Source organism: Bartonella sp. HY038 (assembly GCF_014117425.1).
Taxonomy (GTDB): Bacteria; Pseudomonadota; Alphaproteobacteria; order Rhizobiales; family Rhizobiaceae; genus HY038.
In genome coordinates, this window is the sequence record NZ_CP059725.1 from 115,343 (window position 1) to 230,685 (window position 115,343).

Annotated in this window: 77 protein-coding genes, 1 tRNA gene and 3 pseudogenes (2 of these 81 running past the window's edge); 30 read left to right on the forward strand and 51 right to left on the reverse strand. The window is 41.6% G+C overall.

Annotation, left to right across the window (positions count from 1 at the left end; all coding sequences use genetic code 11):
- The 3 genes from H3299_RS00475 to H3299_RS00485 form a co-directional block, all read right to left on the reverse strand.
- Window positions 1-2: a 2-nt sliver of a MacB family efflux pump subunit gene (locus H3299_RS00475; protein WP_182418402.1), read on the reverse strand. The gene continues 1,990 nt to the left of window position 1, outside the view; a 2-nt sliver of its 1,992-nt coding sequence is all that appears in the window; its start codon straddles the left edge of the window (only 2 of its three bases are visible, at window positions 1-2); its stop codon lies off the left edge, out of view.
- Window positions 3-7: 5 nt separating this feature from the next.
- On the reverse strand, window positions 8-1,216 hold the full coding sequence (locus tag H3299_RS00480) for an efflux RND transporter periplasmic adaptor subunit (RefSeq protein WP_182418403.1): 1,209 nt from the start codon (window positions 1,214-1,216) through the stop codon (window positions 8-10).
- Between the two features lie 66 nt (window positions 1,217-1,282).
- The gene (locus tag H3299_RS00485; RefSeq protein ID WP_182418404.1) at window positions 1,283-2,785 is read right to left on the reverse strand and encodes an efflux transporter outer membrane subunit; all 1,503 of its coding nucleotides are present in this window, start codon (window positions 2,783-2,785) and stop codon (window positions 1,283-1,285) included.
- Between the two features lie 655 nt (window positions 2,786-3,440).
- On the opposite strand from H3299_RS00485, the gene H3299_RS00490 reads away from it, so the two are divergent.
- From H3299_RS00490 to acs, 4 genes are all read left to right on the forward strand, one after another.
- A complete protein-coding gene (locus H3299_RS00490; protein WP_182418405.1) occupies window positions 3,441-4,199 on the forward strand; it encodes a lysophospholipid acyltransferase family protein in 759 nt (252 codons plus the stop codon).
- A gap of 1 nt (window position 4,200) precedes the next feature.
- A complete protein-coding gene (locus H3299_RS00495) occupies window positions 4,201-5,529 on the forward strand; it encodes a 3-deoxy-D-manno-octulosonic acid transferase (protein WP_182418406.1) in 1,329 nt (442 codons plus the stop codon).
- A 4-nt stretch (window positions 5,530-5,533) separates the two neighbouring features.
- Window positions 5,534-6,538, forward strand: a complete 1,005-nt coding sequence (gene lpxK / locus H3299_RS00500) for a tetraacyldisaccharide 4'-kinase (RefSeq protein ID WP_182418407.1) — start codon at window positions 5,534-5,536, stop codon at window positions 6,536-6,538.
- Between the two features lie 412 nt (window positions 6,539-6,950).
- Complete coding sequence (gene acs, locus H3299_RS00505) at window positions 6,951-8,900, forward strand: acetate--CoA ligase (RefSeq protein WP_182418408.1); 1,950 nt, start codon at window positions 6,951-6,953, stop codon at window positions 8,898-8,900.
- A 419-nt stretch (window positions 8,901-9,319) separates the two neighbouring features.
- On the opposite strand, the gene queE is transcribed toward acs, so the two are convergent.
- The 3 genes from queE to H3299_RS00520 form a co-directional block, all read right to left on the reverse strand.
- A complete protein-coding gene (gene queE / locus H3299_RS00510) occupies window positions 9,320-10,042 on the reverse strand; it encodes a 7-carboxy-7-deazaguanine synthase QueE (protein WP_182418409.1) in 723 nt (240 codons plus the stop codon).
- Window positions 10,043-10,054: 12 nt separating this feature from the next.
- Window positions 10,055-10,423 carry a 6-carboxytetrahydropterin synthase QueD gene (gene queD / locus H3299_RS00515; RefSeq protein ID WP_182418410.1) on the reverse strand — a complete coding sequence of 123 codons (369 nt, stop codon included), beginning with the start codon at window positions 10,421-10,423 and terminating at the stop codon, window positions 10,055-10,057.
- Window positions 10,424-10,594: 171 nt separating this feature from the next.
- On the reverse strand, window positions 10,595-12,115 hold the full coding sequence (locus tag H3299_RS00520; protein ID WP_182418411.1) for a metallophosphoesterase: 1,521 nt from the start codon (window positions 12,113-12,115) through the stop codon (window positions 10,595-10,597).
- 221 nt (window positions 12,116-12,336) lie between these two features.
- Between H3299_RS00520 and H3299_RS00525 the strand changes: the two genes are divergently transcribed.
- From H3299_RS00525 to H3299_RS00580, 12 genes and pseudogenes are all read left to right on the forward strand, one after another.
- Window positions 12,337-13,536: an AAA family ATPase gene (locus H3299_RS00525; protein WP_182418412.1), complete on the forward strand. Its 1,200-nt coding sequence runs from the start codon at window positions 12,337-12,339 to the stop codon at window positions 13,534-13,536.
- A 48-nt stretch (window positions 13,537-13,584) separates the two neighbouring features.
- On the forward strand, window positions 13,585-14,439 hold the full coding sequence (locus H3299_RS00530; RefSeq protein ID WP_182418413.1) for an ATP-binding protein: 855 nt from the start codon (window positions 13,585-13,587) through the stop codon (window positions 14,437-14,439).
- Between the two features lie 255 nt (window positions 14,440-14,694).
- Window positions 14,695-15,285: an ankyrin repeat domain-containing protein gene (locus H3299_RS00535; RefSeq protein WP_246708241.1), complete on the forward strand. Its 591-nt coding sequence runs from the start codon at window positions 14,695-14,697 to the stop codon at window positions 15,283-15,285.
- A 524-nt stretch (window positions 15,286-15,809) separates the two neighbouring features.
- A complete protein-coding gene (locus H3299_RS00540) occupies window positions 15,810-16,124 on the forward strand; it encodes a hypothetical protein (RefSeq protein WP_182418414.1) in 315 nt (104 codons plus the stop codon).
- Between the two features lie 324 nt (window positions 16,125-16,448).
- Window positions 16,449-16,763: a hypothetical protein gene (locus tag H3299_RS00545; protein WP_182418415.1), complete on the forward strand. Its 315-nt coding sequence runs from the start codon at window positions 16,449-16,451 to the stop codon at window positions 16,761-16,763.
- A 290-nt stretch (window positions 16,764-17,053) separates the two neighbouring features.
- Window positions 17,054-18,490, forward strand: a complete 1,437-nt coding sequence (locus H3299_RS00550; protein WP_182418416.1) for an FAD-binding oxidoreductase — start codon at window positions 17,054-17,056, stop codon at window positions 18,488-18,490.
- A gap of 78 nt (window positions 18,491-18,568) precedes the next feature.
- Window positions 18,569-19,645: an ABC transporter substrate-binding protein gene (locus tag H3299_RS00555; protein ID WP_182418417.1), complete on the forward strand. Its 1,077-nt coding sequence runs from the start codon at window positions 18,569-18,571 to the stop codon at window positions 19,643-19,645.
- Between the two features lie 237 nt (window positions 19,646-19,882).
- Window positions 19,883-20,983, forward strand: coding sequence for an ABC transporter ATP-binding protein (locus H3299_RS00560; protein ID WP_182418418.1), 1,101 nt, complete (start codon window positions 19,883-19,885; stop codon window positions 20,981-20,983).
- Complete coding sequence (locus tag H3299_RS00565; RefSeq protein ID WP_182418419.1) at window positions 20,980-22,740, forward strand: ABC transporter permease subunit; 1,761 nt, start codon at window positions 20,980-20,982, stop codon at window positions 22,738-22,740. The genes H3299_RS00560 and H3299_RS00565 overlap by 4 nt, the downstream gene beginning before the upstream one ends.
- Window positions 22,741-22,805: 65 nt before the next feature.
- Window positions 22,806-23,705, forward strand: a complete 900-nt coding sequence (gene dapA / locus H3299_RS00570; protein ID WP_182418420.1) for a 4-hydroxy-tetrahydrodipicolinate synthase — start codon at window positions 22,806-22,808, stop codon at window positions 23,703-23,705.
- A gap of 209 nt (window positions 23,706-23,914) precedes the next feature.
- Window positions 23,915-24,725: pseudogene (locus tag H3299_RS00575) on the forward strand (IclR family transcriptional regulator).
- A gap of 39 nt (window positions 24,726-24,764) precedes the next feature.
- Window positions 24,765-25,910: an alpha-hydroxy acid oxidase gene (locus H3299_RS00580; RefSeq protein ID WP_182418421.1), complete on the forward strand. Its 1,146-nt coding sequence runs from the start codon at window positions 24,765-24,767 to the stop codon at window positions 25,908-25,910.
- Window positions 25,911-26,066: 156 nt separating this feature from the next.
- On the opposite strand, the gene H3299_RS00585 is transcribed toward H3299_RS00580, so the two are convergent.
- Window positions 26,067-27,041 carry an NAD-dependent epimerase/dehydratase family protein gene (locus tag H3299_RS00585; protein WP_182418422.1) on the reverse strand — a complete coding sequence of 325 codons (975 nt, stop codon included), beginning with the start codon at window positions 27,039-27,041 and terminating at the stop codon, window positions 26,067-26,069.
- A gap of 297 nt (window positions 27,042-27,338) precedes the next feature.
- A complete protein-coding gene (locus H3299_RS00590; RefSeq protein ID WP_182418423.1) occupies window positions 27,339-27,812 on the reverse strand; it encodes an SUKH-3 domain-containing protein in 474 nt (157 codons plus the stop codon).
- 221 nt (window positions 27,813-28,033) lie between these two features.
- Between H3299_RS00590 and H3299_RS15590 the strand changes: the two are divergent.
- Window positions 28,034-28,256, forward strand: a pseudogene (locus H3299_RS15590) (IS6 family transposase); the annotation flags it as partial.
- Window positions 28,257-28,498: 242 nt separating this feature from the next.
- Complete coding sequence (gene pncB / locus H3299_RS00600) at window positions 28,499-29,803, forward strand: nicotinate phosphoribosyltransferase (protein WP_182419573.1); 1,305 nt, start codon at window positions 28,499-28,501, stop codon at window positions 29,801-29,803.
- A gap of 113 nt (window positions 29,804-29,916) precedes the next feature.
- On the opposite strand, the gene H3299_RS00605 is transcribed toward pncB, so the two are convergent.
- The 12 genes from H3299_RS00605 to H3299_RS00660 form a co-directional block, all read right to left on the reverse strand.
- Window positions 29,917-30,285 (reverse strand): hypothetical protein, encoded by a 369-nt coding sequence (locus tag H3299_RS00605; RefSeq protein ID WP_182418425.1) that lies wholly within the window; start codon window positions 30,283-30,285, stop codon window positions 29,917-29,919.
- Between the two features lie 92 nt (window positions 30,286-30,377).
- Window positions 30,378-30,722 (reverse strand): hypothetical protein, encoded by a 345-nt coding sequence (locus H3299_RS00610; RefSeq protein ID WP_182418426.1) that lies wholly within the window; start codon window positions 30,720-30,722, stop codon window positions 30,378-30,380.
- A 28-nt stretch (window positions 30,723-30,750) separates the two neighbouring features.
- Window positions 30,751-31,515, reverse strand: coding sequence for a glutamine amidotransferase (locus H3299_RS00615; RefSeq protein ID WP_182418427.1), 765 nt, complete (start codon window positions 31,513-31,515; stop codon window positions 30,751-30,753).
- A 533-nt stretch (window positions 31,516-32,048) separates the two neighbouring features.
- Entirely contained in the window at window positions 32,049-32,498 is a 450-nt protein-coding gene (gene arfB, locus H3299_RS00620) for an alternative ribosome rescue aminoacyl-tRNA hydrolase ArfB (protein WP_182418428.1), read from the reverse strand.
- A gap of 178 nt (window positions 32,499-32,676) precedes the next feature.
- A complete protein-coding gene (locus H3299_RS00625; protein ID WP_182418429.1) occupies window positions 32,677-33,795 on the reverse strand; it encodes a ceramide glucosyltransferase in 1,119 nt (372 codons plus the stop codon).
- A 208-nt stretch (window positions 33,796-34,003) separates the two neighbouring features.
- Window positions 34,004-34,675, reverse strand: a complete 672-nt coding sequence (pdeM, locus tag H3299_RS00630; RefSeq protein WP_182418430.1) for a ligase-associated DNA damage response endonuclease PdeM — start codon at window positions 34,673-34,675, stop codon at window positions 34,004-34,006.
- Between the two features lie 110 nt (window positions 34,676-34,785).
- On the reverse strand, window positions 34,786-35,931 hold the full coding sequence (dnaJ, locus tag H3299_RS00635; RefSeq protein ID WP_182418431.1) for a molecular chaperone DnaJ: 1,146 nt from the start codon (window positions 35,929-35,931) through the stop codon (window positions 34,786-34,788).
- A gap of 211 nt (window positions 35,932-36,142) precedes the next feature.
- A complete protein-coding gene (gene dnaK / locus H3299_RS00640; protein ID WP_182418432.1) occupies window positions 36,143-38,047 on the reverse strand; it encodes a molecular chaperone DnaK in 1,905 nt (634 codons plus the stop codon).
- Between the two features lie 407 nt (window positions 38,048-38,454).
- Window positions 38,455-39,639, reverse strand: coding sequence for a M20 aminoacylase family protein (locus tag H3299_RS00645; protein WP_210276126.1), 1,185 nt, complete (start codon window positions 39,637-39,639; stop codon window positions 38,455-38,457).
- 11 nt (window positions 39,640-39,650) lie between these two features.
- On the reverse strand, window positions 39,651-40,952 hold the full coding sequence (locus H3299_RS00650; RefSeq protein WP_182418433.1) for an MFS transporter: 1,302 nt from the start codon (window positions 40,950-40,952) through the stop codon (window positions 39,651-39,653).
- A gap of 128 nt (window positions 40,953-41,080) precedes the next feature.
- Window positions 41,081-41,566: a hypothetical protein gene (locus H3299_RS00655; RefSeq protein ID WP_182418434.1), complete on the reverse strand. Its 486-nt coding sequence runs from the start codon at window positions 41,564-41,566 to the stop codon at window positions 41,081-41,083.
- A 68-nt stretch (window positions 41,567-41,634) separates the two neighbouring features.
- Window positions 41,635-42,807, reverse strand: a complete 1,173-nt coding sequence (locus H3299_RS00660) for a lytic murein transglycosylase (protein WP_246708242.1) — start codon at window positions 42,805-42,807, stop codon at window positions 41,635-41,637.
- Window positions 42,808-43,433: 626 nt separating this feature from the next.
- On the opposite strand from H3299_RS00660, the gene H3299_RS00665 reads away from it, so the two are divergent.
- The 5 genes from H3299_RS00665 to H3299_RS00685 are packed head-to-tail and all read left to right on the forward strand — an operon-like array spanning window position 43,434 to window position 49,501.
- Complete coding sequence (locus H3299_RS00665) at window positions 43,434-45,686, forward strand: TonB-dependent receptor (protein WP_182418436.1); 2,253 nt, start codon at window positions 43,434-43,436, stop codon at window positions 45,684-45,686.
- 47 nt (window positions 45,687-45,733) lie between these two features.
- Entirely contained in the window at window positions 45,734-46,732 is a 999-nt protein-coding gene (locus tag H3299_RS00670; RefSeq protein WP_182418437.1) for an ABC transporter substrate-binding protein, read from the forward strand.
- The gene (locus tag H3299_RS00675) at window positions 46,729-47,577 is read left to right on the forward strand and encodes an ABC transporter permease (protein WP_182418438.1); all 849 of its coding nucleotides are present in this window, start codon (window positions 46,729-46,731) and stop codon (window positions 47,575-47,577) included. Before H3299_RS00670 ends, H3299_RS00675 begins: the two co-directional genes overlap by 4 nt.
- 4 nt (window positions 47,578-47,581) lie before the next feature.
- Window positions 47,582-48,316 carry an ATP-binding cassette domain-containing protein gene (locus tag H3299_RS00680; RefSeq protein ID WP_182418439.1) on the forward strand — a complete coding sequence of 245 codons (735 nt, stop codon included), beginning with the start codon at window positions 47,582-47,584 and terminating at the stop codon, window positions 48,314-48,316.
- The gene (locus H3299_RS00685) at window positions 48,317-49,501 is read left to right on the forward strand and encodes an NnrS family protein (protein ID WP_182418440.1); all 1,185 of its coding nucleotides are present in this window, start codon (window positions 48,317-48,319) and stop codon (window positions 49,499-49,501) included.
- Between the two features lie 14 nt (window positions 49,502-49,515).
- On the opposite strand, the gene H3299_RS00690 is transcribed toward H3299_RS00685, so the two are convergent.
- Window positions 49,516-50,976 (reverse strand): phospholipase D-like domain-containing protein, encoded by a 1,461-nt coding sequence (locus H3299_RS00690; protein WP_182418441.1) that lies wholly within the window; start codon window positions 50,974-50,976, stop codon window positions 49,516-49,518.
- 647 nt (window positions 50,977-51,623) lie between these two features.
- Here H3299_RS00690 and H3299_RS00695 point away from each other — a divergent pair.
- Window positions 51,624-61,091, forward strand: a complete 9,468-nt coding sequence (locus H3299_RS00695; protein WP_182418442.1) for an Ig-like domain-containing protein — start codon at window positions 51,624-51,626, stop codon at window positions 61,089-61,091.
- Window positions 61,079-68,926 (forward strand): Ig-like domain-containing protein, encoded by a 7,848-nt coding sequence (locus tag H3299_RS00700; protein ID WP_182418443.1) that lies wholly within the window; start codon window positions 61,079-61,081, stop codon window positions 68,924-68,926. The genes H3299_RS00695 and H3299_RS00700 overlap by 13 nt, the downstream gene beginning before the upstream one ends.
- 302 nt (window positions 68,927-69,228) lie before the next feature.
- Here the strand turns inward: H3299_RS00700 and H3299_RS00705 are convergent, their stop codons facing one another.
- The 3 genes from H3299_RS00705 to pdxY form a co-directional block, all read right to left on the reverse strand.
- Window positions 69,229-74,007: an NAD-glutamate dehydrogenase gene (locus tag H3299_RS00705; RefSeq protein WP_182419575.1), complete on the reverse strand. Its 4,779-nt coding sequence runs from the start codon at window positions 74,005-74,007 to the stop codon at window positions 69,229-69,231.
- Window positions 74,008-75,338: 1,331 nt separating this feature from the next.
- The gene (locus H3299_RS00710; protein WP_182418444.1) at window positions 75,339-76,001 is read right to left on the reverse strand and encodes a carbonic anhydrase; all 663 of its coding nucleotides are present in this window, start codon (window positions 75,999-76,001) and stop codon (window positions 75,339-75,341) included.
- A 93-nt stretch (window positions 76,002-76,094) separates the two neighbouring features.
- Window positions 76,095-76,955, reverse strand: coding sequence for a pyridoxal kinase (gene pdxY / locus H3299_RS00715; protein WP_182418445.1), 861 nt, complete (start codon window positions 76,953-76,955; stop codon window positions 76,095-76,097).
- Between the two features lie 396 nt (window positions 76,956-77,351).
- On the opposite strand from pdxY, the gene H3299_RS00720 reads away from it, so the two are divergent.
- Window positions 77,352-78,509 carry a DUF459 domain-containing protein gene (locus tag H3299_RS00720; protein WP_182418446.1) on the forward strand — a complete coding sequence of 386 codons (1,158 nt, stop codon included), beginning with the start codon at window positions 77,352-77,354 and terminating at the stop codon, window positions 78,507-78,509.
- 64 nt (window positions 78,510-78,573) lie between these two features.
- On the opposite strand, the gene H3299_RS00725 is transcribed toward H3299_RS00720, so the two are convergent.
- From H3299_RS00725 to H3299_RS00835, 23 genes and pseudogenes are all read right to left on the reverse strand, one after another.
- Window positions 78,574-78,978: a hypothetical protein gene (locus tag H3299_RS00725; protein WP_182418447.1), complete on the reverse strand. Its 405-nt coding sequence runs from the start codon at window positions 78,976-78,978 to the stop codon at window positions 78,574-78,576.
- 68 nt (window positions 78,979-79,046) lie between these two features.
- Window positions 79,047-79,120 (reverse strand) — tRNA-Gly (locus H3299_RS00730).
- A gap of 127 nt (window positions 79,121-79,247) precedes the next feature.
- Window positions 79,248-80,908 (reverse strand): annotated as a pseudogene (locus tag H3299_RS00735) (4Fe-4S dicluster domain-containing protein).
- 143 nt (window positions 80,909-81,051) lie between these two features.
- Window positions 81,052-82,548, reverse strand: a complete 1,497-nt coding sequence (locus H3299_RS00740) for an aldehyde dehydrogenase (protein ID WP_182418448.1) — start codon at window positions 82,546-82,548, stop codon at window positions 81,052-81,054.
- 34 nt (window positions 82,549-82,582) lie between these two features.
- Complete coding sequence (locus H3299_RS00745; RefSeq protein WP_182418449.1) at window positions 82,583-83,512, reverse strand: electron transfer flavoprotein subunit alpha/FixB family protein; 930 nt, start codon at window positions 83,510-83,512, stop codon at window positions 82,583-82,585.
- A 14-nt stretch (window positions 83,513-83,526) separates the two neighbouring features.
- The gene (locus H3299_RS00750; protein WP_182418450.1) at window positions 83,527-84,276 is read right to left on the reverse strand and encodes an electron transfer flavoprotein subunit beta/FixA family protein; all 750 of its coding nucleotides are present in this window, start codon (window positions 84,274-84,276) and stop codon (window positions 83,527-83,529) included.
- A 178-nt stretch (window positions 84,277-84,454) separates the two neighbouring features.
- Entirely contained in the window at window positions 84,455-86,083 is a 1,629-nt protein-coding gene (locus H3299_RS00755; RefSeq protein ID WP_182418451.1) for an amidohydrolase, read from the reverse strand.
- Window positions 86,084-86,209: 126 nt separating this feature from the next.
- Entirely contained in the window at window positions 86,210-88,276 is a 2,067-nt protein-coding gene (locus tag H3299_RS00760) for an FAD-dependent oxidoreductase (protein WP_182418452.1), read from the reverse strand.
- Window positions 88,277-88,397: 121 nt separating this feature from the next.
- Window positions 88,398-90,026, reverse strand: coding sequence for a GMC family oxidoreductase (locus H3299_RS00765; RefSeq protein WP_182418453.1), 1,629 nt, complete (start codon window positions 90,024-90,026; stop codon window positions 88,398-88,400).
- Between the two features lie 94 nt (window positions 90,027-90,120).
- The gene (locus H3299_RS00770) at window positions 90,121-91,170 is read right to left on the reverse strand and encodes an extracellular solute-binding protein (protein WP_182418454.1); all 1,050 of its coding nucleotides are present in this window, start codon (window positions 91,168-91,170) and stop codon (window positions 90,121-90,123) included.
- 29 nt (window positions 91,171-91,199) lie between these two features.
- Window positions 91,200-91,988, reverse strand: coding sequence for an ABC transporter permease (locus H3299_RS00775; protein ID WP_182418455.1), 789 nt, complete (start codon window positions 91,986-91,988; stop codon window positions 91,200-91,202).
- A complete protein-coding gene (locus H3299_RS00780) occupies window positions 91,985-92,875 on the reverse strand; it encodes an ABC transporter permease (protein ID WP_182418456.1) in 891 nt (296 codons plus the stop codon). Before H3299_RS00780 ends, H3299_RS00775 begins: the two co-directional genes overlap by 4 nt.
- Window positions 92,872-93,945 (reverse strand): ABC transporter ATP-binding protein, encoded by a 1,074-nt coding sequence (locus H3299_RS00785; RefSeq protein ID WP_182418457.1) that lies wholly within the window; start codon window positions 93,943-93,945, stop codon window positions 92,872-92,874. The genes H3299_RS00780 and H3299_RS00785 overlap by 4 nt, the downstream gene beginning before the upstream one ends.
- Before the next feature lie 523 nt (window positions 93,946-94,468).
- Window positions 94,469-97,966: a double-strand break repair helicase AddA gene (gene addA, locus H3299_RS00790; RefSeq protein ID WP_182418458.1), complete on the reverse strand. Its 3,498-nt coding sequence runs from the start codon at window positions 97,964-97,966 to the stop codon at window positions 94,469-94,471.
- Window positions 97,967-97,969: 3 nt separating this feature from the next.
- Entirely contained in the window at window positions 97,970-101,068 is a 3,099-nt protein-coding gene (addB, locus tag H3299_RS00795) for a double-strand break repair protein AddB (protein WP_182418459.1), read from the reverse strand.
- A 95-nt stretch (window positions 101,069-101,163) separates the two neighbouring features.
- Window positions 101,164-101,886 (reverse strand): nucleotidyltransferase family protein, encoded by a 723-nt coding sequence (locus H3299_RS00800; protein ID WP_182418460.1) that lies wholly within the window; start codon window positions 101,884-101,886, stop codon window positions 101,164-101,166.
- An 86-nt stretch (window positions 101,887-101,972) separates the two neighbouring features.
- The gene (locus H3299_RS00805) at window positions 101,973-102,986 is read right to left on the reverse strand and encodes a class I SAM-dependent methyltransferase (RefSeq protein WP_182418461.1); all 1,014 of its coding nucleotides are present in this window, start codon (window positions 102,984-102,986) and stop codon (window positions 101,973-101,975) included.
- Window positions 102,987-103,201: 215 nt separating this feature from the next.
- Entirely contained in the window at window positions 103,202-104,623 is a 1,422-nt protein-coding gene (locus tag H3299_RS00810) for a M20 family metallopeptidase (RefSeq protein ID WP_182418462.1), read from the reverse strand.
- 102 nt (window positions 104,624-104,725) lie between these two features.
- On the reverse strand, window positions 104,726-105,571 hold the full coding sequence (locus tag H3299_RS00815) for a transporter substrate-binding domain-containing protein (protein ID WP_182418463.1): 846 nt from the start codon (window positions 105,569-105,571) through the stop codon (window positions 104,726-104,728).
- Between the two features lie 20 nt (window positions 105,572-105,591).
- Complete coding sequence (locus tag H3299_RS00820; protein ID WP_182418464.1) at window positions 105,592-106,440, reverse strand: transporter substrate-binding domain-containing protein; 849 nt, start codon at window positions 106,438-106,440, stop codon at window positions 105,592-105,594.
- Between the two features lie 111 nt (window positions 106,441-106,551).
- Complete coding sequence (locus H3299_RS00825) at window positions 106,552-107,370, reverse strand: ABC transporter ATP-binding protein (protein ID WP_305852523.1); 819 nt, start codon at window positions 107,368-107,370, stop codon at window positions 106,552-106,554.
- The gene (locus H3299_RS00830) at window positions 107,367-108,083 is read right to left on the reverse strand and encodes an ABC transporter permease (RefSeq protein ID WP_182418465.1); all 717 of its coding nucleotides are present in this window, start codon (window positions 108,081-108,083) and stop codon (window positions 107,367-107,369) included. The genes H3299_RS00825 and H3299_RS00830 overlap by 4 nt, the downstream gene beginning before the upstream one ends.
- Window positions 108,080-108,802: an ABC transporter permease gene (locus tag H3299_RS00835; protein WP_182418466.1), complete on the reverse strand. Its 723-nt coding sequence runs from the start codon at window positions 108,800-108,802 to the stop codon at window positions 108,080-108,082. The genes H3299_RS00830 and H3299_RS00835 overlap by 4 nt, the downstream gene beginning before the upstream one ends.
- Window positions 108,803-109,162: 360 nt before the next feature.
- On the opposite strand from H3299_RS00835, the gene H3299_RS00840 reads away from it, so the two are divergent.
- The 4 genes from H3299_RS00840 to argE all read left to right on the forward strand — a co-directional run bounded on the left by H3299_RS00840 (window position 109,163) and on the right by argE (window position 112,762).
- Window positions 109,163-110,431 carry an NAD(P)/FAD-dependent oxidoreductase gene (locus H3299_RS00840; protein ID WP_182418467.1) on the forward strand — a complete coding sequence of 423 codons (1,269 nt, stop codon included), beginning with the start codon at window positions 109,163-109,165 and terminating at the stop codon, window positions 110,429-110,431.
- Between the two features lie 83 nt (window positions 110,432-110,514).
- Window positions 110,515-110,937: a RidA family protein gene (locus H3299_RS00845; protein ID WP_182418468.1), complete on the forward strand. Its 423-nt coding sequence runs from the start codon at window positions 110,515-110,517 to the stop codon at window positions 110,935-110,937.
- A gap of 9 nt (window positions 110,938-110,946) precedes the next feature.
- Entirely contained in the window at window positions 110,947-111,621 is a 675-nt protein-coding gene (locus H3299_RS00850; protein ID WP_182418469.1) for a DUF1028 domain-containing protein, read from the forward strand.
- Entirely contained in the window at window positions 111,614-112,762 is a 1,149-nt protein-coding gene (gene argE / locus H3299_RS00855; protein WP_182418470.1) for an acetylornithine deacetylase, read from the forward strand. The genes H3299_RS00850 and argE overlap by 8 nt, the downstream gene beginning before the upstream one ends.
- A 156-nt stretch (window positions 112,763-112,918) precedes the next feature.
- On the opposite strand, the gene H3299_RS00860 is transcribed toward argE, so the two are convergent.
- The 4 genes from H3299_RS00860 to hpf form a co-directional block, all read right to left on the reverse strand.
- A complete protein-coding gene (locus H3299_RS00860) occupies window positions 112,919-113,845 on the reverse strand; it encodes a LysR family transcriptional regulator (protein ID WP_182418471.1) in 927 nt (308 codons plus the stop codon).
- Between the two features lie 207 nt (window positions 113,846-114,052).
- The gene (locus H3299_RS00865; protein WP_182418472.1) at window positions 114,053-114,265 is read right to left on the reverse strand and encodes a hypothetical protein; all 213 of its coding nucleotides are present in this window, start codon (window positions 114,263-114,265) and stop codon (window positions 114,053-114,055) included.
- Window positions 114,266-114,458: 193 nt separating this feature from the next.
- Window positions 114,459-114,920 (reverse strand): PTS IIA-like nitrogen regulatory protein PtsN, encoded by a 462-nt coding sequence (gene ptsN, locus H3299_RS00870; RefSeq protein ID WP_182419577.1) that lies wholly within the window; start codon window positions 114,918-114,920, stop codon window positions 114,459-114,461.
- A 68-nt stretch (window positions 114,921-114,988) separates the two neighbouring features.
- Window positions 114,989-115,343, reverse strand: partial view of a ribosome hibernation-promoting factor, HPF/YfiA family gene (gene hpf, locus H3299_RS00875; protein WP_182418473.1) — the 3' portion only. It continues 233 nt past the right edge of the window; only the last 355 of its 588 coding nucleotides appear in the window; its start codon lies off the right edge, out of view; the stop codon is at window positions 114,989-114,991.

Below are 115,343 nucleotides of genomic sequence, written 5' to 3' on the forward strand. Positions count from 1 at the left end.
ATTACACTCACCACGGCCCCATGCCACGACCACGGCCAGATCCTTGTTGGCCACTTGGCATGCCACCGCCCGTAATAACTTTATCCCCTTCATTAAGGCCGGAGAGCACTTCAGCGTTCACCTTATTATTAAGGCCTATTTTGACATCTCGCGTTTCGACTTTGCCATTTTCGGTAAGAACTCGCACATTATAGCTTCCATCACGTTTTTTCGCCCCTAAGCCATCGGTTGAAATTAAAAGTGCATTTTCCGATTTGCCAAGGATAATTTTGACTTCAGCCGTCATATAGGTACGCAACGCACCATCGGCATTATCAATATTGAAAATACCATTATAATAAATAGCTGATGACGAAGATGAACTTGATGTGCTCGCACTTGAGTTAAAACTTATGTCATTGCGAATAGATTCAGGTGCTGGTTCAATCGCTTCCAAAACGCCATCATAGCGCCGTTCTGGATTACCGATCACATTGAAATAAAGCGGTTGGCCAGTTTTTACATTAACAACATCAGCTTCTGAAATTTCAGCACGAATGGTCATTTTGGTAAGATCACCAATAATTGCAATGGTTGGCGCCGATTGAACAGCATTAACGTTTTGGCCTTCTTGAACAACCGTTGCAAGCACCGTTCCATCAAAAGGCGCCGTAACTCGTGTATAGCCAAGATCTACTTTTGCTGTCTCAACATCCACTTGCGATTGGATAATTTGCGCGTTTAATGCGTCAATTTGGGCTTGGCGCACATTTACCTCGGCCTCAGCACTATCAAAATCAGCTTTTGACACTGCATTGCTCGCAATCATATTTTTTTGGCGAGCAAGGTTTTTTTGTGCAAGTACTAGTTGAGCTTGCAGCTCTGCTAGCTTAGCGTGATTGTTGCTCAGCGCAGCTTCTTTGTTTTTCAGATCATTTGCTTGAGTGGTTGAGTCAATTTCGGCTAATAAATCGCCTTCTTTTACTTCACTGCCGGGCTGAACTTTAAGTGAAATAATACGACCCGTTGCGCGCGCGCCTACGGCCACCAAGCGATATGGTTTGACAATACCGGTCGCAAGAGCGGTTACCTCAATATCACCGCGTTTTATCGGGGCAGTCATATAGTTGGGTTCGCTTGTTTGGCTCGAAAATAACATTTGATAAAGAAAATAGACAATAATCAGCGCAATGGCGGCGATGATAACCAGTAATAATTTCTTTTTTGGTTTATACATAAGTCTTTATTCCTATCAAAAAATTTAATTGTATTGGCAAATATATTTGCTTCTTATTGGCATTTGTTATTGATTGGCTCGTGGTTGAATATGAGGCCCAGTATTGCTGTCGGTAACTTCTTTGCGAGTTGTATCTAATGTTCCATTCCAACCGCCACCTAAAGCTTTCATTAGGGCAATATAATCGGTGGTGATGGATGCTTGCGCATCAATATAAGATTGTTGCGCTGAATAATGAGAACGTTCAGCAGTTAAAAGGTCTAAAAAGCTAGTATTACCCGATGTATAAAGATTGCGCGAAAGATCAAGTGCTTGGCGATAAGAACGCTCGGCTTGTCCTAATTTGGCTGCTCTTATTCTATCTTTGGATAGTGCAACAAGGGCGTTTTCAACTTCCTCAAGGGCAGTTAAGATTTTTGCACGATATGCAATAAAATATTGATCGCGCTGAGCTTCGGCCGCCATTACATCGGCAGCGCGTTGTCCACCATTAAAAATTGGCACGCTAAAACTTGGGCCAACCGCCCATGCAATCGATGAATTGCGTCCAAGGTCGCCAATTTGTGAGGCGGATGTTGAAATATTGCCGGTAAGTGAAAGCGATGGATAGCGCGCAGCTTCCTTTTGACCAATGCGTGCTGTTGCTGCGGCATATTGGCGCTCGCTTACTCGCACATCTGGACGGTTTAGCAAAATATCGGCGGGTATTCCACTTGCAATTGGCCATTTGGGGGTTGGAATGGCCTTGCGCTTTGCCATCATTGCATTAAGTGCAGCTGGTTGTTGCCCTGTTAAAACCGCTAAACGGTGGGTGGCGCTTGCTAATTGGCTTTCGAGTTGAGGAATATTTGCTTCAGTACTAGCAGTTTGTCCCTCGGCATTTGATACGTCGAGCTGCGATACGGCACCGGCGGCAAACTTATCGCGGGTAAGCTTTGCCGTGCTTTGCTGCGAAGCGACGCTTTCGCGGGTTAATGCAAGTTTTGCTTGTAGGCTGCGTACCTCAACATAATAGCTTGCAACATCACCAATCATTGTCACCAATGTTGCACGTAAATCTTCGTTAGCGGCATCAAGTCCATAACGTGAGGCCTCAACACCGCGCCGATTAGCACCAAAAAGATCAATTTCCCAACTACTATCGAGGCCACCGCGATAAGCGCCTTGGTCGCTTTGCGTGCCTGTGCGGCTGCGATTATAAGAGCTTGATCCATTAAGACTTGGAAATAATGTGCTATTTGACGAGGCAAGGCTAGCGCGTGCTTCACGAATTTTAGCCTTGGCGGTTGCAACATCATTATTACCGCGAATAGCAACATCAATTAATTGGTCAAGTAAGGGGTCATTTAATTTATACCACCAATTGGCTAATTGCGCTGGTTGCAGCGGCGTTAAATTGTTAGATTTAGACCAGCTCGCTGGCAGTGAAAGATTTGGCTTTTGATAATCTGGACCAACAACACAGCCTGCCAATAAAAAAAGTGATAACACAGCCGACAGGCTTTTAGCCAATGAATAGTTGGATGTTTTATTGGCTAGTCTTTTGGTTATGTGCTTTGTGGCAGACATATTATAAAGGTTTCCTACCTGTTGGCCCTACTGGACTATTTTTCTTGCGCTTTTTGGCGATTACTTTAAATTTTGACTAAAAAATAGCATGTTTGATATGAATGGCGGTTAAACATCATAATTCTTAGCGATGCAATTGTTAGAGCAACAATATTTTTTTAAAAATCTAAATATTTGATTGTTGTTCAATTGTTTTATTATTAAAGCGGTTTTATTTTAAGCTAAGTCAAAGAAGCCCGAGTTTAGCCTAATTGCGTTTAAACATATTTTTTAAAATTTTGCTCGTGAATTATTTGTCATAATTGCAAAATTTTATTCATGCCAATGCTTAGAGCTGAGATAATATGTTTGAGATACTGCAAATAGAGATCTATTGAATTTTAACAATAGGATTGTTAAATTATTTTGTATTGGTAACTGCTGGATGACAATCCATGTTTAATCGCGTAAAGACAAAAGCGTTCTGTTTTATTAAAAACAAATTTTTTACAAAAAATAGATACAAATTTTGCATTTGATGATGCATCACAGTAAAAAAGCATGGCTTTTGCGATTCTCATTTACAAGAATGCGCGCCAAAACATCGAATCGATTGATAGCCTAGTGTGTTGTTGAACTAGGCCATTAACAAATGGAATAAGATTAAGATTGTAATATGGATAATAACCAACCCTCTAAAGATCCCTTTTCAAAACGTTTATGGCGTAAAATTCGGCAACCTTTAAAGGATTCAAAATTTTTTAAATCCCTTCTGGTGCATTTTATGGCAACCTATTTACGGCTGGTTTATTGGACAAATCCATTGTTAAAAGACTCGGATGATCCTAAAGAAGCCCATAAAAAATATAATCCTTTTATTATTACCTTTTGGCATGGTCGCCATATTATGGGGCCATTTTTGCGCCCTAAGGGGGAAACAATCATTGCCATGTTTTCTCGTTCGGCGGATGCGGAACTTAATGCGCGGGTAAGTGAGGTTTTAGGGCTTGAAACTGTGCGTGGTTCGGGTGGACGCGGTGACAAACAAAAGGCAGAGCGCGGCGGTGCGCGTGCGCTCATTACCTTAAATAAGTCCTTGCGTGCTGGTAAAACAACCGCAATGATTGCCGATATTGCCCATGGTACAGCACGAGAAGCTGGCAAAGGTATTATTCTTTTGGCCAAATTATCTGGTCGCCCGATTGTTCCTTATATTTATGCTTTTTCGCGTGAAAAAATACTGGAGAAAACTTGGGATAAAACCGCTATACCATTGCCTTTTGGTCGGTCTATTTTTCTCATGGGGGATGCCGTTTTTGTGCCGGAGGATGCCGATGATGATTTATTGGAAAAAAAACGACAGGAACTTACAGAAATTATGAACCGCTTAACTGTTGAGGCTTATGATAAGCTTCACCACAAAAAGCGGGGCTGATATGCGTAATTTAAGAGCAAGACTGGCATTGTCATTTTATCGGGGGCTTGGCTCAAGCTTTCGCCCTTTTGCGCCTTTTTATCTGTCAATGCGTGCAGCACGTGGCAAAGAAGAATTAAAGCGTAAGCGTGAACGGCTTGGTAAAGCGACAAAACCACGCCCATTGGGGCCATTAATCTGGCTGCATTCGGCAAGTGTTGGCGAAACAATGGCGCTTATTCCAATTGTTGAACGTATATTATTGATGAAAATCAATATATTATTGACAACTGGGACAGTCGCGTCGGCAAGGCTTGCGGATGAGCGTTTTGCTGATAGGGTTATTCATCAATATGCGCCGCTTGACATTGTCTCTTGTACAAGGCGTTTTTTAGACTATTGGAAGCCAGATATTTCTATTGTTTGCGAATCTGAAATTTGGCCAGTACGAATTTTTGAGCTTGCTAACCGAAAAATTCCGCAAATCATGCTTAATGCCCATTTATCTGAGCGTTCTTATAAGTCGTGGAAAAAAAGCTCACGCGTTGCTTATGAAATTTTTTCAAGATTTGATGCGGTGGTTTGCCAAACGGAAGAAGATGCACGATATTTCCGCGACCTTGGTGCAGTGCGTGTATCGGTATCGGGCAATTTGAAGGCTGATGTTATTTTGCCAGGTAAACCGGCCGAGATTAAGCGTTATAAAAAGGCAATTGGTTTGCGCCCAGTCTGGGCGGCTATCTCAACCCATGAGGGAGAGGAAGCAATGGCGGCCGAGGTGCATAAAAAGCTATTGAAAAAACATCCTGGGCTTTTGACAATTATTGTGCCGCGTCATGTAGAAAGAGCGCCTGTAATTGCCCGCCATTTCGATGATATTGGTTTGACCTTTGCCAGTAAAGCCTATGACCAAATGCCAACAAATGAGACTGATATTTTATTAGGTGATACGGTTGGCGATATGGGGCTTTATTTGCGCCTTACTCAAATTGCTTTTGTTGGCAAATCCTTAGCCGGAGAGGGCGGTCATAATCCTATCGAACCTGCTTTGAGCGGTGCAGCTATATTAAGTGGTCCCAATATTCAAAATTTTAAAGAAACCTATCAGGCTTTGATGAAAAATGAAGCGGTGCAATTGGTTGATGATGCAACCATGCTTGCCGGTTATGTTCATCATTTATTGGAACGGCCCGATGTGCGTGAGCGGATGATTGAATCTGGCCGCCAAACCATTACGCAATTAAGTGGGGCAAGAGAGCGTTGTTTTGAAGTATTGGAAAAATTTTTACAACCGCTAACTCTTGCAGCGCAATTAAGTCAAGCTGATAATATGTTGAATAAGCGGGATTAAAAAAGTGCAGGCACCAAAATTCTGGTGGCAGAATAACAGCCTTTCAAGCCTTTTACTAAGCCCCTTTGCTTGGTTCTATGGTTATTTCGCGGCTAGAAAAATGCAAAGTCATTCTGTGCCAAAGGTTGATGTGCCGGTTTTGTGTATTGGCAATTTTACCCTTGGCGGAGCTGGTAAAACACCAGTGGCGATAAGCCTAGCAAAGACGGCGAAAACTATGGGGCTAAAGCCGGGCATTGTAACGCGCGGCCATGGTGGTTCGGTACAAAATGTCCATATTGTTGATATTGATAAAGATCACGCAACAAAGGTCGGCGATGAACCCTTATTATTAGCGCGCCATGCTCTTGTTGCGGTTTGTCAAGATCGCTTTTTGGCGGCAAAAACTTTGATAGAACATGGCTGTGATATCATTTTAATGGATGATGGGTTTCAAAGCCGTAAATTATTGCCTAATTTAAGCCTATTGGTGGTCGATGCATTGCGCGGCATTGGTAATGGAGCTGTTTTTCCCTCTGGCCCGTTACGTGCACCGCTTGCAACGCAATTGGCATTTACCGATAAAATTCTTATTATCGGCAATAGAGCAGCGCAATTTGATAAAACAGTGTTTTTACCAATAGATGGCGGGCAGATAACTAATGCTAAGTTACAACCAACAAGCAGTGTCGATTTAAAGGATAAAAAATTGCTAGCCTTTGCCGGCATTGGCAATCCTGATAAGTTTTTTGAAAGTGTAAGCGAGCTTGGCGGCATTATTGTTGAAAAGCGTGTTTTTGCTGACCATCATTTTTTTACCGCTAGCGAGGTAAAAAATATTGCTGTTGAGGCAAAGACCAAAGATCTTATGCTGGTTACCACCGCCAAAGATTATGTACGTTTGAAAGATCAAGAATTTGCTGCCAGCCTAGAAAAGTTGATCATTATCGATGTCGAAGTGGTTTTTAGCCATGCCGATTATGGCCAAGACCTATTGGCTGAAACAATTAAAAAATTTAAAAGCCGCTAATTTTACAGTGAATAATAGAGTCTGGAATGCGCTAAAATTTGCTACTATTGTTTAAAATCTAATTTTTTTATTAAATTTTTTTTCAAAAAACAGATCGTTTTTATTTAAAAAAATATGAAATTATTAGTCTAATAAATACTTTTTAATTTATAAAAATTGTTTTTTATCAATATATTATTTATATAAATTGATATTTATCATTTATTTGAAATAGGTAAAAATTTTAAAGAAATTGCGAAAAATAAATTAGTTCTTCTTTTTTATAAAAAAAGCGGTTATGGTTTAAAAGAACTCTAATGAAACGGTTTGTAGGAGGACCGGTTAGAGGTTGGGCGTTGGAGGATTGCCATTTGGATGATGCATGAGGATTGCATCATCAACATGTGTGGCAAGCGCATTTTTGGAGGAAAATATGACCAATAAAGTTTATCCCGTGCCATCAAGCATAAAGAAAAATACTTTGCTTGATGCGGATACCTATACCAAATGGTATGATGAGAGTATCAAGGATCCAGATACATTCTGGTCGCGCCATGGCCGCAGGATAGATTGGTATAAGCCATTCACTAAAGTTAAAAATACCAGTTTTAAAGGCCGTGTATCGATTAAATGGTATGAAGATGGTGTTACCAATGTCAGCTATAATTGTATTGATCGTCATTTAAAAAGCCGTGCTGATCAAATTGCAATTATTTGGGAAGGTGACAATCCCTATATCGATAAAAAAATCACCTATCGCGAACTTTATGATAATGTTTGCCGCTTTGCCAATGTGTTGAAAAAACGCGGTGTCAAAAAAGGTGACCGTGTTACCATTTATTTGCCAATGATTCCAGAGCTTGCCTATGCGATGCTTGCTTGCGCCCGTATTGGCGCGATCCACTCGGTTGTATTTGCTGGCTTTTCGCCAGAGGCTTTAGCTGGCCGCTTGGTGGATTGTGAGTCAACCTTTGTGATTACAGCAGATCAGGGTGTACGCGGTGGCAAGCCCATTCATTTGAAAGAAAATGTTGATCTTGCTATTGATATTGCTGCTCGCCAATATACTATTGTCAATCAAGTATTGGTGGTACGCCGAACCGGTGGTAAAATTGGTTGGGCGCCAGGTCGTGATATCTGGTATCATGAAGAAATGGTTGATGTGAAGGGTGATTGTCCACCTGCCAAAATGAAGGCGGAAGATCCATTATTCATTCTTTATACATCTGGCTCAACTGGTAAGCCAAAAGGTGTGTTACATACTACTGGTGGTTATCTTGTTTATGCATCTATGACCCATGAATATGTTTTTGATTATCACCCTAATGAAGTTTACTGGTGTACGGCTGACGCTGGTTGGATTACAGGACATTCTTATCTTGTTTATGGGCCATTATGTAATGGTGCTACAACCTTAATGTTTGAAGGTGTGCCCAATTTCCCGGATAATGCCCGTTTTTGGGAGGTAGTTGATAAGCATAAAGTCAATATTTTTTATACGGCGCCTACGGCAATTCGCTCGTTAATGGGGGCCGGAGATGAGTTTGTCACCCGCTCAAGGCGTACAAGCCTGCGCATTCTTGGCACAGTGGGCGAGCCAATCAATCCTGAAGTTTGGGAATGGTATTATAACGTGGTTGGTGATGGTCGTTGTCCGGTAATTGACACATGGTGGCAGACGGAAACTGGCGGCCACATGATTACGCCATTACCGGGGGCAACCGATCTTAAACCCGGTTCAGCAACTAAGCCGTTTTTTGGGGTGAAGCTTGATATTGTTGATGCAGAAGGCAATGTTCTTGAAGGGGCGGGTGAAGGCAATCTTTGCATTTCCGATTCTTGGCCGGGGCAAATGCGCAGTATCTATAAAGATCATGAGCGTTTTGTTGAAACCTATTTTTCCACCTATAAGGGAAAATATTTTTCTGGTGATGGCTGTCGGCGCGATGAAGATGGCTATTATTGGCTAACTGGTCGTGTGGATGACGTGCTTAATGTGTCTGGTCACCGCCTTGGTACTGCAGAAGTTGAATCCGCACTGGTTTCTGATCACTCGGTGGCAGAGGCTGCAGTTGTTGGCTTCCCCCATGCAATCAAAGGTCAAGGCATTTATTGCTATGTTTCTTTGATGGAAGGCATTGAACCAACCGATGCACTACGCCAAGAGCTTATCCAACATGTGCGCAAAGATATCGGACCAATTGCAACACCTGATAAAATTCAATTTGCACCTGGCTTGCCAAAAACCCGTTCGGGCAAAATTATGCGGCGTATCTTGCGTAAAATTGCTGAAAATGAATTTGAAAGCCTTGGTGATACATCAACCCTTGCCGATCCCGCCGTTGTTGATGATTTGATTGCTGGGCGCAAAGCAATTGGCTAAGAAATCTCATGCAAAACTGTGCAATGGTTTTGCATAGAGTTTTATAAAATAGAATGTCAACTTTGCTAGGGTCAGGACCTATTAATTTAAATGAAATGGCACAATAAACAGCAAAAATTTACAAGGAGGAGAGCGAAAAGTGGGTGGTATACCCATTTGAGCTTTACGACGCAGTAGATTACAGCTGTTTTTGTGTCCTTTCAGGATACAAGTAAATTTTCGCGAAAACTTTGTCAAAGAGCCTCGAAAATATTCATATTTCTCAGCGGATTTTTTTTGTTATCACAAAAATTTTCTCATACCATTTCGTTCAAATTAATAGGTCCTGCCCCTAATGCAGATTGACATTCTATAGCTACAGAATTGTAAATATTATTACACATATTCCGATTGAAAGAATTTTTGTATAGTATTAATCTTTAAACGCCACGTTTATTGCCCCATATCAAAACATGCAGTTGCGGCAAGACATGGGCTTTAAACCAACCATCTAGGCAGACACGGTCAATTAGCCATTCCATGCGATTTAAAATGCCATTCGTATCAATTTCACCATCAAGGTCTTGCGGTTGCGGCGGCGTGTGATTGCCGGGCTGCAAATAAATGTCAATATCGCAAAACTCATCACCAATTGATCGCGCAAATTGGTAATCTACATCATCAAAAACGACAAATTTCAAAACGACTTTGGTATTTTTAGCAGCTTTTATTGCAGATTTTAAAATGGTACGGTCGCATTGCATTTTGCTAGATGGTGGTTTGGGGCTTAAAACCAGCCAATCAAGATCTTTAAACCATGGTTTGACGATAGAGCCTTGGGTTTCCATTGCAAAGGAATGACCGCGTTCTTTGCCAGTATGAATAAGATTATCAAGCGGTTGAATAGCAGGGTTACCACCCGATAAGGACACCATAATAGAGCGACCATTGGATAGTTTTTCAACTTCATTTAATATGCTGCTGCTTGTCATTGGCTGCCATTGCTGACGATAGCTACTCTCAACCGCATAAAGCGTATCACACCAGTCGCAACGATAATCACAGCCACCAGTACGTACAAAAACCGTTGGCATGCCAATAAGTACGCCCTCACCTTGAATGGTAGGGCCAAAAATTTCGCAAATGCGAATTGTATCAGTCATTGATCAATACCATTAATCGTTATGCTTAGGGCAATATTTAGCCCAAGTTTTCGGTGTTTCACTTACTCTAACCGCGGTTATTTGTGGGCATTGCGGTTTGAAACGCTCATAAAAATGACGGGCAAGATTTTCAGCTGTGACAAGATCATGGCCTAAAACATCATTTAAATGTCGATGGTCATATTCATCATCAATGATTTTTTTAGCAAAAGCCAGTTCTCGATAATCAACAACAAAGCCAAATTCATCAAGATTTTCTGCGGCAAGTTCAATGACCACAATATAATTATGGCCATGTAAACGGGCGCATGGGTGACTTTGCGGTAAGGCTGTCAACTGATGCGATGCGGAAAAATGAAATTCTTTGGAAATTATAAACATAGTTCAAACCACCTTATGTCAAAACGTGGTTTAATTGCGGCATTAATAGCAATGCCAGCGGTATGGGGTACCGCATAGTTTACTCTAAGCATAATGTTGTCCTTGTTTTAAACGGGTAGGCTGCGACCGTAAGCTGGCGATTATCATTAGCACAGTAAAAAGTAAAGGCTTTTAAGCGGCAAAAGATTTTGCTTGTTTGCTCATAATCCCTAAGAAATCGATTAGTGAGATAAAAGACTGCTCATTTTTTAGAAATTCTTCTGCGTTAAAGCATACCGGCAGGCTTTGATAAAAATTTATATTTTCCTCATCTATATGGGGCAGCGCGAAATAGGAGCCAAAAAGCAAAAGATAATAATCAATAAGGCATTGGTATATTGTCAATTTTTGCGGTACCGATCGATAAAGCAGTGCGCGGGGTGATATAAATGCGATAAGCAATTGCTCTTTGATGTCTAGAAAATCATGGGGCCAATCGCGTTTTAAATATTTATGGTCAATTAAATGACGGATAGACGATAAAAGGAAGCCTTGGTAATCTCCGATAAAATCGGTATCTTTAAAATGGCTGCTGCGTTCATTTTTATAAAGTGGAAAGGCAATTTCGAAATTTTCAACATTTTCAAGCAAAATGGCATCAATAGTGATGTTGCCATTATCAATTTCAATGATACCATAACCTGCGGGAAAGCTTACAGTTGAAGGCATGGCATAATTATGGAGGTTATTAAATTGCGAATGGCCAAGAGCATGCATATGACCGCTAAAATGATAGCAAAGACCAGTCTTTGCTAATTTTTCACTAAAGGCTAAGGCTGGCATACGTTTTGCCCAGCTTACACCGCCCGCTAGCATATTTGTTTGTTCATGGCGCGGAAAACCAACCATTGGGTAATGGGAAAAAGCCAAAACTGTTTTGCCTTTTTGCTTACCGCGCCTTACAATATCGGCAATCCAACCTTCAATATAGGGGCGATATTCAAGCGTTTTTTGCCAAGCAGCATTAGCATGCAAAATATATTTGCCTGTCCTATCTTGCCGTACAATATTGCCATCCAATAAAATAAGCCAAATATCATCTTCTATTTCAAGTAAATAAGAACTATCACTTGCTAAAAAACTATAATCATCGGTGCTTTTCCCCGATGCTTGCAGCCATTTTTTAGGCGTTTCGTGGTAAATAAAATTTGGGCTTTCGCCCATACCCCAATGCTTTGTGTATTCTAGCGCTTGGGCTTTTGTCGAGCAAACCATGTCGGGGCTATAAAATACATGGCCTTCCGCTTGCTTGTTACCTGTTACATGAATGCCCTGTTGATCGCTGGCTTTCACCAACCATTTTTCAAGTAGCTTTCCTTGATCGCCAAAACAGTCATGATTGCCAAAAAGTGCATAAAATTGCATTTGATAATGCAAGGACATTTTATCGAGAATATTTTTTAATGCTTGATAATTGGGGGCTTGTCCATCATCGGTTAAATCACCAAGTAGCACCACATGTTTAATGCCGCGTTTTTGAATATCATTAAGAGCGTTGTTAAGAGCGGCAATACTTTCATTAAAAACGCGGGTGGAAGCCATACTATCTTTTAAGCTACGCAAACCAAGATCGCCACTGTCTGCTTCAAAAAGACCATAGCCGAAATAAATATCATGCAAATGGATATCGGATAAAATTGCTATTTTTTGCATGAAAATTCCTCTATTTTCACTATAAAATAGTAATATTCTATCTTATAAAGGCGGTAACGCTTGATATTGAAAGCTAACAATGGCCAAGAAACTACGTCTTAGCAAGTAAAAATTGTACAAATTATTTTATTATCTCTCAGTTTTAAAGCGAATTTGTTTCGACCATAACAAATTTTGTCATATTTCTTAGGTAGGACACCCTCATGAAAAAAGAGGATATAATGCAGGATAATATAATTAATAAACAAGAACAGCCTCAAAATACTGCTAATTTATGGGACGATGCTTATGAATACTATATGATTGGCTATTATTTTTTGCGAATTTTGCATGGTACAAAGAAGCGCAATAAATATGTAATTAATCAGGAAATTTTAAATTGGTATGAGGAATATCACCTTATATTGGGTCTCTCGATCCCAGAATTTAATCGCATGGTCAAGCTGGAAGAGGGGAGTTTATCTATTGATGATTTTCGCTTAACATTGACGCCGTCCATTTTTCAACAAAAGCAGCCAGTTCCTAGACTATCAAACTTGCAAAAGCGTCTTGATATTCTCGCCGATATATTAAAATTAGATGGTGATGAAGTTGCTGTTATAAATGCAGTTTATCGCTTTGTTCGGTTTTTGCCACTGATGAAAATGATATCAGCTTTTGATGATAATAGTTGGTTACGCAGTGAACCAGATTTTAAGCACCTTTCTGATGTGCTTGGCAAAAATATCATGCAAATGCGTGAATTATTGCGCGATGATTCAAATCTTATACAAATGGGGCTGATTAAGGATCGTCATGGTGATAGCTGCACCGTATCTGAGCTTTTGATCAAGATCGTTGAAGGTGAAAGCTTTGAGATGGACGAGCTTTGCAACCAATTGGTTGGCTTGCAAACCAAACCAACCTTAAGCCTTAGCGATTATGATTTTTTGGCGCAAGATTGCGATGATGCTATTCGTATATTAAGTGGTAGCCTTGATAAGGGCGCAAAAGGCGTTGGCATATTGCTTTATGGCGCCCCGGGTACCGGTAAAACGGAATTTGCCAAGCTGTTAGCCGAGCATAGTGATGCACGCGCTGCTTTTATTGGTGAAGCAAGCGATGACAATAAAACCGATCCATCGCGTTATGAACGTCTTGTGCATTTATCGCTTTTGTCTGCCCTTGGTAAAAAAGCGGGTAGGGTTGTTGCCATTGTTGATGAGGCCGATGATATTTTTGCCGGCATTGATAATTATGATCCACGTGGTCGCGCTGGCTCCAAAGTCTTTATGAATAGATTGGTTGAAAGCAGCGAAATTCCAGTAGTGTGGATTGTTAATGACTTGGAAAAGCTTGGCGAAACTATTTTGCGCCGTATGCTGCGTATTATTGAATTTCCAAAGCCAGCAAAAGCCATTCGCGAACGGATTATTACTTAAGAAGCTGAGAAAAACGGTGTTCGTCTTGATAGTGAAAGCTTTGAGGTTTTGAGTAAGATACCCGCAGCACCGGCGCTTTTTGCAAGCGGCTTAAGAGCGGCGGCTTTGGGTGGCGGTGATGGGCGGATGGCCGTTTCTGCTGTTCATTCGGTGTTTAAGGCGCTTGGCGGTGAAGTACCTCACGCTTTAGATAAGGATAAAGCACAGGCAAAAAATTTCGAGATTGAGCTTGCCAATTCAAATGCGGATTTAAAGCAATTGGTCGAAAAAATTGTTCATCTCGGGCCAAAGCCATTATCTTTTTTGTTTATGGGAGCATCAGGCACAGGAAAATCACTTTTTGCCCGCCACTTGGCTGATAAGCTTGGCATGAAAGTAGCCCATAAGCGCGCATCAGATATTTTGAGTATGTGGGTTGGTGGTAGTGAAGAAAACATCGCCAACATCTTCAAGCAGGTTGCTGAAAATAATGAATTCTTGATCATTGATGAAGCAGATTCGTTGTTGTTTAAGCGCGAAGGTGCTATTCGCAGTTGGGAAGTTAGTCAGGTTAATGAAATGCTGACTTGGATGGAAAGCCACCCTTTGCCTTTTGCAGTGACAACTAATTTGGTTGAGCGGTTAGACCCTGCGGTCTTTAGGCGGTTTTTGTTTAAAATTGAATTTTTGCCATTAAATTATGACCAAATCCAATTTGCTTTTAAACGCTATTTCAAAAGTGATGCGCCCGATAGTGTATTGGGATTAACACAACTGACCATTGGTGATTTTGCCGTTGTTGCCCGTAAATGCGATATATTGGCGGTTGAAGATATTGAAGCCATTGCGCAAATGCTAAAGACTGAAATTGAAATGAAAAAAGAAGCATCCATTCAATCATTATTATTGATGAATGGTATGTGAGCGTAACTAACCTTTGAAGCGAGCCGCATTTTGTAAAAATAGACTTTGTTAAAATGCGGCTTTGTCATTCATTTGACAAACAAACTGTCTATAATCCTTAGACTATCGGCAATTTACATCCATGCTATATTCTTAAATTTTAATGTTGCGAGGAGAAATTTTAAAATGGTCAAGAATATGTTGAAAGCTTTAGGTCTAGGGCTTGGTATTATGTCAATTGCTTGGGGAGGATCAGCTATGGCAAGAAGTCAAAAAATTAAAGAGCAACAGCTTATTGAAGCTGTCCAAAAAAACGATAAAACCGATGTTGAAGCATTGATAAAATTTGGTGCTTCGATCGAAACACGTGATAGTGATGGCGCAACCCCTTTATTAATTGCCACCCGCAATAATGACATTGACATTGCTCGCCTACTTATTTTGGCAGGCGCGGACGTCAATGCTAAGGATAAAATTCAAGATAGTGCTTATCTTTATGCTGGTGCACGTGGGCATCTAGAAATATTGCGCCTAACCCTTGAGCATGGCGCAGATGTGGAAAGTCTTAATCGCTATGGCGGAACAGCGCTTATTCCTGCCTGTGAACGCGGCCATGTTGAAACGGTAAAAGCTTTGCTGGAAGCAGGCGTTGATGTCAATCACGTCAATAATCTTGGTTGGACGGCATTGCTAGAAACGGTCATTCTTGGCGATGGTAGCAAAAATTATGTCGAAATTACCAAGATTTTATTAGATCATGGCGCAGATGCAAAAATTGCTGATAAAAATGGTGTCACCGCCTTAGATCATGCAAAACAAAAAGGCCAAAAGGACATTGTCGCCATTCTTGAAAAAGTCCAAGGGTAAAGCTTCATCTATTTCACAGCCTTCAAGACATTACGCGACTTGAAGGCGATAAGCCATGGATTAAATGGAAAACTGCTATCCATAGAAGCCACCATAAAATAAAACTGTTATTTGAATTTGATGATCGCCAAAACTAGTCGATTGGCCTGAGTAATTTTGATAAGCGATGGGACAACATGCTTGATGATATATTTCCCGATGCACAAGAAATATAACCCGAATGACTTTCCTTCATAGATATGCGAAGATATGCGACAAAGCCCAAATTATTAGTATGTGGAAAATCGCAATAATATATAAATAGATTATCAAAATCCTAATACCAATCGCAAAACAAGTAAAAACACTTAAGTTTTTTATTAACGAAACCGATTAATATTATAATTGACAAAGTATAGCCACTTTAAAGTGGCATTATATATTTATAAAAAAGCAATACCGAAGTTTAAAAAAACAAGGCGTGATAAACACGATCCAGTTCCATCAATGCTTGGCTTTTATTCAAATCATTTAAAGGAAATATTATGCGTAAAATATTGCACATGCTATTTATTGGAAGTTTATTGATTTGCAGCGCATGTGCATTAGATGTCGATCGCCCCATGAGGGCTATTGGTTTAGCTTCTAAACTTGAGAAGGGGTGTCACCATAGTACTTCATTGTGCAATGAATATCATCAATGTGTTTATAACGGGGTAAAATTGGACCGTTCCATCAAAAAAGACGACATTACTGCTTACAGCATAGAACTGAGTGGCCAATTATCTGAAAAAAGCAAAAATAGTCGTATACAAAAGTGGATTAATTATTGTGCCGCAGAATATAATATAAAACAATAACAAAGATATTTTATGCTCTCATTGGATGTTAACCCAAAGGACTTTCCTTCATAGATATGCGACAAAGCCAAAATTATTAGTATGTGAAAAATTGCAATAATATATAAATAGATTATAAAAATCCTAATTCCAAAAAAAAACAAGTAAAAACACATAAATTTTTTTATTAAAGAACCGATATATATTATAAAAAACAAAGTATATATACTTTAAAATTGCATTATATACTTACGGAAAATACCGAAGTTTAAAAATAATGCGTGATAAGCACGATCTAACTATATCAATGTTTGGATTTTATTTAAATCATTTTAAGGGAATATTATGCGTAAAATATTGCACATCCTATTTATTGGAAGTTTATTGATTTGCAGCGCATGTGCATTAGATGCCGATCGCATCCTAAGGGTTGTTTCTTTAGCTCATCTTCTTGACAAAGGGTGCCAACAGAATACTTCATTGTGCAACAAATATAATCAATGTGTTTATAACGGGGTAAAATTGGACCGTTCCATCAAAAAAGACGACATTACTGCTTACAGCATAGAACTGAGTGGCCAATTATCTGAAAAAAGCAAAAATAGTCGTATACAAAAGTGGATTAATTATTGTGCTGCGAAATATAATATAAAACAATAACAAAGATATTTATGCTCTCATTGGATGTTAACCCGATTGAGCCTCGCTGCAAAAATTATTCTTTAGCTAGATCAACATCAAAGTGTGAGGCTATTGGTTGTTTTAGGCCTACCTATTTTTGACCATTGTGTTTTTAAACATGGTGGATTTTTGCATGGGTAAAACATCAAAAATTTCTCGCGGTGAGATGAAGAAAAATGAAGATAAGCTGTTTATAAAAAAAATAGTATTGTAATTCATTTTCATTGATGTATTCTTATTGCAGTTACATTAATCGCAATGAGATTAAAATGGGAAGAGCATTTATTGATCATGTAACAAAGCTGATTGGCACTCAGGCTGTCGTTACCGATAGGGATGAAATTGCAATAGCTGCGCAGGATTGGCGCGGCAGATATGAGGGGGAGGCCCTTTGCATTTTATATCCCGCTAATACGGATGAGCTAAGCAAGGTTTTAAAACTATGCTATGAGCTGGATATTGCCGTTGTGCCACAAGGTGGCAATACCAGTCTTTGTGGAGGATCAGTTCCCCAAAATGCCGATGATAGTGGCAAACAGGCAGTGATTATCGGCTTAAAGCGGCTCAATCGCATTTTAAATGTAGATGTTATTGGCAATACTATCGAGGTCGAGGCTGGCTGTATTTTAGCAAATATCCATGACGCAGCCAAAGAAGTTGATCGCTATTATCCAGTAAGCCTTGGTGCGGAAGGTTCATGCCAAATAGGTGGCACGATTGCAACCAATGCCGGTGGCACATCGGTTTTGCGTTATGGCAATACCCGTGAAAATGTCTTGGGCTTAGAAGTTGTTCTTGCCGATGGTAGTATCTGGTCGGGGCTTAATGGTTTGCGCAAAAATAATACCGGCTATGATTTAAAACAATTATTTATCGGCGCTGAAGGTACGCTTGGCATAATAACCAAGGCAGTATTAAAATTACACCCTTTGCCGCATAATCATGCGCTTGCATGGCTCGGCTTTTCTTCATTGGATAGTGTTTTAAAATTATTGCCGCTTTTTCAGCAGGCATGTGGGGCAAAACTCTCGGCTTTTGAATTGATGAATGACTTCCAATTAGATTTGGTGGTTGAATTTGTGGCAGACCGCCGCTCTCCGTTGCAAGAACACCATAATTGGCATTTGTTAATCGAATTATCGGACAACACATCCGATGCTGCATTAAATGACCTTTTACAAACTGTTTTAGAGCAAGCCTTTGAAAATGAATTGGTTGATGATGCGATCATTGCTTTAAGCCAAAAACAGTATTTTGATTTATGGGAAATTCGTCATAGCGTTTCGGAGGCAAATAAAAAGGCGGGTATTGGGCTTACAACAGATTGCGCTGTGCCTTTGTCGGCTATCGTTAATTTTATCGAAGATGCCACAACTAATGTTCATGCAATCATAGAAAACCTACCAATTATCATTGTTGCACATCTTGGTGATGGCAATATTCATTTTATTCCATTTTTATCTTTTGATGTTTGGGAAAAATGTGAAAATCGTGACCAATTAGCACAACGCCTTAGGCGTGCGGTTGATGAAGCGGCTTTGTCTTATAAGGGAACATTTAGCGCTGAGCATGGCATAGGGCGCATGCATTTACCTGAAATGGCACATTTTAAATCTGATGTAGAATTAAAAATGATGCGGGCAATTAAATCAGCCTTTGATGCAAAAAATATAATGAATCCCGGTGTATTGCTGCCGGATATGTAATAAATGTCTTTGTAAAAATAAGCTCAAAGCTTTCATGGTTGTGATGAGGGGAGAGCAAAACTAAGTGAGGAGAATGCAATGAAAAATCAAATATCGCGTAGAAATATATTAAAACTTGGTGCTTTTAGCACTGTAGCGCTTGCCGCCCCCGCAGTTTGGAGCCCATCACGAGCACAGGGTAAAAAACGTATTACTGTAAGAGATGATGGTGGCATTTATAATCAGGCTTACACCGAAGTATTCTATCGTCCATTTACCGAAAAAACCGGTATTGAGGTTATTGGTGTACCTGCGAATGCAGAGCCTGCAGCGCAAATCCGTTCTATGGTAGAAACTGGTACATATACTTGGGATATGGCTAAAATTTCTCAGCCAACTATTTTGGTTTTAACCTCTGGTGAGCGCAAATATTTGCAAAAGCATGGCCTTGAAAGTGATCCAGTCATTTCAACAATTCCGCAAAAATATATGAGCGAATGGGGTGTTGGCAATAATATTTATGCGACAATCCTTGCTTATCGCAATGAAGCCTTTGAAAACAAGCAAGCTCCTGCTTCATGGGCTGATTTTTATGATATTGAAAAATTTGAAGGCCGCCGCGCTTTGCGTCGTCATCCCTTTGATACGATTGAAGAAGCGCTTTTTGCCGATGGTGTCGATATTGCTAATATGTATCCTTGCGATACCGAGCGAGCATTTAAAAAGCTTGATCAAATCAAAAATGAAATTGAAGTCTTTTGGACAAGTGGCGCGCAGGTCGAGCAAATGTTGCAATCTGGCGAAGTCGACATGGTGCCTGTTTGGGTTTCACGCGCACATTCGGCCATTGCAGCCGGCAGCGATATTGGTGTTGTTTGGGATCAAAATATTTGGGGCGTGGATAATTGGTCTATTTTGGAAGGTACGCCCAATGCTGATCTTTGCCGTGAATTTATTATTTTTGCGTCCGATGCCAAGCGCAATGCCGAGCTCATGAAATTCTTCCCCGCCGGTGTTGCCCAAGTTGATGCTTTTGAATTTATCGATCCAAATGTTGCAAAAAATTGCCCAAGCTTCCCTGCGAATAGTGAAAAAGGCATTCAGATTGATGCAAAATATTGGCGCGACAATCAAGAAAAGCTCATCACAGATTATAATCAGTGGCTTTTGAGCTAAACCAAAAGCCTGCTTAATCAACAATAGATAAAGCCATTTTAATCACTCAAAAGCCCTTTGGGGCTTTTGAACAGGGTTGCTTTGTTTTTAAGAGGCAAAAAATGGCGATTGATGAATGATTTAAAACACGAGCATTTAAAAAAATTTCAAAAGTCGTTCGATTTGCCCCTAAAACCCATTTTACCCGTAAAACCCAATTAATTCATGAAACAAACAAAAATTTAAGAGGAGAGCGATATGGGATCATCTAGTTTAACCATCAGACAGCTCAAAAAAACATATGGTAATTTTATCGCTTTGGCACCAACTGATCTTGATGTTCCCGAAGGCGAGTTTTTAACCCTTCTTGGTCCTTCTGGGTCTGGTAAAACAACACTTTTAAATTTGATTTCAGGCCTCACCACACCTGATAGCGGTTCAGTTCTAGCCGGTGAGCGCGATATGACCTTTGCGCCGCCCCATGCGCGTGATTTGGGGGTTGTTTTTCAAAATTATGCGCTTTTCCCGCATATGACGATTGTAGAAAATATCGCTTTTCCATTGCAGATGCGAAAAATTCCCAATGATAAAGCAAAGTCCATGGCGTTAGAAGCTTTGGAAATGGTACGCTTGCCGCAAGTTGCGCAGCGTTACCCTAAAGAGCTATCTGGCGGACAACAGCAGCGCATCGCTTTAGCACGCTGCATGGTTTACAAGCCATCTATTATTTTGATGGATGAGCCTTTGGGCGCGCTTGATAAAAATTTGCGCGAACATATGCAAATTGAGATTAAACAACTTCACCGTGAAATGGGTACAACTATTGTCTATGTCACTCATGATCAGGAAGAAGCGATGACCATGTCAGATCGCATTTGTTTGATGAATGCTGGTGCCATTGAGCAATTGGGTACGCCTGCTGATTTATACTTCCGGCCGCAATCCTTGTTTACCGCACAATTTTTGGGTGAATCCAATATATTTAAAGCGCAAATGAAAGGCGATCATGGCGAAGAATGCACTCTGCAATTGGCTGGAACCACGATAAATATGCGTGCCATGCGCAATAATGTAGATTATTCGAATGATAAATCAGTCAATATCATGATCCGCCCACAAAATATGATTATCTCTCATCAGCCGAGTGAAAATAGCATTAAGGCGAGTATTTTTGATGTTATGGTAACCGGCAGTTTGACCAAACTCTATGTTAATACACAGATTGAGGGAGGTAACCAAGTTGTTGCTTCTTTTGTGACCCGCAATCAAAGTGAACAATATAAGCCAAATGATATAATTTATTTAAGTTGGGATGTGAGTGACAGTGTTGTTCTTCCAAATAGTGAGGAACGCAAATGAGCACATCACCAAGTCCTGCCAAAGCACAGAATAAATGGCTAAAGCCGCTTTTAATGGTGGCACCGATTATTATTTTATTGTCGGTCTTTTTGCTTTATCCAGTTTTCCAGCTACTCTTTTTGAGTGTTTGGGGCAAAGATGGCTTTACTCTTGCCCCTTATCAGCAAATTTTTTCATCTTCTTTGTATATGAATGTTATGTGGATCACGCTAAAGATTGCGTTTTTCACCACAGTCATTGCAATTATTTTGGGTTATCCGGTAGCCTATACAATTTCCCGTGCTAAAGAAAAAACCAAAGCGCGTTTGATATTTTGGGTTTTGTTAGCTTTTTGGACAAGTTTTCTTGTGCGTGCCTTTGCTTGGGTGGTTATTTTGGGGCGCAATGGCGTTATCAATAATACATTAATCGGCTTTGGTATTATCGATAAGCCGCTTAACCTACTTTATGGCTTTAATTCAGTTCTTATTGGTATGGTTCATGCCATGATCCCATTGGCGATTATGACTATGCTATCGGTGATGGAAAATATCGACCGTAACTTGCCGCGCGCCGCAGGCACATTGGGGGCAAAGCCTGGAAAATCATTCTGGACAATTTATTTTCCCTTATCCATGCCGGGCGTTGCTGCGGCAAGCATCATGGTTTTTGTCACCGCAATTGGCTTTTTTATCGTACCAGCCTTGCTTGGCGGTAGACGTGATACAATGATTACCCAGCTTATTATCGATCAAGTACAGCAAACATTAAATTGGGAATTAGCAGCAGCAATTTCTGTTTTCCTTCTCCTTGTGGTTGTGGTCATCTTTATGGTTTATGATCGCATTTTTGGTTTTCAAAGCTTAACTGGCGAGAGTGCAACGACAACGCATAAGCGAAACTCGGTTTTTCGCATTTTGGGTAATCGCGTACTTTCCTATATTGGTGATGCAACCGATTTTATCCTAAAAATCTTCCCCAACCGCAAACAGCAGGAAAATGAGCAAGCTTCAGTCGGTATTCGTAGCTTTGTATGGGTATTATTAGTGGTTATCAGTTTGCCAGCCTTTTTGATGATTCCTCTATCATTTAGTACTGCCAATTTGTCATGGCCGCCAACCGGTTTTACTTTAAAATGGTATGAGGCCATTTGGCAGTCACCAATTTGGATGCAAGCTATCTGGCGCTCGATCATCATCGCAACCGGCACAGGTATTTTATCAATGCTTATTGGTGTACCAACTGCGTTTTTAATGGTGCGCCATCAAATGCGCGGTAAAAGCATTATGTTAGCCTTTATCTTGTCGCCAATTATTGTACCGCGCATTATTGTTGCTGTTGGCTTATTTTATGTTTTCGCTCAGCTTGGCATTGTTGGTACTATTCTTGGTCTGGTTATTGGTCATACCGTGGTGGCGGTGCCTTATGTGGTTATGACGATGATGGCAGTGCTGCGCAATTATGATGTCAGATTAGATCTTGCCGCACAAAGTCTTGGCGCGACACCATGGAAGGCATTGAGGAAAGTAACATTTCCAATTTTAGGCGCTGGCATGTTTTCCTCATTCCTGTTTGCTTTTGCAACATCATTTGATGAACTTACCATTGCGCTATTTTCAACTGGCGGCGTTACGACCACCTTGCCTAAGCAATTCTGGGATGAAGTTACCCTATCGGTGTCACCGGTAATCGCAGCCGTATCAAGCGGACTTTTGATTTTCATCGCTATTTTAATTTTCGTTGCCGACAAATTACGCCAACGTAGTCTTAATCGTTAAACTTAATTGCCAAACATTTGTGACATTCTCATCAATGTTTGGCATATCTTCTGGAAAGAATTATTATGTTAACTTCACATGACCTAAAGGGTATTATCCCTGCAATTCCAACACCGCTTAATAGTGATGACACAATTAATATTGATGCATCAAAAGCTTTGTTTTCATGGCTATTACAGCAAGGTATTGATGGCGTTTTACCTATTGGCGGAACGGGTGAATATGGTTCACTGGCGCGTGCTGAGCGGCTAAAATTTGTTGAATCATCAAAAAATGCAGTTGAAGGTAAAAAGCCAGTTATTGCTGGGGTTTTAGATGCTGGCTATTATGATGCGATTGCCGCAGGCAAAGATCTTGCAAGTGCTGGTGCTGACGCACTTTTAGTGGTGACGCCTTATTATACCAATCCAACTCAAACGGGACTTTATGATTATTATTCGCGTTATGCAGATGCTTCCCCTGTGCCTGTTTTAATTTACGAAATTCCTTATCGCACACGTATCGCTATTAATCCGGAAATTATTCATAAATTATCCCATCATCAAAATATTATTGGCATGAAGGCCTGTAATACCGACATGTATCATTTTTTACAGGTTGTCGCCGGGGTTAGTGATAATTTTTCGGTTTTAAGTGGTGAGGATAGTCTTTTCCCATTGCATATGGCAGCAGGTGCAAAAGGTGGTATTGTTGTAACTGCAACCATGCTACCAAAAGCATGGCGGCTTATTTTTGACTTGGTCAATGCTAATCGTCTACAAGAAGCCCTTGAAATTCATCGCGCAATTATTCCTTTGCTCAATTTAACTTTTGCCGAAACAAATCCAGGCCCGATGAAGTCGGTGCTCGATCTTGTTAAAGTTAATGCGCCCCATATGCTTTTGCCATTGGAAAAGCCAAATTTAAACCTATCCAATTCGCTGCGAGAAACCTATGCAGCGTTAATCGAGCGTTTTGAAAAATAGTTTTAGCTATTATAGATCACTCCTTGTAATGATAAGAATTGCAGGGAGTGGTTTTTAATGTATCAACAGTTTAATTTAAAATATGCTGACAATATTGTTGCTGTTTTTTTTGCAAATTAAATATATGGTTTTGAAAAATTATAAACTTCTTTTACAAATATGCATCTAAATCAAAATCACTTAATTTTTAAATAATTGAAAGAATAAATATGCCCAAATTCTTGTCGGGTTCCAAACAAAACGAAATTGAAAATGATCCAAGGGATTCATCTTTATTCATTGGTTCTACCGAAAAGACATTTAGAGTTCTGCATGCTTTTGATGCTCCCCAAAGACAGTTGCCTTTATCTGATATTGCCCGTTTAGCCAATTTGGATCGCAGTGCAACCCAACGTATTGTTTATACTTTAGAAACCTTGGGGTATTTACAGCGTGTGCGCCAAACTAAAAATTATGCGCTAACCTCAAAAATATTACAATTTTCCTATAATTATCTTAAATCGAATGAGTTGATTGACAAGGCCTCGCCCTATCTCTTCGCAATCAGCCGCGATATTGGTGAAACAACCAATTTGCAAGAGCTTGATGGCAATGAAGTTGTTTTTGTTGCGCGCTTTCCAGGCCAGCATCTTGTCAATGTTGATATTACTATTGGTAGTCGTTTACCTGCGGTTTTTACCGCGACAGGAACGGCTATTTTATCGCGCCGTCCTATTGATGAGCTTGATGCAATTTTGCAATCAACCGTGCTTAATCCTCTTACTCCTTACTCATTGACCGATCCGCAAAATTCGTGAGCGTATTTTGGCAACCAAGGAAAAAGGTTACGCGCTGATTAGCAATGAAACAGTTATGGGGGATATTTCGCTTGCTGCTGCCATTACTGATGAACATGGTATTGCAGTTGCCGGCCTTAATATTTCTGTTCCAACCACCCGTTGGACTGTTGAGCAAGTTGAAAAAGAATTGGTTCCCCATGTGCTTGTTGCTGCGACATCCATATCGTTTTCCCAAGTTTAATTCCTATTGATTTTTAATCATATTTTCTTTGAGGCCGAAATGAAAAAATTGTTAAACTTTCACGATTATCGGCAGGCTGCCAAAAGAAAATTACCGCGTTTTTTATTTGAATATATTGATCGTGGCAGTGAAGATGAACATGCAATTTGTAATTTGCATAATAGTTTTTCCAACATACGATTAATCCCAAAAATTTTACAAGGCATTGATAATCCGGATTTATCAACCCAATATTTCAATAAAAATTATAATATTCCGCTGATTATTGCACCTACTGCTTTGGCGGGTATCGTTGCTGTTGATGGTGAGGTAAAATTGGCAAGGAGCGCCGGTAAACTTGGCATTCCTTTTACTGTATCAACCCAATCGGTCACCACGATTGAAGATATTCGACAAAATGCAGCAGAAACTGAATTATGGTTTCAGCTTTATATGTGGCGCAATCGCAAACTCACGCAAACACTTTTAGAAAGAGTTTGGAGCGCGGGTGTAAGCACTTTGATGGTAACTGTTGATACACCAATATCACCAAAGCGCGAATATAATCAAAAAAACGGCTTTTCTATTCCGTTTCGTCCATCTTTGCGCTCCATATTGGATATTTTGGGCGCACCGCATTGGCTATTTTTTGTTCTTTTGCAATTATATAAAAGAAATGGCATGCCAAGCTATGGGCATTATCCAGAAGAATTTCGCCACAATATTATGTCCGTAAGTCAAAATGAAGATTTGCGCATTGAGGATAAACTCAATTGGAGTGATGTTGAAGAATTACGCACTACATGGAAAGGGCAAATTATCCTAAAAGGCATATTATCGCCTGATGATGCGCAAAAAGCATTGGCGCTCGGCATGGATGGTATTGTTGTCTCTGCCCATGGCGGCCGAAATTTTGATAGTGCAGTAACCCCAATCGATGTTCTTGAGCCAATTATTGATAAAATAGGCGAAAAGATAGCCATTTTTGCCGATAGTGGCGTACGCCGTGGCAGTGATATTGCCAAATTATTATCATTTGGCGTAAAGGCAGTTTTATTAGGTCGCGCGCCATTGTGGGGATTGGCGGGCCAAGATGAAAAAGGTAGCATGATAATTCTTCAATTATTAATTGAAGAATTACAGCAAACCATGATTATGCTTGGATGCAAAAATATTGAAGATTTATCAATGTCGCGTCACGTTTAAAAACGATTTTAACAATTCTCTATTTTGATGTTTATATTGCGCAGCTTTGCTGCCAATATTATCATTTATCGATGATAATATCTGTATCAAGCAAAAATGCATTTCTACTATTGTTAGCCAATAAAATGATTATAGAAGCACCGCTAAGATGTGAACTTAGATTTTGTGATAAGCTTTAAACCAAGATATAAATTTCGATAAACCATCATCAAGCGATGTTTGGGGGGCAAAATTCAGATCGCGTTGCGCTAATGTTATATCCGCATAAGTCATAGGCACATCTGCTGCCGGCATTGGCTCATATTGTTTGATTGCTGCTTTATTTGTCCACTTTTCGATAAGGTTTACAAATTCTTCAAGTTTTGACGGCCGGTTATTGCCTAAATTATAAACTGGCTCGATCGTGTTTTCAGTATTCAAAATACGATTTGTTGCACCAATAATACCATCGACAATATCATCAATATATGTGAAGTCGCGCATCATATCGCCATAGTTAAAAAGCTTTATCGGTTTTTGATGCAATATAGCATCGGTAAAAAGCCAAGGTGCCATGTCTGGTCTTCCCCAAGGGCCATAAACTGTAAAAAAGCGTAAACCTATGCTGCGTAAACCGTGAATATGTTGATAGGAATTGGCTAAAAGCTCGCCAGCACGTTTGGTACTTGCATAAACGGAAACAGGTCCATCAACTCTGTCGCTTTCACTAAAAGGTATCTTTTTATTGCTACCATAGACCGATGAGGAACTTGCATAGATAATCGGTACGCTTTTTGGCATTTTAAGGGCTTGTTCAAAAACCGTTACCTGTCCGGTGACATTTGAATGAACATAGCTATAGGGATTTTCTATCGAATAGCGCACCCCAGCCTGTGCTGCTAAATGAATGATGATATCGGCATCCATATCATCAGATATGGCTGATCGTAATTCTTCCGGCAGCGCTATATCGGCTTTAGAAAAACGGAAATTTTTATCATTTTGCAATGATTTTAGCCGATGTTCTTTTAGTGTTGGGTCATAATAAGTGTTGAGATTATCAATGCCAACCACGCTCCAGCCATTTATAAGGAGTTGTTTTGCAACATGAAATCCAATAAATCCTGCCGTTCCAGTTACAATTGCTTTCATATTGATTAAAATCCCATATAAGATATGCCGATTAAAATATTGCAGTTTAGTCAGTCTTTGTTATTTTTGATAAATATTTTTTTATCAAATTCTTAAGCAGCTTGACTAAAGCGACATTATTTTACGTGACTTTTTCAACTGTTTTTGTCTTTGCGTCAAGCTTTGATTTAAACCTATTTTAGTTTGGGGTAATCCAACGTTTTTGATAGTTCCGTACTAAAAAAATCGAAAGCTACACTTTCCAATGAAGTGCTTAATTTACATAAAATATTTTTCAAAAAGGTTATTAAAAAATAATTATTTTATGTTTATTTTAGTAAAATTCAACTGCTTTTTATTACATAATCTTTCTAAAAATTCAGAAAATGAACCAAGTTTTGTAATATTATCCCAATCATCAAAAGAATAAAAATTACCAAATTTATCAGTTAGCAACCCAGAAGTGATCACATATTCGCCCATAGGGGTCATTTCTAATATTCCATTATCTGTAAACCTTTGATAATCTAATTTATCAAATCCAATTGACCCCCCCAAATCAAATTCAACAAATGGCGTTTTCCATTCACCGTAATTTTCTATTTTTGATAATCCATCAAATTGTTTTGCAAAAGACTTTGCAAAATTTGAAACTATACAACCGTCATTAATAAGGTCGTTTAGCTTATTTTCAATATCAACTTCTCTTCCCTGAAACCATCCCATTTCTAGCAATGGTTTCAATTTATCTTCCAATAAATCACATTCAAAACCTTTTATTATTTCCACCATTTATTTTCTCCTATTTTGGTTTTATAGCCGTGGCACCCAAATATTTAAGTGCATCTCTAGGCCTCGTCGCAAATATTACTTGTAATTTATATTAACGTAAAAAATAAGAAAACTTGAGACTATGCCTGCCTATTTTAGGGAGCCTTAAATGCTAACGAGATTAAAGAACAAATTATTTTATAGGGCAAGAAATGATTTTAAAGCCAATTTTAGTAGTTGGGCACCTTGAAGCAATGATCGTTATTCAGGCTATCAATTGGTATATTCGCTATTGTTTAAGCTATAGGGATATTGAAGAGCTGTTATTGGAGCGCGACATCAAGGTTGATCTGGGTTAAATCAACCGTTGGATGCTGAAATATGCGCCAAAACAAGAAAAACGAGTGCGAAATTTCGAGACCAGCCCCATGCGGCTCAGTTTGCATCAATGAGACATATATCAAGTTTTTCTTAACTGTTTATTAAATATTTAAAGAAATTCTCTTGGCAGTTACAGTCATTTTAAACAATGCAATTTTTTTAATAAAAAGCAATAAATTAACTTTTATTGTCGCTAAACTTGCTTTAACACTAGGCAGCTAAAGCATATAAATGGTTCAAAGTGGTTTTGAGCTATGATATGCAAAGATTATCATAGAGCATTGCAGCAATGATGCATCTATTGACGGTTTAAAGGTTCATGAATGATGGCTCGCACCGATATTGCCCGACGTGTTTTTAACCATACATGGAAGCTTGATCCGATTGTTCGATCATTGCTTGATACTGATTTTTACAAATTGCTTATGCTGCAAATGATTTGGGGGCTTTATCGCGATGTTGATGTGACCTTTTCGCTGATCAACCGCACCAAGACTGTGCATTTGGCCGATGAAATTGACGAAGACGAGTTACGTGCCCAACTTGACCATGCACGGCAATTGCGCTTTAGCAAAAAGGAAATGATTTGGCTTGGTGGTAATACATTTTACGGCCGCCGCCATATTTTCCAACCAGAATTTTTAAATTGGCTGCAAGATTTTCAACTGCCCGAATATGAATTGCGCCGTCGTGATGGCCAATATGAGTTGCGCTTTTCAGGCCCTTGGACCCATACAACCATGTGGGAGATTCCCGCTCTTGCAATCATCAATGAATTGCGCTCACGTGCCGCAATGCGCAATCTTGGTCGTTTTGCCTTGGATGTGCTTTATGCGCGCGCCAAAGCAAAAATGTGGGGTAAGGTTGAACGTTTACGCAAATTGCCAGATATTCGCATATCAGATTTTGGCACGCGCCGCCGCCATTCTTTTCTTTGGCAGCGTTGGTGTGTGGAAGCCTTGAAAGAAGGCATTGGCACAGCTTTTACTGGTACTAGCAATGTGTTATTGGCCATGGATACGGATGTCGAGGCTCTTGGCACCAATGCCCATGAATTGCCGATGGTGGTCGCCGCTTTAGCTCAAAATGACGAACAGTTGAGCGCTGCTCCTTATAAGGTTATGCAGGATTGGAACCGCTATTATGGCGGCAATCTGTTAATTATTCTGCCTGATGCTTTTGGCACAGATTCATTCTTGCGCAATGCCCCTGATTGGGTTGCAGATTGGACGGGGTTTCGCCCTGATAGTGCGCCACCAATCGAGGGTGGTGAAAAAATCATTAAGTGGTGGCAAGAGCATGGTAAAGACCCACGCGAAAAATTATTGATTTTTTCTGATGCTTTGGATGTTGATACGATTGAAGAAACCTATCGCCATTTTGATGGGCGGGTAAGAATGAGTTTTGGTTGGGGGACCAACCTAACCAATGATTTTGCTGGCTGCGCACCGGACGCAATTTCGGGCCTTAAAGCGATTTCATTGGTGTGCAAAGTTACCCATGTCAATGGTAGGCCTGCTGTTAAATTGTCAGATAATTTGCAAAAAGCAACTGGCGAACCTGATGAAATTAAGCGCTATATTGATTTTTTTGGCAATAAGGATCGCCTTGACCGCCCAGTAGAAATTTAGCAATTGACTTGCATTAAAATTGCAAAAATAATTTTGGTATGAGCATCTTTGCATGTGACCGTATTTTTAAATAGGTCTAGCTGATTATTTTTTAATGTCAGCAAGGCATTTTGTTATTTGATAAGGTGTCTAAAATCAATTATTTGGGATTTAGCGCCCGCTAAACTCTTATGGTCTTCAGTCAGCATTTTTTTCAGCAAATTTTTTACTTTTAAAAAATCTTGCATTAGGTTTTTATGGAGAATTTCTTCTCCTGAAATTATTGGTAAATCAGTGTAAAGAAGTCTATTTTCTAAAATATCCAAAATGGTTTTATTATCTGTTCGACTTTCAATGAAGGAAATAAATTTAGGCAAAAATATTAAATCTTCAGCGCATTCAGAAGAAATACAATTTTTTATTTGCATATCTATTAGGGTATATAACATACAAGAAATTAGAAAATCGTAAGTAGTTTTTTGGTTTTTAAGGGGATCAATCATTTTATCAACTGTTCTAAGCGGTCTTACTGGAGAATAAAATTAACCGCTTGATAAAATTCTTTAGCGGTGATTAAAAATGTGAGTTAACATTTTTAAACGCGTAAACTATACTTATTGATAAGGTCGATCCGCGGGGTGAATGTAAGAGGGTAAAATGGTCTTATAAACATAAAGAAGATCTTTCGCCATGCAGGCCAATCCGTCCTCATTTTCCATAGTGTCATAAAAATTAAAAAGGTCTTCGGGGTTGTTAACTCCCAATGCTTTTTTTTCCATTCAAGAAAGCAGACCAATAAATTAGCTTCATTATCCTTTGATATACCACTTTCACGTTTTTGCGAAAATACACCAGAATAAAAATGATACATGCCAGAAGCATTGATAACAAACATTCGTGGACGTGTGGTCATCAAAAATAGGGTATGTTCAATGTCCATGCATTTCCTCTTTTAGAAAATTGCAAGCCTATGCTAATTCATTAATATGAAAAATTTTGTTAAGCGCTTGTTTTAACCAAGTTAATAAAGCACAATCATATAAAAATCTGCCATCTAAATGGCATTTGCCATTTTGTGCGCCCATATCATTAAAGCGCTGCGCACCATGCACCACCCAGCGTTGCATCATGACGCGAGTTAGCTCCGCATGGAACTGAACGCCCCAGGCGTTTTCACCATAGCGAAAGGCTTGGGTGGGGTAATTCGCGCCGCTTGCTAATAATTGTGCATCACGAGGGAGATCAAAACAACCTTCAAGATGAAAATGATAAACCATTTTTGGCCAGTTAAATAGGCTTTGGCCAACAGGAGTTGCTTCAATTGGATACCAACCAATTTCTACCAAGCCGTCCTTGTGCGAGCGAATTTGGCCACCAATATGGCGAGTTAACAATTGCGCTCCAAGGCAAATGCCTAAAAACGGTTTATTCTCACGCAACGGCACACTAATCCAATCCGTTTCATAGCGTACATAATCATGGGGATCATTGGCACTCATCGGGCCGCCAAAAATCACAACACCACTATGATGCACAAGGGTTTTGGGTAGTTTCTCACCTAGGGCAGGGCGTCTAATATCAAGGGGAAAACCAGCCTTTTGCAATAATTGTCCCACACGTCCAGCGGTAGAGCTTGCCTGATGCAAAACCACTAAAATAGGAGCTTTTTCCCCACTAGCTAATAAGGGCCGTTCATCATCATAATCCAATTTAAAATTATATGCCAGTGACATGATCTATCGCTCAACACCCATAATTTACAACCAGCCAATTATTTTTGGCAAACCCCTTGAGCGTTTTTCTGGTGGTTCAGAGTGACGCTCTCTTTATTGTTTAAAGCAATATTTACCGCAAATTTTTCTATTTTTGGTAAATATGCTAAGCAGAAACACATCAATTTAACTGTTGTTTGGTGATGTTTTCTAAGTTTTTTATAAAATTGCTGCACAATTTTAAAAATATCTTACGATAATCAACTTTCTATAGGCGCAAAGTCAATTCTCATTTTAGCAACAATCTATCAACACCACGCAAACATTTGCAAACTGCCATTGATCAAACAATAAATATATTAACCATCTTATAAGCTATTTATTACTATAGGAAAAAGATTAAAACGAGTTTAATTTATAAAAATAACGAAAAATTGTTCAAAAATAGGCAAGAAAATAAAATTTTAATCCAATTAATGCCGGTTTTTACACCACTTGAATGGTTGAATTTCTTCGACTTGATAAAAGTCCGTACTTGGCTAAAGGAACATAGATTAATCGTCTTTAACGCGGCCGCGTAATTTTTTAACGCTGCCGCGGCTCGTTTTACTGACTAAGCGGCGCTCCACCGAGGCTTTGGTTGGCCTTGTTTTCTTTCTTGGCGGTGGTGGTGGCGCACTTGCTTTTCGCAGTAAATCAACCAAGCGCTCGCGCGCATCAATTCTGTTGCGCTCTTGTGTGCGAAAGCGATCAGCCTCAAGCAAAATTTGCCCATCCTTGGTGGCGCGTTGTCCGGCAAGTTTAATCAGGCGATCAATTACATCGGTAGAAATATCAGCTAATTGCGGGAAAAAACGCAATTGCACAGCAGTGGCGACCTTGTTGACATTTTGTCCCCCAGGGCCACTTGCGCGAATAAAGCTTTCTTCAAAACTGCTTTTATGAATGGTGATGGTTTCATTTACATAAAGGAAATCGTCACTTAAGTCTATTTTTTGTACCATGACGTAACCATCTTCAACACATGTTTATATTGGCTCAACCCATCGCTAGACTGGAGAAATTGCAGCTTCTTTAGCAGAAAAAGGCATTAAACGCAAATGTACACAATGCGTTACTGAAATTGATCCCAGTGTTTTATAAATTTTCGATTTTAAAATCTATTGGCAATGTAAGAAAATATTATTTTTTACCAATATCAACCTTATGACCCTGCCATTGATAGCCACCTTTGCCAAAGGCTGAAAACCATACTGCTACTAATAAAATATCGCGATAAAAAATAGCAATTGCTTGCCGTATGGACATTGGCCACCCCACATAAGCGGTGGTTATGAATTCTACGCCATACCAAACAAGCATAAACCAAAGAATGGAGGTGAAGGACACCGCCCCCAAACATGCTGCAAGCAATAGGCATAGCAGTGGAAAAACGCTACCTGACAAGATTTCAATGTAAAAGAAAAAGGCAAAGGAGTCACGGCGCAGTTTGGCCCAGCGAACTTGCCTTGACCATACTGGTTGAAATTGCTTTTCGCCAAGCGGTTGGGCAAAAGGCATTGCAGATAGGCGTACTTTTAGTCCTTGTGAGCGCACGACCTTGGTGGCGGCAGCGTCTTCGGCAATTTCACTCGCTAGGGCTTCAATACCACCGGCATTATCTAATACCTCGCGCCGCCAAAATAATGTCTTACCTTGTGCAAAGCCGTTGCCAAGCGTATCGGAACATAATTGCCAGCGTGCTTGATAGCTATTTAAGAAGGCTGCTTCTACATCAGCAGCAAAATTTTCAGGCTCAGTACCAAGCGGCGGCGAAGCGACAAGCCCAGTATCATTTTTAAAACGAGCAAAAAGCTGAGCAATATAATCAGGCGGCATCAATACATTGGAATCGGTCATCACTACCCAATCATATTGAGCGACTTTCCAACCTTTGATTAGGTTGTTTAGTTTAGGATTTGGGCTAATTGGATTATCACCAATTAATAATTGTGATGGCACATCAGGATATTGCGCCATTAGTTTTTCAACCAAGGGGATAACTGGATCATTATCGCGCGAAACACAAAAAATAATTTCTTTTTTAGGGTGGTCTAGCGTAAAGGCGGAAGTAAGGGTACGTTCTAAATTATTTTCAAGACCAGCAACTGGCCGCAAGATAGTTACACCCTCATCATACCAAGTCTCAATTGTGCTAACGGGATGCCATTTTGAGCGAATAGCCACAACAAGCAAAGTTACAATTTGAAGCAATAGACACAAAGCTGCAAGTGTCACTAAAATGGTTCCTATAATCCACACGCTTGCTTTTTCCTCTCAGTTTTCAAAACTGTTATTTATCATAAATCTTATTTAATTCATTTTTGGCAAACTGTGAAGCTGCTTTTAATTAAAAGACATATAATCAAATAATTAGATCTAATGATTACTAGGCTTATAATAAAAATCTACCCTTTGCCAACATATTATTTATCGCTATATTGTTTAGAACAAAAAATTGTCAAAAATATTATTGTGGTTTTATCGGAAATATTTCCCCTTGGTGCAGTAAAAATGCAACCAATTTTTTGACATCAAAAAGACCGTTAAAAGCACGATGCTCAAGATCTAGTCCACCGGCATAAGCTCCCAATGCTGGTAAGATCAAACGCGAAAAATCGGTAGCAAAACAAAAGCCGCGTATAGATGCACCATAGCGTTTAATCCGCTTAGCTGGGTGTAAATGGCCAGAAACTTGGCCCTTTTCACCATTCTTTTGCGGTTCATGACAAAAGGTAAGTGTCTGAATTTTTTTTTTTGTAACAATTTCGCCATTTAAATTATCTGGCAAAAATGGATCATGGTTGCCGCTAATCCAAATCCAATGAAATTGTTGCGATAAGCTTGTCAAATATTGGCGAATGTCCGGTGCGATAAAATTAAATATGCGCGTATCGTGAAAGCTGTCACCAAGGCTTAATATTGCTTCGGGTTGATAATGCGCAAATAGCTTTGTTAATTTTTCAATGGTAATTTTAGTGTCAAGGGGTGGTATAAGGTGACCTTGACGTGCAAAGGCATTGCCTTTTTCAAAATGTAAGTCGGCAATAATTAATAATTTTTCACTTGGCCAATATATAGCACCCGATGCATCAAGTATAAGATCTTGGCCACAAAAGCCTATTTTAAAGGCTGTTCTCAAATAATATTTGCCTCTTAATCAATGAAATCTTGTAGCCATATATTGCTCAATGTTTGAAATGATTCAACACCATAGGCTTTACCCATGGTGTTGAAGGTATTGTATTTCAGTTAGTTTTTTCCCATGTTTTCAAAAAAGTCTTTCATACGTGAGAAAAAGCCGTGCGATTGCGGAGAATTTTCATGATTAGACAATTCATCAAATTCTTGTAGCAATTCACGTTGGCGCTTGGTTAGCTTTTGTGGTGTTTCAATCGTTACTTGAATATAAAGATCGCCTTTTACCTCTTGGCGCAAGACGGGCATGCCTTTGCCGCGTAAGCGGAATTGCTTGCCGTTTTGCGTACCTTCTGGCACTTTGACTAAATTTTGTGCGCCGTCGAGGGTTGATACATCAAACTCGCCACCAAGCGCTGCCTTGGTCATTGAAATGGGCACTGCACAATAAAGATCGGCACCATCACGCTGGAAAAACTCATGGGGTTTTACTGATAGGAAAATATAAAGATCGCCATTTGGTCCACCGCGCGATCCGGCTTCGCCTTCATTCGATAAGCGGATGCGTGTACCATCTTCAATACCGGCTGGAATATTGACTGAAAGCGAGCGCTCTTGCTCAACTTTGCCTTGACCATGGCATTTAGGGCATGGATCCTCAATGACTTCCCCGCGACCATGACAAGTTGGGCAAGCGCGTTCCACCGAGAAAAAGCCTTGAGATGCCCTTACACGCCCTGCACCTTGACAGGTTGGGCATGTTTTTGGTTTGGTGCCTTTTTTAGCACCAGTGCCGGAGCAGTCGTCACAAACAATATGGCTTGGTACACGAATTTGCGCAGTTTTACCGCTATAGGCTTCTTCAAGTGTGACTTCCATATTATAGCTAAGATCGGCGCCACGTTCACGGCCGTCACTACGACGACGGCGGCCGCCGCCCATCATATCGCCGAAAATATCTTCAAATATATCAGCAAAACCACCGCCAAAGCCACCGCCAAAACCTCCGCCGCCGCCACCAAAGCCACGACCACCATTTTCAAAGGCAGCATGGCCATATTGGTCATAAGCGGCGCGTTTTTGTGGGTCTTTTAACACATCATAGGCTTCGCCAAGTTCTTTGAATTTACGTTCAGCTTCTGCGTCACCGGGATTACGATCAGGGTGATATTGCATTGCTAATTTGCGAAAGGCTGCCTTTAGCCCCTTTTCATCGCATCCACGCGCAACGCCCAGCACTTCATAATAATCGACCTTCATATCTTGAATAATCCTGTTCTATTATTCCATTTCCATAGAACACATCTTATGAAAATATTATAGGTAGTGGCTTTAGTGAACCAAAGCCGTAGATTTTAAAGGATAACTATTGCCATTATAAATTCTCAATAGTCTTGAATTTTGAGCTTTAGACAAAAGCCCGACCCGCTTTAAAGTGGGCCGGGCTTTTTATCGTTAAAGCATTTTTACATTACTTTTTCTTATTATCGTCAATTTCTTCAAAATCAGCATCAACAACATCATCCTTGCCGCTTGCAGCTTCTGCCGCAGCCTCAGGATCATCAGCCATATTACTGGCTTCATACATGGCTTGTCCAAGCTTCATGCTTGCTTCTGTAAGCCTATCACTCTTAGCGCGGATGTCGTCAGCATTATCACCTTCCATTGCTGCCTTAAGGTCAACAATAGCGGTTTCAATTGCAGCCTTATCTTCAGCCGAAACCTTATCACCATAATCAGCAACAGATTTTTCTGCAGAATGGATAAGACCTTCAGCCTGGTTTTTAGCTTCAACAATTTCACGACGCTTCTTGTCATCTGCGGCATGTTCTTCAGCTTCACGAACCATCTTTTCGATGTCATCATCGCTAAGACCACCAGATGCCTGAATACGCACTTGCTGTTCTTTACCAGTACCTTTATCTTTTGCAGAAACATTAACGATACCATTAGCATCAATATCAAATGTCACTTCAATTTGCGGAACGCCACGTGGTGCTGGTGGAATACCAACTAGGTTGAATTCGCCAAGCATCTTATTGTCGGCTGCCATTTCGCGCTCACCTTGGAACACGCGAATAGTCACAGCATTCTGGTTGTCTTCAGCAGTCGAGAACACATTAGATTTCTTGGTTGGAATAGTTGTGTTACGGTCGATAAGACGAGTAAACACGCCACCAAGAGTCTCAATACCAAGTGAAAGTGGTGTAACGTCAAGCAATAACACATCGGTTACGTCGCCTTGGATAACGCCAGCTTGAACGGCTGCACCCATTGCCACAACTTCATCAGGGTTAACACCCTTATGAGGATCTTTACCAAAGAAGTTTTTAACAACTTCTTGGATTTTTGGCATACGAGTCATACCACCAACAAGAACCACTTCATCAATATCAGCAGCGGTCAAATCAGCATCTTTTAATGCAGCCTTACAAGGTTCAATGGTGCGCTTGACGAAATCTTCCACCAAGGATTCAAATTTGGCGCGAGTAAGTTTCATGGTCAAGTGCTTTGGACCAGTTTGGTCTGCAGTGATAAATGGCAGATTGATTTCAGTCTGCTGAGCCGATGAAAGCTCGATCTTTGCCTTTTCAGCAGCTTCTTTCAAGCGCTGTAATGCAAGCTTGTCGTTCTTAAGATCGATGCCTTGTTCTTTTTTGAATTCATCAGCAAAGTAAGAAACAAGACGCATGTCAAAGTCTTCACCACCAAGGAATGTGTCACCATTGGTTGATTTTACTTCAAAAACGCCATCGCCAATTTCCAAAATTGAAACGTCGAAGGTACCACCACCAAGATCGTAAACAGCAATGGTCTTACCGTCTTTTTTCTCAAGGCCATAAGCAAGTGCTGCAGCAGTTGGCTCGTTGATAATACGAAGAACTTCAAGACCAGCAATCTTACCAGCATCTTTGGTTGCCTGACGCTGTGCGTCATTAAAGTAAGCAGGAACCGTAATAACGGCTTGTTCTACTTTTTCACCAAGATAGGCTTCAGCTGTTTCTTTCATTTTCTGCAAAATCATTGCAGAAATCTGTGAAGGTGAATAGGTGTTGTCTTTTGCTTCAACAGCAGCATCGCCATTGTCACCGCGTACAATAGCATAAGGAACAAGTGCCTTATCCTTAGCAACGGTTGGATCATCAAAGCGACGACCGATAAGGCGCTTAACCGCAAAAATTGTGCCTTCTGGATTTGTCACGGCCTGACGTTTTGCAGGTTGACCGACAAGGCGCTCACCGCCATCGGTGAAAGCAACGATTGATGGGGTGGTGCGTGCACCTTCCGCATTTTCAATTACTTTTGCTGTTTTGCCGTCCATGACAGCAACGCATGAATTGGTGGTACCAAGGTCAATACCAATAATTTTTGCCATTTTTCTCTCCATTCAGCGAACCACAAGGACCTATAAAAGCGTTCCGTAATGTGGTTCCTAATCGTTAATTTTGTTAGGCTTGAAATAAATTCCAACATAACAAGTTGATGGGTATATAAGGAGCGGTTTTTTTTACTGCAAGAGAGGATTGAGTTGTTTTTGCACTTCTTTATCAAAAAAAATGCTTTTTTTATTATTTTTTGTGTTTTTTTACCAAGCTGTGTCATTTTTGAAGTGGATTGATAGCAAAAACACGTATTTTACTGATTGATATATAGGTGTAGGTTTATAAAAGCCACCGCTATCCTTATATCATCGGCAGCCGTTTTCATAATCCTTGCAAGGGGTGTTGGTTGCAAATAAAACAACCAACACCAAGCAACATTATTTTACAATTTTAAAAAGACCTAACGCAGGTAGCTTTCAACCAACATAGCAAAATAACTGCCACCAAGTGGGATGAGTGCGTCATTAAAGTTATAGTTGGGATTATGCAAAGGCGCACTTTCACCATTGCCAATCATTAAATAGCTGCCTTTACGCTCTTCAAGCATAAAAGCAAAATCTTCACTACCGGAAACTCTTGGCATATCGCGATTGACCATTGTGTCACCAAAGGCATTTTGGGCAACGTCAAGCGCAAATTCGGTTTCTGCCCGATGATTAACAAGCGGAGGGTAGACGCGCTTATAAATAACCTCTGCTGTTGCGCCAAAACTTTCAGCCTGCGTTTTTGCAATTTTTTCGATACGCTCTTGTAGTAAATCACGAGTTTGTGGGGTGAAACAGCGTATTGTTAGCAGCATTTCAGCACTATCAGGAATAACATTGGCGGCAAAACCTGCATGAAAACTACCAATGGTTACCACTGCCGCTTCAGAAGGTGGTACATTGCGTGATACGATTGTTTGTAACGCATTAATGAGCATGCCACCAATGGCAATAGGATCAATGGCTTTTTCAGGCAATGCGCCATGACCGCCTTTGCCGTGTATGATGATTTTAGCCGTATCGCTAGACGGCATGAAAGTACCCACTTTACTGCCCATATAGCCAATTGGCGCATCTGGCCAATTATGCAATGCAAAAATCTTATCACATGGATATTTTTGAAATAACCCATCATCTATCATGGCTTTTGCGCCGGCATAACCTTCTTCTGCGGGCTGAAAAATCAGATTAACTGTGCCATCAAAATTCTTGCTTTCGGCAAAATAACGAGCCGCCGCCAATAACATGGCCGTATGACCATCATGGCCACAAGCATGCATCTTTCCAGCATTTTTACTGGAATAAGAAAGGTTGGTTTGCTCTTCAATCGGTAGAGCGTCAAAATCTGCTCGAAGACCAATCGTTTTGGTGCCATTGCCGCATTTTAGTTGGCCAACAACACCAGTTTTGCCAATTTGCGTTTCAACCTCATAGCCCCAACTTTTCAATAATTTCGATACAATATCCGCGGTTCGATGCTCTTCATAGGCAAGTTCTGGATGGGCGTGTAAATCTTGGCGAATAGCAACCATATCATCATTAAAGCGGATGATATGATCTTGGATGTTTTGAATATTAGGAAAATTTTGCTTTGTACTCATAGTTCAAAACCTTATTGTTTGTGACGTTTTTCATGAAACAGTGAAGCTGCGATAATACCAATAATGAGGGCTGACCCGAGATACCAAAATGGCGCCATGATATTTTTGTCTGATATTTTTAAAAGCCAAGTCACAATGATTTGTGCTGTGCCGCCAAAAATAGTAACACCAAAAGCATAGATCACTCCGGTTGCAGTTGCTCGAATTGACCGCTCAAAAGCTTCCATAATCATTAAAACGCTAAATGTCATAAGAAGGCCAAGGCAACCAATGCCGATGGTATGGAAAATGAAGAATAATGTTGGTGTTGCAACAAAATAAAAATCAAAAAAGCTAGCTATAAGCGCAATGAGCAAAATTATCAGTGCAACTGGCTTACGCCGTTCCAACTTATCGCATAAAAATCCAGAAATAATTGAGAAGATTATCATAACAATACTGGCATAGCTGGTAACCAGAAAAGTCTGCGATTCTCCCATGGTGGTCACTGTTTTAAGATAATTTGGCATGTAGAAAATCAAAATATACATAAGCGCAGTGACAGGTAAAATATAAAGAACGCCAAGGCAAGTTTGTAGCAAATGCTTGTCTAACAAAACTGCGAAAGGATGGCTGCTTTGTTGTGTGTGGCTTTCCGCTTCAAAGGTTTCATTAATATGGGCACGAATATAAAGCCCTACAGGAATAATAAGCAACGAGAAGATGAAAGGCACGCGCCAACCCCAACTATGCAAGGCTTCCGTCGATAATACTGCTGTTAGACTAGCCGCCATGAGCGAACCGGTTAGAGAGCTTAAGCCTTGACCGATAAATTGCCAGCTAACAAAAAAGCCACGTTGATGACGTTCTGCCGATTCCATCAGCAATGTTGTTGCTGCACCAATTTCGCCGCCTGCAGAAAATCCTTGCAATAGCCTACCAACGACCAATAAAATCGGTGCCATAATACCAATAGCCGAAGCAGGCGGGGCAAAACCAATCAAAGCACTGCCTAAAGCCATTAACAAAATTGTTAAAAGCATAGCAGCTTTTCGGCCCTTGCGATCAGCATAAGCTCCAATTATGATGCTACCAAGCGGACGCATAACAAAGCCGACACCAAAAACGCCAACCGAAAATAAAAGCGATGTCAACCAGTCTTCTGATTTAAAGAAAACTTGTCCGATAATACCAGCAAAAAAGCTATATACGGTAAAATCGAAAATTTCCAAAAAATTGCCAATACTAGCTGCTACAATCAGCTTGGTTTTTTCAGATTTTGTTTTGAGCGCAGAACTGGTCGTTGTCTGTACTCCATTTTTGGAATGTACCATAGTTCCCCAATATCTTTTTTAATTAAGAGTTCATCTAAAGATATAATTTATATAGAATAATTAAAAAAATAAAACCAATTCGTAAGGGATTAAGATTTTTATTGATTATTGGTTCAATATAGATTGTTTTAACCATATTCGCCCCAATTGATTTGCACCCGATAATAAATGCCTTGTTGTTTTATAAATAGGCTATATTCATACTGCACATTATTGTCATTTTCATTGTAGAATAAACAGTAATGGTGGGATTCTAGCTCAAATTTATGGGGGTGGATTTCACAGTATTTAAGTTGAAATCTTTGCTTATAAAAATCAATAATTTCCGACAGCGAGAGGGTGGTTTTAAACTCTACCACGCGATATTCGAAACTGGTCACCTCAAATATTTGAAAAGAAAGCCTAATTGGTTTGATAATATTATGTGAGGGAATAGGAAAATTTTGCAAATCTGTGGGTAAAAACCAAGCGTAAAAACTATCTTTTTCAACACCTTCTTCTAAAATAGGTGCGATAGCAAGACTTGTACAAATTATAAGTGCTAGACCAGAAAAGATGGCGAAAATGGCAACAATAAATCGGATGATTGCTTCCTTTTCAAAATGAAATGGCATTAGGATTAATTCAGTTTTCCTAATGCCAATTTATGACAGTCTATTCGTATAAAATTGAGTTTTAGCGGTTATCGCCGTCTTAAAACACTCAAAACTTCACGGCTTGGGTGGCCATCAGCTTTCAAACCATTGCGCTTTTGAAAAGCTTGAATGGCTGTTTTTGAAGCTTCGCCAATGCGCCCATCAATTGGACCATTATAATAGCCAAGGCTTTTAAGATGATTTTGCAATTCTTGCCGCTCGCTCATGCTAATGGGCGTAAAGGGCCGGCTCCAATCACGCACCAAACCACCATAGCCAGCAATTCTATCAGCCAATAAGCCGACTGCAAAGGCATAGCGATCAGCTGAATTATAACGTTTGATGACATTAAAATTCTTAGTCACCAAAAATACGGGCCCTTCGCGTCCATCTGGTAATTTAAGAGTTGCTGAATCATTAGGAAAAGGAAATGCTGAGCCATTAGCACGGCGCAAGCCAAGACGCTGCCATTCAGCAAGGCGTAATGATCCACCAGGGAATTTTCCTGTAGCTGGTAAGATAACTTCATAGCCCCAAGTTTTACCACTTTGCCACCCATTTTTGTGGAGTAAATTAGCAGCAGTTCCCAATGCATCAGGAATAGAATTCCAAATATCACGCCTGCCATCGCCATCAATATCGACAGCATAGTCTAAATAACTGGTTGGAATAAATTGGGTGTGTCCTAAAGCACCAGCCCAAGAACCAGTTAAATGTGAACGGTCAATATCACCACTTTGCAAGATTTGCATTGCTGCTATTAATTGCGTACGGCCAAATTTTGCCCGTTTGGGATAGCCATAGGCAAGGGTTGCGAGTGAGCGTATAGCATCACGCATAATATCATCGCGCTTTAAAGCTGCGCCATAATTTGATTCCATTGACCAGATAGCGAGCAAAATATAACGGCTAACACCAAAGCGCTGTTCAATAACATTGAGAACTTTTGCCCATTGGCGACCATGGGCCTGTCCTTGAGCTACTGCTTCATCTTGAACACGATTATCAAAATAATTCCATGTCGGATCTTTAAATTCAGGTTGCCATGCCGCCTTTTTCAAGACTTCAGGATCTGGCGTAGTAACGCCGCGAAAGGCAAGATTGAAAGTTTTATCGCTTATGCCCGATTGGCGAGCAGTGCTACGAAATTGCTCAATCCAGCGCATGAAACCCGCATCGGCAAAAGCCGGCGAAACACCAATAAAACTTGCACCTAACATAGCAAAAGCTGAACCAATGACCAATTTGCGGCGCGATATACCCGTAGTGGTAGGCGCATCATGCTGGCTTTGTATTCCATTCCTATGCCAAAATTTTTTCATGATAATCCTCTTTTGCAATGATCAAACCTATCATCCCACAGCAAGAGTTATTAATCCGTTTATAAAATTGCATATTATTCATATAATACAGGATTTAAGCGTGGTTTTCAAAGTAAACATTTGTTTTTCACTTGATGTACGCGTCAATTCTTAGCGGTTTTGGGATAATTGAAATAAATCAAGTCATAAACATACACTTGTTAAAATCTAGTCTAATTTTGTGTGTAATTGATGACATGCGCCTTTTTGGCACATTTTTTTATGCTTAAGGGCTTGTATTATTTGTTGAGAAAAAAATACAACTATTATTATAAAAAGACAAAGTAGAGATTGAGATTATTGTTTTAATTAAAATTTTGCCGCTAATTGCGACGGGCTTTTGAGGGAAAGTTTGATGTCATTATTGGTAAAAATTTGCAAAATTGGTTGATGCGTAAGTGATGTGTTGCCTCGTTTGATTTGGAAATATGTCCATTTTATTCATTCCGTTATTGCAAATAGTTTTGTAGGTAAGGAGAGTAGGGGTGCCTCATTTCATCAAGCAAGGCTCAAAAACCCATTTGGGCCATAAATCGTTATTTGCCACAAGTTTAGTTGCACTATTATTGTCAACAGGGTTGGCGACCGCGCAAACCGCGAGTCCTGGTGCCCCAATCATTCTTGATGCTGTTGTTATTGATGGCAACAATGGTCGTGAAGCTGAGGTTGAACGTCGTTTCCAAGCAATGCCAGGTGGTGTTAATCTTGTGTCGCAAGATGATATGCCAACGTCAGCCAATCTTACCTTATCGCGTGCATTAGAGCAGGTGCCAGGTGTGGTTATTCAAAATTTCTTTGGTGGTAACGATCAGCCACGTATTCAAATTCGTGGCTCTGGCCTACAACAAAATCCGGTAGAGCGCGGTATTTTAATGCTGCAAAATGGCTTGCCGCTCAATCGTGCCGATGGATCTTACATTGTTGGGCTTGCTAATCCTAGCCAAGCGCAATCTATCGAAGTTTATCGTGGTTACATGGCAAATCGCATTGGCGCAACAGTGCTTGGCGGTGCGATCAATATGGTGTCCCCCACAGGTTTAAGCCAGCAAGGCGCAAGTTTTACCGCGAGTGGTGGTAGTTTTGGTCAATATAATTTTGGTGGCCAATTTGGTTTTGCAAAAGATAATTTTGATGGCTTTATACAAGTCGATCATAGCAAGCGCGATGGGTTTCGCGATTATAATGCTTCAGAGCGAACGAGCATCAGTGGTAATATTGGTTTTCGTATCAATGATAGAGTAACAACTCGTTTTTTCGCAGGTTATACAGACCTTGACTTTGATGTGGCAGGGCCAGTTAATAAAGCGATGCTTAAAAAACGCCCTCAAACCAATTGGTCTGGGCCAACGCTAACACCAAATGGCGCAATTAACCCTGGCCCTAATGTTTGGCGTGATCGCCCAAAGCGTGAAGCAACCCAATATCTTATTGGTAATCGTACCAGTTTTGAAATGGGTGCGCATCTTTTTGATGTGGCTTTTAGCTATAGCTATAGTGATGATATGTTTCGCTTTCCGGTTTCAGCCGGCGTGCGTCAATCAAAAGGTGGCGACTTTACCGCTCTTGCCCATTATGCATATAGCCCTGATGAAAGTAAAGCTTTACCCCTTTTCGAATTGTCATTGCTTTATGCAACGGGTTCGATGGAGCGTGATTACTATCTTAATCAATCAGGCAGTAAAGGTGCAAAATTTGGTGCTAATGATTTAGATTCAACAACCCTATCACTATTTGCTGGTTTAAATGTGCCAATTGCGCAAAAATGGACATTATCGCCATCTGTGTCGTTTGCACATGCCACCCGCGATAATGATGATCGTTATGATGGAGTAAGGCGGCCAACCATTGCCTATAATCCACGCATGCCTGATCGTCTTTTACCTAATGGTGCGGTTGCGGCAAACGATACAAGTTATAAGCATAGCTATTCTGGCTGGAGTCCAGCCCTTGCGCTTAGCTATGAAATTTCCGATGAGCAAACTGCTTATGTAGCCGTTAGCCATAATTTCGAGCCGCCAAGTCAAGATGATCTGATCGCGACAATTAATGGCACTCCAAATTCGAGCGCTGGTCGCCCTAATCCAGCAACGCCTTTTGTATCCTATGCAAGTTTTGCAACGCCTGATCTTGATGCACAAAAGGCAACAACAGTGGAAGCTGGTTGGCGTGGCCGGTTTGATCGCTTCTCCTTTGATCTATCTAGCTATTATTCATGGGTGGATAATGAATTATTGAGTTTGCGTGATGTGAGCGGCGCACCGCTTGGTGCTGTCAATGCTGATGATACGCGTCATTTTGGTATTGATATCGGGCTTGGTGCACAGTTTTCCAACCAATTTTCGGGGCGTTTGGCCTATACATACCAAAATTTCCGTTTTCATGATGATCCACTACGCGGCAATAATTATCTTGCTGGAGCGCCGCGCCATATTATCAATGCTATGTTACAATATCAGCCAATTGATGAATGGATTATTCAAACCAATGTGCGGTGGCTGCCAAGCAAAACCCCAGTTGATAATATGAATACGCTTTACAATGATGCCTATGCAATTGTGGATTTGCGCAGTGAATATCAAATCAACAAAAATTTCAAAATATTTGGCGAAATAACCAATTTATTTGATAAAAAATATGCCTCATCTACCATTATCGCAGATTCTGCACGACCTGACCAAGCGGCTTTTTTACCAGGTGATGGCAGAGGTTTTTTTGCAGGTATCAAGGCTTCGTTCTAAATACTGAAATAGTTCTAATGGCCATGTGCAAAGGAGAATAGGGTATCATGTTTAAGGTGAATAGACGTCATGTTCTTTTAGGTTTGGCCACAAGTACTATGATCCTACCCAATGCAGGACAGGTATTGGCGCAAAAAAGTGAAGAGCAGGCGGCCAACATTATTTGGGGGCCGCCTGCAACGCCATCGCTTATCCCGGCTTTTGCGATTGCTAGTGGCATGCTTGATGAGCTTATTCCCAATTGTCAGTTTAAAGTTTGGAATAGTCCCGATCAAATACGCGCTGGTTTAACTTCGGGCAAAATTACTATGGCGATTATGCCAAGCTATAGTGGTGCTAATCTTTATAATCGGGGGGTAAAGCTGCGGCTTGCCAATATTTTAACCGATGGATTATTATATATTGTTGCCAAAAAGGATGCCAATATTACATCACTTGCGGACTTAAAGGGCAAAAAGCTCGCGGTTCCTTTCAAAAATGATATGCCAGATCTTGTTATGCAAGCGGTGTTGAAAGCTCATAATATTGGGCAAAATGAAATTTCCATTAGCTATATTGGTAGCCCACCAGAGGCTATTCCAATGCTAATGATGGGGCGTGTTGATGCTGCGGTTTTGGTTGAGCCAGCAACCAGTGCAGCCATAGCAATGAGTGAAACTGCCCATAAAGATTTGGTTCGCGCCCTTGATATTCAAGACTTATGGCAAAAGGTGACGGGAAGTAAAATCTTACCGCAAGCCGGCCTTTTAGTTGGCCAAGGATTTGAAGGCGCACAAGGAGATGATAAAATCACGCGTCTTAATGATATTTTCAAATTGGCAACCGAGAAAATATCGAAAGATCCACAAATGGCCGCCAAAAGTGCTGCCAAATATCTCGATTTTCCAGCAAATCTTATAGAAAAAGCTTTGCCGCATAGTAATCTAGTTGTTCGTAGCGGGCGCGAAAGCAAGTCATCTTTGCAGGAATTATTCAGCTTATTATTGCAGCAAAACCCCGATATTTTAGGCGGAAAACTGCCTGATGATGGTTTTTTTGCCGGATGATACGTTATCGGATTATGTCGCATCTCTCATGGCTTATCCGTTATTTTTGGGGGGGCTTTGCCGGCCTTGCTGGTTTCTTTTGTTTTTTAGCCTTTTGGCAATTGGCACATGAACTTTATGGCAGTTTTGTACTGCCCTCACCACAGGAAACTTTTTTAAGTTTGCTTGCATTAATCAAGCAAGATAGCTTTGTTGATGCGGCTAAATTAACGGCATGGCGATCTCTTTATGGCTTCTTATGTGCGGCTCTAATTGGCACTTTGGGCGGCTTATTATGTGGATATTCCTTTGCTGCCATGCGGCTTATGCGGCCTATTATCACAATATTACTTGGTGTGCCGCCTATCGGCTGGATTGTACTCGCAATTATTTGGTTTGAAGCATCGGGTGGATCGGTGATTATGACCATTGCCGTTGCATCTTTTCCATTAATTTTTATGAGTAGCGCACAAGGAATTGCAACGCGTGATCGTAATCTTGATGCTATGGCACGTGCTTTCGGCATTGGTTGGTTTAAGCGTTTACGAACAATTTCCTTGCCGCAAATGGTGGCTCATGTCATGCCAGCTTGGTCGCTTTCGGCTGGCAGTGCGTGGAAAGTGGCAGTCATGGCAGAATTACTAAGTTATAGCGGTGGTTTGGGCGGCATTCTTGCGCAAGCGCGCACCTCTTTTGATGTTCCAAAGGTAACGGCTGTTATAATGGTGGTGGTTATTTTTGCTTTGATTACGGAATTTGGCATTATTCATCCCGTTCGTGAATTATTGGAAAACTGGCGCCATGCTGATGAGCCATGGGGTGTAAAGAAAAGCGAAAACGATATTGTAGCGATAAAGAAGGATTAAAGCCATGAAACTTCTGTTTGAAGACGTTGCTTTTGCCTATCTTGGCCGCAATATTGTTGAAAATATAAATTTTTCGATATGTGATGGTGAAATCCTTGCCGTTCTTGGACCCTCTGGCATAGGCAAAACGACATTGATGCAGATGGGAGCAGGGCTTCATCAACCAACTAAGGGGCAAATTATTCGCAATTATCAACGTCAAGCGGTGGTATTTCAAGAACCGCGATTGTTAAATTGGAAAACCACCTTTGATAATATTGCTTATGGTATAAAAAATAATTTATCCCGCCAAGAAAAACACGCTATCGTGGTTAAAATGGCGGCAGCTGTTGGCCTTAGCCAAGATGATCTGCTTAAATATCCCGCTGCTTTATCGGGCGGTATGCGCCAAAGAGTATCAGTTGCAAGAGCTTTGGCCATTAAGCCTGATATAATCTATTTTGATGAACCTTTTTCAGCTGTTGATATTGGGCTGCGGCGCAATTTACAGGACATTATTATTCAACAAGCAAAAGGTCTTGGTTTTTGTGGCTTGTTTATCACCCATGACCTCCATGAAGCTTTGCGCATCGCTAACCGGCTTTTATTAATTGGTGATGTACCAGCCACTATAATAACCGAGCGCAATATTGCTGGTATTGCAGGTGAGCGCAGTGAGCGTGATATTTTTGAAATGATGGAAGCCTATCGTGTTGATCCTGCCTTTGGCGCATTACTTAATGGCAAGGCGGAGGCTTAGATGAGAGCAAAGCTATTTAAAAGCCCATTTTTTTCCGAAGGTGTCTTTTTCTTTTTCCCGATTTGTGCGATTTATGCAGCATTAATGCCGCTTATCTATGTTGTTGGTTATGGGCTTTCTTTTCCCGCTAGCGATTATATAGTGCCACAACAATGGCACGGTCATGAAATGATTTTTGGCTTTTTTTCATCCGCCCTTGCAGGTTTTTTAACCTCCGCCGTTGCTGAATGGACTGACACTAAACCTGTTCATGGTAAAACCTTATTTTTAGTTTTTATTCTTTGGTTGCCAGCAAGGTTAATTGGTCTGTTTGGTGTTGATCATTTAATGATTGTTGCCAGTTTTTTTGATTTTTCTTTTTTAATACTTTTATTGTTTCTTATCCTAAAACCAATCATAAAAAAGCGCCAAACGCGAGCAGTCTCATTTGCCATTTGGTTGATTATTTTAATTATTGTTGAATTTTGTTTAAAATGGGCATGGTGGCATGAGGATGTGTTGCTTGCAAGCCGCGCGCTTAATAGTGAAATTTTAGTATTTGTAATTTTGTTTTCTCTGTCGCTTTCGCGTATTCATATTGTTGTGGTTAATCTTGCTCTTGATCCAAGTGGTAAATCCAGTCCCTATCGCCCGCATCCAGGACGACGAAATCTTGCTGCTTTTTTAACGGCCTTTTATGGTGTGGTTGCATTTTTCTTACCCGATTCAATGATGCAATATTACTTGGCATTTGCAGCCTCAGCAGCTTTTTTTGACCGGTTGGCAGAATGGTTTATAGGGCGGGCAGTGTTTAAAACAGAAATTCTATGCTTATTCATGGCCAATTTAGGTGCAGGTCTTGGATTGTTGTTGATTGGATTATCGGGCTTCTATCCTTCAATATCGCCCTATCTTGGCTTGCATGTTTTAACAATTTTAACCTTAGGGCTAGCAGTTATCGCGGTGCTTATTATTGCTGGTTTGCGCCATTCAGGTCGTGATTTGACGATTATACCTTGGCAAGCAAAACTTAGCATTTGGGCGATCTGTCTTGCCGGAATCATGCGTGTTTTGCCGCAACTCATTGATGGTTTTCCATTCGCCCATTATCAATATATGATGTCATCACTGTTTTGGAGTGCTGCTTTTATTTTATGGCTTTTTGCCTATGTGCCACTTTTGCGCCACCCACTCCATCATCATTAAGGGGTGGCTTGTATCTATAAATAGGGGGAAAAAAGCCAGATAACCCGATCAAGAAGGCGGGCAGTAAATGGACGATTTATAAGGTTTTGCAACAAAACTTGTTGGGCGTCTTGCATAGAGTTATCAATTTTTTCGGCAATTTCTTGCGCAAATTGATAATCCATAACCTCCATATCCACTTCAAAATTCAATCGCAATGAACGCGCATCCATATTGGACGTGCCGACATAAGCCCATTTGTCATCAATCACCATAAGCTTAGAATGGTTAAATGTACCACCGGCTCGCCAAATATTGCAGTTGTCTTGCAATAATTGATCAAATTGCGCGCGCATGGCACGATCAACCTGTTTTAGGTTGTTTTCGCCTGGTATAACTATATCAACCCTAACTCCGCGCCGTGCCGCTGTTACAAGAGCACTTATTATTTCACGATCTGGCAAAAGATACGGTGTTTTAATACGGATGTGTTTTTGTGCTAACGAAAAGGCGCCAATGAGCATTTTATGATTGGTTTCAATGCAGCGATCAGGACCTGATGGAACGATCCGGATTATTTTGCCTTGGCCTGGTGCAAGGGTAGGGCGGGGAATAGCCCATTCAGCCCCAGTAAGCTTTTCATTGGTGGTAAAAATCCAGTCTTCGGTTGCAACATGAAAAAGATCGGCAACTGCTGGTCCCTCAATACGAAAATGGGTGTCGTTATAAGCTTGATCCCCTGATAAAAGATGCGAGAACCCAACGCGAATATTCATGCCGCCCGTAAAGGCAATTGCGCCATCAACTATCATGATTTTGCGGTGGGTGCGTAAATTGGCGTAAGGCAGGCGCAGGCCGATGATAATATTGCCGTTAAAAACATCAACAGGAACATTATGTTGTTTTAACAAATGCACGACACTTGGAAAAGAATAGCGCGCGCCAACTGCATCAATTAAAACTCGTACTGCTATGCCGCGCTTTACCGCATTAGCCAATGCGTTTACAAATTTTATTCCAATAGGATCGCGGTCAAAAATATAGCTTTCTAACAATATGCTGCGTTTGGCATTAGCTATAGCATCGAGCATAGCTTCATAAGCAAGATCGCCATCGTTTAATGCTTCAATATAATTGCCGCTTGTTTGATTGCAGCGGCTGACCTTATCGCCAAGACGGCTCATGGCTGCGCCGAAATATTGATAATTTTGTTCGATTAGTGACTTATCAACCGCATAATCGCTGAAGTGAAAATGCGCAATTTCATTGACTTTACGGCGCTGGCTGTCAACGCTTTTGCGTCTTATACGATTAACGCCAATAATCGCATAAATAACCGCTCCCAAAATAGGCGAAAGGATGATAACGCCCACCCAGCCGATAGCGGTGCGCACTTCTTGCTTGGTCATTGTTGCGTGAATTGCAGCGGTTAAACCCATGACAACTGATAAAATTGCAAGAATATGGGGCCAATAATGGAGAATTAGTTCAGTCATAAGGCTCTCAATCAAAATTTGATATCGTTGTCTTTGGCTGTGCTTCATTGTGATGAGCAGCAGTTTACTTGCATTTTCAATGTTATAACATGGCATGAGCCATCTTTACAAGCAGCCTCATTGTTAACAAGTATATTAAATATTAGTAATATGACTAATATCCTTTGACATTGTAATTTTAGTAGTTTATTAGATGCTGAAATAAACCTTAAGAAGCAGTCCCGATTTTTTAAATCTGCTCTACTACAATTTTTGACCAAAAAATCAATATTTTGAGTCCAGTGGAACCAACATGCCTTTTATTCGTTTGAATATAAGTAGCTTGGATGAGAAATCTTTTTGAAATACAAATTATTAAAATCATAGTTATAAGCTTTTATTTTTTAATACTTATAATATAAGTTGAATAATTATAGTTATATTTTTAATTATATTTTTTATTTACTTGTTATTCTACGTTTTGTAATGTAAATTTTGTTTTCAATGTTAATTTATACTATTTTATAGGTTTGAGCTTCGTTATTATATTTGAATATATAATAATATTATTTGATTTGTTGGTGTTATCTCAAATTATTTCTAATTTGAGAGGCTATCGGCATGAGTAAATCATTTATGCGCGCAGTGCGTTAAGTGGGGTAAAGATAATGACTAGTAAATCTGTTTTGAATAACCATGTAGATACAAAAATTACCAGTAAGTCGGGCGTTGTTAATGCGTCCAACGAAGCTGGCAATTTTTACATTGATGTAGCCAAGGGGGATATTGCAAATTACGCCCGCGAAGGTGGCGATCTGGTCATTGAGTTTAAAGATGGTGAAAAGCTTGTTATTAAAAATTTCTTTACCTATGGATTAGAATTCAATAACTTATTGCTAAGTGGCGGCGAAGTATTGTTGTTGGTGGACTTTACCAAGGCATTATCAGGTCAAGATGGTATTGAAGACCCTGACGTCATCTATCACGAATTAAATGATGGTATTGATGCAACGGCAGTATTGCTTGGATTGCTTGGCGCTGGTGCGCTTGCTGCGGGGCTTTCAGGATCCTCAGGCTCCGATTCTGATCAATCGCCGCCACCAGTTGTTGATAATACTCCGCCAGCTGTTCCTAGTCTTAGTAGTGTTTATGATAGCGTTGAAGCCATTATAGGTGATATTGCAAATGGCGATAGCACCAATGACGCACGTCCAACATTTTCCGGTACTGCTGCTGCAGGCTCGACAATTAAGTTTTATGATAATGGCCAGTTTATTGGCTCTACCGTTGCTGATAGTAATGGAAATTGGAGCTGGCAGCCTGATACAGATTTGGTTGATGGTGCTCATTCTATTACCTATACTGCTTCAGATAATGCTGGCAATGAAAGCGCTCATAGCAATCCATTTGAATTTACCGTAGATACCCAAGCGCCAAATGCGCCATCAGCTCCAAATGCGACTGATAATGCAGAACCTTTTATTGGCACAATCGAAAGTGGTGGCAGCACCAATGATAATCAGCCAGAATTTTCTGGAAAAGGTGAACCAGGTTCAACAATTACCGTCAAAGATGGCGATACGATCATTGGTGAAACAATTGTTGATAGCGATGGTAATTGGACATTTAAGCCAGAAACACCGCTTGGTGAGGGTAGCCACTCGATTACTGTGACCGAAACAGATAAGGCTGGTAATCAAAGCGATTCAAGTGCGCCGATTGAGTTTGAAGTTGATACAATTAAGCCATCAACTCCATCAACTCCAAATGCGGCCGACAATGCCCAACCATTTATTGGTACAATTGAAAGTGGCGGTAGCACCAACGATAATCAACCTGAATTTTCAGGGAAAGGTGAAGCTGGCGCAACGGTTACTATTAAGGATGGTGATACTATCATTGGCGAAACAACCGTTGATAGCGATGGTAATTGGACATTTAAGCCAGAAACACCGCTTGGTGATGGTAGCCACTCGATTACTGTGACCGAAACAGATAAGGCTGGCAATCAAAGCGATTCAAGCACACCGATTGAGTTTGAAGTTGATACAACGCCGCCTGCTGCCATTGATGAAACATTGATGGATCTTGTTGATGATTTTGGCCTCTATCAGGGCACTATTGCCCATGGCGGACCAACAGACGATCACATTCCCACCTATAGCGGTGGCGTAGGTTCAATTGATCCTAATGATGCATCTTCAATTAATATTTATAATAAAGACGCTGATGGTAATGTAACGCTTATTGGTTCGACGACAGTTAATGCTGATGGTTCTTGGAGCTTTGACCCTAACCCATCTTTGGATGCGGGTGATTATATTTTTACCGCTCGTCCTGTGGATAAGGTTGGCAATATTGGCCCTGAAACAAGTGGTTGGAACTTTACAGTTTTTGGTGATGCACCGCAAAACCCAGCCATTACAAACGTAACCGATAATGAAGGTGCTGTCGTTGGTGAGTTACAAAAAGATGGCGTAACAGATGATACCACGCCAGTGGTAACTGGAACAGGCGAAACTGGTTCAGTTATTACCATTTATGTGCAAAATCCTGATGGTACAAGCTTTATCGGCGGTACAACTGTTGTAGATGCCGATGGTGTTTGGAGCCTTGAAATTAGTCCAGCTTTTGCACAGGGCGATGGCACTTATACTATTTCGGCGCAAGCCCATGATGCGGCTGGACAGCTTAGTGCCATGACCGGCGGTTATCCGGTTATTCTTGATACACTTGCACCAAACGCACCGCAGCAACCGATTTTAACCGATAATGTCGGCGATGTAACAGGAGCTTTGTCGCCAAATGACACAACCGATGACAAGCAGCCAGTGCTTTCAGGTAATGTAGGCAGTGAAGAAGCTGGCGGCACAATTACTATCAAGGATGGAGATACTGTTATTGGCACAACCACGGTTGAGCCGGATGGATCTTGGAGTTTTACCCCTCCAGCTTTGTCTGAAGGTAACCATTCAATCACTGTCACTGTAACTGACATGGCAGGTAACGAAAGTAAACCAAGCCCAAGTTTTGACCTTACAGTTGACACCAGTAATGTTGAAGTAAGTTTTAGCCATTTTGTGGATAATGTCGGCTCTATTCAGGGTAGTGTTGATATTAATGGGGTGAGCGATGATCGCACTCCCGTCATGGTGGGCAATGCTACAGCCAATACAACGATTACGATAAGCTATATTAATGGTGATGGTGAAAAAATTATTGTTGGCGTGACCACTGCTGATAGCAATGGCGCTTGGACTTTGACACCAACAGCCGAATTTTCTGATGGTACTTATGGTTTTACAGCGGAAGCTGTTAATGCTGCTGGTACTAAAGATGATGCATATTTTAATATTGAAATTGATGCTACAGCACCAACCGCGCCAATTATTAATGAAGTTCTAGACGATGTAGGTTTCATTCAAGGTCCGATTAGTTCTGGATCTTCAACCGATGATACAACGCCAAGCTTTAGCGGTACCGCAGAAGCTGGTACGACAATTACAATCAAGGATAGTGATGGTACTATTGTTGGTCAAACAACTGTTGATGATGATGGCAATTGGTCGCTAACTACTGATCCTTTAGCTGAAGGTTCCCATAATCTTAGCATCACCGCAACCGATACTGCTGGTAACGAAAGCACCGGCACTGGTTTTGATGTAACAATTGATACACAAGGGCCAACGGCAACAGCTGAGCTTAGCTCGATTAGTGACGATAGCGGTTTTGATTCAACCGATTTTGTTACAAATGATACAACGCTCATTTATACGATCCGCATAAATGGCGACATCGAGGCAGGTGATACTGTTTGGATGCGTATTAAGCCCGATGGTGGAGCAAGTGGAGAGTGGATACAAGCGACACGCAATGATGATGGCACTTACAGTGTTAATCATAATGATGCTGCACATTCTTTAGCTGATGGCCGCTACACAATTGAGACTATTATTCGTGATGCGGCTGGTAATCCATCGGAAATTTCTTCGCAGGCGATTACAATTGACACACAAGGCCCAACTGGAGCAATTGTTGCCATTAGTGGCTATTTTGATGATGTTGGCGCTATCACAGGCACAATTAGCCAATCAGGTACATCAAGCGACGATACAACACCCTTGTTAAAAGGTACTATTTCTGGTTTGCAAGATGGCGACCGTATCATCATCAAGGTTACTGACGCTGCTGGTGTAACCACTATTCTTGGTGAAGCAACCGTTAATAATGGTGTTTGGGAATATCAGGTAACTGATAGTCAAGCATTTGCAGAAGGTGATTATCATTTTGAAGCAGTTGTGACTGATAATGCTGGTAATGAGGGGTCAACATCTAATAGTTTTGCTATAACAATTGATGTTACGCCACCAAGTGCTATCAACAATGATAGTCTTGAGCTCATTGATGATTTTGGGCCGCTTCAAGGTTCAATTCAATCTGGTGATTCAACTGATGATCGCACACCCACCTATAGTGGAGCTGCGGGCTCTGTGGACGCTGATGATGTTGCAACAATCAATATCTACAACAAGGATGCCTTTGGTGATATTCATCTTATTGGCTCAACAACAGTAAATGCGGACGGCTCATGGACTTTTGACCCCAATCCACCTTTAACACCAGGTGATTATATTTTTACCGCGCGTCCAGTTGATAAAGCGGGTAATGAAGGCCCGGCAACAACGGAGTGGAATTTTACTGTTGTTGGTGCGGCCCCTGCTGATCCGGCTATTACCAGTGTTGGCGATAATCAAGCACCCGTCACCGGTAATTTGCAGCAAAATGGCGTGACTGATGATACAACACCGGTTGTGCGCGGTACGGGTACTGCTGGTTCGACTATCACTATTTATGTTACTGGCCCTCATGGCGAAAGCTTTACTGGTGGTACAACTACCGTTGGAAGTAATGGCGTTTGGACATTGGAAATCAACCCAGCTTTCGATAAGGGCGATGGACAATATGTTATTCAAGCGCAAGCAAGTGATATAGCTGGTCAGCTTAGCAATATAACCGGCGGATATCCGATTGTTCTTGATACATCAGCTCCAGCAACGCCGTCCTTACCAACAATTACAGATAATGTTGGAGATGTAATAGGTGCGCTTGCTCCTGATGGCACAACAGATGATAGCCGTCCGGTTATTTCGGGTCAAGAAGATGCAAGCGAAGCTGGTGGTACAATCACTATTAAAGATGGTGATACTGTGCTTGGTACAACGACAATTAACCCAGATGGCTCATGGAGCTTCACACCGCCTGCGCTCAGCGAAGGCGATCATACCATCACAATTACAGTGACCGACCAAGCCGGTAATGAAAGTAACCCTAGTGATGGTTTTGATATTCATGTCGATACCAGTAATGTTGTTGTAAGTTTTGATCATTTTGTTGACAATGTTGATCCAATTACAGGTAATATTGACAATGGTGGTATCAGTAATGACCGCACACCACAAATGGTGGGTAAAGCAACTGCTAATGCCGTTGTGACGGTAAGCTATGTTGATAGTAATGGTACAAAAATTATTGTTGGTACAACAAGCGCTGACAGCACTGGTGCATGGAGCCTTACACCATCAACAGATCTTATTGATGGAAATTATGGGTTTATGGCTGAAGCGGTAAATGCTGCTGGTACTAAAGGCAACGCTTATTTCACCATTAACATTGATGGAACGGCGCCGGCAGCTCCGGTTATTAACGATGTGCTTGACGACGTTGGCTTCATTCAAGGTGCTATTGCATCTGGCTCATCGACCGATGATACAACACCAACCTTTACAGGTAGCGGTGAAGTTGGCGCAACCATTACAATCAAGGATGAAGATGGCAATGTTGTTGGTCAAACAACTGTTTCCGGTGATGGGACATGGTCTATCACAACCAACCCACTTGCAGAAGGTAATCATAGCCTTACAGTTACTGCTACTGATCAAGCAGGCAATGAAAGTAGTGGTGTTGGATTTGATGTAACAATTGATACAACTGCACCAACATCGACAGCAATTTTGCAATCAATCAGCGATGATTCTGGCTTTAATACCGCCGATTTTGTAACCAATGATCCTACGCTTATCTATACCATAAGCATTAATGGCACTTTGGAAACAGGCGATACTGTTTGGATGCGAATTAGGTCTGAAGATGGTAGTGTTGGCGAATGGATAAAGGCGGTTGATAATGGTGATGGTACTTATAGCATAGACCATAATGATGCAGCACATTCTTTAGCTGATGGTAATTATGTTATTGAAACAATTGTACGCGATGCAGCAGGTAATAGTTCTGCGATTTCAAGCCAAATTATCATTATTGATACAACTGCACCTAATGATGCAACTGTAACAATTAGTGGCTATTTTGACAATGTTGGCGCAATTACCGGTAATATTACGCAATCAGGCAGTTCGTCAGATGATAAAACTCCGTTACTCAAGGGCACTATTGCTGGTCTTGAAACGGGAGATCGTGTCATTATTAAAGTGACAGGATCGGATGGTATTACCAAAATATTGGGCGAAGCGACAGTCAGCGCAGGAACATGGCAATATCAGGTAAGTGACGTACAAGCATTTTTGGATGGTGATTATACATTTGAAGCGGTTGTCACAGATAATGCTGGTAATGAAGGTTCAAAATCAAATAGTTTTAAACTCAATATTGATACTGTGGCACCATCAGCCATTGATACAACAAAATTAGATCTTGTCGATGATTTTGGACCAGTTCAGGGTACAATTAATCGCGGCGATTCAACTGATGACCACACCCCAACCTATAAGGGTGCGGCAGGTTCCGTTGATCCAGCTGATGCATCAAAAATTAATATTTATAACAAGGGCTCTGATGGTACGTTAACCCTCATTGGCTCAACAACAGTCAATGCAGATGGTTCGTGGAGTTTTGATCCTCAGACTGCCCTTACCGCCGGAGACTATATTTTTGTTGCTCGACCAGTTGATAAAGCGGGTAATGAAGGTGATGCCACACCGGATTGGAACTTTACAGTTGTTGGCGCAGCGCCTTCAATTCCAGTGATTTCGCGTATTGTTGATAATGTTGGTGATGTCACCGGTGATTTGCAACGTAATGAAGTTACCGATGATACAACACCAACTCTTCATGGTACTGGTAGCGTTGGTTCAACCATTACTATCCATGTAACTGCGCCTGATGGTTCAACCTTTATTGGTGGAACAACAGTTGTTGCAGCTGATGGTAGTTGGACATTAGAAATTAATCCAGCATTTGCCAAAGGCGATGGTACTTATACTATTGCTGCACAAGCAAGTGATGCAGCAGGCCAATTAAGTGGAATGACAACTGGTTATCCTATTGAGCTTGACACCACTGCACCATCAACTCCATCAATACCAACCATTACTGATAATGTTGGTGAAACAACAGGTGTGCTTGCACCAAATGATACAACTGATGATAAGCGTCCGGTTATTTCAGGTAATGCGGGTGTTGGCGAAGCAGGCGGTGTTGTTACCATTAAAGATGGCGATACTGTTCTTGGTACAACCACAATAAATGCCGACGGTTCTTGGAGTTATACACCACCTGCGCTGAGCGAAGGCAGCCATTCTATATCTGTAACAATTACAGATAGTGCTGGTAATACCAGTAATGCAAGTGATAGTTTTGATCTCATTGTTGACACGACAGAAGTTGTTGTAAGCTTTGATCATTTTGTTGATAGCGTTGGCTCAATCACTGGTAATGTTGCAACAGGTGGTATAACCGATGATCAAAAGCCAGTATTTAATGGTAATGCAACGCCTAATGCAACTGTAACCGTAAGCTATGTAAATAGTGACGGGCAAACAGTGATTGTTGGCACAACAACCGCTAATAGTGATGGCACGTGGACACTAACACCGACTGAAAATCTTGCCGATGGGTCTTATAGTTTTACTGCGGAAGCTAAAAATGCAGCTGGTAATACTATTACAACCACCTTTACGCTTGAGGTTGATGCAACAGCACCACAAACACCAGCATTGCCAGTAGCAACTGATAATGCTGAGCCAAATATTGGTGTGATCACATCTGGTAGCGATACCAATGATAAACGTCCACAACTTTCAGGCACAGGTGAGGTTGGCTCAACTATTACCATTAAAGATGGCGATACAGTTCTTGGCACAACTACAGTTGATAGTGACGGAAATTGGTCGTTCATGCCTGATACACCGCTAAGTGAAGGCAGTCATTCGATAACGGTAACAGAAACAGACACCGCTGGTAATGCAAGTAACCCAAGCCCATCGCTTGATTTTAATGTTGATACTACGGCACCTGCAACACCAGCTGTTCCAACGGCTAACGATAATACCGAGCCTAAGACAGGTGTCATTACTGCTGGAAGTAGTACAAATGAAACAAAACCTGTATTTAGTGGCACAGGTGAAGTAGGTTCAACAATTACAATTAAGGATGGCGATAGCGTTATTGGTACAACAACCGTTGATAGTGATGGTAATTGGTCATTAACCCCTTCAACCGCGTTAAGTGAAGGTAATCATTCTATCACTGTTACCGAAACCGATAAGGCTGGTAATGCCAGTGAAGAAAGTGCAGCGCTTGACTTTACCGTTGATACGACTGCGCCTGCAACTCCTGCTGTCCCCACCGCAACTGATAATACTGAGCCTAATACAGGTGTAATAACCGCTGGTAGCAGCACCAACGAGACCCAACCAGAATTTTCTGGCACGGGCGAAGTAGGCTCGATTATTACGATCAAAGATGGCGATACAATTATTGGTGAAACAACTGTTGATAGTGATGGTAACTGGTCGTTAACGCCAAATACCCCACTTAGCGAAGGCGATCACTCGATTACAGTGACAGCAACGGATGCTGCGGGTAATGCAAGTGATTCAAGTGCCTCGTTGGATTTCAATATTGATACCACGGCACCAAATGCGATTGATGAAAGCAAGTTGGATCTTGTTGATGATTTTGGCACGATCCAAGGTACAATCAATCGTGGTGATCCAACCGATGATCGCACACCAACTTATGATGGTGCGGCAGGCTCGGTTGATCCAGATGATGCTTCAACCATCAATATTTATAATAAGGACGCCGAAGGTAATGTAACGCTTATCGGTACAACAACAGTTAATGCTGATGGATCTTGGAGCTTTGACCCAAGCCCACAATTAATTCCTGGCGATTATATTTTATCTGCTCGTCCAGTTGATAAGGCTGGGAATATTGGTCCAGCAACGACTGATTGGAACTTCACCGTTGTGGGTGCAGCACCATCTGATCCAGCTATCACCAGCGTTAGCGATAATGAAGGTGCAGTTACAGGTGGCTTGCAGCAAAATGGCGTGACTGATGATACAACGCCTGTTGTTGGCGGTACCGGTACAGCTGGTTCAACCATCACCATTCATGTTACCGCTCCAGATGGAACAAGCTTTATTGGTGGTACAACTGTAGTTGATAGCAATGGTAATTGGACCTTGGAAATCAGCCCAGCTTTTGCCAAAGGCGATGGTACTTATACAATTAAAGCGCAGGCAAATGATGCGGCAGGTCAGCTCAGCAATATGACGGGCGGCTATCCAATTGTGCTTGATACTACTGCGCCATCAACGCCATCAATGCCAACCATCACCGATAATGTTGGTGATGTAACAGGTGCCTTGTCACCAAATGATACAACTGATGACAAGCAACCTGTGCTTTCTGGTAATGCGGGTGTTGGTGAAGCTGGCGGTGTTGTTACCATTAAGGATGGCGATACGGTTCTTGGTACAACAACAATTAATGCTGATGGCTCTTGGAGTTATTCTCCTTCAGCCTTAGCTGATGGTGATCATTCAATCAGCATCACTGTGACCGATCCTGCGGGTAATACAAGCGTTGCAAGTCCTAGCTTTGACTTTACAGTTGATAGCAGCAACGTCATTGTTGGTTTTGACCATTTTGTTGATGATTTTGGTTCAATCCAAGGTAATGTTGGCAATAATGGTGTTTCTGATGACCGCCGTCCGCAAATGGTTGGTAGCACAAGTGCTAATGCAACTGTAACCGTAAGCTATGTAAATAGTGATGGGCAAACGGTGGTTGTTGGTGTTACCACAGCTGATAGCAATGTGTGTGGACATTAACACCAACAACAGATCTTGCTGATGGTGTTTATAGCTTCACTGCTAATGCTGAAAATGCAGCAGGCACCAAGGGTAGTGTCATATTCGGCATTGAAATTGATGGTACAGCGCCAGCAGCGCCAGTGATTGATGAAGTGCGCGATGATGTTGGCTTTATCCAAGGGGCGATTACATCTGGTTCATCAACCGATGATACAACACCAACCTTTAGTGGCTCTGGCGAAGTTGGTGCAATCATCACGATCAAAGATAGCGATGGGAATGTGGTTGGAACAACAACAGTTGGCAGTGATGGCAAGTGGTCTGTTACCACAGATCCTTTGACTGAAGGTGATCATAGTCTTACTGTAACTGCAACCGATGCGGCAGGCAATGAAAGTACAGGTACAGGTTTTGATGTAATAATTGATACTCAAGGCCCAACTACAACTGCTACCTTGCAATCAATTAGCGAGGATACTGGTTTTGACACAGGTGATTTTATCACCAGTGACAATAGTTTGATCTATACCATTGCTATCAATGGCACTTTGCAAGCTGGTGACACCGTTTGGATAAGAATTAAACCAGAAGGTGGAACCGTAGGTCAATGGATTGAAGCAACACGCAATGATGATGGCACTTATAGTGTTAATCATAATGACGCTTCTCATGCGTTAAGCGATGGCAATTATATTATTGAAACCATTGTTCGTGATGCTGCTGGTAATCCATCAACCTCATCAACACAAAATATCACTATTGATACACAAGGCCCAACATCGGCCGTTGTTACCATTAGTGGCTATTATGATGATGTTGGTTCAATTACGGGTGAAATTTCTCAAACCCCAACTTCAACCGATGACACAAAACCACTTCTCAAAGGAACCATAACAGGCCTTGAAGATGGTGATAGAGTTATTATCAAGGTCACTGGTGCCGATGGTATTACTAAAGTACTTGGCGTTGCAACTGTAACTAATGGTACTTGGGAGTATCAGGTGACAGATGCGCAAGCACTTGCAGAAGGTGATTATAGCTTTGAAGCCGTTGTTACTGATAATGCAGGCAATGAAGGTTCGAAATCAGCTAGTTTTGATCTTAATATTGATACGACGGCACCAAATGCGATTGATGAAAGCAAGTTGGATCTTGTTGATGATTTTGGTACGATCCAAGGTACAATCAATCGTGGTGATCCAACCGATGATCGCACACCAACTTATGATGGTGCGGCAGGCTCGGTTGATCCAGATGATGCTTCAACCATCAATATTTATAATAAGGACGCCGAAGGTAATGTAACGCTTATCGGTACAACAACAGTTAATGCTGATGGATCTTGGAGCTTTGACCCAAGCCCACAATTAATTCCTGGCGATTATATTTTATCTGCTCGTCCAGTTGATAAGGCTGGGAATATTGGTCCAGCAACGACTGATTGGAACTTCACCGTTGTGGGTGCAGCACCATCTGATCCAGCTATCACCAGCGTTAGCGATAATGAAGGTGCAGTTACAGGTGGCTTGCAGCAAAATGGCGTGACTGATGATACAACGCCTGTTGTTGGCGGTACCGGTACAGCAGGTTCAACCATTACCATTCATGTTACCGCTCCAGATGGAACAAGCTTTATTGGTGGTACAACTGTAGTTGATAGCAATGGTAATTGGACCTTGGAAATCAGCCCAGCTTTTGCCAAAGGCGATGGTACTTATACAATTAAAGCGCAGGCAAATGATGCGGCAGGTCAGCTCAGCAATATGACGGGCGGCTATCCAATTGTGCTTGATACTACTGCGCCATCAACGCCATCAATGCCAACCATCACCGATAATGTTGGTGATGTAACAGGTGCCTTGTCACCAAATGATACAACTGATGACAAGCAACCTGTGCTTTCTGGTAATGCGGGTGTTGGTGAAGCTGGCGGTGTTGTTACCATTAAGGATGGCGATACGGTTCTTGGTACAACAACAATTAATGCTGATGGCTCTTGGAGTTATTCTCCTTCAGCCTTAGCTGATGGTGATCATTCAATCAGCATCACTGTGACCGATCCTGCGGGTAATACAAGCGTTGCAAGTCCTAGCTTTGACTTTACAGTTGATAGCAGCAACGTCATTGTTGGTTTTGACCATTTTGTTGATGATTTTGGTTCAATCCAAGGTAATGTTGGCAATAATGGTGTTTCTGATGACCGCCGTCCGCAAATGGTTGGTAGCACAAGTGCTAATGCAACTGTAACCGTAAGCTATGTAAATAGTGATGGGCAAACGGTGGTTGTTGGTGTTACCACAGCTGATAGCAATGGTGTGTGGACATTAACACCAACAACAGATCTTGCTGATGGTGTTTATAGCTTCACTGCTAATGCTGAAAATGCAGCAGGCACCAAGGGTAGTGTCATATTCGGCATTGAAATTGATGGTACAGCGCCAGCAGCGCCAGTGATTGATGAAGTGCGCGATGATGTTGGCTTTATCCAAGGGGCGATTACATCTGGTTCATCAACCGATGATACAACACCAACCTTTAGTGGCTCTGGCGAAGTTGGTGCAACCATCACGATCAAAGATAGCGATGGGAATGTGGTTGGAACAACAACAGTTGGCAGTGATGGCAAGTGGTCTGTTACTACAGATCCTTTGACTGAAGGTGATCATAGTCTTACTGTAACTGCAACCGATGCGGCAGGCAATGAAAGTACAGGTACAGGTTTTGATGTAACAATTGATACTCAAGGCCCAACTACAACTGCTACCTTGCAATCAATTAGCGAGGATACTGGTTTTGACACAGGTGATTTTATCACCAGTGACAATAGTTTGATCTATACCATTGCTATCAATGGCAGTTTGGAAGCCGGTGACACCGTTTGGTTGCGGATTAAACCTGCAAGTGGCTCGGCTGGCGATTGGATACAAGCGACACGCAATGATGATGGCACTTATAGTGTTAATCATAATGATGCTTCTCATGCGCTAAGCGATGGTCGTTATATTATTGAAACCATCGTTCGTGATGCTGCTGGTAATCCATCAACTTCAACCTCCCATGATATAACGATTGATACACAAGGCCCAACATCTGCAACGATATCTATCACTGGTTTTGCTGATGATGTTGGTTTGATCCAAGGTGATATGACCACATCTGGTACATCAACCGATGATACAACACCATTGTTGAAGGGTACTGTAACAGGGCTCGAAGATGGTGATCGCATTGTTATTAAGGTAACTGGTGCTGATGGTGTAAAGACTGTGCTTGGTTATGCAACCGTGACCGATGGTACTTGGCAGTATCAGGTGACAGATGCGCAAGCACTTGCAGAAGGTGACTATAGCTTTGAAGCCGTTGTTACTGATAATGCAGGCAATGAAGGAACTATATCAGCGAGTTTTGATATCAATCTTAACTTAACTGGGCCGTCTGCTTCTTCATCAATAACCAGCATTAGTGATGATACCGGCACAAGTGCAACTGACTTCATCACCAATGATGATACGCTTATTATAAATGGAACTGTTTCTGAAACCTTAGCAACAGGTGAAAAAGTACAGATTCAGATTGATAGTGGCACATGGGTTGATGCTGTCTATGATGCTGATACCAATACATGGACATATGATAATACTGGTAGTGTTTTATCGGAAGGCACTCACACGATTACTAGCCGTGTTATTGATGCTGCCGGTAATGTGACAGTTGGTAGCACTCAGAATGTTACTATTGATAAAACGGCGCCAATTGATGGATATGAAATTGCTATTAGCGGATTTACCGATAATGTTGGTTTGATCCAAGGTGAAATGACCGTTTCTGGTACATCGAGCGATGACACAACACCGCTTCTTAAAGGGACGGTTACTGGCATGCAGGATGGAGATCGTATTGCGGTCAAAGTTACTGGGCCAGATGGACAGAAAATCTTACTTGGCTATGCAACTGTTACCGGTAACACTTGGACCTATCAGGTTAGTGATGCCCAAGCTTTTACAACCGATGGACAATATAGATTTGAAGCCGTTGTTACCGATAGTGCTGGTAATGAAGGTAAAACTTCCACCGTCTTTGATATCAATCTTGATCTTACAGCACCAACTTCTGCCGCCACGATTACCGGTATCACAACCGATACAGGCTTTAGCGACAGTGATTTTATCACCAGTGATACGACCTTGACCATCCATGGTAGTGTCTCACAGACCTTAGCATCAGATGAAAAGGTTCAAATCTCGATCGATGGTGGTGATTGGGTAGATGCTGTTTATAATTCTGCCGATAATAGTTGGAGCTATGATAACACTGGTAGTGCTTTATCTGAAGGTAGCCACTCAATTGCGACCCGCGTCATTGATGCTGCTGGTAATGTCACCAATGGCGGATCACAAACAGTAGTTATTGATACGACAGCTCCAACAAGTGCTAGTGTTTCTATTACTGGTTTTTATGATGATATCGGCTTGAATACTGGTGATGTAACGACCAGCAACAGCTATACTGATGATACTAAACCTCTTCTTAAGGGTACAATTGCTGGCGTTGGCGATGGTGAAAGGGTTGTTATCAAAGTTACCGATGAAAATGGTGTAACAACTGTTTTGGGCGTTGCTACTATTTCTGGTGGTACATGGGAATATCAGGTTACTGATGCCCAAGCCTTTAGCGATGGTAAATATAGCTTTGAAGCAGTTGTCACTGATACGGCTGGTAATGAAGGAACAAAGTCAAGTGCATTTGATATCAATGTCGATACCGCGGCACCAACGGCAACTTCAGACATAGTTTCAATTACCGAAGACACAGGTAATGTTGGTGATGACTTTATTACCCGTGATGGAACCTTAATTATTACGGCAAAGGTTACCGGAACACTTGGAGCTAATGAACGCGTTCAAATTTCATTGGATAATGGCCAAACTTGGCAAGATGCAACCTATGCTGCTAGCAGTGATAGCTGGAGTTTGGATAATACCGATACAGAGCTTGCCGATGGTACATATACCTTTAAAACACGTGTTATTGATGCTGCAGGTAATTTAGGTACTGAAAGCAGTAAAGAGGTGACCATTAATAATGGTGTACCAAGCACAACTGTAAGCATTACGCATTTTAGTGATGATTACGGCACGCAGCTTTATGACAGCTTGCCATCTGGTAGCTATACCGATGATACGACACCAACTTTACACGGCACTTTAAGTGAAGAGCTTGAAGCAGGCGCAACAGTTGCTGTTTATCGTGGTAGTGTTTTTGTCGGCTATGCCACAGTTAGCGGTACAAGCTGGAGCTTCACCGAACCAACTGAACTTAAAGATGGGACTTTTTATACCTATTATGCCGCTGTACAAAGTTTGTCCGGTGTAAATGGTAGCCTTTCTTCAGGTTTTGAAATTGCTATTGACACAACTGACAGTAATATGGCGCCAAATGTTGGTACCGGCGGTGCTTATGCGACCTATTCCATGTCCTTGCGACTTGGAAATAATGGCGGCTGGACAATGATGACCGATATGGCTGAATATTCAGCTGATGGTAATGATTTCCGCAACTTTGGTTCGCCTTCATTGCTCAATTGGGCAAATGTCGGTAACGCAGCTATTTCTGCCCAATATACGTGGGAAAAACTATTTAGCTCATATACTTATGGCGATTATAACCGCGATGGTTATATGGATATGTTCTTGACTGACAGAACTTACGATGCTGGCATTGCAGGTTCAGGAACAGGAACAATGTTTGTAGGAAAGGCTGATGGTACTTACGAAGCAACGCTTGTTCAAGTAAATTCGCTCACTCACTTTGGTAGTACTGTTTCCTTAGATATGGACGGTGACGGTTGGCTTGACGTTGTGTTGGGTGACTCAGGAAACGATAGCTCAACCTTCCTTCATAATAAGGGGCAAGCAGATCTTAATCTAGGCACCCAGCAGTGGGATACTTATGGTTATCCAACAGCCAATGCTTCGTTGCCTACGGCTCTTCGTAATTTTACAACAGATCACGAATTGTCAGTTGTTGACCTTAACAATAGTGGTGCGGTTGATTTAGTCGTTCATGGCAATTATACTTGGGAAACCACCTATAATTTGGTAACGCTGAAAAATAGTGGTGTAAGTTCGGCTACGGGACAAAATTGGTCATTTGGGCAAAGCTTTACCAATATCTTCAATACCAGTGGCGCATCTGGAGCAGCCAATTCGTCGGATAGTTTTGAACGAACCATTTCTTTGACTTGGGCAGATTTAAACGGCGATGGCTATATGGATCTATTTATTGGCCAATCCAAAAATGCTGGTGTGGGTGCAGCCGCAGATACTTTAGGCACCGATAGTATGATTTTCTATAATGATGGTGCCGGTAATCTTAAGGATCCGCAACGCATTGCTGATGGTATTATGGGTAAATCAACCCTTGCAATTGACTGGGATGGTGATGGTAAAATGGACCTTGTTGAGGTTCCTGAAGCCAAATATTCTATTGGTACATCGCTTTATTACCATAATACTGGTACGCTTGATGATAGTGGCCAAGTTGTCTGGGATATTAAAAATATCAAGGATATGGGTGTTGCAACGGCTGGTGGTTCCATCATGACGTCAACAGCACTTGATGCTGCGGTTAATGGTGCAAGTGCTGCTGCAATGGATTATGATTGGGATGGTGATCAAGATTTGATCATATCACGTGCGAATACCAGTGAAGCATCGATTGTTATCACTAATCCAAATACGCCAGATTATGGCACTGCCATGCATTTGCGTATCATCCGTCCCGATGGTTCCAATACGTTTTATGGTAATACGGTTGAAATCTATAATTCAGCTGGTGTGCGTGTTGCAAGCCAGATTATCAACCCGCAATATGGTACGGGTTGGAATGATAGCTCGGCAATCGTCCATTTCTATGGTCTTGATCCAAATGAAACCTATACTGCAGTCATGCGATTTAGCCAAAATGGTGTTTCACAAGACTTTGGTGGTCAAGCTTTTGCTAGCAGCACCAATCCAGTTGAAAATGTAAATTCAAGCTGGACTAACCTTAAAGCAACAGAACCCTATAATGGTTATGTTTTAACAGCTGAAGCTGATGGTGCAACCGCCAATACGAATAGTTACAGCGCTGACGTTGGTATTGTTGGTACTGGTTACAATGATACCTTTTTCATTGGTGCTGGTACGCGTTACTATAATGGCGGCGGCGGCTGGGTTGTTGGCGATGGTGAACGCACTTGGGATGCAAATAGTGGTTTGGATATTGCTGATTTTGCAGCGGTTGGTTCTACTGGCATTAACGTAAGTCTTGCCATTACCGATGCTTTCCAAAATGTTGCAACTGGCTATACCATTAAGTTAACCAATATAGAGGCCATTTATGGTACTAGTGGTAATGATACTATTACCGATGGCAATGGAAATAATATTTTAAATGGTCGTGGTGGTGATGATAATTTCATCCTAAGCGGCACTGGACATACAACCTTACTTTATGAAGCAATTGCTGACGATGCAACGGGTGGCAATGGTCATGATACGGTAGATCAGTTTACCCTTGGCAATTATGCAAACAATGCGAATGCAGACCGAATTGACTTAACTGATATTTTGATTGGTTATGTTCGCGATGCTGATGGTCCTGCACATTTTGACTCAAATGGCGTTGCTAAAATCGATGTGGGTGATAAGATTGGAGATTACCTCAAAGTAGAGCAAGAAGGTGGCAACACCGTGCTTTACGTTGATCGCGACGGTAGTGGTGGCTCTTATGAATCAACACCATTATTGACCATTAATGACGTAAACGTTGACCTTGCAACTCTACTTGCTAATGGCCAAATTGTTGTTTAAATTTTAAAAACCTACAATTCAAAAATGAAATAGAAAGTCCCCTGATTTGCATCAGGGGACTTTTTTTGTGGGGGTTTTATTGTGATTACCAAAAAATAAAATTCTTCCGCTCAAATATGCAAATTCAAATTATCTAAGAGCGTATTATCTGCGTTTAAAAATAATGTTACAATGCCTATTCTGCTTAGCTTTGAACAAAGAGATGCGTATTTTTGGCATAGTTTTGAGTAAAAAAACGCCGCCAACTTGAAAAGTTGGCGGCGTTTTATGCCTAAGATATTTTATGCGTATAGGATCGGGCGTTAACTACCCTTACGCACCAAGTCTGCCATCATGCCGGCTGCAACACTAAAGCGGGAAATATTAAGATCGCCCTCAATCAGTGTATTCATCCGATTGATGATAGCTTCAATGTGGCTGCCTTCGGCTTCAAGCCAGCTTTGGGCCGGATTTTCAGCGTCTTTAAAGTCACGCAAGGCTTTCATCACCATGCGGCGCAGCGCATCAATAATGGTATCATTGGCTTGTGCCAAGGCCATGCCATCATAATAGTCAACCACGGGTATGGTGCGACTGGCATTTTCAATGCGGTTAATACGGAATATTTCAGCAAGTTTGAAATAGGTTTGGGCGGCAACAATAAGGTCAGAATCTGTTTGATAGGCTACCAAAGCAATATCGGGTACAACCGATGCTGTTTCCAGCATTGCAAGGCGTTTAGCAAGAGCATTTGGTGCGCCTTGTGCCTCAAACTCTGCTGCCACTTGTGCCATTTGTTCACGCATATAATCAGGAATTAGCGTTTCCAATTGCGGCTCAATAGCCATGCGGGCTTCTGTCATTGACTGGATATGCTCATTTAATGGCTTATCCAATTTAACATTTTGTAACAACCAGCTGGTCACTGCAAACATCATGCGCGAAATAGCTGCGTAGAAGCTATTTTGCACAAGACCAGGTATTTTATTGTCAAGCGCATCAATTTCAGCATAAAGAGAATTTAAGTCAAAACTATCACGCACCAAAACAAAAGCGCGAATAACCGATTCGGCTGAATGACCAGTTTTGTCTTGTAAGCGATTGACGAAAGTCGGTCCACCGCGGTTTACTACATCATTGGCAAGCAATGTTGCAATAATATCGCGGCGTAATTGGTGGTTGCTGATTTCCTCGGCATATTTTTCGCGCATTGCTGGTGGGAAATAGTTAAACAATGCAGTTTCAAAATATGGATCTTCTGAAAGTGGATTGGTTGCAATTTCCGCTTGCAAAGTAATTTTGGCATAAGCCATAATAACCGATAATTCGGGACGGGTTAAGCCAATTCTCTTTGCTTGGCGATCAGCTAAGGCTTCATTATCTGGTAGGACTTCAACACGGCGATCAAGCAGTTTTACCCGTTCCAAATCATGCATGAAGCGAATTTGATAAGGCAAATCAATAACTGCGCGTTTTTCCGCTAGGGAAAGGGTTAGCGGTTGCAGATAATTATTGCGCAAAACAAGGTTCGACACGTCATCGGTCATGCTTTTTAGCAAAATATTGCGATCAGGACGGCTTAGTTTACCTTGACGCATGGCGCTTGCTAATGCGATTTTGATATTCACTTCAACGTCAGAACAATTAACGCCGGCAGAATTATCAATTGCATCGGTATTGCAACGGCCACCTTTCATTGAATATTCAATGCGGCCGCGCTGGGTCATGCCAAGATTAGCACCTTCACCAACTACTTTTGCTCGTATTTGCGAGCCGGTGATACGGATAGCATCATTGGCATGATCGCCAACTTGCGCATCATTTTCACCTGATCCACGAATATAAGTACCGATACCGCCAAACCATAAAAGATCAACAGGTGCTTGCAAAATAGCATTGATGATTTCAAATGGCGTGCCGCTCGTTTTGTTAAAGCCAATAGCTTTAGCAGCCTCGGGGGATAAGGTAATAGTTTTTAACGAGCGAGAGTAAACACCGCCGCCATTTGAGATTTTTTGCTTATCATAATCCTGCCAGCTTGTACGTGGCAGGTTAAACAACCGCTCACGCTCAGCAAAGCTTGCGTCGGTATCAGGATTTGGGTCAATGAAAATATCGCGGTGGTCGAAAGCCGCAACAAGGCGCGTTTTGGTTGATAGCAACATGCCATTGCCAAATACGTCACCCGACATATCACCAACGCCAACTGCACTAAATTCTTGGGTTTGAATATCGTGATCAAATTCACGGAAGTGGCGTTTTACAGCTTCCCATGCACCTTTTGCGGTAATGCCCATAGCTTTATGGTCATAGCCAGCAGAACCGCCTGAGGCAAAGGCATCATCAAGCCAAAAATCATTGGCTTCACTAATGGCATTAGCGGTATCTGAGAATGTTGCTGTACCCTTATCAGCGGCAACAACAAAATATGGATCATCACCATCATGGCGGATAATATCTTTTGCCGCAACGACTTTGCCATCAATAATATTATCGGTTATGGAAAGCATTGCGGTAATATAGATGATATAGGCTTGGCGAGCAGCTTCACCAATGGCAGCACGGTCATTGGTTACTGGCAAGTGATGGGGATAAAAACCACCCTTTGAGCCAACTGGTACAATCACCGCATTTTTTACTTGCTGGGCTTTGACAAGACCAAGAACCTCGGTGCGGTAATCTTGCCGGCGATCAGACCAACGTAAACCACCACGCGCTACCGGGCCAAAGCGTAAATGCACACCTTCAACCGCTGGTCCATAAACAAAAATTTCACGATATGGACGCGGATCAGGCAAGATATCAATCAAATGCGGATCAAGCTTAAAGGCAAGGGTTTTGCGTTCGCTACCATCAGCTTCGCGTTTATAGGCATTGGTGCGCAAGCTTGCGGTTATTAAAGTGCGGAATGAACGCAAGATACGATCATCATCAAGGGTTGGTACATCTTGCAATTCGAGCTCAATACGATCGCGCACTTCAGCTTCTTTTGCCTCACTACCATGATGGGGGCAGGTTGGATCAAAGCGCAGGCGGAAAAGACTATAAAGATCGCGGGTAATATTGGGGAAGTTATTTAGCGCGCGGGCAAGGTTATCCTGCGAATAAGGAATACCAGCTTGCTGTAAATAACGTCCATAAGCACGCATGATAACTATTTCGCGCCAATCAAGCCCAGCTGATTGAATTAAGCCATTAAACGCATCATCATCAGCATCTTCTGCCCAAATGGCTTCAAAAGCTTCAGCTAGTTTTTTGCCAATTTTTGTAAGATCAACCTTGGTTTTATGGGCGTTTTCAAGCTCCATATCGTGAAGGAATACGGTTTCGCCAGCACCATTATGCAATTCCAAGGTTTGTTCGGCAATGACGCGGAAGCCCATATTTTCCAACAAGGGTACGCGCAGTGATAGTTCGAGCGCATCGCCAAGATGGAATAATTTTAGTGAAACAAATTGCGGCTCTTCTTCTATGTGATGATAGAAATTAACCTCAAGCGGATTGTTTTCTGAAAGCTTATGAATTTCAGCCGCGTCAAGCAAGGCGCTATCAGCACTAAAGCTGTTGCGATAGCTTTGTGGCAAATCCATCGCAAGGCGAACAGTATCCATATTAATGCGCTTTTTGCTAGCAGCAAGTTGCACACGATCTTCCCAATTGCGGATAAGTCCACCAACATCTTCTTCAATTTTGGCTTGTGAAAATTCAGGAACAGATCCACCCTTACGGTGAATGATATAATGGACGCGAGTTAGACCATTATTTAAAAATAGCGGATAAAATTCAAAAAAGTCGCCGTCAAAAACCTTGATGAGATATTGGCCCAATTTTTCGCGCGCCTTGCTGTCATAGCGGTCGCGCGGCACAAAAACAAGCACTGACACAAAATGGCCAAATGGATCGGGGTCGGCAAGAACGCGGACGCGCGGACGCTCTCCAAGTTCAAGAATTTGTTCTACATTGTTCGTTAATGTGTCAACATCAATACGGAACATTTCATCGCGCGGATAGCCTTCCAAAACATTGATGAGACTGCGGCCAGAATGGTCTTCCATATTAAAACCAAGACGGTTGATAACCGCCTCAGCTTTGGGCTTCAAATAAGGAATACGCAAAACAGAGCTTGTATAAGCAGGTGCGGTGAAAAGTCCAACAAGGCGTAATTCGCCGGCAATATCGCCTTGTTCATTGAATAATTTCACGCCAATGTAATCAAGCCAAACACGGCGATGAACGCGCGAACGGATACGCGCTTTAGTTACAATCATCAAGTCAGGGCTTTCCATAAAGGACAAGGCCTCACGGGTGATTTCTTCCATTGCATGTTCACGCAGAACACGAATGGACGCATCGGTCAAAATGCCAAGTTCGGTACTTGCTTCACCTAGATTAGTTTCATTTTTATTGGTCTTCTTGGTTTTATCGCTATCAAGGCGATATTCGCGCATGCCAAGCAGGGTAAAATTATCATTTTTTAGCCAATTTAAAAAATCAGCAACACGCTCGGCATCACCACTGCGACCACGTGGGTGGTGGGCGCGGTAATGGCGGGCAACATCGTCAAGTGTGTCAAGCATTGGTTGCCAATCGCGCACCGCAGCTGCAACCTGCTCTAAAACATCGCTTAAGCCTTGCTTTAACGTGTCGCTTTGTTCTGGTAGCAATAATGGCACATGGATTTGCATCAAGCTCTTGCGTTGCTTGCCTCTTGGGGCAGGGCCGCTCGCTGTTTCACGGCTAACGCTTAAAGATTGATCATCATTTTGCGCAACATCAATAACAGGATGTGAAACAAGATAGATTGATGGGGTGTTTTCGCTAATTTCAGCCATGACAGAATCAAGCAAAAAGGGCTTGTTATCATTAACAAGGGTGATAATGCTAACTGGCTCACCAGAACGATTACACGCATCATTGTCTATGCGAATAAGCGAAGCGCCATTTTCATGGGCAAGAAGCGCCTTTTGGGCAATGAGCGCCGCATTGGCTAGCTCTCCTGATGCATAGGCTGTAATATCTTCCTCTGGAACATGTTCAAACAACAAAGCTTCAAAAGCCGCATTAGCCTTATTGTCATCTGATAGCTTGATTTCTTTGTGCATTAATGGTGCTGCACCCGATGTCATGATCAATTCAATCTCCCAATGATCCTGTTTATTCGCATCATCTAACTTGAAATATGGTAGCCTTCATCAACCATAAATTAGATTCTGTAAATGACTATAGTGATTGCATACATATAAGGCAATCTGATTAATTTTTCGCCAATATATTTTTGCAGTAAATTATAATGGAATGTCGCAAAGATCTTGATTTAGGGCTTATGATTGGGGCTTTATAGTGGTGGCTTTTAAAAGTTTGCTTTTATTTGTTAAAAAAATCACGAAAAAATGACAGGTGATATATTAGGTAATTTTGCCTAAAAAATAATCAGTTTGTTTAATATGTCAAAAAATGATCGCCTCTTTTGCTATTTATTTTTCTGTCTTGGAAAGCACCATGCTTTATTGCCAGAAACATCCCTATAAATTCAGTTGATCTTTAGAACCTTAAAATAGTTTATTGAGAATTGAGATTAAATCCATCTCATAGCTTTAGCATTGAGTATTTTAACTAATATAAATTTTCGCAATTTGTGGCTTGGACGGCCTTTTATTTTCTTAATATAATATGCAAGGCATTTTTAGGGCCTTGGCAAGCAGCACTAAGAGATTCAATGTTGAAAATTGTTTACCTTTTGCACTGCATGTCTAGGTCCTGAGCCTAAGAATAAAATATTTATTGTTTTTACTTTAGTAGAGGATGAATCACAATTTTAGAAAACTCAATGCAAAAAGCGAATTGGTTCGAATGTTTAAGTAAGAAATGCCAATATTCTATTATATAAGCTATTTGTTATGTTAGTAATTAAATAATCATATAATTTTAATTGAAATTTTGGAATTTTTTTCTATTTAGTCGCAAATTATTTTGAAATACCCAATTTCAGTGATAGACAAAGCTATTTTAATAGTTTCTTATAAGATTTAGCTGATATCATTGCAATCACTTATAGCGGAAGGGTTGCGTAAGCCCATTTGCCGATTATTTGTATATTTCGGGGGTGATAATACAACTATAGTGATATGATATTATGGCTGGGGTACCGTCTCCGATGGGTGAATTTTATATTCGCTCGTCGGAGATATATCGGTTTTAAAGTAATTTGAGACTAGAAATATCTAGCCCTATTTTTATCGCTTTTTTCTTAATTAATCTAATAAGCATTTAATAAAGGCATAAAGAATTATCAATGTATGCAGATTGCTATTGATGACTTTACCTAAGATCTTATTCGAAATAATATTTATTTTAATTATAAGCTTCAATTGAAATGAAAAAGGCAGCATTAAACCGCCATTTTCAACAATTACAAATTTGTATTTTTATAACTTTAGGCACTTAAAAGCACGTCATCAGTTTCTATCTTGGTAAAATGGCTACTTTCTTTATCGAGTACCCACAATTCACCATATAAAATATCAAACCAGGCAGCATGTAGTTGCAACAGCCCTGCTTTTTGGCGCTTTGCAATCCAAGGAAATGTGGAAAGATTGGCAAGTGAATAACGCAGTGAAATGCGCTCCAATGCGGTTTGCCGCTCAGCTGGTGACATTGACTTATCACCACTAACCGCCTCAGCAGACGGCTTTAGCAACCCCATCCACCGGCCAATAAAATCGTCCGACGATAATGGTTTACTCTCCATATCAAGGGCAGCTCTTATTCCACCACAACGGCCATGCCCCATGACGACAATGTGCTTTACTTCGAGTGATTGTACTGCAAATTCAAGGGCGGCCGAGGTCGCGTGATATTCACCATCAGGCTGGAATGGTGGTACTTGGTTTGCAATATTGCGCATGACAAATACTTCGCCTGGATCCGTATCAAAAATTATTTCCGGTGCCGCGCGGGAATCGCAACAAGCAATCATCATAACTTCAGGCTTTTGCCCTTCAACCGCCAATTCCCTATAACGGTTTCGCTCACTGCTAAAGCGTGTTTGTACAAAATTTTTATAGCCATTTAGCAAATGTTCTGGAAACTCGTTCATTTCTGCCTCTATTTCTCTTAACTTGTGCGATTTTCTGTACCAAATCGCAAACATCTTTTTAACGTTAACGCCCCTATTATGGTTCCAGCATTTTTATTTGGTAGATAAAGCACGCATGGTGATATGGGAGTGAGGGCGCATAAATAATGGATAGCTTTGTTCAAGCACCAATTCATTCGATTGTTTTTGTAACGTTGCACAAAGGCAATCAAAAACCGATGCAGTGGTAAATTGTAGGGCTGCCTTGGCACTCATTCCTGTAAGGTAATGACTTAAGAATAATGCCGACGTCAGATCGCCCAATCCATTAACAGGGTCTTTCACTATGCGGTGTTCGGCAAGCCAAATTTCACTGTCATGGACTAATAAATTGCCTGTTGCGTTTTTAAGCAGGGCTGCAGCCGATGTTATCAATACCATATCGCATTGGGTTGAGCGTGCGGCTTCAATAATATCTTCATTGCTATCAAGTTTGCGTCCCACCATCCATTCAAGCTCAGAACGATTAGGCTTAAGAATATTACAGAGCGGCACTAAATGATCTTTAATGGCTGTAGCTATATCCTCGCGCACATAAAGGCCACCCTCATCAGCCATGACAGGGTCGCATAAATAAGTTAGGTCTGGTCGCTTTTGCTTTAGCTTTTTTATGAGCTGGGCAGCAATTTCTACTTGCTTGGCAGAAGCAAAATAACCCGTCATGACCGCATCAATTTCAGTTGAATGAAGCGATGCTGCAATATCATCTGCAAAAGCGGAGAAATCTTCAATCGGGATATTTAAGCGATGCGCAACCCCGTGTCTTGGTTGCCAGGTCATGGTAACAGTCAACAAAGTCCAAACATGATGCCCTAATGTTTCAAGGGCAAAACCAGAAGAGCGCACACCGACCGTACCACGAATGACATGGCTCGAAATGAGCAAAATGGTTTTGCCCTGATCAATTGTTTCCATATTTGTGCACTCCTTAATCAAGTTAATTCGCATCCCAATATCTTTATGCGATTTTCATGCTTAAATATTTCATCGCTTAATTTAAGAGTATTAGGTGGCAAATTTTTTATCATATTAGTAGTGCCAGAATATGCGATGAGATAACAGCTATTTTTCTAGAATATTTTTAAAATTGTCTATTTTTAATCATAAGCAGCGATACGATAAGGTCTAAAATAGTATTTTAGCCTTTTGAAATATGATTTGTCTAATCAAATTGATTTTTAATTCTTATAGTTAAATCTGTCATTCTTTGCGCACAATAATTATAAATCGTTAGCCAAAGTACACGATGTTTGGTTATAATGAGACGGATTTTTAGTCTATGGGATGTGCATTTGATAAAGGCTTTTGAAAATGACGAATAAAAGTAAATTTTGGATTTTTTTTGTCGCCTTGTGGTTTGTTCCGGCATTTGCCTTGATAAGCACCATTTCAGCAGCCCATGCACAAGAACGAAAAACCTTATTTGATTTGCTTTTTGGTCCAAGGCAAGCTGCACCTAAAGCTATGCCTAGAAATAACAATCCCCCAACTCGCCGCAAACCAGTTAATAGGTCTCAACCTAAACCAAAGCCAGTCGCTACGCCAATAATTGTTACGCCCCAGATTGAAAAATTGACTGATGCTAAGAAGATTTTATTTCTGGGTGACTTTGTCGCAAGTGCAATGAGTGAGGGGCTTAATGAAATTTATGCAGATAATGCAAATTATCGGATTATAAAACGTACCGATGGTTCATCGGGCTTGGTGCGCGAAGATCATTATAATTGGCATGAGAATATAGCTAAGATTGTTAACGAGGAAGGGGCTGATATCATTATTTTTGTTATTGGTGCTAATGATCGTCAATCTCTTAAAATCAATCGGCAAACGATGGAGTTTGGTAGCCAAGATTGGGATAAAATTTATCAAGAGCGCGTTGCAGCTATTGTAAAAGATTTGGAAGCAACACAAAAGCCATGGCTTTGGGTTAGTTTGCCAAGTTTCGGCAAACCGCAATTACATAAAAGTTCAGGGCGGTTCAATGCATATTATAATGCGGCTATTGGTAATACAAATGGGCAATTTATCGATTTGTGGAGTGGCTTTGTTGATGATAAGGGCGCTTTTGCCTTATCTGGTTATGATATGAATGGGCAAACGGCACGCTTGCGTACAAATGATGGTATCAGCTTTACACCTGCTGGCCGGCAAAAGTTAGCTTTTTATGTGAAAGCGCCAATTGAAGCGATTTTTGGCAATCAACCAAGTCCTATTAAAACCGATAATGTGCTTGAAAATGAAGAGATTGCTCCAGTAGAACAACCAGCGAGTGCTCAGGCTCCGGCGATTAAAGTGGTTGCCCCCCAAAAGAAAATTACCCGTATTCCGCCGATGAGTTTAACTGACTTGCCACAAGATGGATCAGAATTAATTGGAAAAAATCCAAGTGGTAATAATCATATGCCGATTGGCCGAGCTATGGAACAAAGTGACCAAAAAGGGCGAGCAGATTATTTTGTAACGCCTTAGGTTAACTTTTATAAATTGCAGCCTCTGCTTAGTATGAAAGTGAAAGACTGCTATTTGCTATATTTTATCTACAGGTTAGTTTTTTTTCATTGGTAAGATGAGCATTATTGTTTTTGGCACACTCAATATTTGCTAGTTCTTGTACCAATTTGATTAAATCTTTTTGCCTTGAACCTTTAATGTGGTCAATATCATATTTATTAAGTGTCTTTGCACTATAATCATCAATTGTTTTTTCATCTAGATTATATTCAATAGATACATCAAGATTTTGATTAATCCAAAGATGATAATGCTCACAGCCTTGGTCTGGTATTGTATCCAATAAATAGACGCAATAAATATCATGATATTGTTTTAAAAAATTCATAATCACATAGACAACTTCATTGCTATCATGATGATTAGCCATGAATATTAGATTACTTGCAATCAATTTTGCTCTTAATTCATGCTCGTTAAACTTCATAAACGTTAAATTTTCTTAGAAAGTAAGTAAAGATTATATTTCATATAACGCAGTAATAATTAAATCACTGGAGCGGGTGAAGGGAATCGAACCCTCGTATTCAGCTTGGGAAGCTGCTGCTCTACCATTGAGCTACACCCGCATCGCTCTAGCAACTATTTCCAGTTGCGGTCATTGAAAAAACTCTCTATCATTTTTTTTAACCCCTGACAATCAAGCGATTTCTCTTTTCGCATCAAAATTTAAATAATTGCATGGACTGAGAATTTTTACATATTGGGATAAACTGGCCCTTCTCCCCCTTGTGGGCATGTCCAATTAATATTTTGATTGGGGTCTTTAATATCACATGTTTTGCAATGAAGGCAGTTCTGCGCATTAATAATGTAGTTTTCAATGCCATCTTTCTCAATCCATTCATAAACACCCGCGGGGCAATAGCGCATTGATGGCCCAGAAAAAATCTGCAATTCTGATGTTTCCTGTGTGTTTAATGATTGCACTTTTAAATGGCAAGGTTCATTTTCTTCGTGATTGGTATTGGATAAAAAAACCGAAATAAGTCGATCGAAAGTTAAAACATTATCTGGTTTTGGATAAGATATTGGTTGGTGGTTTTGCGCAGGTTCCAAACATTGATAATCGGCTTTGCCATGGCTTAACGTGCCAAAAAATGAAAAGCCCAATAGGCTTTGGCACCACATATCAAAACCGCCTAATTTAACACCAATCTTTGTTCCATATTTTGACCAAAGTGGTTTAACATTGCGCACCTTATACAAATCTTTACCAATATTACTATCGCGCCAAGTGGTCTCGATGTCAGTTACTTCATCATGGGCGCGCTTATCTTGAATTGCCTTTGCTATGAAATTGGCAGTATAAATTCCCGACAATACGGCATTGTGTGAGCCTTTGATACGCGGCACATTAACAAAGCCGGCGGAACAGCCGAGCAATGCGCCACCTGGAAAACTTAGCTTTGGAACCGATTGCCATCCGCCTTCGGTTATTGCTCGCGCACCATAGGCTATGCGCTTGGCGTTTTTAAAAGTTGGGGCAATAAGACTATGAGTTTTAAAACGTTGAAACTCATCAAAGGGTGATAAATACGGATTTTTATAATTTAAATGCACCACATAACCAACACTTACTTGATTATTTTCTAGGTGATATAAAAATGCGCCGCCACCGGTTTGATTGTCCAATGGCCAACCAGATGCGTGTTGTACAAGCCCCGGCTGATGTTGGGATGGATCAATTTCCCATAATTCCTTTATGCCAAGACCATATTTTTGCGGGTCGCAATCCTTGTCAAGTTTGAACCTATGTATAATCTGTTTGGCCAATGAACCACGAGCGCCTTCAGCAATAAGGGTGTATTTGCCAAGCAGCTCCATACCGCGCATATAATTTGCGCTAAGGCTACCGTCTTTTTCAACTCCCATAATATCACCGGTAGCAACACCAATCACAGCGCCGTCAATATTATAAAGAACCTCAGTTGCGGCAAAGCCTGGATAAATATCAACACCCAAGGCTTCGGCTTGTACACTTAGCCATCGGCAAACATTGCCCAGCGATACGATATAATTCCCATGATTAGAAAGCATTTTTGGTATAATAAAAGCGGGTATTTTTTGTAATTTTTTTCAGTTAACTCATAAAAATGATCGTCGGTAACCGGTGTTTTGAAGGGATGACTTGTGTCATTGCGCCAATCAGGTAACAAAGTGTCAATGCCAATCGGGTCCACAACTGCACCTGAAAGAATATGTGCGCCGACTTCAGCGCCTTTTTTCAAGACAACAACCGATAAATCGCCATTTAATTGTTTTAAGCGGATTGCTGCGGCAAGCCCCGCAGGTCCTGCGCCAACAATTACCACGTCAAATTCCATGCTCTCACGGTCTGGAAGCGCATTTGTCATTGTCTATCTGTCCTTATTTCAAATATGCGCGTTGGATATTAGCGCATTTTATTGGGCGCAGCTAAGGGATTGCCGATCGGGAGTTAACCAAAACGGCTCATTGTAGCGAAATAGGTTTCAACCTTAGTTTTTGAGAAAGCAGCTTAGCATTGATATTTCATCCAAATGGTTTTGAGACCGGTGAACTTATCAAGAGCATGGAGCGATAAATCTCGACCAAAACCAGATTGACCAAAACCGCCAAAGGGAGTTTTTGCGCTTAATGCATCAACCGTATTGACCGAAACCGTTCCTGCCCTCAAATTGGCTGAAACGCGGTGTGCTCTTGAAAAATCATCCGTCCATACTGAGGCTGCTAATCCGTAAATACTATCATTGGCAATGGCAACTGCTTCGTCTTCATTTTCAAAGGCAATGATTGAGAGAACTGGTCCAAATATTTCTTCCTTGGCGATGAGGCTATCAGGCTTAACTTGATCAAAAATAGTTGGGGTGATGTAGCAACCCTTGTCATTTATCATAATGCGATTTCCCCCGCTCACCAATCGCGCCTCGTTTTTACCTTTGGTTATATAATCCATCACCGTATTGGTTTGCCGCTCATCAACCATGGCCCCCATGCCAGAAGCAGGATCTAGTGGATCTCCCGGTTGCATTGTTTTTGATAAAGCAACAAGCCGTGCCACGAAATCATCACGAATGCTTTTTTCAACCAAAAGTCTTGAATTTGCTGAGCAGATTTCGCCTTGATTGAAAAATATTCCAAAAGCCGCCATTTCGGCAGCCTTATCAAGGTTTTTACAATCGGCAAAAATAAGGTTTGGACTTTTGCCACCCGTTTCGAGCCATACTTGCTTCATATTGGATTGACCAGAATATTGCATGAAGCGTTTGCCCGTAGCGGTTGATCCCGTAAAGGTTAAACAATCAACATCCTCATGTAAACCAAGAGCTTGTCCTGCAATAGCGCCCAATCCTGGCACTACATTTAATACACCTTCAGGTAAACCCGCTTCAATGGCAAGTTCGGCTAGCCGCAAGGCTGATAGGCTTGATTGTTCGGCAGGTTTTAACACAATAGAATTACCCGCAGCTAAGGCCGGTGCACATTTCCATGTTGCCATATCAAGCGGAAAATTCCATGGTACAACAGCGCCAATAACGCCAAGCGGCACACGGCGCATCATGGCGAGATCACCCGCTTGAGTTGGTGCTATTTCATCATAAATCTTGTCGATAGCTTCACCATACCATTGAAAAATAGCTGCCGATCCTGGTACATCACCCGTATAGGCATCAACAACGCGCTTACCCATATCAAGGCAATCAAGCAAAGCCAATTCAACACTATTTTTGCGGATGAGGTCGGCAAGGCGTAAAAGTACCTCTTTACGCTTTTCTGGTGCCGCGTTGGACCAAATACCGCTTTCAAACGAGCGCCGTGCTGATTTAACCGCACGATCTATATCGCTAGCGCCGCCAGCGGCAATTTCTGCAATTTTTTCACCATTAGCTGGGTTGATACAATCAAAGCGTTCGCCGTTTTTGGCTGCCACAAATTGACCATCGATGAAAATATCTTTGCGAAATGTTAGCTTCTTTGCGTCATTTTGCCATTGTTGATAGGTTCTATCGCCCATAATTGTTCTCCCTTTATTATTATACTTGCTATGATTAGAGCGATTTTGTCAGTTCTGGAATAAGGTCAAAAAGATCGCCAACCAAGGCATAATCGGCAATCTGCATGATTGGTGCGTCTTCATCCTTGTTAATGGCAACAATAATTTTTGAATCGCCCATGCCGGCAAGATGTTGAATAGCACCAGAAATACCAACGGCAATATACAGGTCTGGCGCAACTATTTTACCCGTTTGTCCTACCTGCCAATCATTGGGGGCGTAACCCGCATCAACCGCCGCACGGCTTGCCCCAAGGGCTGCGTTAAACTTGTCGGCAAGGGGTAAAAGCAGTGATTGAAAGGCTTCTTTTGAACCAAGTCCGCGTCCTCCTGATATAACCACTTTAGCCGAGCTAAGCTCTGGTCTATCACTTTTTGAGCCTTCATTTTTTAGGTGCTTAGTAAGGCAAGGATCATTTGCAGGTGCTAGATTTTGTATAGGAGCCGAGCCACCATTTAAAGCCGCCGCAAATGCAGATGTACGCACGGTGATGACTTTTTTACTATCGGTTGATTGTACGGTTTCAACTGCATTGCCTGCGTAAATTGGTCGTTTAAAAGTGTCTGGCGACACAACCGCGATGATGTCCGATATTTGCATAACGTCAAGCTTTGCTGCAATCCGTGGCATGATATTTTTGCCCGTTGTCGTTGCCGCAGCCATGAATATATCATAGTGATCTGCTAAAGAAAGAATGGTGGCGGCGACCGGCTCTGCCATTTGATGGTCAAGATAATCTGCTTCACTCAAAATAACTTTGCGAATACCTAGCAATTGTGCTGCTTGCTCTGCTACTGTTTGAACATTGTTCCCGCAGATTAAAATGTCGATATCACCACCTATGGCTTGGGCGGCACTTAGCGCATTTGCGGTTTGCAAAGATAGGTTTTGATTGTCATGTTCGGCCAATAAAAGAATTGTCATTTTGCTATCCTCCCTTAAAGTGCTGCATTTTCGGTTTTAATCTTGGCAACAAGTTCACTTATTGTTGCAACTTTAATTCCAGCTTTGCGCTTTGCAGGCTCTTCAACATTAAGGATTTTCAATCGCGGATTTAGCTCTATGCCAAAATCGCTCGCTTGCTTTTCTTCAATAGGTTTTTTCTTCGCTTTCATAATATTGGGAAGAGATGCAAATCGTGGTTCATTTAAACGCAAATCCACGCTGACAATGGCAGGAAGCTGTGCTTCAATAATTTCTAAGCCGCTATCAACTTCGCGCGTTACTTCAATCTTGTCGGCAAATACATCAAGTTTTGATGCAAAGGTAGCCTGTCCCCAATTTAGCAGCGCCGCTAGCATTTGCGCCGTCTGGTTGCAATCATCATCAATTGCTTGCTTACCAAGTAAAACAAGATCAGGCTTTTCTTGCTCAATGATGGCTTTTAAAAGCTTAGCAATATTGAGTGGCTCTAAACGCTCATCACTTTTAATATGAATGGCCTTGTCCGCTCCCATGGCAAGGGCTGTGCGCAAGGTTTCTTGTGCGGCTTGCGGCCCAATAGACACCACGGTAATCTCATCGGCTTTACCAGCTTCCTTTAAGCGTACGGCTTCTTCAATTGCCACTTCATCAAAAGGATTGATCGACATTTTGACATTGGCAAGATCTACGCCACTACCATCACTTTTAACGCGTGGTTTGACATTATAGTCAATAACCCGCTTTACACCCACTAATATTTTCATTTTATTCCCTCAACTTATATTTATTATTTTAGACTTTCGATTTTATCAAAAGCATATCACTGCTTGCATAATGATAAAGTGCTTTCATGCTAAAAAAAATCAAACTAATGCATAGGAAAAATATTACTCTTAAGGCAGCAAGCTGCATGCAGTGTCATTGAATTTTTAATATTGCTTATTATTGCTTTTGATAGACTAAACGTCCCCCAACAAAGGTAGCTAACACTTCTACATCAGCTAAATCATCAGGCGGAATTTCTAGTGGATTATGCGAAATAATGATAAGATCAGCTAATTTACCTTCACAAATTGACCCTTCATATTTTTCGCGGTGTCCTGCATAGGCAGCCCCTAATGTATAGGCATTTATAGCGTCGATTACGCTAATGCGCTGGTCTGGAACCCAACCATTTGCAGGTTCGCCATCACGGCTTTGTCTTAGCACTGCATTTCGAATACCAATAAAAGGATTAAGATCAACAATTGGCCAATCCGTACCAAAGGCAACAGCAGCGTCATGGTCAAGCAGCGATTTTATAGGAAAAGCGAGGGGTAAATTATCGGTGCCGGCGCGTTTTTCCCAAACGCCAACCATGCCTACCCATTGATCTTTGGGGTAGATCATTGCTGGTTGCATGGATGCAATGGCGTTTATGTGCTTGAAGCGACTTAAGTCTTGCGCCGCTGGAATTTCTACATGCTCAACCCTTGGCCGTTGTTGGCGTGATTGTTCAATGTCGCTTTCATAGCCATCAAGGGCAAAACTTATAGCTCCTCGCCCTATTGCATGCGACCAAATTTGCAAACCTGCTGCTTGTGCTTGATGAATGGCGGATTGATATGCCATGCTATCCCATAATAAATCACCATGTTCATTTATTTTATCATTATAGCCATCCGGCATATAAGCGGTGTGGGATTCTAAGACGCCATCAATGAAAAATTTCATTACTCTTGCATCAAGAAAATTATCCTTAAACCGCTTATGCCTTTCTAATGCAAGATTAAGTGTTTCTTTATCCAATACTGGCGGATTGCATAGGGTTGCTAGAGTAAAGCGCAAGGTCAATTCGTGATTGTTTCGCAATTTTTCTAAATGCGGCAACATTTCATCATCAAATCCGGCGCTTTGTACCCGTGTAATACCTAGTTTATTTGCTTCAATAATAGCAGTTTTTAGCATTGCTAATGTGTCATCATCACTGGCTTTTGGTATTTTAGCTTCAACGATTTTTGCAGCTTGTTCAATCAACCAACCTGTCGCGTTGCCGTCTTTATCACGGACAATTCTTCCGTTTTCTGGATCTTTAGTGTCTTTATCAATGCCGGCAAGTTGAAGGGCCTTGCTGTTTGCCCAAGCCGCATGGGCCATGCCAGAATAAAAGAAAACCGGCCGATCATTGACAATTTTATCAAGCATTGAGCGATGAAACTCTTTGCCTACCATGTCATCATAGCCATAGCTAAACTCCAAACCGGTGATCCATTGGCGGTTGGGATTATCCTTGGCATATTTTGCCAGTTTTTCTTCAGCTTCAGCAAAGCTTTTTGCCTCGCGTAGCCCAATCACATCAAGATATTGCGATCCCCAAATAAAGTGCAAATGGGCATCAATAAAACCCGGCATTAAGGTTTTGCCTTGCAAATCTATGATCTCTGCATCACTTTTGATCATGCTTGCAAGGTCGCTAAGGTCACCAACTTTTACTATAAGTCCTGCCTCGACCAAAACCGCTTCAGCCAAAACCGGTTCAAACTTGTTGCAAGTTTTCTCCATGGTTAAAATGACACCATTTTTAAAAAGCATTTGAGTCGCCATTTATATATCCACTTTTTTAGTTGAAGTTTAAAAGCACGATAGTGAAGTGCGCCGCGTGCAATAATTAAAGGGATTAGCTGCACGCGGCAAAATTGAATAGCAATTGGTTTGCCTTTAACTTGCCAATGCGGTTACCTCACGTCTAAAGGGTAAAGCATCACCAAAATCTGGCTCGTCAAGTTCACGTGCAAAGCGATGCCCTGCATAGGTTGCCCATGCAATCGGGCCTGGTGCTTCGGCATCGCCAAACACTTTAATTGTTTGGATGCCATGATCATTCCATTGATCAGGCATGGCTTTTAATGATTGCCAAAGCGCATCATTTTGTAAGCGTGATGTTACTAAAAGCACCTTATCGGCTGGAAGGGCAGATTGCTTGCCTGAATACACACATTCGCTCACCACCCCACCATTTTGAATTTGGGAGATTGAGCGATTTAAAATGATTTCAACGCCCATATCGACCAAACGACGATGAATGGTGGCTTGTTCTAGCGTGTTGCGTGTCCAATCAGAAACATAGGCCGATGGGGTAACCAGTGTTACTTGGCAACCTTGTTTGATTAAAAGCTCTGCCATAACGCCGCCCATATAATAATGGTCATCATCAAAAATAACCACATGGCCGGAAAGCTCGGCTCCTGCCATTAAATCATCAGGCGTATAAATTGGCATTGCTGCGTCAATCGGCATTGGTACCACATGGGCGCGTGCAACACCATCACGCCGCCAAGTTGAACCCGTTGCAATAGCAACATTATCAAAGCCAAATTCTAAAACATCATCTGCGGTAAGCTTACTATCAAAATAAACTTCGACATTAGGCATTTGGCTAATTTGATATTCGCGGTAATCGCGCACACGTCCCCAAGCGGAAAGTCCGGGCAAACGACATTCTTTAGCAACGCGGCCACCAAGTTCAGTTCCAGCTTCGGCAAGCACGACTGTGTAACCACGAAGCCCAAGGGCTCTTGCTGCCTCCATGCCGGCGGGGCCTGCGCCAACTATTAACACGCTTTCTGTTGTGCCTTTTGCCTGCATACGCTCAGGGTGCCACCCCTTACGCCATTCTTCCATAAAGGTGGGGTTTTGTGTGCAGCGTGAAATTGACATGGTCATGTCGCCGGTTACGCAAATATTGCAGCCAATACATTCGCGAATATCTTCTATCCGCCCTTCCTCGATTTTTTTTGGCAAAAACGGATCAGCAATTGATGGGCGCGCACAACCAATAAAATCCAATACACCAGACTTAATCATGCGCACCATAACATCAGGGGAAGTAAAGCGACCAACACCAACCACAGGCTTTTTGGTTAGATTGCGAATACCACTCACCAAATTTTCTTGGGCGGCTTCTTCTTTAAAGCGTGATGGGCCAGAGCAATCTTCCCATGCGCCATGGGCAAGATCCCACAAATCTGGAATATCGCCATTCATTTCAATCATGTCGCGCACTTCAGCATTGGAAAAGCCAAGATCGCTAATCATTTCGTCTAATGAAATACGCAAAGTAAGGCCGCAAGTATCACCAATGGCATCGCGTCCTTCCTCGATGAGTTCGCGCATGAGGCGTGAGCGATTTTCAAGACTGCCGCCATATTCATCTGTGCGTTGGTTGGTGGCTTTCGATAGGAAATGTTGGATAATACCAAAACCATGGGCACCATAAAGGCAAACAAGATCAAAGCCTGCTTGCTTGGCACGCAAAAAGGCATTTTTATGCCAGCGACGTAAATCCTTAATATCTTGCTTATCCATGGCGCGCGCTTGCACCGGATCATTGGTGAATGTGCGGATCGGCAAGGCGCTTGGGCCGCGTGGTACTTCCTTGGTATAAAGATTAGGGCCATTTATGCCTGAATAAGCTAATTGTATGCCAGCCAATGCGCCATGCTCATGCATAGCGTCAGCCATACGGGCAAGGGCCGGAATATCTGCGTCATCCCAAAGGCGAAGTTCAATAAAAGGGGTGATTTCCGATGTGTGATGCATTTCTGTTTGTTCAGTAAAAATAACGCCCCAACCGCCTTCTGATTTCATCCGGCGCATGGTTGCAGCAGCCGTTGGATCACGATAGCCACCACCATTACAATGGGGTACTTGGTAAAAGCGGTTTTTAGCCGTAACTGGGCCAATTTTCATTGGTTCAAACAAAATATCATAACGTGGGTCACGCATAGATCCCCTCCTTCTTCCGTATTTAAAACGGTATTTTTGTTAAAGTTTTCTATTCTTAGTCCTTAGAGATCTTGCTGATTTATTCATTGAATTTTGGCAAAATCCCTATAAAATTGGCAGCTTATATTGTTCGATCCTTATATATAAACCGTGATGCTTTTTCGGCTATCATCATGGTTGGCGCACTTGTATTACCGCTGATTAAAAATGGCATGATCGATGCGTCTGCAACTCTAAGATTGTCCATGCCATGAATTTTAAGGCTTAAAGGATCAACGACTGACGAGCGATCGGTTCCCATTTTGCAGGTGCCAACAGGATGATAAACGGTAAGGGCTTCTGCGCGTAAATAGGCAAGCAATTCGTCATCACTTTGAACATTTTTCCCAGGAAGCATCTCACTGCCGGCAAAAGGCGCAAAAGCACTATTTGCCAAGATTGAACGAGCGATTTTTATGCCATCAACCAAAATGGCTGCATCTTGCTCGGCACTTAAGAAATTGGGGTTAATATCAACTTTTAGCTCGGTATTATCGCGCCTTATTGTTATTTCACCGCGGCTTTGGGGACGCAGCACACAAGTATGGATTGCATAGCCATGACCATATTCCATAAGGCGACCGCGATGACTGCGGTAGCCTGGGACAAAATGAAATTGAATATCAGCAAGATCAGTAAAATCGCCAAGATCACTTGCATAACGGGTTTTGGCAAAGCCACCAGCTTCAACATAGTTGGTGGTTAGCATTCCTTTTCGCTGCATAAAATATTGCAAAGGTGCAGCAAGCATTTTGGGTAAATTTTGCATCGATAGGCCTAAAGTTTTAGGGCTTTTCGAGCGCACAGTTATCATGGCGTCAATATGGTCTTGTAAGTTTTTGCCAACGCCTTGAATATCAGCTTTAACCTCTATACCTTGCTCTGTAAGCTCATTTGCTGGGCCAATGCCCGACGCAAGCAAAATTGCTGGCGAGGCAATGGAACCTGCAGTCAATATAGCTTCGCGCCGCACTTCAATGCTTGTTTCAATATTATCTTTTTTGATAACAACACTTGTTACTTTTTTATTGAGAATTTCTAACTTTTTAACATCACACCCTGTCCAGATGGTAAGGTTTTTGCGCTCTAAGCACGGTTTTACATAGGCATCATAAGCACTAAAACGTTGGCCGTTTTTTTGGGTTACATTATAAATACCTACGCCATCAAAACTATTGCCATTAAAATCTAGATTGGTTGGCAAATCCAATGCATTGCTAGCTTTGACAAAAATATGGGATAGCAGATTGGCATCGCGCGGATTATCCACTAAAAGCTCGCCATCAAAGCCATGATATTTTGGGTCTTGGTGAAATAAATTATGTTCAAGATCCTTAAATATTGGCAAAACATCGTCATAAGACCAGCCAAGGCAATCATGGCGTGCCCAATGATCGTAATCAGCAGCGCAACCCCTAATATAAATCATCGAGTTGATGATGGTTGAACCGCCAAGCCCTTTACCACGATTCATGGGTATGCGGCGATTATTAAGGTGCTTTTGCGGGGTAGAGGCAAAGCGATAATCAAATTGTTCTCGGCCATACATGGCAAGGATGCCAGCAGGAATTTTGGTTCTCCAGCTCTTTTGCTCTTGCCCCATTTCAAGCAGTAAAACCTGATATTTAGGATCAGCGCTTAAACGGTTAGCGACAACGCAGCCCGCTGCGCCTGCACCTATGATGATATAATCAAATGCGTTGCCATTCATTTATAATCTCCGCCAATTATTAACGTAATTGGACATTTGATTGAAACAAAAGCGCATTTTTTTAAATCAAAATATGCGCTTTCACATTCATGAATTACTGCAATAATTGCGTCCAAACCTTGGTAACCAAGTCTTGTGCAGCAGGTGAGCAGGCTTGTTGCATTTTGATTTCAACCGTTGGAAATAGTTCTGGTGCAACATCCTTATTATTGACAGCTTTGCTTTCATCAATTTTGAGCGGTGATGAGTGGCCATAATAATTGGTTTGGATGGTGGCATTTTCTTGCGTTGCCATAAATTCTATAAATTTGATGGCATTGTCTTTATGGGGGGCATTTTTAGGTATAACGAAAGAATCCATCCAACCAACAAGACCTTCTTTGGGCATGGCATATTCAATATTGACCTTGTCATTTCGGCGAACGCGCATTGAATTGCCATCCCACCAAAAATGCATGGCAACCTCACCACCACCAATGCGGTTTTCAATATTATCACTGGAATAAACAGCGACATAATCTTTCTGTGCCTTTAGAAGATCGAGTACTTTTTTCATTTCAGCGGGGTTTTCGCTGCAATAGGGAATACCAAGATAATTTTGTGCGGCTGAAATAACTTCGTCAGGTTGGGCAAGGCTTGCAATTCTGCCGCGCAAATCTGCGCTTGGTTCAAAATAAACCTTCCAACTGTCAATTGGCCCTTTATATTGATCGCGGTTTACCGTAAAGCCAGCCGTTCCATAGGAAAATGGAAAGGAATATTCATTGGTTGGATCCCACCACTGATTAAACCATTTTTTATCCACTTGCTGAAATGCCGGCAGTGATTTCATGTCAACATTTTCAAGCAGATTGCTATCAATCATAATTTTTACAAAATGCTGTGATGGGGTGATCAAATCATAGCCTGATGAACCCGCCTGCAATTTGGTTAAAACATCTTCATTAGATGTGAAGCCATCGACTGAGACTTTAATTCCAGTTTCCTTTTCAAATTTTTTGATGAGTTCTGGCGAAACGGAATCTGCCCAAACAAAAAGATTTAAATTCTTTGATTGGGCAAAGACGGCTTCGCTCAAAGAAACTATGCTTATTCCCGCTAGTATTAATGATGCGGTAAATTGCTTAAACTGTTTATGTTTCATATTGTTCCTCTTTTTGTTGCTTTATGCGTCTATTTACTCTTGCGTTGCAGGATGAAAGAAAAACTGGCAATAATCACCGATATGATCATAATCAAAGTGGATATGGCATTAAGTTCAGGTGTAACACCTTGTTTAATCAGCGAATAAATATAGATCGGTAAAGTTGTACCACCGCCAGAATTTAATAGATTACTGGTGATGAAATCATCAAGTGAGATAACAAAGGCCAGCATTGCACCGGCAAAAACACCCGGTAATATTAAAGGCAGCGTCACACGGCGAAAGGTTGTCCATGAATTGGCATATAGATCATTTGATGCTTCACTTAGCTCTTTATCCATGCCTTGCATGCGCGCCCTTATCGGCAAAAAGGCAAAGGGGATACAAAAGGTGGTATGGGCGATAATTAATTTAAGTTTGCCATTTACAATGCCAAGTTCAGAAAACAAAATGAGTACCGCTACGGCAACGACAATTTCAGGCAAAAGCAAGGGTAAATTGACGATGGTTTCCGATATTCTGCGAAACCGCATTTGCTGACCGCGTGAAAGAACTAAAGCTGCCATTAGCGCAATAATAGTTGAAAACAATGTTGCACAAAAGGCAACCTCTAATGAGGTTTTAACCGCATTTAGTAGATTGGTATTTTGTAAAGCCGATGCATACCAATCCAATGAGAACCCACCCCAATTGCTGGCAATACGGCTTTTATTAAATGAGAAAAACACCACCACAGCGATTGGCAAATAAAGATATAGAAAAAAGATTAAGGTAAAAACGCCAAAGCCCGGATAACTGCGAACATCTGTATTTTTCATGACAGCGCCCTTTTCTCGTGGTTTATCGAGCGCAAGCCCTGAATAATGAGAACAATGACAACGCTCACCATCAACACAATGGCAAATGCCGAGCCAAGTGGCCAGTTGCGCCCTGCGCCAAATTGTAATTGAATAAGACTACCCATAGTCATATTCTTACCGCCGCCAAGGATCATTGGTTCTAATACTGCGCCAAGGCTTGGAACAAAAACGAGGATAGAGCCAGCAACAATGCCCGGTCTGCATAGCGGCAGAATAATTTTGCGAAGGCAGATTAACCTGCTGCCATAAAGATCATGCGAGGCTTCAATTAACGAGCGATCAAGCTTTTCAACACTGGTGAAAATCGGCAAGATCATGAGTGGAATGTAAGAATAAACCATGCCCACCAGCATTGCGCCATCATTGAATAAAAGTGTGCCATTTTCGTCAATAAGACCAAGCATATAAAAGGCTTTTTGGATAAAGCCGCCATTGCCCAAAAGAATTGTCCAAGCATAAACTCGAATAATCATCGAAACCCAAAAGGGTAGGGTTACCAACCATATGAGCAACATTTTACGTTTGGCATTTTGCAACGCAATAAAATAAGCCGCCGGAAAAGCCAGCAGCAAACAAATAAGCGTTGTTGCCAAGGATAGTAGGATTGTGCGCCCTACAATGATAAGATATTGCGGATTAAACTCTAATTCATCTGTCCAGCCTATATTAAACAGCAAGGAACGATACGCTTCTGTGGTAAAAATATAATCAAAACCACCATAGGGGCCGCGCGTTGAAAATGACACCACGACCACAATAGCAATTGGAATAATCAGCGTTACTATCATCACAAGATAGGCAGGGGCTAAGCCAAAATAGGATTTATTGATAGGTTTCTTGATCATGAGAGTAATATCCTAACCGAGTTAGGACTAAAGCCGATACGCGTCGTTGAGCCAATTTGAAAAAGTGGATCACCGCTGACATTATTGCGTTTAGAAACACACAAAATGCTATCGCCAACACTAATTGAGTATTGGGTATATGCACCCAAATAGTTAACGTCAATTATTGTGCCATCAACAGTAATATCCCCCTCATTGAGGATAAAATTGATTTTTTCAGGCCGCAGGGATGCACTGGTTTTTGTGCCTTGGCTTAAATTTTGCTGATTGACAAAAATAGGCGCACAAAAAGGTAGCTTAATTTCAGCCTTATCGTCTTTTACCGACAAAATAGTAACATCAAAAAAATTGGTAGCACCAATAAAATCAGCTACAAATTTATTTTCAGGAAACTCATAAATTTCACTTGGGGCGCCGATTTGCTGAATACGACCATTGCCAAGAACGCAAATGCGATCAGACATATCAAGCGCTTCTTCTTGATCATGGGTAACAAAAATAAATGTAATGCCAGTCTTGCGTTGTAACTGCCGAAGTTCGTTGCGCATGGCTTGGCGCAATTTAAGATCAAGCGCAGACAAGGGCTCATCCAATAACAGCACTTCAGGCTCTGGTGCTAAAGCGCGTGCCAAGGCTATTCTTTGACGTTGACCGCCAGATAATTCTGCGGGATAACGCGCGGCATAATCGCCCATATGGACAAGATTTAGCATTTCTTCAACACGGGTCGCGGCCTTCTTTTGCTCCCATTTTAGATTTTGCAAACTGTAGGCAATATTATCATAAAGGGTCATATGCGGAAAAAGTGCATAATTTTGGAAAACTGTATTAACCCGCCTCTTATGGGGAGGCTGATTAGCAATATCTTGACCGCGTAATAAAATACTGCCTTGGGTTGGCTGCTCAAATCCAGCAATCATCCGCAATAAAGTCGTTTTGCCGCAACCTGATGGACCAAGCAGCGTAAAAAATTCATTATCATTAATATGGAAATTAACCGGCGTTAACGCATGATATTTTCCATAAATCTTCGAAACATTTTTAATTTCGATAGCTTTTCCATTGCTCATTAGCTATTCCCCACATAGGTGAAATATTCTATCGTGTGAAAGAAGTGCATTTAGGCAAACTTCGTTTCACATCATGATGGACAGGCTCTGGCCTTTCACAAGACAAGAGAAATATTAAATAGAAGCAATGGGATAGTTTTGCTAAGCCGCAAAATATTTCATTGTTCCGCCTCATTTTTATTGTTCGCTTATAAGTGCGATTGGTTTTAATATATTTCAGTTGGAAAATAAGGAAATTAGAAAAAAACTAAAGCATGTATAGTTTTTATCGTTTCTAAACTGCAGATGATTTGCAATAGATCTAATAGATAGAATAAGACACGGCAAAGCGTTCCTTCTTTTAGCTATTCCATTGTTTTTAAAAACGGCTATTAAACCAAATAGACAGCCACCAAAAAATAAGCCGATGACTGCACATCATCGACTTGCTATTTAAAAATGATCGGGCATAAAATTCATAGTTTTAGATAGGTTAAGCGGTAGTATATTTTAGCTTTATAAAACCACTTTAAATTTTTGTTGGTTACAAGCTTTCAACCATATTGCGCATTTGCGTTTCATTCATTTCAAAAACAACAGGGCCATTAGTATAGATCAGCAAGCCCTTAAACTGCTTATTGGGATAAATTTCACCGAGTAATTTACGATAAAGCGCCATTTGTAAAATATATCCATCTGGCACTTCATTCATGCTTTCTGGTACTTGGCCAGTTTTAAAGTCAGCAAAAAGAACATGTGCGTCATCAACCACTAAACGGTCAATCTGGCCCGATACAGGACGTTGTTTACCGCGCACATCAACAACCCCCATTAAGGCAACTTCTGCTTGGCTTTGCTTAGAAAAAAGCAGCTTGAACTGCGGATTATCCAACACATCGAAAATCATTTTTTGCATTTGTTGCCGTGACTTTTCGTCAAAATGGCCTGCTTGTTTAGCAAGATAATTTTGCGTGAGTGCGCGCCTTTTATCCTCTGCAACATCAGGTAAATATTGCAATAATGTATGGATAAGTGTTCCACGCTCTAAGCTCGTTGGTACTTGGCTTTGCTCAGTTTTTTGAAAGATTGGTGAAATGCTCATGCCATGAGGGTCGATATTGGGAGCATCTTCAATCAAAATACTGGCTTTTGATGGTGACAATGGGCGCGGCAAGCCATGTTCTGCTGGTGCGCGTTGCAAAAGATAATCAGGCATATCAAAATGCTGTATAACTTCCTCCACCACTTTTTCTTTATTATACATGCCAAGCTGCGGCGGCGTTATTTGATAGCGATAGGCGGTTATCCCGTCAACGGGCGAGGATATTTCTACCATTTCATTTTGCAAGGCATCTTTTACAAGATCAAGCCATGTGCCTGTGGTTGGGCGGTTACTTTTATAGCCACAAACAATCAGGCGATCTTCAGCTCTTGTCATGCCAACATAAAGCAAACGGCGATATTCTTCCGCCGCCCGTTGTTTAAGTCCGTCAATTGCTTCGCCAATTAAAGCGGTTTTATAATCACTTGATGGCTGCCATAATAAAACCGTCTCGATTGTTTGCCCTTTGGCTGTGCTATCCACCTCGATCAATTTTGGCTCGTGCTGGCTGTTCCAAATACGGCTGCCAGAATCAACAAGGAAAACCACAGCCGCTTCTAAACCCTTGGCCGCATGTACCGTCATAATACGTACTTCATTGCGGCTTTGGTCCATCTCACGCTTAATTTCGGGCTGTGCCTCAGCTAAGGTTTCCAAAAATGCTTGTAAGCCGGGAAGTCCGGTTTTTTGCACTGCAAGCGTATAATCCATAAATGCATCCAGCACATCACTGGCTTCATTGCCAAGACGCGCTAAAATATCACGCCGCCCATGATGCTCACTTAAAATGCGGCTATAAAATTCATAAACTGGAGTAATGTCAGCAAGGGCGCGCAATTCTTCCAATAAATCATAGGCACGTTGATATTTGGGGTCATTACCCGCTTGCTGTTCTAATGCGCGATAGAGTAGGTCACTGCGTTCTGCTGCAATTTTTAAAAGATCATTTTCATTTAATCCAAAAATTGGACTTTTTAACACTGCGGCCAATGATAAATCATCATAGGGCTGTAAAACGAACCGCCCCAAGGCAACGAGATCACGAACGGCAATATGATCAGCAAGGCGCAAACGATCAGCCCCTGCAACGGCAATATGCAGGTTTTTAAGTTCACGCGAAAGGGCATGAACAAATTGGTCGCGTTTACGCACCAAGACCATAATATCACGCGGTGTAATCAAGCGATTTTTGCCAGCAATAACCTCGCCATTATCAAGCCAATGCTTAATGGTTAAAGCCATTTGCCGCGCTAATTTAATAGCGGGAGCCGCCAATTGATCGACTGGCTCGCGCCAATCTTCCGGCTCACTTACCTCATCAGGCGTTAGGGCTTCCCAAACATCAACCTCGCCGGGCTCGTTTAGTCGGACGGGTATATGGATAGTTTCTTCGTTTTCAGCACTTAAGCCTTGATAATTTTGCGGATGCTTAAAAACATGATCAACAGCCTTTAAAACATCTGTAGTTGAGCGAAAGGAATAATCGAGCCGCAATTTTTTAAAATCAAGCTTGGCAGCAAGGGCCCGCTTTTCAACCGCACGGCCATTTTGGGCAAAGTCTTCAGGTATTGCCCCTTGGAATGAATAGATGGATTGCTTTTCATCACCCACCGCAAACAAGGTGCGCCGTTCATTGCGGGCAGTTGTCCCAGAAAAAAACTCTTCTGATAATAGCCGAATTATTTGCCATTGTGCTGGGCTCGTATCTTGGGCTTCATCAACCAAAATATGGTCAATACCGCGATCAAGCTTATATTGTACCCATTCGCCTGCACCTTTGCGTTTAAGCATTGCAACGGTTTTATGGATTAGGTCATCAAAATCTAAAAAGCCACGGTGTTTTTTAAGCCGGTTATATAGGCTGTTTAATGCGTCGACTAGCACATAGGCCGCTTGATTAAGCTCCACCAGATCAACCGCGCAAATGGCATCGATGAGTTGTAAAACATGATCATGCTTTTCGCCAAACTCATCTATCGCGTCTGGTGCGACGGCTTGGACGGCTTTGGTAAAAATGGTTTTTGGGCTGCGAGCCTTACCTTGGCCAGTAAAATAAATATCGTGAGCGAGATCTTTAAAATTTCGCCAATTGGCCTCTGTGGCCAAAGCCTCGATGCGATCGCAAAATTTTTCCATATTGCTGCCGCCAGCACTTAAAAACAAAGCAATGCGGTCGGGCGAATAAAGAGCGGCTTCTTTTAAAGCATAGCTTAAATTTTCAGGATTATCGCTGGCTTTAACCCCAAAAATTCTGCGAAAAAACTCAATTCCTTGTTCACGCCAACGTAAAAGTGGTTCGCTTAAGGATTGGCGTTTATAAATAGCTTCACTTAATAAACGATCTAGCCCGAATTCACCCACCGTTGATAGAATAAGATCAAAAGCTTGGCTTAATTCTTCATCATCACGCTTATAGGCAGTTTCAAGGATAAGGCGCTTTGCTTCGCCAATAAGGGCGATTTGGCGCATATCATTAATCATTTCAAAATGACCAGCAATATTGGCTTCAACGGGAAATTGATGCAAAAGTGCTTCACAAAAAGCGTGAATGGTTTGTATTTTTAAACCGCCCGGTGTTTCAAGCGCATGGGCAAATAATTTGCGTGCGGCTGTAATGCGCAATGCATCAGGCTTTTTATGCTCTAATTTTTGCAGTGCTTCACCAAGTTCCTCGTCGCTAATGCGCGTCCACTGCGATAGGCGCGAAAATATACGCGTTTGCATTACCGCCGCCGCCGCCTTAGTATAAGTAAGACATAATATGCGCGATGGCGGTGTTCCAGTAAGCAAGATACGAATAACCCGTTCGGTCAAAACATGGGTTTTACCAGACCCAGCATTGGCCGACACCCAAACACTGGTATTGGGATCAGATGATTGCGCTTGGGCTTCCAAGGCTTTGGTGGGGATTTTGCCGGAAATTTTACTTGTTGCTTTCATGGCTTAACTCCCCAAATCATCGGTGTCTAGGTTGCTATCGCCGCTTGCAGACCATTCCCAAATGCGGGCAAGATGATCATAGTCACCAACATAATTAACCAATGGTGGCATAGCCCGCGATAAATAGCCTTGGTTTTCATCCAAATAGAGCGAGACCAATTGATGCAATCGCTGCCATGCAAGCTCAGATAGTTCCATGGCTGTTTTATCACCATCTTTTAAAATAGTTTGCGCTTCCACTTCGCCTTTGCCGGTTAAGCGCACATAAATAAGATCAGTTGGTGCACTGTCTTTTTCACATTCACTAAAAGCACCGCGCCGCAATAATGCTCCTTCAAGGGCTAATTGCGGTGCCATAAGGGTTGCTGCTTGTTTGATTGAAGGGGTCGATCCTGTTTTAAAATCTAAGATTTCTGCGCCGCCATCATCTAGTAAATCAATACGGTCGGCGCGTCCTGATAGGCTAATGCCGCTTCCATTAATCTCAACAGCTCGCGCTTTAATTTCTGGTAAGCGCTTGCGCGGTGATAAATTTTGTTCAAACGCAATAAGCTGCGGCATTAACATACGAAAACGCGGCCACCAAATCGCTTCAACATCAAGCGGTAATTGCATTTTATCAAATTCTTCGCGGGCAATATCACTCAGCATATTGAACATTAATTCATCATCAAGCATTGGAACATGCTCGCTAAAACTTGCAACAATGGCGTGATAAAGCGTACCGCGTTCTGCGACCGATGGATCGCGAATAAGCGGATCAAGGGGTTTTAGCCGTAAAATTTTCTTGGCATAAATCGCATAAGGATCGCGGCGCAGCGTTTCCACTTCAGTCACTGAAAAATGTTTAGGCCGTAATTTTAATAAAGGTTTTGGATTTGGACGCTCAATAAACGGTACGTCATCGGCTTCATCAAGCTTTCTTGCCCAATAAAGATATTTGGCACCGCGCTCGCGCAGTTTAATCATATCGGCTTGGCCTATCACCGTTTCAAGCCGCTGCAACCAGCGTGATGGCACTGATGGCGCATTATCCAATTTGACTGAACGGGTCATAATTACCCGCTCGCTACCAAGGATCATTTGAAAATCATGGGCGGCGATACCGGTGCTGCGCTCTGGTGGATCAAGGGCAATAGTGGCTTTCATCGGCCGCGACATGAAAGGGTCATTACGGGTAGAACCCGGCCACACACCTTCATTAAGGCCACCAATCACCATAGTATCGACATTTTGCAAGCGCGATTCTAACGCACCCCAAATATAAAGCCGTGGGTGGCCACCTTGTAACATACGCACACTGATTGTTGCACCAATTGCCGCAAAAACTTCTGGCCACTCTGCTGCTTGAAATGTAAGACCCGAGCGGTCAGCCACCAATTCTTGCATAAAACTGATAAGACCTTGCCCAGCTTCGCGATCATATAGTTTTTCAATCGTTCCATCTTCATCACGGCCGAAATTTTCAAAACTGGCAATGGTTGCTTCCACTGCTTGTAAGATGGTGACTTCACCTTCCATCTTGGCAAAATCAGCAAGTGGTTTTGCAGCTTCCATCAAAAGACCAGCAAAGCTTTGCGCTTCTTCAATTAATATGGGATCAATCCGATCAAAATTATGGCTATCAAGCTCGGTCATTTTAAGCAAGCGTTCGGCAATAAAAGCAGAGCAATTGGCCAAAGATATGCGCCCCGTACCGCCACGCAGGGCAAAAAGCTCAAAACGCTCAACCAAGCGGCGTAATTGATGGCGTGGTTTACCAAGCCGCGTTAATGGATGCTTCAACAATGATAAAAATGCCACCGGATCACCGGGAGAAAAAACACAATCCAACAATAAGCGAATGAGCGCGGCAGGTTCCGTTTCACTTAATGGCTTGCCGCCAGAATCATCGGCATAAATGCCAAAGCGTTTTAATTCTGCCGCAACACGGCGGGCAAGGTTTCTGTCACCAGTTACAAAGGCCGCAGTTTTATTGGGCTCATGGATGGCATCACGCAAAGCAACGGCAATGGTAACCGCTTCTTCACGCTCGCTTGCGGTTTCAACCAGTGAGAAACTAGCAAAAGCTTCTTCAACCAATTTTAAGTTGAGTTTTGACCACTGGTCGGTGGTCGCAGCCGGGCGAAAGGCTTGCGCAACAATATATTCCCTTGCGCGTTTGTCGGGGCTTATATCACCAATATGCTCAACGCTGTCACGCAATGCACCAATTTTTTGCAAGAGTAAACTCAAACCATATTGTGGATTACCAAAAATTGATGGATCGGAAATGGTATCACTTAAAGAATTCCAACTTTTGTCATCAAGATCGCGATCAAGCCCTGGTAAAACCACCGCACCATTAGGCAAATGGGCAATGACTTTCAAAAGCTCTGCCGCGGCTGGAATAGAGCCAGTTGAGCCTGCCGCTATAACGGGGCCTTTTGGTGGATTATTTTTAAGGCTTGAAGCATGCTCGCGGATCATTTGATTACGCCACCAAGCAGGATTGGACTGACCGCGTTCTTTCAAAATTTCAGGCCAACTTGCGGTGACAATGCGTAAAAAATCAAGCGTTACTTGCCACCATTCGGCAACAAGGTCGGGGCAAATATCTTTAAGGCCTGCCCAATCTGCTTCATCGGTTTCTACTTGATCCATCAATTTAGCAAGATCACCAGCAAACCAGATGGCATCAGCAGTATTGGCTGGAATGGTAATATCTTCACGGCCGAATAATTGGCGTAAATGCTGGGGTAGATTTTCACGCCATGGACGAATAAGCCGCGCTAATAATAATTGCCGTTCAATGGTAGAAATAGGCGGCGCTTTTTCCAATATTTCTTCGCCTGATAAAAGCGATAAAGGCCCATCATCATCAACATCACCCAATGGGCGGATGATGGGCAAAAAACTGGCTGTAGTTTTATTTTTTTCGACAAAAGCCGCACGAAGCGCACGACCGGCACGGCGCGTTGGCACATAAATGGTAACATTGGCAAGGCTTAGTGGATCGTCAATTTTATCGCCGTCAAGCAAAGTGCCATTGGTCAAGGCATCAACCAAGGTTGGAAGAAATGGCACACCAGACGCAATCGAAAAAAGCCTCGGCTTTCGCATATCTTCACCTTTAAACTTTATAAAATAATGCATTTATTTTGCATGAATATCCATGCAAAACAAGCAAACTATTGCCTATGGCATAATGGTGACATTTAATCTTGATGCCGGCTCTTCATCAAATTTTCAACCACATCAATCATATCCATCGTCCCAGCCGTATACCAATCGCCAAGAAGTGCTAGTCCATAAAGCCGATGATTGGCAATTGCCTTATCAAAATAATGATTTAATGAATGGGGTTCAAGATTACCTCTATCCAATATTTGCGGATTAAGAATAATGCAACCGGGATAAATAACCGAATTATTAACAAAAGCAGGTGCGCGGCTAAGTCTACCATCATCATCGATTAAAAAATCGCCTCGCTCATTGCCTGGTGCGGTAAGGCGCGGCACAACCAACATCGCCATATCCATTTTGTCACTATCAAAAAAATCAGCTAGGCGTAAAATATTTGATTGGTTATAGTCAACCCAAAATGAATCCGAGTTCATAACGAAAAATGGTTCATCGCCTAGTAATGGCAATGCTTTGATAATGCCCCCAGCTGAATCAAGCAACTGTTCGCGTTCATCGGAAATGATGATGTCCATATCATCAAATTTTTGCTGTGCGATATAATCAGCAATTTTCTCGCCAAGATAATGAATATTGACAACGACTTTTTTAATGCCAGCATTTTGCAATATCTGCAAATTGCGCAATAGCATCGGTTTGCCACATATTTCTACCAAGGGTTTTGGTGTAGTAAGCGTCAATGGCCGCATACGTGTACCAAGCCCCGCCGCCAATATCATTGCTGTTTCAATTTTCATGACATGTTCCGGTAAATTTTTAAGCGCATATATCTAATGAAAATTTTTGGTGTGAATTTTCAATTTTATTAAAGTGCTATTTCATTTTATTTTTTTGCATAGATTATTTTAAACCCTTGTTGCTCAAGGCGCTTTTCAACAACGCTAAATTTTTCACTGAGCAATTTTTCATAAGGTAATTGTTTATTGGCAACCAGCATTAACTGCCCTTTAGGCTTTAACGCTTCAAAGGCGCGTGCAATAAAATTCTGCCCAATGCTACTATCGCTAGCCCGTCCTTCATGAAATGGCGGATTACTAATAATCCAATCATAAGAAATTTCAGGCTTTTCAGTTAATAAGTCATACCAATAATAATTGACATTGCGTGATTCAGCTTGTGCAGCAATATTGCCTTTGGCAGCCTCCAAAGCATCCAAATCAGCTTCAAATAAATCAAGCTGTGAAATCTTTGGGAATTTTTCTAACAATTTAGCTGCAATGAAACCCCAGCCTGCGCCAAAATCAGCTACATCACCTTTGACATCATTTTCTATGGTGTTTATTAGCAATTGTGAGCCAGGGTCAATGCGCCCATGGGAAAACATACCGGGCATTGTCATAAATTGGTCATCAAAAGTAATGGATTGTATATGGGTTGTTTCGATCTTGTCCAATGATAGCGTATCGGGACAGGTAAACCAAAAACATTGACCATGATATTTGGCTAGATTTCCCTCAATATCATATAATTGGCTAACCCATTTGCGCATTGATTGTACGCCAAGATTTTTGTCGCCGCAAATGATGATTTTACCTTGCGGCTTAACCACTTGAAGCAATTGTAAAAAATACTGTTGGTTGCGCCCCTTATGCTTGGACAGCATTAAAAAACCACCATCATAAATTTTGCCATCTAGCAGCTCGCTTTGGCAGTTAAAGCCGCTATGTTTTAATCTTAAATAGCTTGGACGCCATGTTTGAATATTATCTAAATGGTTCTGCCATTCTGTCGGTGGGCACTGATCAAAACCAAAACTAATATAGGATGTGTTTGGTTCTAAGTGAAGGGCATCATTTTCAAATGGTAAAAAGGGTAATAGATTGTTGCTTTGTACCATTGTAAATTAACCTTTTTGATGTGTTAATGACGCTTTACCAATAACTTGGTCGATTATTAGCTCTTTGTGTTGCATCTATAAGGCTAAAACAACGATAAAGAAAGCTTAAAGCGCTAAATAAGGCGTAACGTCTTGCTTTATTGCAATTAATCGCTTGTTGAGAGGATAAGCTCCCTTAAACGACCTTTGTTTAAAGGAGCTTATCACATAATTGCTTATTTATTTTTTGGCAAAGCCGGTTTGACGTAATCTGGCATAGGATTAACAAATTCATGGCCATTAAGACGCTTTTTAAGGTCGGCTTTCATATCAGCAATTTGCTCAGGATTGCGGAAAATTTCTAAAGCTGTCGCCGCCATTGCTTTTGCGGCATGGGCCATGCCCTTATGGGCAACGGGTAATTTTCCTTGTGCGGTCATTTGCCATGAGTGCAATTGTGTACCAATAGCGCAAGTTGCACCGCGCATTTGAACCGTTGGTACAACCCAACTAACGCTGCCAACATCGGTTGAGCCAATAAAGCCTCTTTCACCTGCATAAGGCTTGAAAATTTCTTCACAAAGACTTTGGTCGGCTTTATAGGGCACGCCATAGCGTTGGAATGATTCTTCAATATCTTGCGCGCTAAATGTTTTTTGAAATTCTTTGGCTGTTGCACGATCTTGCTCGTCAAAAATCGGTGGTCCAAGACGCTCCAATTCTCGTTGCATAATAGCTTCAAGCGGTGTATTGCCAATAAGATTGGCTTCACCACTGGCAATTTCTTGCGACATTTCAGTTTCGGTCATAAGGGCGGCACCTTGTGCAATTTTAATTACCCGCTCAACCAATTCATAAACTTCTGGCAAGGTTAAGGCGCGAATTAAATAGCGCACGCTAGCATAGGCTTGCACCACATTAGGTGCAACGCCGCCAGTATTGGTAACTGCATAATGAATACGTGCAGATGATGGCATATGCTCGCGCATATAATTAACGCCAACATTCATCAATTCAACTGCGTCAAGCGCTGAACGGCCAAGGTGAGGGGAGGCCGCCGCATGAGCCGAGCGGCCTTTGAAAGAAAAGATAATTTCCATACAAGCAAGCGAGATGGGGTCGGTTAAACCGGCAAATGGTCCTGGGTGCCAGCAAATAGCAACGTCAACATCATCAAAAAGACCCTCACGCACCATGAAACCTTTGCCCGAGCCACCTTCTTCAGCGGGGCAACCATAATAGCGAATACGCCCTTTTAGGCCATTTTTTTGTAGCCAGTCTTTGACTGCTGCTGCCGCTAATATCGAACCAGAGCCAAGAAGATTATGGCCACAGCCATGGCCGTTGGTACCATTATCTGCCCGCTTTTCTTCAGCAAGGCCAGCAACCTGCCCAAGATCCGGTAAAGCATCATATTCGCCAAGGATTGCGATAACAGGTCCATCTTCGCCCGCTTCACCTGTAACGGCGGTTGGTAATCCTGCAACGCCACGCTTAACTTTAAAGCCCTCAGCGTGGAGCATTGCTTCATGAGCGTCACAGGCAACAAACTCATTAAAGTTCAATTCTGGATGATCCCAGACCGTGTCACTAAGCCCAAAAAAAGCTTCTTCTTTAGATTCAACAATATCCCATACATCAAGAGAATTCTTGCTCATTCTATACTCCTAAATTCCTTGCCCTAAAGCCTTTTTATAAAAGCCGTATAGTGGGCTTAGAACACTATAATTTAAGTTGAGGTAGTTGTTTCAAGGTTGATCTTAAGGGGTTACATCAACACCAAACCATTTAATGCCTAATTCTTTTACAACACCTTCTTTAATGGCTTGCGCAATGGCTTGATTAAACATTGCCTGTAGCTCTGGCGAGTTCTTCCTAAGTCCGATGCCTGCGCCTTCACCCAAAATTCCGCCCTTATAAAAAGGGCCAACCATGATTAATTCTTCAAAACCAGGCTTTTTTTGTAAAACACGAAAATAGCTTTGTGCCGCAATAAGGGCATCAACCCGGCCAGAGCGTAAATCAAGATCATGTTGCTCGGTCAATTTATATTCGCGGATGGTTGCAACATCTTTGAAATAAGCAGCGGCTAAAGACTGGGCTAGTGATGCTGTCTGCACACCAATAACATGCCCTTTTAGCGCAGCTTTTACATCATTCATGGTTTGATCAATAGTAGCTTTATCACCATCTAGGGATAGGTTTTCGCCATCATGGGGTAGCTTTGCAAGTGGGCTATTCTTCATGGTTGCAAATACTTGTGGACCAGCCATGTAAGAAGCAGTAAAATCAACAACTTCCGCTCTTTTCGGTGTGTTGGTGAGGCCAGACATGATGACATCAAATTTTCCAGCATTAAGAGCGGGAATGATGCTATCAAATGGTTGCACAACATAAGAGCATTTAACTTGCATTTTTTCACAAAGATAACGCGCAAGTTCAATTTCAAAGCCATCTAATGTGCCGTCAGGCTTAGTAAAATTATAGGGATAGAAGGAAGCTTCTGTGCCGATTTTTACTTCGGTAATGGGTTTGTTCTGAGCATGGGCAATTATGCTCACCATGCTCAAAAATAAACTCGAAATTATTATAATTATTTGTTTCATTGTGTTCCCCTATTTGCAACTTATGGCGTTACATCAAAACCAAACCATTTTTCTGATAAGCGTTTGATTGTGCCATCAGCTTTAGCTTCATCAATTGCTTTATTAAACATTGCTTGTAGTTGTGGCGAATTTTTGCGCATGCCAACACCAGCACCTTGCCCAAGAAGTCCACCTTTATAATATGGTCCAACAAGTACTAAATCTTCATAACCAGGCTTGGTCTTAAGGTCGTTAAAATAGCCTAATGAAGCAACGATCATATCAACGCGGCCAGCTTTAAGGTCAAGATCATGCTGTTGTGTCGTTTTATATTCACGAATTTCGCTGCTATCCTTGTAATAGGCATCAAGTAAGGAAAGACCTAATGACGCGGTTTGTACGCCGATAACACGGCCTTTAACGGCAGCCTTGATGTCTTCTATGGCTTTTTCGGCGTTTTCTTTATCGCTTGCCAATTGCAAAGTTTCGCCTTGATGGGGCAAAGGATCTAAAGGACTGCCCTTAAGGGTTGCAAAAACCTGTGGAGTTAAACTATAAGATTGTGAAAAATCAATGGTTTCACGCCGTTTTGCTGTATTGGTAAGGCCGGACATGATGACATCAAATTTTCCTGCATTAAGCGCGGGTATCATACTGTCAAAGGGTTGAATAACAAAGGTGCACTCCACCTTCATTTTTTCACATAAGGCATTGCCAAGGTCAATTTCATAGCCATCTAGGCTGCCATCTGGCTTGGTAAAATTGAAAGGACGAAATGCGCCTTCAGTACCAATACGGATAGATGTAATTGGCTTTTCTTGTGCCTGTGCAAATGACCCATTAAAAGAAATAGCTGCAACAATTGCGAGTAATGCGGTTTTTAATTTCATAAAATATGCCTTTCTAAAACATTTTTGAGTAAAAGCTCAATTAGCTTTTAGATTGAAAAATGCGATAAAACAAAGAATTTAGAGCGCCTCACTGTTTGAAGTGAAAGTGATTTAGTCATGGTTACGCTGATGCTCATGGTTAATAAATTGGCGAAAACGTTCCGATTTCGAATTTTTGAAAACGTCTGCTGGATGTCCGTCTTCCTCGATATGACCTTTTTCTAAAAACAAAACACGATTTGAAACATCGCGGGCAAAACCCATTTCGTGGGTAACCACCAACATGGTGCGGCCTTCTTCGGCAAGGCTACGCATCACGCGCAACACTTCACCAACAAGTTCTGGGTCAAGGGCGGATGTTGGCTCATCAAACAACATGACTTTGGGGCGCATAGCAAGTGCACGGGCAATAGCTGCGCGCTGTTGTTGCCCACCCGATAAGTGCGAAGGGTAATTATTGCGCTTGTCGGCAATGCCAACTTTTTCAAGCAGGGCTTCTGCTTCGGCTATACAGTCCTTACGATCACGCTTTTGAACATAAATTGGTGCCTCAATCACATTTTCTAAAATAGTGCGGTGGCTCCATAGGTTGAAACTTTGAAATACCATGCCAAGCTCAGAGCGAATATGCTCGACCTGTTTACGGCTTGCAGGCCCATAATTTTTCTTGCCCGGATGCTTCATTTTAATTGGTTCACCAGCAACAATTATTTCACCGGCAGAAGGGGTTTCAAGAAAATTAATGCAGCGCAACAGCGTTGATTTGCCTGAACCTGATGAGCCTAAAATAGAAATGACATCCCCTTCCATCGCTTTAAATGAAATGCCTTTTAATACTTCATGATTGCCAAATGTTTTGCGAAGTTCACGCACTTCCAATGCCGGCATTGTATTGGCGTCATTTGTATTCATATTATCGGCAATGGTCATGAATTTAATACTTTCAATTCTATTTCGACCGGTGGTCGTTGATGAGCATTTAGACGGTATTCGATCATTGCGACACACCGTGTTAGAATAAAGTTTATTGCAAGATATATTGCGCCAGCAATGATGAAAACATCAACCGCGCGATAAGTTTCTGCAATGATTTTACCTGCAATACCAGTAATTTCAAGCAAGGTAATTGCAGATGCTAGTGAGGTTGTTTTGACCATGAGAATAATTTCATTGCCATAAGCAGGAAGTGCCTGCCTTATTGCTAAGGGTAAAACCACCCGTCTAAAGCAGGTAAATCGTGACATGCCACAGGCAAAAGCTGCTTCAACTTGGTTTTCTGACACAGAGCGTAAACCTCCGCGAATAATTTCAGAACCGTAAGCTGCATGGTTGAGCATAAGAGCTATAATTGCGCACCAATAAGGTTCACGTAAAATTGGCCATAAAAACGAATATCGGATTGTGGGAAATTGACTTAATCCATAATAAATAATGAAAATTTGTACAAGAAAAGGTGTCCCGCGGAAAATGAAAATATAAAACCGTGCGGTCCAGTCAAGAAACCATAGGCCTGATAGACGCATACCTGCTAGCAATAAAGCAAAAAACATGCCTAAAAATACCGACCATGCCGCAAGTTGCAAGGTAAGTGGTGCGCCCGATAGGATTTGAAAAAAAGAATCGATGTAAAAATTATCGCTCATCGTGAACGCCTCATGCCACGGGAAAAAATGCGTTCAGATATTTGTAATGCACTGCCCGAAACTGTCGAAATTAAAAGATAAATGGCAGCAGCTATTATATAAAACTGGAAGTGTAAGCCCGTATTGCCCGCACCAAATTTAGCTTGTTGCATCAAATCGATAATACCAACAATAGAGACCAAGGCTGATTCTTTAAGGGCAACCTGCCAAACATTGCCAAAACCTGGTAGCGCATAGCGAAAAGCCAAAGGGGCAATAATTCGGCGAAATTTAATCCAAAGGCTCATTCCACTTGCGGTTGCGGCTTCAATTTCACCTGATGGAATTGCTTTATACGCGCCGCGAAAGACTTCAGTGTGAAGCGCGCCTGAACAAATGGCAATAGCAAGGACGCCGGCTAAAAATCCCGGAAAACCTATAAAACCCTCTGATCCAAAATAACGCCCAATAGCGGTGACAGCACTGCTGCCGCCAAAATAAAATAGGTAGATCACTAGAAGATCGGGGATACCACGAATAACGGTTGTATAGGTTTCGGCGATGATACGCAAAATGCGACCACCTGACAATTTTGCCCAAGCTGCCAAAATTCCGATCACTGCACCAAGAAAAAAACCACAAATGGCAAGAGCAATAGTTAACAAAGCACCTAATAATAGCACTTTGCCCCAGCCTTCAGGGCCAAAGCCGATAATATTTATAAAACTGGCAGCGTCCATATACTAATCCGAAATTTGACAACAATATGAAATTTTAGTTACGCACTTTGTCATTAACAAATGAAAAAAGCAAATTTGTTCCTCATATTTCGCCCTGTTATGACAGGTTTTTCAACAAATCATCATATTTAGAATGTGTTTCACTTAATCAATGCAGACCCTTGCAGTTGTAGCGGGGTCTCATGGCGTATAGCTTGGCGGAAAAATGAACATGCTATTTGTTTCATCAGCAATAAGAACCAGTGAAAAACTAATTTCTAACCTCAGTATTTTCTAGCTTCGTCCTAGGTTTATTATATTTTACCTTTTGAATGCAAATTTATAACCTCTCTAGTTATAGCAATAATAGGAGAGGAACTCATGGCTGAACAAAAGCGGGTTATTGATACGCTTGTCATTGGTGGAGGACAGGCAGGAATTGCAGCAAGTGAACATTTAAGCAATAATCATATTGAGCATATCGTACTTGAAAAAAATCGCATTGCCGAAGCTTGGCGCACCGGACGCTGGGATTCATTGGTTGCCAATGGTCCTGCTTGGCATGATAGTTTTCCTAATATGGAATTTAAGGGTGGCGATCCCGATGCTTTTATCCCCAAGGATGATATTGCCCAATATATGGAAGATTATGCCAGCCAAATTAACGCACCAATTGAAACAGGTGTTGAAGTCACCCGTGTCATGCCCAATGAGGGACGCTATGGTTATACTGTACAGACTACCAATGGCGTTATTGAAGCGAAAAATATTGTTATCGCAACCGGGCCTTTTCAAAAGCCAATTATTCCAGCTATTGCCCCACTTGGCTCTGATCTTTATCAAATTCACTCTGCCGACTATTATAATCCGCAACAATTACCTGAAGGTGCGGTATTGGTGGTTGGCGCTGGCTCGTCTGGTGTGCAAATTGCCGATGAATTGCAAAGAGCGGGCAAAAAAGTATATCTTTCAATTGGCGCCCATGATCGCCCACCGCGTTCCTATCGTAACCGTGATTTTTGCTGGTGGCTTGGCGTTTTAGGGCTTTGGGATGCCCCTGCTAATGCGCCGGGTAAAGAACATGTAACCATTGCAGTAAGTGGCGCGCGCGGCGGTCATACGGTAGATTTTCGTAATCTTGCCCAGCAAGGGATTACTTTGGTTGGCTTAACGAAATCCTTTGCTGATGGTGAAGTGTTTTTTGCGGATAATCTTAATGAAAATATCCGCCTTGGTGATGAAAACTATTTGGCTTTGCTTGATGCTGCCGATGCTTATATCAAAGCCAATGGTCTTGATTTACCCCAAGAGCCGCAAGCAAGGCAATTTTTGCCCAATCCCCCAGAGATGGATGAACCTATCTTATCGCTAAATCTTAAAGAGGCAGGTATTACCTCAATTATCTGGGCAACGGGCTATGGAATTGATTATAGTTGGGTAGAGATTGACGAATTTCAAGGACAACAACGCCCCAAACATCAACGTGGTGTTTCTAATTATGAAGGCATTTATTTCCTTGGCCTACCATGGTTATCGCGGCGCGGATCATCTTTTATCTGGGGTGTTTGGCATGACGCCAAATTTGTTGCCGATCATATTGCTAACCGAAAAAAATATACGCAATATAGGGATAAGAGCCAACGAGCTTAATGCCTTTAACCATAGCAATAAAGCATTTTTGCAAAAATAAAAAAATCTTTAAATGTTATTTTCCAATTTGTTAGGAGCATTAAATGCCAACTCACACCCGTATTCGTATGTTTAATACTAAGGAAACTTACCCAAATCAAAACTTGGATAATGATTTATGTCAAGCAGTTCGTGCCGGCAATACTGTTTATGTGCGTGGGCAAGTTGGGACTGATTTTGATGGCAATCTTATAGGCTTGGGTGATCCACGCGCTCAAGCCGAGCAAGCAATGAAAAATATCAAACAATTGCTAGAAGAAGCAGGTAGTGATTTATCGCATATTGTTAAAACAACAACCTATATTATTGATCCTCGTTATCGGGAGCCTGTTTATCAAGAAGTTGGTAAATGGCTTAAAGGTGTGTTTCCCATTTCAACGGGTCTTGTTGTTTCTGGTCTTGCGCAACCCCAATGGTTGGTGGAAATTGACGTAATTGCCGTTATTCCTGATGAAAGTGCTAGTTAAGGAGCGATCATGACTTTTTCAATTACAGCACGCTGCGCACAAACGGGTCAGCTTGGCATTGCTTTGAGCTCTTCAAGCATTGCAGTTGGCGCACGCTGTCCTTGGCTTCAAGCAAAAATTGGCGCGGTTTCCAGCCAAAATATCACTTTGCCTTCTTTGGGGCTGCGCGGTCTTATCTTTTTAAAAAATGGCGATACCGTTAATGTTGCTTTGCAAAAAGCCTTAGCCGAAGATCCTTTTGCCGATTATCGTCAAGTTGCAATGATTGATGCTGAAGGGCAAACCGCGTCTTTTAGCGGTAAGCAAACCTTGGGTATTTTTCATGTGGTGAGTGGCAATAATTGTATCGGTGCTGGCAATATGTTGGCAAATACTGCAGTTATTGATGCCATGGTGCAAGCATTTGAAAACAGCGATGGGTTACTGGCTGGACGTTTGATAAAGGCCTTGCAAGCAGCGATAATTGCAGGGGGAGAGGCTGGTCCCGTGCATTCTGCAGCCGTTAAAGTTGTTGGTGAGCAAGCTTGGCCGATGGTGGATTTAAGAGTGGATTGGCATGATGATGCGCCAATTAGCGCGCTTCAAAAACTTTGGCTGGATTATGCACCTCAAATGGATGCCTATATGGTTCGTGCGCTTGATCCAAGGCAAGCACCAAGTTATGGAGTTCCGGGGGATGAATGAAAATGTCAAGGCGATATTGGCGCAGCTTGTTGCTTTTGATACAACTAGCTATAAATCCAATCTTGATCTTATTCATTACATCAAGGAATTATTACAATCTCATGGCTTAGAGCCAAAGCTTATTCATGATGCGAGTGGCAAAAAGGCTAATCTTTATGCCTGTTTACCGGCACAAACAAAAGGCGGTATCATATTGTCGGGGCATACCGATGTCGTGCCAGTCGATGGGCAAACATGGACATTTGCGCCATTTGAATTGACAGAGCAGGATGGCCGCTATTATGGGCGCGGCACCACCGACATGAAAGGTTTTATTGCCTGTGTGTTAGCGTCATTACCATTGTTTTTAAGCGCAGATCTGAAAATGCCCCTGCATCTTGCTTTTTCATATGATGAAGAAGTTGGGTGTCTTGGTGTTGGTCATCTTATTGATCAGTTAAAGTTAATGGATGATAAGCCAGATTTTTGTATCATCGGTGAACCAACTCAAATGCAAGCGATTTATGGGCATAAGGGTAAAGTTGCTATGCGTTGCCAAATCCAAGGACATGCTTGCCATTCTGCTTATGCGCCACAAGGGGTGAATGCTATTGAATATGCTGCTAAAATGATGAATAAAATCATTTCGGTTGCTGATGGCTTAAAGACAACGCAAGACAAAAATTTTGATCCACCTTTTAGCACGATGCAGGTGGGGGTAATCCGTGGTGGTAGCGCACTTAATATTGTACCACAATTATGTGAATTTGATTTTGAAATTCGTCATTTGCCAAATAGTAAGCCAGATATTGCATTAACTGAAATTGCAAATTACGCATCGGATATTTTATTGCCAGAAATGCAGGCAGTCCATCAGGCAACACATATTGAATTTAGTCAATTAAGCCGCTATCCTGGGCTTTTAACCGATGTAAAATTGCCTTTTGCACAAAAATTGGCAAAATGGAGTGACAGCAAGGATTTTTCAACTGTGGCATTTGGAACAGAGGGTGGATTATTTCAAGATGCTGGCATTACCACATTGGTTTGCGGTCCCGGTAATATGGAGCAGGGGCATAAGCCAGACGAATTTATTGCTATTGAACAATTAGAAAAATGTCAAACCATGCTTACCAAATTGCATCAATGGCTGAAAGCTTAGGTTTTTATGTTCGTATTTTTCCCAATAATGTAGCAATCAAACATTTATGCCTTGCTGCTAAGATTATGGAAGTGGGGGATATAAAACAAATTTTTTAGCAGCTTGGCTTTTTCCAGTAAGGTGGCATTGCGTTAAATTAAAATTTTAGGATTGAAGTTAATAAGGCGCATCCATTCCAGGGATAACCTCATTAGAAATCATTTTATAACAATGATCATAAAATAATTGTACGAGTCGTGTTTTTTTTGTGCCAGCCAACGCAATAAGACCGATATTCATTGGTTTTAAGCCTTTTTCAAGTGGAATATGAATGAGTTTGCGTCCGTCCATGGAAATATGAGAGCGTGGACGCACATTGGCAAGAGTATAACCATAACCATTGGCAGCCGTTGTTCGTAATACGTCTTGGTGGGGAGAGCGCATGGCAATATTGGGGTTAAGCCCTTGATTAAAGAACAATGATAAAAAATATTCAGTACTTACGGGTAAATCGAGCAGTAATAATGGCTCGCGTACTAGGTCAGACAATTGTAAAGATTTTGCAGTTGCTAATGGGTGGGTTTCACCCATTACGACATAAGGCGGTAATTCTGCCAGTTCAATAAATTCAAAGCCGTCAGGAATTAAAAGGTCATAACTGAGTGCTACGTCAATTTCGCCATTTTGTAGCTTTTGGAGAAGACCATGATGATCGCTAACAACATTATTTATAATGACTTCATCATATTGCGATGTAAAACTATAGGTAAGTTCGGTCATTACCATTGAGGCAAGGGTTACCATACAACCTAGTGTGAGTTGTCCGCGTGCGCCATTGGCTGTTTCAGAGGCAACAACATAAAGACTTTCTGCCTGCTCTAGCAATAATTTTGCCTGTATTAATAGGGTTTTGCCGGCTGGAGTCAGCGCTAGGCCTTGGGCATGGCGGCGAATAAAAAGCTGAACTTTTAATTCTTCTTCTAAGTTGGCAATAGCGGCAGAAATAGAAGGCTGCGATATATGAACCCGCTCTGCTGCAAGGGTGATGCTTCCAGTTTCTGCAGTTGCAATAAAATATTGAATTTGACGTAATGTATAACGCATTATCCCCCCAATAAGTTGTTATTTTGCATTTTTCTTGCAATAACTTCGCTTGATAAATATCAGCACCCGCAATTAAAAATGTTAAGCCGCCATTATGATTATGTCGAGTCCTTAAAAGTAAATGATTTTTGATTATGGATATTCTACTGGCTTATGCGCAGCTTTATCGCTTAGGTCGGTTGGTCTTTGGCTTTAATATCAGTGGTATTATTTTTTCTTTATACGCAATGCATTATAAGCTTGGCAATTTTCGCAAATCATATGGCGTTCTATATCATTTGAATTAAAATTGCTTTTTACATCCCAAACTTTTAAATTTTGCTTTTGACATTTGGGGCATAAAACCATCGCATCTTTGTTTTGACTAATAACTATCCCTGCTTGTATCCATCGATTAGATATATGCCTTTCAAGCATCATAACTCACCTTATAAAATAAGCCTTTTTTTGTATTATTAAGCCGCGTTGATAGAGTTATATGAAACCCTATTGTTATGTATATTTCATAGCAGTGTGGGTTTTTCATTATGGTCTAATTTTTATAAATTTGTATTGATATTTAGACAATAAAAAGCCCGCATAAAGCGGGCTTTTCTATAAGTTTTTTAAAACACTATGCGGCTGTCACAGCGTGATCAGTTAAAAGCGAATAAAGGGCTTGCGAATCGTGGCTATTGCGCAATTTATTGACCATGTCGCAATCGCGTAATAGGCGTGCAATCCGTGATAGTGCTTTCAAGTGATCCGCACCAGAACCTTCTGGAGCAAGAAGAAGAAAAACAAGATCAACAGGTTGATCGTCAAGCGCTTCAAAATCAACCGGATTTTGCAATCGTGCAAAAACACCGACAATTTTATCAATGTCTGGCAATTTACCATGGGGAATAGCAATACCATTACCCACAGCTGTTGAACCAAGTTTTTCACGTTGCAAAATTGTGTCGAATATATCGCGCTCCGGTAAACCGGTTAATTCTGCAGCTCTTTCGGCCATAATCTGTAAAAGCTGTTTCTTAGAACTCGCTTTTAACGCCGGAATAATAGCTTCCGGCGCTATCAGATCACTTAAACCCATCATATTTGCTTCCCTTCAGTCAGCATAGCTACTGGTTAAAGTATAATTTGCACCATATAGGGCTAAATTTAATTACTTCCAGTATGTTTTACATTTGATGGATCAATCCAACCAATATTGCCATCGGCACGGCGATAAACAATATTAACTTTTTCACTTCCCGCATTGCGGAAAACAAGGACCGGATTATCCATCAAATCAAGTTCAATAACGGCATCTGCAACCGATAATAGGCGCAGCGCCATGGATGTTTCAGCAACAATTGTTGGTGCATAATCTTCTGGAAAATCGTCCTCTTCATCAGGGACAGGTTCCATAACCCGATAAGCAACATCAGCAAAAGCCTGACTGGTAGACTCGTTCTTGTGGGACTTGATGCGGCGCTTATAACGGCGTAGGCGCTTTTCAATGCGTTCAGCAGCG

Excerpts from the sequence above, each read along its gene's own strand:
- addA (WP_182418458.1), bottom strand. The coding sequence starts at position 97,966 with ATGAAAGCAACAAGTAAAATTTCCGGCAAAATCCCCACCAAAGCCTTG.
- H3299_RS00690 (WP_182418441.1), bottom strand. The coding sequence starts at position 50,976 with ATGACTGAACTAATTCTCCATTATTGGCCCCATATTCTTGCAATTTTA.
- H3299_RS00550 (WP_182418416.1), top strand. The coding sequence starts at position 17,054 with ATGGGAAGAGCATTTATTGATCATGTAACAAAGCTGATTGGCACTCAG.
- H3299_RS00800 (WP_182418460.1), bottom strand. The coding sequence starts at position 101,886 with ATGAAAATTGAAACAGCAATGATATTGGCGGCGGGGCTTGGTACACGT.
- H3299_RS00820 (WP_182418464.1), bottom strand. The coding sequence starts at position 106,440 with ATGAAATTAAAAACCGCATTACTCGCAATTGTTGCAGCTATTTCTTTT.
- pdxY (WP_182418445.1), bottom strand. The coding sequence starts at position 76,955 with ATGGAAACAATTGATCAGGGCAAAACCATTTTGCTCATTTCGAGCCAT.
- dnaK (WP_182418432.1), bottom strand. The coding sequence starts at position 38,047 with ATGGCAAAAATTATTGGTATTGACCTTGGTACCACCAATTCATGCGTT.
- H3299_RS00770 (WP_182418454.1), bottom strand. The coding sequence starts at position 91,170 with ATGAAACATAAACAGTTTAAGCAATTTACCGCATCATTAATACTAGCG.
- H3299_RS00865 (WP_182418472.1), bottom strand. The coding sequence starts at position 114,265 with ATGATGCTTGAAAGGCATATATCTAATCGATGGATACAAGCAGGGATA.
- H3299_RS00650 (WP_182418433.1), bottom strand. The coding sequence starts at position 40,952 with ATGGTACATTCCAAAAATGGAGTACAGACAACGACCAGTTCTGCGCTC.
- H3299_RS00545 (WP_182418415.1), top strand. The coding sequence starts at position 16,449 with ATGCGTAAAATATTGCACATCCTATTTATTGGAAGTTTATTGATTTGC.
- H3299_RS00695 (WP_182418442.1), top strand. The coding sequence starts at position 51,624 with ATGACTAGTAAATCTGTTTTGAATAACCATGTAGATACAAAAATTACC.
- argE (WP_182418470.1), top strand. The coding sequence starts at position 111,614 with ATGAATGAAAATGTCAAGGCGATATTGGCGCAGCTTGTTGCTTTTGAT.
- H3299_RS00495 (WP_182418406.1), top strand. The coding sequence starts at position 4,201 with ATGCGTAATTTAAGAGCAAGACTGGCATTGTCATTTTATCGGGGGCTT.
- H3299_RS00520 (WP_182418411.1), bottom strand. The coding sequence starts at position 12,115 with ATGCAAAAAATAGCAATTTTATCCGATATCCATTTGCATGATATTTAT.
- H3299_RS00830 (WP_182418465.1), bottom strand. The coding sequence starts at position 108,083 with ATGAGCGATAATTTTTACATCGATTCTTTTTTTCAAATCCTATCGGGC.
- H3299_RS00615 (WP_182418427.1), bottom strand. The coding sequence starts at position 31,515 with ATGTCACTGGCATATAATTTTAAATTGGATTATGATGATGAACGGCCC.
- H3299_RS00785 (WP_182418457.1), bottom strand. The coding sequence starts at position 93,945 with ATGAGCAATGGAAAAGCTATCGAAATTAAAAATGTTTCGAAGATTTAT.
- arfB (WP_182418428.1), bottom strand. The coding sequence starts at position 32,498 with ATGGTACAAAAAATAGACTTAAGTGACGATTTCCTTTATGTAAATGAA.
- H3299_RS00725 (WP_182418447.1), bottom strand. The coding sequence starts at position 78,978 with ATGAAGTTTAACGAGCATGAATTAAGAGCAAAATTGATTGCAAGTAAT.
- ptsN (WP_182419577.1), bottom strand. The coding sequence starts at position 114,920 with ATGGGTTTAAGTGATCTGATAGCGCCGGAAGCTATTATTCCGGCGTTA.
- H3299_RS00590 (WP_182418423.1), bottom strand. The coding sequence starts at position 27,812 with ATGGTGGAAATAATAAAAGGTTTTGAATGTGATTTATTGGAAGATAAA.
- H3299_RS00755 (WP_182418451.1), bottom strand. The coding sequence starts at position 86,083 with ATGCTTTTTAAAAATGGTGTCATTTTAACCATGGAGAAAACTTGCAAC.
- pncB (WP_182419573.1), top strand. The coding sequence starts at position 28,499 with ATGGCTCGCACCGATATTGCCCGACGTGTTTTTAACCATACATGGAAG.
- H3299_RS00540 (WP_182418414.1), top strand. The coding sequence starts at position 15,810 with ATGCGTAAAATATTGCACATGCTATTTATTGGAAGTTTATTGATTTGC.
- H3299_RS00765 (WP_182418453.1), bottom strand. The coding sequence starts at position 90,026 with ATGAATGGCAACGCATTTGATTATATCATCATAGGTGCAGGCGCAGCG.
- H3299_RS00490 (WP_182418405.1), top strand. The coding sequence starts at position 3,441 with ATGGATAATAACCAACCCTCTAAAGATCCCTTTTCAAAACGTTTATGG.
- queD (WP_182418410.1), bottom strand. The coding sequence starts at position 10,423 with ATGTTTATAATTTCCAAAGAATTTCATTTTTCCGCATCGCATCAGTTG.
- H3299_RS00815 (WP_182418463.1), bottom strand. The coding sequence starts at position 105,571 with ATGAAACAAATAATTATAATAATTTCGAGTTTATTTTTGAGCATGGTG.
- H3299_RS00835 (WP_182418466.1), bottom strand. The coding sequence starts at position 108,802 with ATGGACGCTGCCAGTTTTATAAATATTATCGGCTTTGGCCCTGAAGGC.
- H3299_RS00580 (WP_182418421.1), top strand. The coding sequence starts at position 24,765 with ATGAAAAAATTGTTAAACTTTCACGATTATCGGCAGGCTGCCAAAAGA.
- H3299_RS00585 (WP_182418422.1), bottom strand. The coding sequence starts at position 27,041 with ATGAAAGCAATTGTAACTGGAACGGCAGGATTTATTGGATTTCATGTT.
- H3299_RS00565 (WP_182418419.1), top strand. The coding sequence starts at position 20,980 with ATGAGCACATCACCAAGTCCTGCCAAAGCACAGAATAAATGGCTAAAG.
- H3299_RS00745 (WP_182418449.1), bottom strand. The coding sequence starts at position 83,512 with ATGACAATTCTTTTATTGGCCGAACATGACAATCAAAACCTATCTTTG.
- H3299_RS00750 (WP_182418450.1), bottom strand. The coding sequence starts at position 84,276 with ATGAAAATATTAGTGGGTGTAAAGCGGGTTATTGACTATAATGTCAAA.
- H3299_RS00485 (WP_182418404.1), bottom strand. The coding sequence starts at position 2,785 with ATGTCTGCCACAAAGCACATAACCAAAAGACTAGCCAATAAAACATCC.
- H3299_RS00775 (WP_182418455.1), bottom strand. The coding sequence starts at position 91,988 with ATGAAAAATACAGATGTTCGCAGTTATCCGGGCTTTGGCGTTTTTACC.
- H3299_RS00610 (WP_182418426.1), bottom strand. The coding sequence starts at position 30,722 with ATGGACATTGAACATACCCTATTTTTGATGACCACACGTCCACGAATG.
- H3299_RS00705 (WP_182419575.1), bottom strand. The coding sequence starts at position 74,007 with ATGCACAAAGAAATCAAGCTATCAGATGACAATAAGGCTAATGCGGCT.
- H3299_RS00655 (WP_182418434.1), bottom strand. The coding sequence starts at position 41,566 with ATGCCATTTCATTTTGAAAAGGAAGCAATCATCCGATTTATTGTTGCC.
- H3299_RS00525 (WP_182418412.1), top strand. The coding sequence starts at position 12,337 with ATGCAGGATAATATAATTAATAAACAAGAACAGCCTCAAAATACTGCT.
- H3299_RS00710 (WP_182418444.1), bottom strand. The coding sequence starts at position 76,001 with ATGAACGAGTTTCCAGAACATTTGCTAAATGGCTATAAAAATTTTGTA.
- H3299_RS00555 (WP_182418417.1), top strand. The coding sequence starts at position 18,569 with ATGAAAAATCAAATATCGCGTAGAAATATATTAAAACTTGGTGCTTTT.
- H3299_RS00825 (WP_305852523.1), bottom strand. The coding sequence starts at position 107,370 with ATGACCATTGCCGATAATATGAATACAAATGACGCCAATACAATGCCG.
- H3299_RS00740 (WP_182418448.1), bottom strand. The coding sequence starts at position 82,548 with ATGGGCGATAGAACCTATCAACAATGGCAAAATGACGCAAAGAAGCTA.
- H3299_RS00645 (WP_210276126.1), bottom strand. The coding sequence starts at position 39,639 with ATGAGTACAAAGCAAAATTTTCCTAATATTCAAAACATCCAAGATCAT.
- H3299_RS00780 (WP_182418456.1), bottom strand. The coding sequence starts at position 92,875 with ATGATCAAGAAACCTATCAATAAATCCTATTTTGGCTTAGCCCCTGCC.
- H3299_RS00840 (WP_182418467.1), top strand. The coding sequence starts at position 109,163 with ATGGCTGAACAAAAGCGGGTTATTGATACGCTTGTCATTGGTGGAGGA.
- H3299_RS00805 (WP_182418461.1), bottom strand. The coding sequence starts at position 102,986 with ATGGTACAAAGCAACAATCTATTACCCTTTTTACCATTTGAAAATGAT.
- addB (WP_182418459.1), bottom strand. The coding sequence starts at position 101,068 with ATGCGAAAGCCGAGGCTTTTTTCGATTGCGTCTGGTGTGCCATTTCTT.
- H3299_RS00680 (WP_182418439.1), top strand. The coding sequence starts at position 47,582 with ATGAAACTTCTGTTTGAAGACGTTGCTTTTGCCTATCTTGGCCGCAAT.
- H3299_RS00845 (WP_182418468.1), top strand. The coding sequence starts at position 110,515 with ATGCCAACTCACACCCGTATTCGTATGTTTAATACTAAGGAAACTTAC.
- H3299_RS00685 (WP_182418440.1), top strand. The coding sequence starts at position 48,317 with ATGAGAGCAAAGCTATTTAAAAGCCCATTTTTTTCCGAAGGTGTCTTT.
- acs (WP_182418408.1), top strand. The coding sequence starts at position 6,951 with ATGACCAATAAAGTTTATCCCGTGCCATCAAGCATAAAGAAAAATACT.
- H3299_RS00480 (WP_182418403.1), bottom strand. The coding sequence starts at position 1,216 with ATGTATAAACCAAAAAAGAAATTATTACTGGTTATCATCGCCGCCATT.
- H3299_RS00660 (WP_246708242.1), bottom strand. The coding sequence starts at position 42,807 with ATGTTAGGTGCAAGTTTTATTGGTGTTTCGCCGGCTTTTGCCGATGCG.
- H3299_RS00860 (WP_182418471.1), bottom strand. The coding sequence starts at position 113,845 with ATGCGTTATACATTACGTCAAATTCAATATTTTATTGCAACTGCAGAA.
- dnaJ (WP_182418431.1), bottom strand. The coding sequence starts at position 35,931 with ATGAAGGTCGATTATTATGAAGTGCTGGGCGTTGCGCGTGGATGCGAT.
- H3299_RS00720 (WP_182418446.1), top strand. The coding sequence starts at position 77,352 with ATGACGAATAAAAGTAAATTTTGGATTTTTTTTGTCGCCTTGTGGTTT.
- H3299_RS00560 (WP_182418418.1), top strand. The coding sequence starts at position 19,883 with ATGGGATCATCTAGTTTAACCATCAGACAGCTCAAAAAAACATATGGT.
- H3299_RS00760 (WP_182418452.1), bottom strand. The coding sequence starts at position 88,276 with ATGCGTGACCCACGTTATGATATTTTGTTTGAACCAATGAAAATTGGC.
- H3299_RS00605 (WP_182418425.1), bottom strand. The coding sequence starts at position 30,285 with ATGATTGATCCCCTTAAAAACCAAAAAACTACTTACGATTTTCTAATT.
- H3299_RS00810 (WP_182418462.1), bottom strand. The coding sequence starts at position 104,623 with ATGAGCAAGAATTCTCTTGATGTATGGGATATTGTTGAATCTAAAGAA.
- dapA (WP_182418420.1), top strand. The coding sequence starts at position 22,806 with ATGTTAACTTCACATGACCTAAAGGGTATTATCCCTGCAATTCCAACA.
- H3299_RS00675 (WP_182418438.1), top strand. The coding sequence starts at position 46,729 with ATGATACGTTATCGGATTATGTCGCATCTCTCATGGCTTATCCGTTAT.
- H3299_RS00850 (WP_182418469.1), top strand. The coding sequence starts at position 110,947 with ATGACTTTTTCAATTACAGCACGCTGCGCACAAACGGGTCAGCTTGGC.
- H3299_RS00670 (WP_182418437.1), top strand. The coding sequence starts at position 45,734 with ATGTTTAAGGTGAATAGACGTCATGTTCTTTTAGGTTTGGCCACAAGT.
- queE (WP_182418409.1), bottom strand. The coding sequence starts at position 10,042 with ATGACTGATACAATTCGCATTTGCGAAATTTTTGGCCCTACCATTCAA.